123 protein-coding genes, 2 tRNA genes and 1 pseudogene (1 of these 126 cut by a window edge) are annotated in these 111,237 nt (G+C 55.8%); 86 read left to right on the top strand and 40 right to left on the bottom strand.

From position 1 onward, the window contains the following. Positions 1 to 910: the 3' portion of a DNA-3-methyladenine glycosylase 2 family protein gene (locus AUQ41_RS09930; RefSeq protein ID WP_063088300.1), read on the top strand. The gene continues 578 nt to the left of window position 1, outside the view; only the last 910 of its 1,488 coding nucleotides appear in the window; the start codon falls outside the window, past its left edge; it ends in the stop codon at positions 908 to 910. Between the two features lie 2 nt (positions 911 to 912). Continuing rightward, positions 913 to 1,434: a methylated-DNA--[protein]-cysteine S-methyltransferase gene (locus AUQ41_RS09925; RefSeq protein ID WP_281491870.1), complete on the top strand. Its 522-nt coding sequence runs from the start codon at positions 913 to 915 to the stop codon at positions 1,432 to 1,434. Positions 1,435 to 1,495: 61 nt separating this feature from the next. Here AUQ41_RS09925 and adhP read toward each other — a convergent pair whose 3' ends face one another. From adhP to AUQ41_RS09900, 5 genes are all read right to left on the bottom strand, one after another. After that, positions 1,496 to 2,518 carry an alcohol dehydrogenase AdhP gene (gene adhP, locus AUQ41_RS09920; RefSeq protein WP_063088298.1) on the bottom strand — a complete coding sequence of 341 codons (1,023 nt, stop codon included), beginning with the start codon at positions 2,516 to 2,518 and terminating at the stop codon, positions 1,496 to 1,498. Positions 2,519 to 2,656: 138 nt separating this feature from the next. Further along, positions 2,657 to 3,484: a ferritin-like domain-containing protein gene (locus AUQ41_RS09915; RefSeq protein WP_063088297.1), complete on the bottom strand. Its 828-nt coding sequence runs from the start codon at positions 3,482 to 3,484 to the stop codon at positions 2,657 to 2,659. A gap of 137 nt (positions 3,485 to 3,621) precedes the next feature. Then, on the bottom strand, positions 3,622 to 4,392 hold the full coding sequence (locus AUQ41_RS09910; protein WP_008890637.1) for a response regulator: 771 nt from the start codon (positions 4,390 to 4,392) through the stop codon (positions 3,622 to 3,624). Between the two features lie 226 nt (positions 4,393 to 4,618). Further along, positions 4,619 to 5,083 carry a thioredoxin-dependent thiol peroxidase gene (gene bcp, locus AUQ41_RS09905; RefSeq protein ID WP_063088296.1) on the bottom strand — a complete coding sequence of 155 codons (465 nt, stop codon included), beginning with the start codon at positions 5,081 to 5,083 and terminating at the stop codon, positions 4,619 to 4,621. Between the two features lie 89 nt (positions 5,084 to 5,172). Continuing rightward, on the bottom strand, positions 5,173 to 8,148 hold the full coding sequence (locus AUQ41_RS09900; protein WP_063088295.1) for a bifunctional [glutamine synthetase] adenylyltransferase/[glutamine synthetase]-adenylyl-L-tyrosine phosphorylase: 2,976 nt from the start codon (positions 8,146 to 8,148) through the stop codon (positions 5,173 to 5,175). Positions 8,149 to 8,412: 264 nt separating this feature from the next. Between AUQ41_RS09900 and AUQ41_RS09895 the strand changes: the two genes are divergently transcribed. Beyond that, positions 8,413 to 11,931, top strand: a complete 3,519-nt coding sequence (locus AUQ41_RS09895; RefSeq protein ID WP_063088294.1) for an AsmA-like C-terminal domain-containing protein — start codon at positions 8,413 to 8,415, stop codon at positions 11,929 to 11,931. Positions 11,932 to 12,005: 74 nt separating this feature from the next. On the opposite strand, the gene tyrS is transcribed toward AUQ41_RS09895, so the two are convergent. Then, entirely contained in the window at positions 12,006 to 13,259 is a 1,254-nt protein-coding gene (tyrS, locus tag AUQ41_RS09890) for a tyrosine--tRNA ligase (RefSeq protein WP_063088482.1), read from the bottom strand. Positions 13,260 to 13,446: 187 nt separating this feature from the next. Here tyrS and AUQ41_RS09885 point away from each other — a divergent pair, with 187 nt between their 5' ends. After that, entirely contained in the window at positions 13,447 to 14,562 is a 1,116-nt protein-coding gene (locus AUQ41_RS09885) for an anhydro-N-acetylmuramic acid kinase (protein WP_063088293.1), read from the top strand. A 40-nt stretch (positions 14,563 to 14,602) separates the two neighbouring features. On the opposite strand, the gene AUQ41_RS09880 is transcribed toward AUQ41_RS09885, so the two are convergent. After that, on the bottom strand, positions 14,603 to 15,241 hold the full coding sequence (locus AUQ41_RS09880; RefSeq protein WP_008890643.1) for an alpha/beta hydrolase: 639 nt from the start codon (positions 15,239 to 15,241) through the stop codon (positions 14,603 to 14,605). Between the two features lie 245 nt (positions 15,242 to 15,486). Between AUQ41_RS09880 and cysE the strand changes: the two genes are divergently transcribed. From cysE to AUQ41_RS21185, 14 genes are all read left to right on the top strand, one after another. After that, complete coding sequence (cysE, locus tag AUQ41_RS09875) at positions 15,487 to 16,206, top strand: serine O-acetyltransferase (protein WP_083952909.1); 720 nt, start codon at positions 15,487 to 15,489, stop codon at positions 16,204 to 16,206. Positions 16,207 to 16,281: 75 nt separating this feature from the next. After that, positions 16,282 to 16,764: an Rrf2 family transcriptional regulator gene (locus AUQ41_RS09870; protein WP_008890645.1), complete on the top strand. Its 483-nt coding sequence runs from the start codon at positions 16,282 to 16,284 to the stop codon at positions 16,762 to 16,764. 49 nt (positions 16,765 to 16,813) lie between these two features. Beyond that, positions 16,814 to 17,941: a cysteine desulfurase family protein gene (locus AUQ41_RS09865; protein ID WP_063088291.1), complete on the top strand. Its 1,128-nt coding sequence runs from the start codon at positions 16,814 to 16,816 to the stop codon at positions 17,939 to 17,941. A 23-nt stretch (positions 17,942 to 17,964) separates the two neighbouring features. Then, positions 17,965 to 19,188 carry an IscS subfamily cysteine desulfurase gene (locus AUQ41_RS09860; RefSeq protein ID WP_063088290.1) on the top strand — a complete coding sequence of 408 codons (1,224 nt, stop codon included), beginning with the start codon at positions 17,965 to 17,967 and terminating at the stop codon, positions 19,186 to 19,188. Positions 19,189 to 19,279: 91 nt separating this feature from the next. Continuing rightward, positions 19,280 to 19,684 carry a Fe-S cluster assembly scaffold IscU gene (iscU, locus tag AUQ41_RS09855; RefSeq protein WP_008890648.1) on the top strand — a complete coding sequence of 135 codons (405 nt, stop codon included), beginning with the start codon at positions 19,280 to 19,282 and terminating at the stop codon, positions 19,682 to 19,684. A 44-nt stretch (positions 19,685 to 19,728) separates the two neighbouring features. Then, positions 19,729 to 20,070, top strand: a complete 342-nt coding sequence (locus tag AUQ41_RS09850; RefSeq protein ID WP_008890649.1) for an iron-sulfur cluster assembly accessory protein — start codon at positions 19,729 to 19,731, stop codon at positions 20,068 to 20,070. A 152-nt stretch (positions 20,071 to 20,222) separates the two neighbouring features. Further along, positions 20,223 to 20,843 carry a Fe-S protein assembly co-chaperone HscB gene (hscB, locus tag AUQ41_RS09845; RefSeq protein ID WP_063088289.1) on the top strand — a complete coding sequence of 207 codons (621 nt, stop codon included), beginning with the start codon at positions 20,223 to 20,225 and terminating at the stop codon, positions 20,841 to 20,843. Positions 20,844 to 20,867: 24 nt separating this feature from the next. Beyond that, complete coding sequence (gene hscA, locus AUQ41_RS09840) at positions 20,868 to 22,766, top strand: Fe-S protein assembly chaperone HscA (RefSeq protein ID WP_063088288.1); 1,899 nt, start codon at positions 20,868 to 20,870, stop codon at positions 22,764 to 22,766. Positions 22,767 to 22,920: 154 nt separating this feature from the next. Then, complete coding sequence (locus AUQ41_RS09835; RefSeq protein ID WP_008890652.1) at positions 22,921 to 23,256, top strand: ferredoxin family 2Fe-2S iron-sulfur cluster binding protein; 336 nt, start codon at positions 22,921 to 22,923, stop codon at positions 23,254 to 23,256. Positions 23,257 to 23,310: 54 nt separating this feature from the next. Beyond that, entirely contained in the window at positions 23,311 to 23,508 is a 198-nt protein-coding gene (gene iscX, locus AUQ41_RS09830) for a Fe-S cluster assembly protein IscX (protein WP_008890653.1), read from the top strand. A 125-nt stretch (positions 23,509 to 23,633) separates the two neighbouring features. Then, on the top strand, positions 23,634 to 24,338 hold the full coding sequence (gene tenA / locus AUQ41_RS09825) for a thiaminase II (RefSeq protein ID WP_063088287.1): 705 nt from the start codon (positions 23,634 to 23,636) through the stop codon (positions 24,336 to 24,338). Positions 24,339 to 24,455: 117 nt separating this feature from the next. Continuing rightward, positions 24,456 to 25,601 carry a tRNA 2-thiouridine(34) synthase MnmA gene (gene mnmA / locus AUQ41_RS09820; protein ID WP_008890655.1) on the top strand — a complete coding sequence of 382 codons (1,146 nt, stop codon included), beginning with the start codon at positions 24,456 to 24,458 and terminating at the stop codon, positions 25,599 to 25,601. Between the two features lie 171 nt (positions 25,602 to 25,772). After that, a tRNA-Met gene (locus AUQ41_RS09815) sits at positions 25,773 to 25,849 on the top strand. A 124-nt stretch (positions 25,850 to 25,973) separates the two neighbouring features. Further along, positions 25,974 to 26,192: a hypothetical protein gene (locus AUQ41_RS21185; RefSeq protein WP_232308359.1), complete on the top strand. Its 219-nt coding sequence runs from the start codon at positions 25,974 to 25,976 to the stop codon at positions 26,190 to 26,192. 183 nt (positions 26,193 to 26,375) lie between these two features. Here AUQ41_RS21185 and AUQ41_RS21350 read toward each other — a convergent pair. From AUQ41_RS21350 to AUQ41_RS09755, 11 genes and pseudogenes are all read right to left on the bottom strand, one after another. Then, positions 26,376 to 27,440 (bottom strand): annotated as a pseudogene (locus AUQ41_RS21350) (recombinase family protein); the annotation flags it as partial. 10 nt (positions 27,441 to 27,450) lie between these two features. After that, positions 27,451 to 27,597 (bottom strand): hypothetical protein, encoded by a 147-nt coding sequence (locus tag AUQ41_RS20705; protein ID WP_157092645.1) that lies wholly within the window; start codon positions 27,595 to 27,597, stop codon positions 27,451 to 27,453. A gap of 1 nt (position 27,598) precedes the next feature. Beyond that, positions 27,599 to 27,862, bottom strand: a complete 264-nt coding sequence (locus tag AUQ41_RS09795; RefSeq protein WP_063088283.1) for a hypothetical protein — start codon at positions 27,860 to 27,862, stop codon at positions 27,599 to 27,601. Beyond that, on the bottom strand, positions 27,846 to 28,751 hold the full coding sequence (locus tag AUQ41_RS09790) for a KilA-N domain-containing protein (RefSeq protein ID WP_143588790.1): 906 nt from the start codon (positions 28,749 to 28,751) through the stop codon (positions 27,846 to 27,848). The genes AUQ41_RS09795 and AUQ41_RS09790 overlap by 17 nt, the downstream gene beginning before the upstream one ends. A gap of 254 nt (positions 28,752 to 29,005) precedes the next feature. After that, positions 29,006 to 29,308, bottom strand: coding sequence for a hypothetical protein (locus tag AUQ41_RS09785; RefSeq protein ID WP_063088281.1), 303 nt, complete (start codon positions 29,306 to 29,308; stop codon positions 29,006 to 29,008). Beyond that, positions 29,305 to 29,619 carry a hypothetical protein gene (locus AUQ41_RS09780; protein ID WP_063088279.1) on the bottom strand — a complete coding sequence of 105 codons (315 nt, stop codon included), beginning with the start codon at positions 29,617 to 29,619 and terminating at the stop codon, positions 29,305 to 29,307. The genes AUQ41_RS09785 and AUQ41_RS09780 overlap by 4 nt, the downstream gene beginning before the upstream one ends. After that, positions 29,616 to 31,478: a DNA cytosine methyltransferase gene (locus AUQ41_RS09775; protein ID WP_063088277.1), complete on the bottom strand. Its 1,863-nt coding sequence runs from the start codon at positions 31,476 to 31,478 to the stop codon at positions 29,616 to 29,618. The genes AUQ41_RS09780 and AUQ41_RS09775 overlap by 4 nt, the downstream gene beginning before the upstream one ends. Continuing rightward, complete coding sequence (locus tag AUQ41_RS09770; protein ID WP_063088275.1) at positions 31,478 to 31,894, bottom strand: hypothetical protein; 417 nt, start codon at positions 31,892 to 31,894, stop codon at positions 31,478 to 31,480. The genes AUQ41_RS09775 and AUQ41_RS09770 overlap by 1 nt, the downstream gene beginning before the upstream one ends. Positions 31,895 to 31,991: 97 nt before the next feature. Further along, positions 31,992 to 32,183, bottom strand: a complete 192-nt coding sequence (locus AUQ41_RS09765) for a hypothetical protein (RefSeq protein WP_063088273.1) — start codon at positions 32,181 to 32,183, stop codon at positions 31,992 to 31,994. Further along, positions 32,180 to 33,034: a Rha family transcriptional regulator gene (locus tag AUQ41_RS09760; protein ID WP_063088271.1), complete on the bottom strand. Its 855-nt coding sequence runs from the start codon at positions 33,032 to 33,034 to the stop codon at positions 32,180 to 32,182. Before AUQ41_RS09760 ends, AUQ41_RS09765 begins: the two co-directional genes overlap by 4 nt. 189 nt (positions 33,035 to 33,223) lie before the next feature. Further along, complete coding sequence (locus AUQ41_RS09755) at positions 33,224 to 33,931, bottom strand: hypothetical protein (protein ID WP_063088269.1); 708 nt, start codon at positions 33,929 to 33,931, stop codon at positions 33,224 to 33,226. 112 nt (positions 33,932 to 34,043) lie between these two features. Here AUQ41_RS09755 and AUQ41_RS09750 point away from each other — a divergent pair, with 112 nt between their 5' ends. The 31 genes from AUQ41_RS09750 to AUQ41_RS09590 all read left to right on the top strand — a co-directional run bounded on the left by AUQ41_RS09750 (position 34,044) and on the right by AUQ41_RS09590 (position 55,343). Beyond that, complete coding sequence (locus tag AUQ41_RS09750) at positions 34,044 to 34,316, top strand: helix-turn-helix transcriptional regulator (RefSeq protein ID WP_063088267.1); 273 nt, start codon at positions 34,044 to 34,046, stop codon at positions 34,314 to 34,316. A gap of 89 nt (positions 34,317 to 34,405) precedes the next feature. Then, entirely contained in the window at positions 34,406 to 34,924 is a 519-nt protein-coding gene (locus AUQ41_RS09745; RefSeq protein WP_063088265.1) for a hypothetical protein, read from the top strand. 32 nt (positions 34,925 to 34,956) lie between these two features. Beyond that, positions 34,957 to 35,265 carry a hypothetical protein gene (locus tag AUQ41_RS09740; protein ID WP_143588791.1) on the top strand — a complete coding sequence of 103 codons (309 nt, stop codon included), beginning with the start codon at positions 34,957 to 34,959 and terminating at the stop codon, positions 35,263 to 35,265. Then, positions 35,262 to 35,501: a hypothetical protein gene (locus tag AUQ41_RS09735; protein WP_063088261.1), complete on the top strand. Its 240-nt coding sequence runs from the start codon at positions 35,262 to 35,264 to the stop codon at positions 35,499 to 35,501. The genes AUQ41_RS09740 and AUQ41_RS09735 overlap by 4 nt, the downstream gene beginning before the upstream one ends. Then, positions 35,498 to 36,250: a hypothetical protein gene (locus tag AUQ41_RS09730; protein WP_063088259.1), complete on the top strand. Its 753-nt coding sequence runs from the start codon at positions 35,498 to 35,500 to the stop codon at positions 36,248 to 36,250. The genes AUQ41_RS09735 and AUQ41_RS09730 overlap by 4 nt, the downstream gene beginning before the upstream one ends. Next, positions 36,243 to 36,647 (top strand): hypothetical protein, encoded by a 405-nt coding sequence (locus AUQ41_RS09725; protein ID WP_063088258.1) that lies wholly within the window; start codon positions 36,243 to 36,245, stop codon positions 36,645 to 36,647. Before AUQ41_RS09730 ends, AUQ41_RS09725 begins: the two co-directional genes overlap by 8 nt. Then, positions 36,644 to 37,315 carry a hypothetical protein gene (locus AUQ41_RS09720; protein ID WP_063088255.1) on the top strand — a complete coding sequence of 224 codons (672 nt, stop codon included), beginning with the start codon at positions 36,644 to 36,646 and terminating at the stop codon, positions 37,313 to 37,315. The genes AUQ41_RS09725 and AUQ41_RS09720 overlap by 4 nt, the downstream gene beginning before the upstream one ends. Further along, positions 37,312 to 38,004 carry a hypothetical protein gene (locus AUQ41_RS09715; protein WP_083952936.1) on the top strand — a complete coding sequence of 231 codons (693 nt, stop codon included), beginning with the start codon at positions 37,312 to 37,314 and terminating at the stop codon, positions 38,002 to 38,004. The genes AUQ41_RS09720 and AUQ41_RS09715 overlap by 4 nt, the downstream gene beginning before the upstream one ends. A gap of 620 nt (positions 38,005 to 38,624) precedes the next feature. Continuing rightward, the gene (locus AUQ41_RS09700) at positions 38,625 to 38,972 is read left to right on the top strand and encodes a hypothetical protein (protein WP_063088247.1); all 348 of its coding nucleotides are present in this window, start codon (positions 38,625 to 38,627) and stop codon (positions 38,970 to 38,972) included. After that, entirely contained in the window at positions 38,969 to 39,403 is a 435-nt protein-coding gene (locus AUQ41_RS09695) for a hypothetical protein (RefSeq protein WP_063088245.1), read from the top strand. The genes AUQ41_RS09700 and AUQ41_RS09695 overlap by 4 nt, the downstream gene beginning before the upstream one ends. Before the next feature lie 179 nt (positions 39,404 to 39,582). Beyond that, a complete protein-coding gene (locus AUQ41_RS09690; protein ID WP_083952938.1) occupies positions 39,583 to 39,930 on the top strand; it encodes a DUF4406 domain-containing protein in 348 nt (115 codons plus the stop codon). Next, positions 39,927 to 40,307, top strand: a complete 381-nt coding sequence (locus AUQ41_RS09685; protein WP_063088243.1) for a hypothetical protein — start codon at positions 39,927 to 39,929, stop codon at positions 40,305 to 40,307. The genes AUQ41_RS09690 and AUQ41_RS09685 overlap by 4 nt, the downstream gene beginning before the upstream one ends. Further along, a complete protein-coding gene (locus AUQ41_RS09680; protein ID WP_063088241.1) occupies positions 40,273 to 41,124 on the top strand; it encodes a phosphoadenosine phosphosulfate reductase family protein in 852 nt (283 codons plus the stop codon). Before AUQ41_RS09685 ends, AUQ41_RS09680 begins: the two co-directional genes overlap by 35 nt. 212 nt (positions 41,125 to 41,336) lie before the next feature. Next, positions 41,337 to 42,239: a BRO family protein gene (locus tag AUQ41_RS09675; RefSeq protein WP_063088239.1), complete on the top strand. Its 903-nt coding sequence runs from the start codon at positions 41,337 to 41,339 to the stop codon at positions 42,237 to 42,239. Continuing rightward, entirely contained in the window at positions 42,232 to 42,516 is a 285-nt protein-coding gene (locus tag AUQ41_RS09670) for a hypothetical protein (RefSeq protein ID WP_063088237.1), read from the top strand. The genes AUQ41_RS09675 and AUQ41_RS09670 overlap by 8 nt, the downstream gene beginning before the upstream one ends. Positions 42,517 to 42,664: 148 nt before the next feature. After that, positions 42,665 to 42,922, top strand: coding sequence for a hypothetical protein (locus AUQ41_RS09665; RefSeq protein ID WP_063088235.1), 258 nt, complete (start codon positions 42,665 to 42,667; stop codon positions 42,920 to 42,922). Further along, entirely contained in the window at positions 42,922 to 43,173 is a 252-nt protein-coding gene (locus tag AUQ41_RS09660; protein ID WP_063088233.1) for a hypothetical protein, read from the top strand. The genes AUQ41_RS09665 and AUQ41_RS09660 overlap by 1 nt, the downstream gene beginning before the upstream one ends. Further along, positions 43,173 to 43,577 carry a hypothetical protein gene (locus tag AUQ41_RS09655; protein ID WP_063088231.1) on the top strand — a complete coding sequence of 135 codons (405 nt, stop codon included), beginning with the start codon at positions 43,173 to 43,175 and terminating at the stop codon, positions 43,575 to 43,577. The genes AUQ41_RS09660 and AUQ41_RS09655 overlap by 1 nt, the downstream gene beginning before the upstream one ends. Beyond that, positions 43,577 to 44,743 (top strand): CHC2 zinc finger domain-containing protein, encoded by a 1,167-nt coding sequence (locus AUQ41_RS09650; protein WP_063088229.1) that lies wholly within the window; start codon positions 43,577 to 43,579, stop codon positions 44,741 to 44,743. The genes AUQ41_RS09655 and AUQ41_RS09650 overlap by 1 nt, the downstream gene beginning before the upstream one ends. After that, the gene (locus AUQ41_RS09645; protein WP_063088227.1) at positions 44,727 to 46,511 is read left to right on the top strand and encodes a hypothetical protein; all 1,785 of its coding nucleotides are present in this window, start codon (positions 44,727 to 44,729) and stop codon (positions 46,509 to 46,511) included. Before AUQ41_RS09650 ends, AUQ41_RS09645 begins: the two co-directional genes overlap by 17 nt. A 340-nt stretch (positions 46,512 to 46,851) precedes the next feature. Next, on the top strand, positions 46,852 to 47,436 hold the full coding sequence (locus AUQ41_RS09640; RefSeq protein ID WP_063088225.1) for a hypothetical protein: 585 nt from the start codon (positions 46,852 to 46,854) through the stop codon (positions 47,434 to 47,436). A gap of 216 nt (positions 47,437 to 47,652) precedes the next feature. Next, positions 47,653 to 48,015, top strand: a complete 363-nt coding sequence (locus tag AUQ41_RS09635) for an HNH endonuclease (protein ID WP_063088481.1) — start codon at positions 47,653 to 47,655, stop codon at positions 48,013 to 48,015. A gap of 166 nt (positions 48,016 to 48,181) precedes the next feature. Then, positions 48,182 to 48,709, top strand: a complete 528-nt coding sequence (locus AUQ41_RS09630; protein WP_083952942.1) for a P27 family phage terminase small subunit — start codon at positions 48,182 to 48,184, stop codon at positions 48,707 to 48,709. Beyond that, on the top strand, positions 48,672 to 50,465 hold the full coding sequence (locus AUQ41_RS09625) for a terminase large subunit (RefSeq protein WP_083952943.1): 1,794 nt from the start codon (positions 48,672 to 48,674) through the stop codon (positions 50,463 to 50,465). Before AUQ41_RS09630 ends, AUQ41_RS09625 begins: the two co-directional genes overlap by 38 nt. Further along, positions 50,462 to 51,712: a phage portal protein gene (locus AUQ41_RS09620; RefSeq protein ID WP_063088219.1), complete on the top strand. Its 1,251-nt coding sequence runs from the start codon at positions 50,462 to 50,464 to the stop codon at positions 51,710 to 51,712. The genes AUQ41_RS09625 and AUQ41_RS09620 overlap by 4 nt, the downstream gene beginning before the upstream one ends. After that, entirely contained in the window at positions 51,696 to 52,304 is a 609-nt protein-coding gene (locus AUQ41_RS09615) for an HK97 family phage prohead protease (RefSeq protein ID WP_063088217.1), read from the top strand. The genes AUQ41_RS09620 and AUQ41_RS09615 overlap by 17 nt, the downstream gene beginning before the upstream one ends. Positions 52,305 to 52,309: 5 nt before the next feature. Next, complete coding sequence (locus AUQ41_RS09610) at positions 52,310 to 53,662, top strand: phage major capsid protein (protein ID WP_063088215.1); 1,353 nt, start codon at positions 52,310 to 52,312, stop codon at positions 53,660 to 53,662. A gap of 78 nt (positions 53,663 to 53,740) precedes the next feature. Further along, positions 53,741 to 54,202: a hypothetical protein gene (locus AUQ41_RS09605; RefSeq protein ID WP_063088213.1), complete on the top strand. Its 462-nt coding sequence runs from the start codon at positions 53,741 to 53,743 to the stop codon at positions 54,200 to 54,202. A gap of 64 nt (positions 54,203 to 54,266) precedes the next feature. Then, on the top strand, positions 54,267 to 54,854 hold the full coding sequence (locus tag AUQ41_RS09600; protein ID WP_063088211.1) for a hypothetical protein: 588 nt from the start codon (positions 54,267 to 54,269) through the stop codon (positions 54,852 to 54,854). Continuing rightward, entirely contained in the window at positions 54,854 to 55,033 is a 180-nt protein-coding gene (locus AUQ41_RS09595; RefSeq protein WP_083952945.1) for a hypothetical protein, read from the top strand. Before AUQ41_RS09600 ends, AUQ41_RS09595 begins: the two co-directional genes overlap by 1 nt. After that, positions 55,020 to 55,343, top strand: a complete 324-nt coding sequence (locus AUQ41_RS09590) for a phage head closure protein (protein ID WP_063088207.1) — start codon at positions 55,020 to 55,022, stop codon at positions 55,341 to 55,343. The genes AUQ41_RS09595 and AUQ41_RS09590 overlap by 14 nt, the downstream gene beginning before the upstream one ends. Positions 55,344 to 55,348: 5 nt before the next feature. Here the strand turns inward: AUQ41_RS09590 and AUQ41_RS09585 are convergent, their stop codons facing one another. Then, positions 55,349 to 56,002 (bottom strand): HIRAN domain-containing protein, encoded by a 654-nt coding sequence (locus AUQ41_RS09585; protein WP_063088205.1) that lies wholly within the window; start codon positions 56,000 to 56,002, stop codon positions 55,349 to 55,351. Positions 56,003 to 56,064: 62 nt separating this feature from the next. Next, positions 56,065 to 56,304 carry a hypothetical protein gene (locus tag AUQ41_RS09580; RefSeq protein WP_063088203.1) on the bottom strand — a complete coding sequence of 80 codons (240 nt, stop codon included), beginning with the start codon at positions 56,302 to 56,304 and terminating at the stop codon, positions 56,065 to 56,067. An 86-nt stretch (positions 56,305 to 56,390) separates the two neighbouring features. Between AUQ41_RS09580 and AUQ41_RS09575 the strand changes: the two genes are divergently transcribed. From AUQ41_RS09575 to AUQ41_RS09490, 19 genes are all read left to right on the top strand, one after another. Beyond that, entirely contained in the window at positions 56,391 to 56,687 is a 297-nt protein-coding gene (locus AUQ41_RS09575; protein WP_063088201.1) for a hypothetical protein, read from the top strand. Next, positions 56,684 to 57,568, top strand: coding sequence for a Bro-N domain-containing protein (locus AUQ41_RS20525; RefSeq protein ID WP_083952946.1), 885 nt, complete (start codon positions 56,684 to 56,686; stop codon positions 57,566 to 57,568). The genes AUQ41_RS09575 and AUQ41_RS20525 overlap by 4 nt, the downstream gene beginning before the upstream one ends. A 165-nt stretch (positions 57,569 to 57,733) precedes the next feature. Further along, complete coding sequence (locus tag AUQ41_RS09565) at positions 57,734 to 58,147, top strand: HK97-gp10 family putative phage morphogenesis protein (RefSeq protein WP_063088199.1); 414 nt, start codon at positions 57,734 to 57,736, stop codon at positions 58,145 to 58,147. 5 nt (positions 58,148 to 58,152) lie between these two features. After that, entirely contained in the window at positions 58,153 to 58,542 is a 390-nt protein-coding gene (locus AUQ41_RS09560) for a DUF3168 domain-containing protein (protein ID WP_063088197.1), read from the top strand. Positions 58,543 to 58,582: 40 nt separating this feature from the next. Further along, positions 58,583 to 59,278 carry a hypothetical protein gene (locus AUQ41_RS09555; protein WP_063088195.1) on the top strand — a complete coding sequence of 232 codons (696 nt, stop codon included), beginning with the start codon at positions 58,583 to 58,585 and terminating at the stop codon, positions 59,276 to 59,278. Further along, complete coding sequence (locus AUQ41_RS09550) at positions 59,278 to 59,742, top strand: gene transfer agent family protein (RefSeq protein WP_063088193.1); 465 nt, start codon at positions 59,278 to 59,280, stop codon at positions 59,740 to 59,742. The genes AUQ41_RS09555 and AUQ41_RS09550 overlap by 1 nt, the downstream gene beginning before the upstream one ends. A 155-nt stretch (positions 59,743 to 59,897) precedes the next feature. Then, positions 59,898 to 62,405 (top strand): tape measure protein, encoded by a 2,508-nt coding sequence (locus AUQ41_RS09545; protein ID WP_063088191.1) that lies wholly within the window; start codon positions 59,898 to 59,900, stop codon positions 62,403 to 62,405. After that, positions 62,402 to 63,028 (top strand): hypothetical protein, encoded by a 627-nt coding sequence (locus AUQ41_RS09540; RefSeq protein ID WP_063088189.1) that lies wholly within the window; start codon positions 62,402 to 62,404, stop codon positions 63,026 to 63,028. Before AUQ41_RS09545 ends, AUQ41_RS09540 begins: the two co-directional genes overlap by 4 nt. Further along, positions 63,025 to 63,585, top strand: coding sequence for a hypothetical protein (locus AUQ41_RS09535; protein WP_063088187.1), 561 nt, complete (start codon positions 63,025 to 63,027; stop codon positions 63,583 to 63,585). The genes AUQ41_RS09540 and AUQ41_RS09535 overlap by 4 nt, the downstream gene beginning before the upstream one ends. 14 nt (positions 63,586 to 63,599) lie before the next feature. Beyond that, on the top strand, positions 63,600 to 64,019 hold the full coding sequence (locus AUQ41_RS09530; protein ID WP_063088185.1) for a hypothetical protein: 420 nt from the start codon (positions 63,600 to 63,602) through the stop codon (positions 64,017 to 64,019). A gap of 3 nt (positions 64,020 to 64,022) precedes the next feature. Then, on the top strand, positions 64,023 to 66,641 hold the full coding sequence (locus tag AUQ41_RS09525; RefSeq protein WP_063088183.1) for a phage tail protein: 2,619 nt from the start codon (positions 64,023 to 64,025) through the stop codon (positions 66,639 to 66,641). 13 nt (positions 66,642 to 66,654) lie between these two features. Next, the gene (locus tag AUQ41_RS09520) at positions 66,655 to 67,011 is read left to right on the top strand and encodes a hypothetical protein (protein WP_063088181.1); all 357 of its coding nucleotides are present in this window, start codon (positions 66,655 to 66,657) and stop codon (positions 67,009 to 67,011) included. Then, positions 67,012 to 67,827: a phage tail protein gene (locus AUQ41_RS09515; RefSeq protein WP_063088179.1), complete on the top strand. Its 816-nt coding sequence runs from the start codon at positions 67,012 to 67,014 to the stop codon at positions 67,825 to 67,827. Positions 67,828 to 67,834: 7 nt separating this feature from the next. After that, positions 67,835 to 68,551 carry a hypothetical protein gene (locus tag AUQ41_RS09510; RefSeq protein ID WP_063088177.1) on the top strand — a complete coding sequence of 239 codons (717 nt, stop codon included), beginning with the start codon at positions 67,835 to 67,837 and terminating at the stop codon, positions 68,549 to 68,551. 4 nt (positions 68,552 to 68,555) lie between these two features. Beyond that, the gene (locus tag AUQ41_RS09505) at positions 68,556 to 68,876 is read left to right on the top strand and encodes a hypothetical protein (RefSeq protein ID WP_232308358.1); all 321 of its coding nucleotides are present in this window, start codon (positions 68,556 to 68,558) and stop codon (positions 68,874 to 68,876) included. A 42-nt stretch (positions 68,877 to 68,918) separates the two neighbouring features. Beyond that, on the top strand, positions 68,919 to 69,257 hold the full coding sequence (locus tag AUQ41_RS09500; RefSeq protein ID WP_063088175.1) for a phage holin family protein: 339 nt from the start codon (positions 68,919 to 68,921) through the stop codon (positions 69,255 to 69,257). Beyond that, complete coding sequence (locus tag AUQ41_RS20695) at positions 69,254 to 69,424, top strand: hypothetical protein (RefSeq protein WP_157092643.1); 171 nt, start codon at positions 69,254 to 69,256, stop codon at positions 69,422 to 69,424. The genes AUQ41_RS09500 and AUQ41_RS20695 overlap by 4 nt, the downstream gene beginning before the upstream one ends. Beyond that, positions 69,421 to 69,894, top strand: a complete 474-nt coding sequence (locus tag AUQ41_RS09495) for a hypothetical protein (protein ID WP_063088173.1) — start codon at positions 69,421 to 69,423, stop codon at positions 69,892 to 69,894. Before AUQ41_RS20695 ends, AUQ41_RS09495 begins: the two co-directional genes overlap by 4 nt. Further along, a complete protein-coding gene (locus tag AUQ41_RS09490) occupies positions 69,894 to 70,487 on the top strand; it encodes a 3TM-type holin (protein ID WP_063088171.1) in 594 nt (197 codons plus the stop codon). The genes AUQ41_RS09495 and AUQ41_RS09490 overlap by 1 nt, the downstream gene beginning before the upstream one ends. Positions 70,488 to 71,023: 536 nt before the next feature. On the opposite strand, the gene AUQ41_RS09485 is transcribed toward AUQ41_RS09490, so the two are convergent. Next, positions 71,024 to 72,133: a hypothetical protein gene (locus tag AUQ41_RS09485; protein ID WP_063088169.1), complete on the bottom strand. Its 1,110-nt coding sequence runs from the start codon at positions 72,131 to 72,133 to the stop codon at positions 71,024 to 71,026. A 204-nt stretch (positions 72,134 to 72,337) separates the two neighbouring features. On the opposite strand from AUQ41_RS09485, the gene AUQ41_RS09480 reads away from it, so the two are divergent. After that, the gene (locus AUQ41_RS09480) at positions 72,338 to 73,648 is read left to right on the top strand and encodes a diguanylate cyclase domain-containing protein (protein WP_143588784.1); all 1,311 of its coding nucleotides are present in this window, start codon (positions 72,338 to 72,340) and stop codon (positions 73,646 to 73,648) included. Continuing rightward, complete coding sequence (locus tag AUQ41_RS09475) at positions 73,645 to 74,103, top strand: GNAT family N-acetyltransferase (RefSeq protein ID WP_063088167.1); 459 nt, start codon at positions 73,645 to 73,647, stop codon at positions 74,101 to 74,103. Before AUQ41_RS09480 ends, AUQ41_RS09475 begins: the two co-directional genes overlap by 4 nt. Positions 74,104 to 74,117: 14 nt before the next feature. Here AUQ41_RS09475 and AUQ41_RS09470 read toward each other — a convergent pair whose 3' ends face one another. The 8 genes from AUQ41_RS09470 to AUQ41_RS09435 form a co-directional block, all read right to left on the bottom strand. Next, the gene (locus AUQ41_RS09470) at positions 74,118 to 75,143 is read right to left on the bottom strand and encodes a DMT family transporter (RefSeq protein ID WP_198155627.1); all 1,026 of its coding nucleotides are present in this window, start codon (positions 75,141 to 75,143) and stop codon (positions 74,118 to 74,120) included. 142 nt (positions 75,144 to 75,285) lie between these two features. After that, positions 75,286 to 76,197 (bottom strand): DMT family transporter, encoded by a 912-nt coding sequence (locus AUQ41_RS09465; protein ID WP_232308357.1) that lies wholly within the window; start codon positions 76,195 to 76,197, stop codon positions 75,286 to 75,288. Between the two features lie 257 nt (positions 76,198 to 76,454). Next, positions 76,455 to 77,786, bottom strand: coding sequence for a branched-chain amino acid ABC transporter permease (locus tag AUQ41_RS09460; RefSeq protein WP_063088163.1), 1,332 nt, complete (start codon positions 77,784 to 77,786; stop codon positions 76,455 to 76,457). Further along, complete coding sequence (locus AUQ41_RS09455; RefSeq protein ID WP_063088161.1) at positions 77,783 to 78,793, bottom strand: branched-chain amino acid ABC transporter permease; 1,011 nt, start codon at positions 78,791 to 78,793, stop codon at positions 77,783 to 77,785. Before AUQ41_RS09455 ends, AUQ41_RS09460 begins: the two co-directional genes overlap by 4 nt. 12 nt (positions 78,794 to 78,805) lie before the next feature. Further along, positions 78,806 to 79,513: an ABC transporter ATP-binding protein gene (locus AUQ41_RS09450; protein WP_008890664.1), complete on the bottom strand. Its 708-nt coding sequence runs from the start codon at positions 79,511 to 79,513 to the stop codon at positions 78,806 to 78,808. Then, on the bottom strand, positions 79,510 to 80,292 hold the full coding sequence (locus tag AUQ41_RS09445) for an ABC transporter ATP-binding protein (protein WP_063088159.1): 783 nt from the start codon (positions 80,290 to 80,292) through the stop codon (positions 79,510 to 79,512). The genes AUQ41_RS09450 and AUQ41_RS09445 overlap by 4 nt, the downstream gene beginning before the upstream one ends. Positions 80,293 to 80,433: 141 nt before the next feature. After that, positions 80,434 to 81,630 carry an ABC transporter substrate-binding protein gene (locus AUQ41_RS09440; RefSeq protein ID WP_063088157.1) on the bottom strand — a complete coding sequence of 399 codons (1,197 nt, stop codon included), beginning with the start codon at positions 81,628 to 81,630 and terminating at the stop codon, positions 80,434 to 80,436. Positions 81,631 to 81,888: 258 nt separating this feature from the next. Then, positions 81,889 to 82,788: a LysR substrate-binding domain-containing protein gene (locus AUQ41_RS09435; RefSeq protein WP_063088155.1), complete on the bottom strand. Its 900-nt coding sequence runs from the start codon at positions 82,786 to 82,788 to the stop codon at positions 81,889 to 81,891. A gap of 160 nt (positions 82,789 to 82,948) precedes the next feature. Here AUQ41_RS09435 and AUQ41_RS09430 point away from each other — a divergent pair, with 160 nt between their 5' ends. From AUQ41_RS09430 to AUQ41_RS09405, 6 genes are all read left to right on the top strand, one after another. After that, a complete protein-coding gene (locus AUQ41_RS09430; RefSeq protein ID WP_064782404.1) occupies positions 82,949 to 83,221 on the top strand; it encodes a hypothetical protein in 273 nt (90 codons plus the stop codon). A gap of 131 nt (positions 83,222 to 83,352) precedes the next feature. Next, complete coding sequence (locus AUQ41_RS09425; protein WP_063088151.1) at positions 83,353 to 84,264, top strand: AraC family transcriptional regulator; 912 nt, start codon at positions 83,353 to 83,355, stop codon at positions 84,262 to 84,264. 316 nt (positions 84,265 to 84,580) lie between these two features. Continuing rightward, a complete protein-coding gene (locus AUQ41_RS09420) occupies positions 84,581 to 85,561 on the top strand; it encodes a C4-dicarboxylate TRAP transporter substrate-binding protein (protein ID WP_063088149.1) in 981 nt (326 codons plus the stop codon). 87 nt (positions 85,562 to 85,648) lie between these two features. Further along, the gene (locus tag AUQ41_RS09415; protein ID WP_232308356.1) at positions 85,649 to 86,101 is read left to right on the top strand and encodes a TRAP transporter small permease; all 453 of its coding nucleotides are present in this window, start codon (positions 85,649 to 85,651) and stop codon (positions 86,099 to 86,101) included. Then, complete coding sequence (locus tag AUQ41_RS09410; protein WP_063088145.1) at positions 86,101 to 87,381, top strand: TRAP transporter large permease; 1,281 nt, start codon at positions 86,101 to 86,103, stop codon at positions 87,379 to 87,381. Before AUQ41_RS09415 ends, AUQ41_RS09410 begins: the two co-directional genes overlap by 1 nt. A 55-nt stretch (positions 87,382 to 87,436) precedes the next feature. After that, complete coding sequence (locus AUQ41_RS09405; RefSeq protein ID WP_008890675.1) at positions 87,437 to 88,153, top strand: GntR family transcriptional regulator; 717 nt, start codon at positions 87,437 to 87,439, stop codon at positions 88,151 to 88,153. A gap of 97 nt (positions 88,154 to 88,250) precedes the next feature. Here AUQ41_RS09405 and AUQ41_RS09400 read toward each other — a convergent pair whose 3' ends face one another. After that, complete coding sequence (locus tag AUQ41_RS09400) at positions 88,251 to 89,090, bottom strand: NAD(P)H-binding protein (protein WP_063088143.1); 840 nt, start codon at positions 89,088 to 89,090, stop codon at positions 88,251 to 88,253. Positions 89,091 to 89,252: 162 nt separating this feature from the next. Here AUQ41_RS09400 and AUQ41_RS09395 point away from each other — a divergent pair, with 162 nt between their 5' ends. Further along, a complete protein-coding gene (locus AUQ41_RS09395) occupies positions 89,253 to 89,879 on the top strand; it encodes a TetR/AcrR family transcriptional regulator (protein ID WP_143588785.1) in 627 nt (208 codons plus the stop codon). A gap of 15 nt (positions 89,880 to 89,894) precedes the next feature. Here the strand turns inward: AUQ41_RS09395 and AUQ41_RS09390 are convergent, their stop codons facing one another. Next, positions 89,895 to 90,965, bottom strand: a complete 1,071-nt coding sequence (locus AUQ41_RS09390) for an EAL domain-containing protein (RefSeq protein ID WP_063088141.1) — start codon at positions 90,963 to 90,965, stop codon at positions 89,895 to 89,897. Between the two features lie 250 nt (positions 90,966 to 91,215). Here AUQ41_RS09390 and AUQ41_RS09385 point away from each other — a divergent pair, with 250 nt between their 5' ends. The 4 genes from AUQ41_RS09385 to AUQ41_RS09370 all read left to right on the top strand — a co-directional run bounded on the left by AUQ41_RS09385 (position 91,216) and on the right by AUQ41_RS09370 (position 95,962). Then, complete coding sequence (locus AUQ41_RS09385) at positions 91,216 to 91,992, top strand: AraC family transcriptional regulator (protein ID WP_232308355.1); 777 nt, start codon at positions 91,216 to 91,218, stop codon at positions 91,990 to 91,992. A 114-nt stretch (positions 91,993 to 92,106) separates the two neighbouring features. After that, positions 92,107 to 93,000, top strand: coding sequence for a DMT family transporter (locus AUQ41_RS09380; RefSeq protein ID WP_063088137.1), 894 nt, complete (start codon positions 92,107 to 92,109; stop codon positions 92,998 to 93,000). Positions 93,001 to 93,158: 158 nt separating this feature from the next. Beyond that, positions 93,159 to 94,919 carry a tetratricopeptide repeat-containing sulfotransferase family protein gene (locus AUQ41_RS09375; protein ID WP_063088135.1) on the top strand — a complete coding sequence of 587 codons (1,761 nt, stop codon included), beginning with the start codon at positions 93,159 to 93,161 and terminating at the stop codon, positions 94,917 to 94,919. 68 nt (positions 94,920 to 94,987) lie between these two features. Then, complete coding sequence (locus AUQ41_RS09370) at positions 94,988 to 95,962, top strand: adenosine deaminase (RefSeq protein WP_063088133.1); 975 nt, start codon at positions 94,988 to 94,990, stop codon at positions 95,960 to 95,962. Between the two features lie 17 nt (positions 95,963 to 95,979). Here AUQ41_RS09370 and AUQ41_RS09365 read toward each other — a convergent pair whose 3' ends face one another. The 3 genes from AUQ41_RS09365 to AUQ41_RS09355 form a co-directional block, all read right to left on the bottom strand. Then, on the bottom strand, positions 95,980 to 96,921 hold the full coding sequence (locus tag AUQ41_RS09365) for an alpha/beta fold hydrolase (RefSeq protein ID WP_063088131.1): 942 nt from the start codon (positions 96,919 to 96,921) through the stop codon (positions 95,980 to 95,982). A gap of 16 nt (positions 96,922 to 96,937) precedes the next feature. Then, on the bottom strand, positions 96,938 to 98,233 hold the full coding sequence (locus AUQ41_RS09360) for a carboxylesterase (RefSeq protein WP_063088129.1): 1,296 nt from the start codon (positions 98,231 to 98,233) through the stop codon (positions 96,938 to 96,940). 152 nt (positions 98,234 to 98,385) lie between these two features. Then, a complete protein-coding gene (locus AUQ41_RS09355; RefSeq protein WP_063088127.1) occupies positions 98,386 to 98,790 on the bottom strand; it encodes an OsmC family protein in 405 nt (134 codons plus the stop codon). A gap of 199 nt (positions 98,791 to 98,989) precedes the next feature. On the opposite strand from AUQ41_RS09355, the gene AUQ41_RS09350 reads away from it, so the two are divergent. Continuing rightward, positions 98,990 to 99,322 (top strand): hypothetical protein, encoded by a 333-nt coding sequence (locus AUQ41_RS09350; protein ID WP_063088125.1) that lies wholly within the window; start codon positions 98,990 to 98,992, stop codon positions 99,320 to 99,322. Positions 99,323 to 99,503: 181 nt separating this feature from the next. Further along, positions 99,504 to 101,159: a sensor domain-containing diguanylate cyclase gene (locus AUQ41_RS09345; RefSeq protein ID WP_232308354.1), complete on the top strand. Its 1,656-nt coding sequence runs from the start codon at positions 99,504 to 99,506 to the stop codon at positions 101,157 to 101,159. A 27-nt stretch (positions 101,160 to 101,186) separates the two neighbouring features. Here the strand turns inward: AUQ41_RS09345 and AUQ41_RS09340 are convergent, their stop codons facing one another. From AUQ41_RS09340 to AUQ41_RS09325, 4 genes are all read right to left on the bottom strand, one after another. Then, complete coding sequence (locus AUQ41_RS09340) at positions 101,187 to 102,935, bottom strand: tetratricopeptide repeat-containing sulfotransferase family protein (protein ID WP_063088123.1); 1,749 nt, start codon at positions 102,933 to 102,935, stop codon at positions 101,187 to 101,189. Between the two features lie 35 nt (positions 102,936 to 102,970). Beyond that, positions 102,971 to 104,722 carry a sulfotransferase gene (locus tag AUQ41_RS09335; RefSeq protein WP_063088121.1) on the bottom strand — a complete coding sequence of 584 codons (1,752 nt, stop codon included), beginning with the start codon at positions 104,720 to 104,722 and terminating at the stop codon, positions 102,971 to 102,973. Between the two features lie 213 nt (positions 104,723 to 104,935). Next, entirely contained in the window at positions 104,936 to 106,345 is a 1,410-nt protein-coding gene (glnA, locus tag AUQ41_RS09330; RefSeq protein WP_008890688.1) for a type I glutamate--ammonia ligase, read from the bottom strand. A gap of 62 nt (positions 106,346 to 106,407) precedes the next feature. After that, a complete protein-coding gene (locus AUQ41_RS09325; RefSeq protein ID WP_007091888.1) occupies positions 106,408 to 106,746 on the bottom strand; it encodes a P-II family nitrogen regulator in 339 nt (112 codons plus the stop codon). Between the two features lie 404 nt (positions 106,747 to 107,150). On the opposite strand from AUQ41_RS09325, the gene AUQ41_RS09315 reads away from it, so the two are divergent. Beyond that, a complete protein-coding gene (locus AUQ41_RS09315; protein WP_063088117.1) occupies positions 107,151 to 108,323 on the top strand; it encodes an aminotransferase in 1,173 nt (390 codons plus the stop codon). A gap of 86 nt (positions 108,324 to 108,409) precedes the next feature. On the opposite strand, the gene AUQ41_RS09310 is transcribed toward AUQ41_RS09315, so the two are convergent. Next, positions 108,410 to 108,760: a rhodanese-like domain-containing protein gene (locus AUQ41_RS09310; protein WP_063088115.1), complete on the bottom strand. Its 351-nt coding sequence runs from the start codon at positions 108,758 to 108,760 to the stop codon at positions 108,410 to 108,412. A 136-nt stretch (positions 108,761 to 108,896) separates the two neighbouring features. Here AUQ41_RS09310 and AUQ41_RS09305 point away from each other — a divergent pair, with 136 nt between their 5' ends. Continuing rightward, positions 108,897 to 109,766 carry a LysR family transcriptional regulator gene (locus AUQ41_RS09305; protein WP_063088113.1) on the top strand — a complete coding sequence of 290 codons (870 nt, stop codon included), beginning with the start codon at positions 108,897 to 108,899 and terminating at the stop codon, positions 109,764 to 109,766. A 60-nt stretch (positions 109,767 to 109,826) separates the two neighbouring features. Here AUQ41_RS09305 and AUQ41_RS09300 read toward each other — a convergent pair whose 3' ends face one another. Continuing rightward, entirely contained in the window at positions 109,827 to 110,828 is a 1,002-nt protein-coding gene (locus tag AUQ41_RS09300; RefSeq protein ID WP_063088111.1) for a Gfo/Idh/MocA family protein, read from the bottom strand. A 330-nt stretch (positions 110,829 to 111,158) separates the two neighbouring features. Between AUQ41_RS09300 and AUQ41_RS09295 the strand changes: the two genes are divergently transcribed. Beyond that, positions 111,159 to 111,235 (top strand) — tRNA-His (locus AUQ41_RS09295). Positions 111,236 to 111,237: the final 2 nt, after the last annotated feature.

The raw sequence follows: 111,237 nt of genomic DNA, 5'->3' as shown, positions 1-111,237 counted from the left end.
AAAGCCGGGGTCGGATGATCCGTTTGCTGCGCGCAATGATGATTTGATTTTACGTCTGCGTGCCCGCCAGCCCTTTGATGCCGACTATCTTCTGAGCTTTTTCCGCGCACGTGCCATTCCGGGCTTGGAAACCGTCCGTGAACGCACCTATGCGCGCGGTTTCAAAATTGATGGCAAGCTCGGATTGATGATCTGTCATTTTTGCGCGGACCAAGCCGGCGTGGATGTCATCCTCCGCGGCCCGGCCCGCGAGGCAGTGCTTGAAATCGGTGCCAGGGTGCGCAGGCTTTTTGATCTTGATGCCGATGTACCGTCCATCACCGCACAGTTTTCCGACGATGCCTTGCTGGCACCGCTGGTACAAAAACGACCCGGTCTTCGTGTGCCCGGATGTTGGGACCGGTTTGAACTGGCCCTTCGGGCCGTTTTGGGCCAACAGGTTTCGGTGGCTGCGGCACGTACCTTGGCCGGGCGGCTTGTGGCCCGCTTTGGCGATGCCTTGCCCGATGATCTGATCAATGGGACGGGGATCACCCATGTCTTCCCGTCACCTCAAAGTCTGATCGGGCAGGAACTGATCCCGATTGGTTTGACCACGCGCCGGGCCCAAACCCTTGCCGATGTGATTGATCTGTTTGCCAGACCGGATTGTGACCAGCTGTCTGGGGATGAGCTGATTGCCGCCATGACCGCGATCAAGGGCATCGGCCCCTGGACATTGAACTATTTTGGCCTGCGCGGGCTTGGGGACCCGGATGCCTTTCCGGCGGCCGATCTTGGCATCCTTAAGGCATCTGGCATGGGCGGCGGGCCGGACAAGGCCAAGGCACTCGAAACCGTTTCGGAAAACTGGCGGCCATGGCGGGCATATGCCGCGCAATATCTTTGGTCCGCATTGGAAGGAGAATGACGATGTCCACCCAAATCAACGTCGTGCGTTATGCCAGCCCGATCGGGAAACTCTCGCTCGCCTCGATTGACGGCAAACTGGTGCATCTTGATTTCGAAGACAATGATGATCGCCTTAAAACCATTCAGACACGACGGTTCAAGAACCTTGAATGGAAAGTGGGCGGCGCGGCACCAGACCCGATCACTGACTGGCTGGATAGCTATTTCGCCGGATCCGTCGGCGTTCTGCCGATTGATGCGATCAACATGGTCGGGACGGCTTTTCAGAAATCGGTTTGGGATGCCCTGATCACGATACCGAGCGGCAAAAGCGTCTCTTATGCCGGGCTGGCCAATCAGTTGGGCAACCCCAAGGCGGTTCGGGCGGTAGCGCGGGCCAATGCGTTGAACCCGGTATCGATCATTGTTCCGTGTCATCGGGTGATCGGATCAAACGGCACATTGACCGGTTATGCCGGTGGGCTTGCGCGCAAGAAATGGTTGCTCGATCACGAAGCCGCCATGCTGGCCAAGGCGGCCTGAACCCAAAAGAAAAGGCTGCCGGATGGCAGCCTTTTTGCGGTCGGGATAGTATCGCAGTCGATCAGATCGACATGACAATACGGCCATCGATCTTGCCATCGCGCATGCGATCAAAGATCGAGTTGATGTTTTCCATCGGCTCGGTCGTGAAGTGGGAATGCACCTTGCCGTCACCGGCGAAATCAAGGGCTTCCTGAAGATCGGCACGGGTGCCGACAATCGATCCACGGATGGTCTTGCGTGACAGGACGGTATCGAAAATATCAAGTTCGAACGTTCCCGGGGGCAAGCCGCAAAGCGCCATGGTCCCGCCACGGCCCAGCATGCCTACACCCTGTTTGAACGCAGCGCGCGACACGGCGGTGACAAGCACGCCATTGGCACCGCCCATCTGTTTTTGAACTTCGGAAATAACGTCGGTTTCGGCCGCGTTCAGCGTCCAGTCCGCGCCAAGGTCTTTGGCGAGTTGAAGTTTCTCGTCGGCAATGTCAACAGCGATAACTTTCATGCCCATCGCCTTGGCGTATTGAACCGCCATATGACCCAGTCCACCGACACCGGAAATCACGACGGTTTCGCCCGGCTTGCATTCGGTTTCCTTAAGCCCCTTATAGACCGTGACACCGGCACAAAGCACCGGGGCTGCATTGCCAAATTCAAGCGGATCGGGCAGGTGGCCAACATAGTTCGGATCGGCCAGGACATATTCGGCAAAGCCGCCATTCACCGAATAGCCGGTATTGAGCTGTTCGCCGCAAAGCGTTTCCCAACCCGTAACGCAGTGATGGCAATGCCCGCAGGCTGAATGCAGCCACGGGACACCAACACGGTCGCCTTCCTTGACGGATGTCACGCCTTCGCCAACTTCGGCAACGATGCCGACACCCTCGTGGCCCGGAATAAAGGGCGGGTTCGGTTTGACCGGCCAGTCGCCTTCGGCCGCGTGAAGGTCGGTATGGCAGACACCGGACGCTTCGATCTTGACCAGGATTTTTCCCGGCGTGACCTTGGGTACGGTGACTTCTTCAATCGACAGCGGCTTGCCAAACGCCCGAACGACGGCGGCTTTCATGGTGGAGGGCATGGTGACATCTCCTTGCTGATGATACGGAAAAGAACGTCTTTTCTTCAAATATCGCGAAGGGGAGTGTCGTTGATTTCAGTTTGCACCACCATGAGGTGTATCAATTTTTGATGAATTCTTATCAGGCGCGCAAAAGCCTTATGCGCCATCACCGTCAATGTCAGGCAATTCAAGGACATAGTCCTGATAATAGTCCGGCGGCATGCCGGCTTCATAGCGCGCTTCGTCATTAAACGGCGGCTTAAGAGGCCCGCGGAAATGCTTGCGCAGCATATCATGCCATGTGGTGTAGTAGGGCAGGTCGCGCTGATCACAGACATATTCGTAATATTTCCGGCCCGCGGCGACATGTGCGATTTCATCATGGGCGATGATTTTAAGGATACGGGCACTTTCCGTATCCCCATGCGCCAGAAGCCGTTCAATGGTCGGTGGCGTGGCATCAAGGCCGCGCGCCTCAAACACCATCGGCACGACCGCCAGACGCGGCAAAATGTCATAGGCCGTATCCATTGATGTCTGCCAAAGCCCGTCATGGGCTGGAAGGTCACCATATGCCGCACCCAGTTCACCAAGGCGCTTGTTGATCATTTTGAAATGGCGCGCTTCGTCATCGGCGACCTGAACCCATGCATCGTGAAAATCGCGCGGCATGTCGGCCTCGGGAAAGCGCACACACAGATCCCATGCCAGGTCGATGGCGTTCAGTTCGATATGGGCCAGCGCATGCAAAAGCCCGATGCGGCCCTGAACGCTGCCTTTCTTGCGTTTGGGCATCTTGTTGGGCGGCAGCAATTCCGGCTTTGCCGGGCGACCGGGACGATCGGGCAGGTCGGTTGAACCCACTTCAGTGATCTCGCCATTGCGCCACATCGCTGCCATTTCGGCGGTGACATCGGCCTTTTCGGTGGCGTCTTCGGTCAGAAGGGCACGTTTGGCAGCATCAGCAAGGGTCAGTTTGGTCATGATCGTCCGGGTATGGGGTTTGGGTTCACGTGCGCTTTGTCTGCCACTTGGCGGCCATCGGGTCAATTGACAAACAAAAAGGGCGGCCCGCCATCAAGGTTCAGACCGCCCTTTGAAATCGTTTGGCGCTTGCGCAATCAGGTAATGTTGAAGCGCGCCAGTGCCTCTGCCAGATCCTCGCCAAAGGCATTGCCCTTGCGGATGATCGCGGTCCGGCACGGCAGATCCTGAAGCGACGGATGGTTCGGTGCATCCGAGGTCAAAACCGCGGTCGGAATGCCGCGTGTTTTCGGCATCGCCTGCAGGGCATTGGCCAGATCAACACCGGTCAGTTCATCAATGGTCTTGGCGACAATGATGAAATCCGGGCGGGTGCGCACGGCAAGTTCGATTGCCTCGAACGATGTCTGGGTGACGGAACTGCGATAACCACAAGCGGCCAGTTCGCGTTCCAGAATGGTTGCCAGGGAGCGCTGCGGAATGACCAGCAAGGCTTCGACATTGGCCTGTTTCAGCCATGCCGGGTCAATATCAGGGGTCCGTTTGGACGGCAGTTCGCGCACGAATTCGGCGGTGTCGGTCCCGCCAGCCGTCATGTCACCATCAAGCAGGGACTGAATTTTATCGACAAAGGCCTGGATGTCTTCAATCGCGCCTTCGTTCAGTTCCTTGCAGGTCGTGACGTAATCCGCAAGACGATGGCTGGTCAGGTTGATCAGCGGCGCTGATACTGACTTGCCCTTGTATCGCAGATTGAATATTTCGCGCTGGATGGCGGTCAGATGGGCGGGATCTTTTTTGCCGCGTGCGTTTTGCAGATGAACGTCAATCGAATTGATGATGTCATGTGCTTCGTCGCGAAAATCCGCCAGCATTTGATCGTCGAGATCAACAACATTGTTATTCATTTGATTACCCGCTTTGCCGGCATGCCGGTGAGTTTTCATCGAACAGGTGAGAATTAGACCTCACCCATCACTCCCATATCCGAATTGTTAGCCCGACAAACAAGGGATGGCAACAAAATCAGCAAAACGCAATACGGCCAGCCGTCTGAAAGAAAACGATTTTACCGCCAAAAAAACAAAGGCCCGGCAACTGATCGCCGGGCCTTGATACGGGAAAAATCTGAATTCAAAGGGCTTTGACGGCCTCAAGAACCTCGGCAACGTGGCCTTTGACCTTTACCTTGCGCCAGGCATTGCGAATGACACCGTTGCCATCAATGACAAAGGTCGACCGCTCGATGCCCATGAATTTTTTGCCATACATGCTTTTCTCTTTCCAGACACCGTAATCCTCGCACGTGGTGCCGTTCTCGTCGGAGGCGAGAATGAAGTTCAGGTCATGCTTGGCCTTGAATTTGTCGTGCCGGTCCGCACTGTCCTTGGAAATGCCGATGATCTGCGCATTCACAGCGCTGAAATCGGGTTCGGCATCGCGGAATTCGCAGGACTCGGTCGTGCAACCGGGCGTCATGTCCTTGGGATAGAAATAGATCACCACCGGTTTGCCTGCCAGATCCGACAGTTTCACGCTGCCATTGCCATCGGTTGGCAATTCGAAATCCGGGGCCTTATCACCAACATCAACTGTCATGGTCTATCCTTTAATCTTTTGGGACCGCATAGCGGCATGTTGCAACCGTGAAAATACAAAGCCTTATAAGGATGGCAAGGGGGCTTGGATCATTGCGGCGCATCTGTTGGCGCAATCTTTTCCGCGGGGGCTGCAACCACGCGATCATAGATCTCCTTGATGCGGGTTGCCGTCATTTCCATTTTGTCCTGAAGGCTTGCGAAATCATCACATTTTCCGGCATTTGCCAGCATTTTTTGCAAATCCTCGCTGGCTTTTTCCGGATCAAACGGGCCCTCGGTCGTCAGGCGCAGCATGGCCTGCAACGCCAGCCAGAACGATGCAGAATTGGCCAGAAACTCGGCTTCTTCGCCGTCAAGGATACCCACCGTCGCCAGATTTTTGAAAACCTCGCGGGTTGTCGGTGACAGGACCTCCGGGTGGTCATGGGCATGGCGCAGTTGCAGATATTGCGCAATGAATTCCAGATCGACCAAACCGCCACGGCGCATCTTGATCGCCCATGGGTGGTTGTCGCCTTTGCCGGCTTCCATGCGGTTGCGCATATCATAGACTTCGCGCACCAGTTTGTCCGGATCGCGTTGCTTGCACAGCACGTCATTGGTCGTGGCCAATACCTTGTCACACAGTGCTTTGGGGCCATAGACCGCACGCAATCGCGTCAGCGCCATGTGCTCCCATGTCCAGGCTTCGTTGTTCTGATAGGTCTCGAAACTTTTGAAATGCGTCGCAAGCGGGCCCTTGGATCCGCTGGGGCGAAGACGCAGGTCGGTTTCAAACAGAACCCCTTCGGCGGTCGGGGCCGACAGGGCATTGATATAACGTTGGCTTAGCCGGATGAAATAGTGGCCCGGAGACAATGGTTTTTCGCCATCGGACTCTTCGGCATCTTCGGGCACCTCATAGATGAACACCATATCAAGGTCAGACCCGGGTGAAAGTTCCTGCCCGCCATGCTTGCCAAGTGCAAACACCGCAAGCCCGCCATCGGCAAACGAACCATGTTTGGCGGCAAAATCGTCGGCGATCCGCGGGAATAGTGCGCGAATGGCAACATCGGCAACATCGGCCAATGCGCGACCTGCTTCGTGCGGGGTGTGACGGTTCTGGATGGTTTGCACATCAATCTGGAACTTCTGGTCATTGGCCCATCGCCGCGCGGCATCAAGCCAGTCTTCGACCATGTCTTCGCGCGACAAACGGGCATCAAGCTCCGCCAGCATCGCATCCGCATCGGGCAGTTCTTCGTGGAAGCCCGACATCAATACATAATCAAGCACCGCGGCATTACGCCCGATATATTTCGCCATGCGCGGGGCGGTCCCGGCAATCTGGGCCAGCAGTTCAAGCAATTGCGGATGGGCGGTGAACAGCGAAAATAACTGCACCCCGGCCGGCAGACCCTTGAGGAAGTCGTCAAAGGCACGAAATGCCATGTCCGGGTTGGTTGTTTTACCAAGTGCTGCCAAAAGGGTCGGCATCAGTTCGGTCAGGATTTCACGCGCCCGGCGTGATCGGGTTGCCCGGTAACGGCCATGATGCCAACCCCGCACCGTGACCGATACGTTCTCGGCATTCTCAAAGCCCATCTCGCGCAAATTGATCAGGGTTTCCGGATCGTCTTCGGTGCCCGTGAAGACAAGGTTGCCACTGGCACCGGCAAGGGTCGTGTCGTCTTCAAACAGTTCGGCATAATTGTTTTCGACATTGCGCAGATGAAGCAGCAAGTCCGCCTTGAAGGCATCAAGCGTTTCATAGCCAAGGAAGGTCGCCAGTGCCAATAATCCCTGATCGGTATCGGGCAGGGTTTGGGTTTGCTGATCATTGATCATTTGCAGGCGGTGTTCGACCGTGCGCAGGAAATCATAGGCGGCCAGCATTTCATCGCGGACTTGCTCAGATACCTGACCGAACTTGGTCAGGGTACGCAAGGTGTCGCAGGTCGCCTTGCCGCGCAGCGCAATCTCGCGCCCGCCCCAAATCAGTTGTTGGGTCTGGGCAAAAAATTCGATCTCGCGGATGCCGCCACGACCAAGCTTGATATTGTGACCGGGGATATTGATCTTGCTGCCGCCCTTGTGGGCATTGATCTGGCGCTTGATCGAATGAATGTCCTGAATGGCAATGAAATCAAGGTGCTTGCGCCAGACAAAGGGTCGCAGGATTTCAAGGAATTCATTGCCCGAAACGCGGTCGCCACCAACAATGCGGGCCTTGATCATGGCCGCACGTTCCCAGTTCTGACCGACGGTCTCATAGTATGTTTCAGCCGCAATCATCGAAAGGATTGGTGGCGTTGATGCAGGGTCCGGACGCAGGCGCAAATCAGTGCGGAAAACATACCCATCGCCGGTCCGTTCTTCCATGATCCGGGTGATGTCGCGCACCATCCGCACAAGATCCTGATGAATGCGATCGGGGTCGATATAGGTCACCACATCCTGATCATAGAGGAAGATCAGGTCGATATCGGATGAATAGTTCAGCTCCCCGGCACCGAGTTTCCCCATCCCAATCGCAAAGATCCCGGATCCCTCAAGCGGATTTTCCGGGTTGGGCAGGTCATATTTGCGCAGGCGCGCCATGGCGGACAGGCAATGCGCCATGGTGAAATCAAGGGTGTATTCGGCTGTCTTGCTGATCGCGGATGTGACCTGATCGAGTTTCCAGGCCTTGCAGATATCGGCAATCGCGATCACCAATGCCGCGCGGCGTTTGGCGTGGCGCACCGTCGCCATGGTGGTCGTCTGATCAAGGTCGCGTGCATTCGCACTGACTTTCACGGGCTCAAGCGCGTTGGCAAATGCCTGATCAAGGCCACTGTCAAACACGTCACAGACCGTATCGGGATCGCGCAGGCACAGATTGGTCAGATAGGGGCTGTTACCAAAAAGCGCTTCAAGAACCGCACGTTTTTGGGGATTGGACGCAATCTCGCCAATTTTGTCTGACAGGCTTTCAAACGCTGGTCGACCCGCCAATGTGTTCCAGCGTTCGAGCGCATTGGTGACACGGTCGGCGTCAAAGGCTTTGGGCAGGTCCTGTGAAATCCAGGAAAGAGACACTTTTTGCGTTCCTTGTATTGCGAAATGGTCACAAACCGCGCTATGCAAAGGATTGAGCCTGATTGCATAATCTCTGCAAGGAGTAGGACGTCCTGATCAACAGGATGACTTATATGTTTCTAGCTTTTCTGTGATCGGACAAAAAGGGGTATAGATCAATAACTGTCTGGTATTTTAGGATCCAATGATGCATCGACAACCATGCCAGACAAGAGAAGTTATTGATATCGCTGCATATGACATCGGGAACACAAGGTAAAATGAGTGCGCCACGTTAAGACCTTTGCCGGATGGCTGGCGCTGACTTTATCAGCCATCGTCCTGTTTGTCGGCGTATTTGCAGCAGTCACGATCTGGCGGCTGTCCCAGGAACCTGTGTCCCTGCATCGTCTGACCCCTTATCTGGTTGATCATCTCAACAAATCGATGGGCAATAACCGGCTGGCAATCGGCGACGTCGTTCTGCGCTGGCGCGGCTGGGACGAAAAGTTTGATGTCGGTTTGCGCAACGTCAGCATCTTTGGCCCCGATGATCAGGAAATGCTTCACGTCCCCGAAGCCGATGTCGTGTTTTCCAGCAAGGCGCTGTTTGAAGGCGTGCTTGCCCTGCGCGAGCTTAATCTGATCGGCCCGCGCATTCGCCTTGAACGGCGGGCCGATGGCACGATTGATGTCGGCTATGTCGCCGAAGAAACCGCCGCAGATGTCACAAACCAGTCGGAAAATACGCGCAGCGATGACGGTGCGGCAACCGGGCAAAGTTATGACAAGGGGCGCGGGGCCTCGGTTACGATTGAGCTCCCCGATGCACCGGGCGTGAATGCCGATCAACTTGCGCCAGAACCTGAAGACGCTGCGGGTGAAGGTGAAACTGTCGAACGTTCCGGCAATACGGTCCTGCAGGATGTGTTTGCCATTCTTTCGGGCGAACGCACAGATATCCCGGCGGCGGCCTATTTCGAAAGTTTCGGGGTGGTGAATGCCGATCTTGAAGTGCGCGATGACAAGATCGGCATTGTCTGGGCGGCACCGCAGGCCGATATTTTGCTGTCGCGCCGGGCATTCGGGATCGGTGCGGAAGCCTCGATGCAGGTCAGTGCCGGGGATATATCCACACAGGTGCGTGTCACCGGCGATTACAGCATCGAAACCGATCAGGTCGATCTTGAGGCCGAAATTGGCGAGGTGCAGCTTGCCGATCTTGTCAGCATCTCGGATCTGTTTGAACAACTGCGCGATGCCTATGTTCCGGTTTCCGGAAAGCTGCGCGCAAGCTTTGATGCGAAGGGCGAATTGCTTACGGCGGCCACTGACCTGTCAGTTGGCAGTGGCGTGATCACCTTCCCCGACGAAATACGGGCGACCTACCGGGTTTCGGACGGACAAATTGTCACAAGCTATGTGCCCGGTCGCTTCAGCATTGATGATGTCGTGCTGAATGTTGGCGATGCCTCCGCCAAACTTCAGGGGGTCGTGCTTGACCCGTTCGGGCAGTGGCAAGTCAATCTTGATGCGTCTGCCAAGAACGTCGCAACCAACGATCTGGACCGTCTCTGGCCCGAAGGGGTCGGTGTGGATGCGCGGACCTGGGTCGTCACCAACCTGTCCGAGGGGATTGTTCATCAGGCAACCTTGCACACCGAACTGCGCCAGGACGATGCGGGCGAGGTCATTGTTGATGATCTTGGTGGTCAGATGACGATGTCCGGTGTGACCGTGCATTATCTTGGTGAAATGCCGGAAGTGCATAATTCCGCCGGGCGTGCCGAATTTGATGAAACCAGTTTCAGCATCTTTGTGAATACCGGCGAGGCCGATGGCATTCAGGTAACCGATGCCAGCATCATTTTCACCAAACTTGATGAACCAACCCCCTATGCCGATATCGAAATCGTCGCACAGGGAAGCGCGCGCAAGGCACTTGAACTGATCGAGGCAAAACCGCTTGGCTTTGCCACCCGGCTTGGTATCGACCCGGCCCAGATCAGTGGTGAACAGGCAACCCGTGTGCGCCTGCATTTCCCGTTGCTTCGCGATGTGACGTTTGACGATGTTGATGTCGCAGCGGCTTCACGCATTGAAAAGGCCGGGATCGTTGGTGCCTTTCGTGGCATGGATGTCACCGCAGGCAGCTTTGAATTACAGGTCAACACCAAGGGGCTTGAACTTGGCGGCACGGCCACGATTGGCAACGGCAAGACCAATATCAACTGGGTCGAAACCTTTGCGCAAGAGGCTGAGGTCCGAAGCCGCTATAACCTGTCGGGCGATCTTGATCTTGCCGTTTTGCCCGATATCGAACTTGATCCCGGCCCCTACCTGAAAGGCATGGCGAAGGGGGAGCTTGATATCCGCGTCGGCTCGGATCAGGTTCGTTTGGTCGGTGACGTTGATTTGACCAGTTCGGCGATTTCGGTTCCGCTTGAAAAAGTGGGATATCGCAAGGAGCCCGGTGCAAATGCTGCGGCGAAGTTTGATGTTGCCGTAATGTTTGATGGCGGTGGAGTGCTTGACAGTTTCTCACTGATTGCACCCGCCCTTGAGGCAACGGGACGTGGCAACTGGCGCGGTGATAACGCCATGGCCGACAAATGGTTTGTCGAGCTGCAAGATACCCGTTTTCGCGAAAATATTGACCTTTCCGGCACCATCCGCATGGAAGAAGGCGACCGATTGCTGGTCGATCTGCAGGGTGCGCAATTCGATTTGCGTCCCTTCCTTGAAGATGACGCATCCGTTGAAGCGCCCGCGGACGGCGAACCGGATGAACAGAGCTATCTTGTGACGCTGGAAGCTGGCGGTTTCTTGCTTAAGGGGGCTGAGCCATTGCTAAATGATGGCAAGATCACCTTGCGTCAGGAAACCGACAAGCGCGAACTGGAAATCTCGGCGCGCCAGTTGATCGCGACCCCATGGATCGTCGGTGACGAACAAAGCAATGACGACGCAGGCAAAGCCGCGTCGGAAACGAATACCGGTGGCATTGGCGAGCGTGCCGAGCGAACCGGCGGCACAACCGAAGTGTTCCTGAATATCGAACAGATGGTAATGGCCAACGGTGAACTTCTGGCCGATCTGCGCGGATCGATCCATACGGTTGGGCAGGAATGGGACCGTCTTGTTTTGAACGGTGCATTTGGTGACCGGGCCAATGTGTTTGTGCAAGTCGCCCGCGAAGACTTCCAGACCCGCAAGGTCACAATGACCAGCGAGGATGCCGGGCGTTTCCTGCGTGCGGTTGATATGTATGAAAATCTTCTGGGCGGACGCCTGACCATTGAAGGCACGGTCGATGAACGCGATATCGCCCAACCCTTCACCGGTCAGGTCACGGTCAATGAATTCCGTGTGGTCAATGCGCCGATTGCGGCCCGCGTGCTCAGTGCCGCGTCGCTGACCGGGCTTGGCGATGTGTTGCAAGGCAATGGCATCGCCTTTACCGAAATGAACGGCGACTTCACCTATGTCAATGATGTGCTGTCGCTGTCAAAGGTGGCGGCAAACGGCGCAGCTGTCGGGGTCACCGCCAATGGATCGATTGATTTGGCCAAATCGGAAATCCGACTGGCCGGGTCGATCGTGCCGATTTACGCGCTGAATTCCGCGCTGGGTGCCATTCCGATCCTTGGCGACATTCTGGTCGGCGAAGAGGGCGGTGGCATATTTGCCCCGACCTACACAGTGGAAGGCGATCTGAACGACCCCAGCATTACGGTCAATCCGCTATCGACCTTTGTGCCTGGCGTGTTCCGCAACCTGATCACCGGTGCCGAGCCGGGCTAAGTCGGCAACCAGTTACGAAAAAAGCCCCGCACGATGATCGGCGGGGCTTTTGTTTTTCTGCGGGTCTTCTTTGATCAGACCGGCTTGATCAGGACGTGGCGTTTCTTGCCGGCAGATACCTTGATCACACCATCTGCATTAACCGCATCGGCGGTGATATTGGCGTTCTCGTCGCTGACTTTTTCGTCATTGATCTTGGCACCGCCACCCTTGATCAGACGACGTGCATCACCGCCCGATTTGGCAAGGTCGGCACGACGGAAAAGATCAAAGGCCGGAATACCGGCATCAAGATCGGCCTTGGCGACTTCCACGGTCGGAAGATCGTCGGCCAGAACACCCTCTTCAAAGGTCTTGCGCGCCGTTTCAGCCGCCGCAAGGGCTGCTTCTTCACCGCGGCAAAGTTTGACCGCCTCGAATGCCAGAACTTTCTTGGCTTCGTTAATCTGCGATCCTTCAAGCTTGGCGTATTCTTCGATCTGATCGAGCGACATCTCGGTGAACAGACGCATGAACTTGATCACGTCGGCATCTTCGGTGTTCCGCCAGAACTGGTAGTAGTCATAAGACGACAGGCGTTCTTCGTTCAGCCAGACAGCGCCAGCCGCGGTCTTGCCCATCTTGGCACCCGATGCGGTGGTCATTAGCGGGGTCGTCAGGCCAAACAGCGATTTCTCATCAACGCGGCGACCAAGCTCAACACCATTGACGATGTTGCCCCACTGATCCGATCCGCCCATCTGAAGCGTGCAGCCATAGTTGCGGTTCAGTTCGACAAAGTCGTAGGCTTGCAGGATCATGTAGTTGAATTCAAGGAAGCTCAGCGACTGTTCACGTTCCAGACGCAGCTTGACCGAGTCAAAGGCCAGCATGCGATTGACCGAGAAATGGCGACCGAAATCACGCAGGAATTCGATGTAGTTCAGCTTGTCCAGCCAGTCGGCATTGTTGACCATGACCGCATCGGTCGGGCCATCGCCAAACGTCAGGAACTGCTGGAATACCTTTTTGATGCCAGCCATGTTGGCTTCGATGATTTCATCGGTCAGAACCGGACGTGCATCATCGCGGCCGGTCGGGTCCCCAACGCGGGTGGTGCCGCCGCCCATCAGGACAATCGGTTTGTGGCCGGTTTTCTGCAGCCAGCGCAACATCATGATCGACACAAGCGATCCGACATGCAGGCTGTCTGCAGTGCAGTCATAACCCACATAGCACACCACCGTATTTTCCGATGCATAGGCATCAAGGCCTTCAAGATCAGTACATTGGTGGATGTAACCGCGGTCATTCATGACGCGGAGAAAATCAGACTTCAGTTCAGTCATGGTTTTTGCGCTATGTTGGTTGTGATAGAAAATTTGATCCGCCATTTTGTGCGGAGGCGATGATCTAGCACAGAAAACATCCGCTCGGCAACGCATCGGCGAACAGATCTGCCATACGGGTAACGAATTCGCGATAATTTCCTTTTAGGCTGCTCAAAACCAACAGCGATCGCGCACGGAGCACGACATGAGACACGGCTGGATAACAGCAATCGGCATGATGAGTGGCACCTCTCTTGACGGGGTGGACGCAGCCCTCATTGAAACCGATGGCATCGAAGTGCGCCGCACCGGGCAATCTGTTTTTGTGCCTTATGCGCCGGAATTGCGCGAACGCATGCGGGCCTGTTTTGGCAATCGCAGTGCGACCAACACCGAACATGTCGTTGCCGATGATCTGACACAGGTACATGTTGACGCTGTTAACATGCTGATGGATAAATCCGGTATGTCGGCCGCCGACATTGGCGTGATCGGCTTTCATGGGCAGACCGTGTTTCATGAACCGGCATCGGGGCTGACGCGCCAGATCGGAACGCCGCATATGCTTGCGGAAAAAACCGGTATCCCGGTGGTGGCCGATTTCAGATTGGCCGATGTCGCCGCCGGTGGGGAGGGTGCGCCACTGGCGCCTGTTTATCACGCCGCCCTGATCAAAAGTGCCGGTGTGGAGTTGCCCGTGGCAGTTCTGAATATCGGCGGGGTTTCCAACGTTACCTATATCGACGGGGATGACGCATTGCTGGCCTTTGACTGTGGGCCGGGCAATGCGCGGATTGATGACTGGATATTGCGCCATACCGGCAATCCGGTTGATCTGAACGGCGCAACGGCGGCCTCGGGCACCGGTGACCCGATGGTCGAGGTCAAATTCATTGAAGACCCGTATTTTGACCGCAACCCGCCGAAATCACTGGACCGCGAAGATATGGCGGCACGGATCGACGGGCTGGTGGTTGAGGCCAAGCTTAATGTATCCGACGGGGCGGCAACGCTTGCCAATTGCACGGTGGCGGCCATCGTTGCCGGGGTAAACCATCTGCCAGCCGCGCCCAAAGGCTGGTTTGTCTGCGGTGGCGGGCGGCACAACAATTATATCATGGAAACACTCGCAACCCGCCTTGGGGTGCCGGTGCAATCTGTTGACGTGCTTGATTGGGATGGTGATGCGGTCGAGGCCGAATGTTTTGGCTTCCTGGCCGTGCGCCATTTGCGTGACTTGCCGCTCAGCTTCCCGGGAACCACGGGCGTGCCCGAACCCTGTTGTGGCGGCAAGCTGTATCCAACAAAAAAGGCCGCCTGATCAGGCGGCCTTTTATTTGTGTGGTCAGGCTGCGGGCGGTTTAAGCGCCGCGCTTGTCCAGATAAGCAATTGAATGCTTGATCACTTCGTCTTGCTGTTTGGCAAAATAGTGATCGGCACCGTCAATCGCGCACATGTCAACTTCAATGCCTTTCTGGGCATTCAGCTTGTCGGCAAGCTTGTTGACCGAGGCGACCGGAATGTTGGTGTCCTGGGTGCCGTGGATCAGAATGCCGGATGACGGGCAGGGGGCAAGGAAGGTGAAGTCATGTTCACTTGCCGGGGCTGCGACCGAAATAAATCCGTCAATTTCCGGGCGGCGCATCAAAAGCTGCATGCCGATCCAGGAACCGAATGAATAACCGGCAACCCAGGTTGCACGTGCATTGGCGTTATAGGTCTGCATCCAGTCAAGCGCGGATGCCGCATCAGACAGTTCGCCGATCCCCTGATCGAATACGCCCTGCGAGCGGCCGACGCCACGGAAGTTGAACCGCATGACGGAATAGCCGCGATCCTTGAACATGTTGAACATGTTGAAGCACAACTTGTTGTTCATTGTGCCACCCTGTTGCGGGTTCGGATGGAGGATAAGTGCGATGGGCGAATCGTCAGCGCCGTTATGGTGGTAGCGACCTTCAAGGCGACCTTCGGGGCCGTTAAAAATGACCTCAGGCATGGATCAGACTGCTCCTGTCCACGAATGGAAAGATGTGTGTAACAAAAATATCCGAGTGTTTTTGTAAGTTTTTTCGTGTTTGCGCATAAATTGCTTTGGGCAAATACTTGACCAAGTTACTCGGTTATCCTATATTCCGGCTAACCCGATGGTGCCTGTCGAACCCGACAATTGCTTATGTGCAAGGACGGGGCTGGGCGTGGCTGCCGGGAATCGAAGGTACTAATTACACAGTGGACCGCCCCATGTTCAAGCTAATTCGTCAGGAAATTGACGCGATGATCGCCCGTGACCCTGCGGCGCGATCCCGTTGGGAAGTCGTGATCAGCTATCCGGCGTTTCATGCGATCATGGGCTATCGCGGGACACATTGGCTGTGGCAGCGCGGTTTTCGCCTGACGGCACGCTTCCTGTCGCAGATATTGCGCTGGTTGACCGGGATCGAAATTCACCCGGGTGCGACGATTGGCAAGCGCTTCTTTATTGACCATGGCATGGGTGTCGTGATCGGCGAAACCGCCGAGATCGGCGATGATGTCACACTTTATCAAGGCGTTACCCTTGGCGGGACTTCGCCAAGTGTCAACAGCGACGGCCAGCGCGGCCTGAAACGTCACCCGACCCTTGAGGATGGCGTGATCGTCGGGTCCGGCGCGCAAATCCTTGGGCCATTTACCGTGCGCAAGAATGCACGTGTTGGCGGCAACGCCGTGGTTCTGGGTGAAGTGCCCGAAGGTGCGACCGTTGTTGGCATTCCGGCCAAGATCGTCCGCCGTGAACAGGATGACCGGTTCTGTGCCTATGGGACGCCGCTTGGCGATCTGCCTGATCCGGTTGCCCGTGCGCTTGAAGAACTTGGCCGTGAGGTCGAAACGCTGCGCAACAAGGTGGTCGCCCTTGAGGGTGAAAAGGCCTCATCTGACGCCGCTCCGGAAAAGCCGCGTATCGTCGCATCATCGGAATAGAATTACGCGCCACCGCGCAACATGAATGAAAAGCCCGCTCGGGGTTAACCCCAAAGCAAGGCAGGAGGACGCACCGTGAAGCTGAGTACCAAAGGCCGCTATGCCGTTATGGCGATGGTCGATCTCGCTGAAAGCAGCAAGGACCGACCGGTCGCGCTTGCAGATATTGCGGACCGCCAGGAAATTTCGCTTTCTTATCTTGAACAGCTGTTTGGCAAATTGCGCAAGGGCGGTCTGGTCCGTTCGGTGCGCGGCCCGGGTGGCGGATATTTGCTTGCACGCAATGCCACTGAAACCCGTGTTGCCGATGTCATTCTGGCGGTTGATGAACCAATCCGTGCAACCCGTTGCAAGTCCGGTTCGCCCAAGGGCTGCAAGACCAACAAGGGCCGTTGTCTGACCCACGAACTGTGGGAAGAACTCGGCAACCAGATTTATCTTTATCTGGCCTCTGTCAGTCTTGCCGATGTGGTGGATCGCAACGTGGCCGGGACGCTTCGGACTTTCCCGGGTAAAACGACCCAGATCGAAGAGCCGTCACAGGTTGCGGCACAGTAGTTGGTCCTCTATATCGAGGGCAGATGCGAATAAGGATGATTTTAAACTGATGACCGACCAGGTTTATCTCGACTACAACGCCAGCGCGCCGCTTTGCGAAGATGCAAAGCAGGCCATGATCGCTGCGATGGATGTTGCAGGTAATCCGTCTTCGGTTCATGCCAGTGGCCGTGCGGCCCGCAAGGTCGTTGATCATGCAAGACGCACCATTGCCGATTTGCTGGGCGGTGATTCAGAACGGATCATCTTCACCAGCGGCGGCACCGAGGCCAACAATCTGGCGCTGAACGGGTTGGAAGATGTCACCGTATTTACCAGTGCGGTCGAACATCCTTCGGTCATCGAAGCAAGACCGGACGCCAAACGCATCCCCGTGGATCAAAATGGCGTGATTGACCTGAATGCCCTTGAAATGATGCTGAAAAACGCATCTGACGCCGGGCAGAAGGTTCTGGTTTCGGTCATGCTGGCCAATAACGAAACCGGCGTTATTCAGCCGGTTGCCAAGGTTGGTCTGTTGGCGCGCGAATATGGTGCCAAGGTCCATTGCGACGCTGTTCAGGCGCTGGGCCGGTTGCCGGTTGATATGGGGCGCTTGCTGGTCGATATGGTGTCGATCTCGGCCCACAAGATCGGCGGTCCAAAAGGAATTGGCGCGCTGGCGATTGCGCCGGGCGTGATGCTGGTCCCCCAGATCCGGGGCGGCGGGCAGGAAAAATACCGCCGTGGTGGCACGGAAAACGTTGTCGGGATTGCAGGCTTTGATGCCGCAGCCAAACGTGCCGAGGCCAACATGGCAAGGATGGCGGATATCGCGCAGATGCGTGATCGCCTCGAAACGGAATTGGCATCAGAGGCGCCTGAGCTTCTGATCGCCGGCAAGGGAACGGAGCGACTGGTGAATACGAGTTGCCTGATCCTGCCAGGAATACCCGGGGAAACCCAGGTCATGGCAATGGATCTGGCAGGTGTTGCCATCAGTTCGGGATCAGCCTGTTCATCAGGCAAGGTACGTGAAAGCCACGTGCTCAGGGAAATGGGTGTTACCGAGCCCGGATCGGCCATTCGGGTCAGTCTGGGACTGGATAGCACCGACGAAGACATTGATACATTTATCCGCGTTTGGAGCCGGATGAGGGGTAATGCAGCGCGCAAGAAAGCGCGTCACGCTGCCTGAGAAAGAGTGAGGAAGCCTTTAAAATGAACGAGCTTAAAGCAAAGCCGATCTATCTGGACTATCAGGCGACGACGCCGACCGACCCGCGGGTTGTCGAGGCAATGCTGCCGTACTTCACCGAGAAATTCGGTAACCCGCATTCGCGCAACCACAGCTTTGGCTGGGAAGCCGAGGACGCGGTTGAAGTTGCACGCGGTCAGGTTGCCAAGATCATTGGTGCGTCGGCCAAGGAAATCATCTTTACCTCGGGTGCGACGGAGTCAAACAACCTCGCCCTCAAAGGGGTGATGAAGTTCTATGGCAAGAAAAAGCCGCACCTGATCACGGTTGTCACCGAGCATAAATGCGTGCTCGACAGTGCCCGCCACCTTGAGCAGGAAGGTTACAAAGTGACCTATCTTGGCGTTAAGGAAAACGGCCTGATCGACCTTGAAGAACTCAAGGCTGCCATCACCGATGAAACCGCACTCGTGTCCGTCATGGGTGTGAACAATGAAATCGGTGTCATTCAGCCGCTCAAGGAAATCGGTGAAATCTGCCGCGAACGCAAAGTCTTCTTCCATACCGACTGTGCGCAGGCGGTTGGCAAGATCGACCTTGATGTTGATGACATGAAGATCGACCTGATGTCGATTTCCGGTCACAAGATCTATGGCCCGAAAGGCATCGGTGCGCTGTATGTTCGCCGTCGTCCGCGTGTTCGTGTGATCGCACAGATCACCGGTGGTGGTCAGGAACGCGGCATGCGTTCCGGTACGCTTCCGACCCCGCTGATCGTTGGTCTTGGCAAGGCGTGCGACATTCTTAGCAACGAAATGGCCGAAGAAAACGCACGTATCGAGAAGCTGCGTGACTACACGCTTCAGCGTTTCCGTGACCGTCTCGAAGACATCTATGTCAATGGTGACGAACACGTCCGTGTCAGCGGCAACCTGAACATTTCGTTTGCCTATGTCGAAGGTGAAAGCCTTCTGATGGACATCAAGAACATTGCCGTGTCGTCGGGCTCTGCCTGCACCTCGGCGTCGCTGGAACCGTCGTACGTTCTGCGTGCTCTTGGTGTTGACGAAGAATTGGCCCATACATCCCTTCGTATTGGCATTGGTCGCTACACCACCAAGGAAGAGCTTGATGAAGCCGTTGATGCCATCTGCACCGCAGTTGAGCGTCTGCGCGAAATGAGCCCGCTTTGGGAAATGGCGCAGGAAGGCATCGACATCAAGTCGATCGAATGGGCTGAACACTAAGAACGACAACGACCGAAAACGTACTATCGACACATTCGATATGTATTCTGTCTCGTGAGAGAGACTCAGGATTTTTAGGAGGATTCCTATCATGGCTTATAGTGAAAAGCTGATCGACCATTACGAAAACCCGCGCAATGTCGGCTCCATGGACAAAAACGAAACCTCTGTCGGGACCGGCCTTGTCGGCGCACCGGCATGTGGTGACGTCATGAAGCTGCAGATCAAAGTGACCCCGGAAGGGATCATTGAAGACGCGAAGTTCAAGACCTTTGGCTGTGGTTCGGCGATTGCATCAAGCTCGCTGATCACCGAATGGGTCAAGGGCAAGTCGCTTGACGAAGCGGGTTCGATCAAAAACTCGCAGATTGCCGAGGAACTTGCACTTCCGCCGGTCAAGATCCACTGCTCGATCCTGGCTGAAGACGCGATCAAAGCCGCAATCAGCGACTACAAAACCAAAAACGGCGCAGCGGAAGTGGACGCTGCTGAATAAGCAGCGCCCACTCCCCATCGTTTTCGGAATCTTGGGAGAATAAAATGGCTCTACCGTCACCAATTTCTGTCACACCGGTCGCTCTTGATCACATCAAGGCGCTGCTTGATAGCCGCGGGAAACCTTCGCACGGCATTCGGCTTGGTGTGCGCAGCAAAGGGTGCTCGGGCCTGTCCTACACGCTGGAATATGCCGATGGTGCCGATGGCTTCGAAGAAGTCGTCGAACTTGACGACGGCGTGAGAATCCTGATCGACCCCAAAGCCATCATGTTCGTGCTTGGCACAGAGATGGATTACGAGGTCAACACGATGGAGGAAGGCTTTGTTTTCCGGAACCCCAACGAAAAAGGTCGTTGTGGTTGCGGGGAATCCTTCCACGTTTGATCAGGCCGGGCTTTCCCTGCTTTCTGAATGGTTATGGCCCTGGCGAGATCGCCGGGGCCATCGCCTGAAAAGGGTGATGTGACCAGGTGATGGTCATGTATCGCCTTTTGAACTGATTTGTTTTTGTCTTTTAATCCTCGGAAGTGCATCGCGTGAGCAACACCGAACAATCTGCGCACAAGGTTTGCTGGTCCTGTAAGGGGCCGGTCGCCGCAAGCGCACTGTTTTGCGAAACCTGCAACGCCATTCAGGCCCCCGGCCAGCTGGATCATTTTACCCGCTTTGGTCTGGAGCGTTCCTTTGACGTTGATGTCGATGCGATGGAAGCGACTTACCTTAAGCAGCAACAAAAGCTCCATCCTGACCGGTTCGCGTCCAAATCCGGCCGTGAACAGGCCCTGTCATCGCAACAGGCCGCCAGCCTGAATGAAGCTTTCGAGACGCTGAAAAATCCGGTCGCGCGCGCACATTATATGCTGCGTCAGGCCGGGCACGAGCCAGAAGGCGGCGAAGGCCATACCGTCAATGATCCGGAACTTCTGACGGAAGCGATGGAAATGCGTGAAGCCCTTGACGATGCCAAGGATAAAATCACCATCGATGCCATCATCAAGGACACCCGCAAACAGGCGCGTGCCTGTGAAAATGATCTGGGTGCTGCCTTTGACAGCCAATCCTTTGACGCGGCCAAGAAACTGGCCACCCGTTTAAGATATCTGATGAAAATGACCGAGGAAGCGCGCGCGAAGAAATCGCGCCTTGCCGCTGCCTGATCATAGAAAAAACTGGACGAAAGAATGGCTCTGCTAAAAATCCACGAACCGGGCGAAACACCCCTCCCGCATGAGGACGAACGCCAGATCGCTGTCGGGATCGATCTTGGAACCACCAACTCGGTGGTTGCAATCTCGAACTCGGAAAAGCCTGAAGTTCTGCGCGATAAATCCGGTGGCAATGCGATTGTGCCCTCTGTCGTCTATTACGGCGATGACACGCCGGTTGTCGGCGAAGCCGCCCGTGATCAGATCAACTCAGACGCCAGCCGTGTTGTTTCATCGGTCAAACGTTTGATGGGCCGTGGTCTTGAAGACGTCAAATCGGTTGCCGGCACGCTACCGTATCACGTCGAAATCCCGGAAAAATCCGAAACCGAAAACGGCGAACCGATGATGGTGCGCCTCAATGTCGGTAATCGGGTTTTAACCCCGGTCGAGGTTTCGGCAGATATCCTGCGCGCACTGCGTGCCCGTGCGGAAGAAAGCCTTGATAAGCCGGTTGAAAAGGCCGTGATCACGGTCCCGGCCTATTTCGATGATGGGGCGCGTACCGCGACCAAGGATGCGGCCAAACTGGCCGGTCTGGAAGTCCTGCGTCTGGTCAATGAACCGACTGCTGCCGCCTTGGCCTATGGCCTCGATAATGGGGCAGAGGGGCTTTATGCCGTCTATGACCTTGGCGGCGGGACCTTTGATATCTCGCTTCTGAAAATGCAAAAGGGCGTCTTCCAGGTGAAGGCGACCGGTGGTGATGCTGCCCTTGGTGGAGATGATTTCGATCATGCCATTGCAGAACACCTTCTGGCGGAACGCAAGGATGGTGGTGCGACCGATGATCTTGACGCATCGGACGCCAAACGCCTGCTAAAGGCCGCCCGCACGGTCAAGGAAAGCCTGACCGATCAGGACAGTGTCGAAGTCACAGTGGCCCTCAATGGCACGGACACCAAACACACCGTAACGCGTGATCAGTTTGATGCGATGATCGCCAAGCTGGTTGCCCGCACGGCCGCCATCACCGAACAGGTGCTTGATGACGCCGACGTCCTGCCCGAAGACGTCAAGGGTGTCGTGCTGGTCGGTGGCTCTACCCGGGTGCCAGCCGTGCGCAAGGCGGTGGCCGATCTGTTTGAACAGGAACCGCTGTCAGATATCGACCCGGACGAGGTCGTCGCGCTTGGTGCGGCGCTTCAGGCAGAGGCTTTGACGGGCGGCTCGGACAACCTTCTTCTGGATGTCACGCCGCTGTCGCTTGGTCTCGAGACCATGGGCGGGATTGTTGAAAAGGTCATTGACCGCAACACCCCGATCCCGGTCACCAAGGCACAGGAATTCACCACCTATCAGGATGGTCAGTCGGCCATGATGATCCATGTGGTTCAGGGCGAACGCGAAATGGTTGATCAGTGCCGCTCGCTTGCGCGCTTTGCCCTGACCGGTATTCCGTCGATGGCAGCTGGCGCTGCACGTATCCGCGTGCAGTTCAATGTCGATGCCGACGGCCTTCTGACCGTCTCGGCCCGCGAAGAAACCACCGGGACTGAACAGGAAGTCGCGGTTAAGCCGACCTATGGCATCAATGAGTCTGATATGGCGACCATGCTGCGCGATAGCATGGTGCATGCCCGCGAAGACATGGAAATGCGTGTCCTGACCGAGGCCCGCGTCGAAGCACGTCGCAATATCCTGGCGGTCAATGCCGCGATGGATGCCGACCGTGCGCTTCTGACCAACGAAGACGAGGCCAACATCAAACAGGCCATTGCCAATCTTGAAACGGCCGCCGCAGGCGATAACCGCGATGCGATCAATGACGCCGCCGAGGCGCTTGAAAATGCATCCCGCCCGTTTGCCGAGGCCCGTATGGATAGCCGGATCCGCCAGGCACTTGCCGGGCAAAATGTCGATGAAGTTCACTAGGAAGTGAATTAATCGACACCGGTGGAATTGACAAACCGGCGAACTGCGGCGATTGTCCCCGACAACCGCCAAGGTCAGGCCGGATAAGCGACCCGTATCGCGGGGCGCATAAACAGAGATCGAACGAAAAGTATTACCGAGGAGAAAGGCACAAATGCCTAAGATCGTTTTTGTCGAGCCGGATGGCACCGAAAAGGAATTCGAAGTCGCCGACGGCCTGTCTGTTCTGGAAGCTGCCCACAAGAACGGCATTGACCTTGAAGGTGCTTGCGAAGGTTCGCTGGCATGTTCGACCTGCCACGTCATCCTTGAAGATGACTGGTTTGACAAGCTTGATGAACCGTCCGAAGACGAAGAAGACATGCTTGACCTTGCCTTTGGTCTGACCGAGACCTCGCGTCTTGGCTGCCAGATCATCATGAGCGACGAGCTCGACGGTCTGCGTGTCAAACTTCCGTCCGCGACCCGCAACATGATGGTCGACAAGTAAGTTTCACCTTCTGCTGACCGGGCGCATTGCCGCCCGGTGTCAAAGGAGACGGATATGCGTTGGACAGACATTCAGGACATCGCGATCGAGCTTGAGGAAGCCCATCCGGACAAGGATAACCTCAACCTTCGCTTTACCGACCTGCACAAATGGGTCACCGAGCTTGAAGGTTTTGAAGACGATCCTTCGAAGTCGAACGAGAAGATTCTCGAAGCCATCCAGATGGCCTGGATCGACGAGCGCGACGACTGATTTCGATGAGTGTGATGTGCGCCAAACGGCCTGCACCCTGATCACGAAAATGCGGACCAGCCTGCAACACGCGGGCTGGTCCGTTTTTGTTTGAGCCACCATGAGTAAACAGGGAAGGGACCAGCATGAGCAAACCCGCCACCTTCACCGACATCATCCCCGTCGACAGTCTGTTTGGCAAATTGCGCACCTGCGCGCCCGAAGCCTGGCAAAGCTATGTCTGCCATGACTTCGTCAAGCAGCTTGGCAACGGCACATTGCCCGAGGCCGCGTTCAAGCATTACCTCATTCAGGATTACCTGTTCCTGATCCAGTTTGCGCGCGCCTATGCGCTGGCGGCCTATAAGGCCGAAGACCTGCATGCCATGCGCCAGTTTTCCGGCACCGTGCATGCCATCCTTGATATGGAAATGAGCCTGCATCTCGACTTCTGCAAAGGCTGGGGGCTGTCGGAGGCCGATATCGTCGCAGAGGCCGAGGCACGGGCGTGCATCACCTATACCCGCTATGTGCTTGATCGTGGTCATCAGGGGGACGTGGTGGACCTGCAGGTGGCCCTGATGCCCTGTATGGTGGGCTATGCTGAAATCGCAAACCGCCTGATGGCAAGTTCTGATACTGTGCTTGACGGCAATCCGTACCGGGCATGGATTGAAATGTATGCGTCCGACGAATTCCAGGACGTGGCAAAGGCCGAGATCGAGTTGCTTGAACACACAGTTGCCACGCGCGGCGGGCATCGCCGCCTCGAAGGACTGGTGGAGACCTTTACCATGGCAAGCCGCCTTGAAGCTGATTTTTGGCAGATGGGACTTGATCTGGCAAAATAGGCCAAGATCGCCTATATAAGCCCGAACGATATTTTGCGGGTGGCGGGTGCGCCGCCCGTTGCCTTTTTGGATTAACCTCTTGTCGCCGTGGCCTTGACCCACGGATGGGTGAGAAACATGAACTCTCTTGGCTTTGATAAAGCCCCGGAAGATACCCGCGTGGTTGTTGCCATGTCGGGCGGGGTTGATAGCTCTGCCGTTGCAGCCCTTCTGAAATCAGAAGGCTATGACGTGGTGGGCATCACGCTTCAGCTTTATGATATGGGGGCGAATGCGCCCACCCGTGCGAAATCCTGCTGTGCCGGGCGCGATATTTACGATGCGCGCAAAGTGGCCGAGGATATCGACATTCCCTATTACGTGCTCGATTACGAATCACGCTTCCGCGAAGAAGTGATCGATGATTTTGCCGACAGCTACATGCGCGGCGAAACCCCGATCCCGTGCGTGAAATGCAATCAGACCGTCAAGTTCCGCGATCTGCTTGAAACGTCCTATGACTTGGGCGCCGATTGCATGGCGACCGGCCATTATGTGCAGCGTAAACTGGGTGCTAATGGCCGGGCCGAACTGCACCGTGCCGCCGATCCCAACCGCGATCAAAGCTACTTCCTGTTCACAACGACCCAGGAACAGCTTGATTTCCTGCGCTTCCCGTTGGGTCATTTGATGAGCAAGGCCGAAACCCGTGCGCTTGCCGCCAAGTTCGGCCTTGAAGTCGCTGACAAGCCCGACAGTCAGGACATCTGCTTTGTCCCGGATGGCAAATATGCCCGTCTGGTCGAAAAACTGCGTCCCGAGGCCGGCGAGCCGGGCGAGATCGTTGATCTTGATGGCAATGTGCTGGGCGATCATCGCGGCCTGATCCACTACACGGTCGGGCAGCGGCGTGGCCTTAATATCGGCGGCACGGCAGAGCCGCTTTATGTCGTCAAACTCTCGCCCGAAAAGCGTCAGGTCATTGTCGGGCCGAAGGCGGCTTTGGCGAAGAAACTGGTCTATGTCCGCGAGCTGAACTGGCTTGATGGCGATCAGATCGATGAAAACGGCGTTGAGGTCGAAGTCAAACTGCGCTCGGCCATGCAGCCGACCACGGCAACCGTCTACCCCGAGGCATCTGGCGAGGCCCGCATTGAACTGCACGATGCCCAGTTCGGTATTGCACCGGGGCAGGCCGGTGTCTTCTATCAGGGCGAACGCGTGCTTGGCGGTGGCTGGATCACCCGCGAAGAGCTGATCGGCAACACGGCAAGTGCTGCCTGATCGGGATTGCCCGATTAACGAATAGGACGGGCGAGGGCGCATGTTCCTCGCCCGTTGGTTTTACTAAGATGTTTTTTGACAAAATCGTCAAAAAGGCGCTTGACGGGGACGGCTCCCTGACTTAAAAACCGCCTCGTTCCAAGCGCACCGGAACACCACAAAATTCCTTGTGGCCGAGTAGCTCAGCTGGTTAGAGCAGCGGAATCATAATCCGCGTGTCGGGGGTTCAAGTCCCTCCTCGGCTACCACCTTTACAGTGCATTGCGCTGAAACCTCGCCCGATGGAAGTCCGGCGAGGTTTTTTAATGCTTCGAGGATGCCAAAGACTTCGACGCGGGTTTCGCGTTTCTGGTCGGTCGGGTGGACTTCGATGTGATCGATCAGGGACCGGATCAGGTTGGTGGCTTCGGCCCGGTTGGGGGCGTCTGTGGTGCGGATGGTTTCGGCCAGTTCGGTCACCGCGCGCTTGTAATCGTCAAGGGCATTGGGGTGGATTTCGATCACCGGGCCGTCATCGGCATCGCGCAGTTTGCGTTCAACCTCCGCCAGATCATCTTCCAGTTCGGCAAGCTTGTTCACAAGTGCTGTTGAATCGGGCCGGTTGGCGATGGCGTTGACCATGTTTTCGATCTGGCCGCGAAGTGTCGTGCGTTTCTTGGTATAGGTTTGCAGGTTGGCGCGGGCCAGTTTGCGCAGCCTGGCGCGTTCCTTGTGGTATTCTTCAATCGCCGCCTCGATCGCGGCGGGGGTCAGAAGCTTTTCTCGCAGGCCATCAAACACCCGCTTTTCCAAATCTTCCATCTTGATGCGGTGTGCATTGTCACAGGTGCCGCGTTCGCGCCTGGCGCTGCAACCCAGGGCCGTGCGGTTGATGATGGTGAAGGATCCGCCGCATGATCCGCAGCGCACCAGCCCGGAAAGCGGGTGTTTGGGGCGGCGTTTCTTGGAGACGGTGTACAGTTCGCTGATCGCGGCTTTGCGCGCCTGCGCCTTGTCCCATACATCCCGATCGACAATCGCCAGTTCGGGGATCTCGGTCACCACCCAGTCGGTCGGCAGGTTGGGGCGACTGATGCGTTTGCCGGTGTCAGGATGCTTGATCATCTGCACCCGGTTATAAATCTGAAACCCGATATAGAGTTCATTGAACAGCATGCCGTGATGGCGGGCCTTGTTGCCATTGATCGTGCTGGCCGTCCATTGTCCGCCGGTCGGGCCGGGAATGCCGTCATCGTTCAAGCCCTGGGCGATCGCGCGCGGGCTGACATTGTTGGCATATTGGCGAAATATCCGGCGGATGACCTTTGCCTGGTCTTCGTTAATCCGGCGTTTGCCCCGGATCGCCTTGCCATCCGCGCCGATTTCATGAAACGTGTCATAGCCATAACAGCGCCCGCCGGGGTTGCTTCCGGCCTTGGCGCGTGCCGTGGTGCCGCGCCGGATCTTAAGCGCCAAATTCTTAAGGAACATGGCCGACATCGTGCCCTTAAGGCCGATATGCATTTCATTGATTTCACCATCGGCCACGGTCAATATCTTGACCTGGTGATAGGTCAGTTGTTTGTAGATCGCGGCAATGTGTTCCTGATCGCGCGAAAGCCGGTCAAGGTCTTCGGCGAAGACCGCGTCAAACTTCCCGCCCTTGGCATCAGAGACAAGCTGGTTGATCTGGGGCCGGTTTGCCATATGCGCGCCCGAGATGGCGTAATCGGCATAAACGCCGGCGTCAGTGCCGCCAAACCGTTTTGCCATCACGTCACGACATAGCGCGACCTGATCATCGATCGAGCGTTCATCCTGCAAATCCGATGAATAGCGGGCATAGATGGCAATACGCATGGCGATGGCCCTAGTTCTCGTTGGCCGGTTTCGGCAGGGATTCGGCGTTATGATGCGCCAAGGCCATCGCGCGCGCAATGGCCCGCGCCAGATCAAGGACGGCTTGTTCGTCCTGATCTGGCTTTACAGCTTCGGTTGGCTGGCGGGCTGTCTTCATCCTATCCCTCCGTTAAACATCGGCCTCGGGTGACCTCGCGTTTGCTGGCGTCCAGAAATCCGGATACCTTCACATCGCGTTTGTCGATCACTTCAAAGCCGTTCGGGCACATCCCGTATTTTGCGACTTCTTCATTCAGCCACCGTTCCCGGTCGGCATCGGAATACCCCGCGATCACGAGTGCGTCATAGACAAACTCTGTGTCGCTGATCGGGGTAAAGCGCGTGTGCGCATAGCGGTCCTGGCTTTCACACCCCGTCATCATCACGCCCCCGGCGATCACCGCTATTGCTGTCATCCAAGCTTGATTTCGCATTGCAACCTTCCTTGATAATTGTGCCGATCACCACAACGACTGGTCGAACAAGGTTGCGCGGTTTTGACGGTTTTGCAAGATAGCAACGATCAAACCAGTTTGGTGCGGGCGGGGTGTCTTCGATGGTAAATCGGGCCGGGCCGTTGCCATCTGCGACCGGAATGGCAATGACATCGCGGTGCTGGGCCGGTTGCGCATCGGTAAAATCAATCAGCACCGGCACACCGCGTATCATGAAAAGCGCCTGGCCATCGGCAAGTTTTGGCAGGCCGGGATCATTGGCCGGCAGCAACGTGGTCGGTTCAATCGCATAGTCGGACAACGGGCGATCATGGCCCGCCAGCCGATCTGCCCGGATCTGGGCGACCAGCGCATCACGCACCGCGCCAAAGCGGGTCTGCAATATCTGGCTGGCGCGCGAATTGATGTCGCGCATTTCGCCCCGCGTCGGCGTCCAGCGTGGCAGGCGGATTGGCCGGTGTGCGAGCGGGTTGCGGCCCGTCCGGTCATTCATCCAGTCATAGACCCAGTTCACCACTTGCACGGCAAATTTCGGTGATATCCATTGCGCCAGGTGCAAGGCGACCTTTGGGTGTACCCATGTGCCTTGTTTAAAGCTGGCGGAATTTCCCTTTTTCGAGATCACAAGTTGTGATGCCGGAATTCCGGTATCACTCGCAAGCGCCTGCAGAAAGTCTTCTGTTGTCGCGTTTGCGCGGTAGTGGTCCCATCGCTTGCCGCCTGCTTGGCACATCGCGGTCGCGTGGATGTATCCATCTTCCTTGCGCTGGCAGATGGTTTTGTTGTCGATGGTGTGCGGGATCAGTTGGGTGTTCATGGTTTTGGTCCTTTGTATAGATGGACCCGAACACCCCTCGCCAAAAGGGTGGCCGGGCAACAACAGGTTGGCGAACCGGTACAAAGGGACCGGCAGACCCGAAGGTCTCCCATTGCGCCCGACCATAAGAAAAACCGCACTGCAAGATGCAAGGCGCGGTTCGAGCGCCTTTGTTTCCGGGTCGCCAAACCCGGTCATGGATGCGTCCATGACAACCGGGATGCTACGCCGATCTTTTGGTGCGGTCAAGAATGTCATGCCTCAACCTCAAACCCCGCCGCTTCGACAGCGGCGATCATGTCGCGCTTTTCAAGCTCCATCGTGTCCGGATCGATGTCCGCCCATGTCGGCCCCTCAAACCCGGAAAATTCCTTGATGTGCCGTTGCTTGCTGTTAAATCGGGCCTCGGCCATCGTTGCGATCTTTTCCTTGGTGAGCTTGCCGGAATGCCCAAGTAATTGACGCCACAGGCACCGCCCGATTCCTATCTTAACCTCTGGTCGGTTTCCGTACTTTGGAACCTCACGATACGGCACCGCTGCCATGCGCTGTGTCATGCTGCGTCCCCTTTGTCTGAAAGGTATTTGAGGTAGCTGTGGAAATCATCGAAACACTCGCCGCAATCGAGGTAATCCAAATAGCGCCGCTGTGATCTGGTGAGTTTGCGCGGGTTTCCGATGTCGTGGTACTCGACTTCGCTGGTCGGGTGGCATGGCTTCACGACGCCCGGCTTATCGGCATCGAAGTTGACGCCGATATAGTGGCCTTTGTCTTGAATGATGGTTCCCGGTTTGCCTGAGACGGTAACGCGGCGGCCATAGCAGGCCGGGACATCGTAATGTTCGCGCACATACGAAAAGTCGGTCATGCTGCTGTTTCCTTTTTCTCGGTGTCATTGGCCGGGGCAAAGAGGGAGGTTGGCTTGACGTTTGCGCGGACGATGGCGGCGGCCAAGGGTGGGCAGACAGAGTTGCCGCATTTGGCGACCTGCTGGCTTTTGCTGAATTTGAAGCCGTCGGCCTCCGGGTTATCGCCAATCTTGTAATCGGCGGGGAAGCCTTGGGCGGCATACAGTTCGCGCGGCGTCAACATCCGCATGCCGATATCAACAATCTGATATTCTTCGCCTTTGATGGTGACCAGTCCGAACCGTTCCTTTGATGTGACGGTGCCAAGAGGGTCGTCGCAAACCTGACCCTCGCCAGTGCCATAGTATTTCATCAGGAAGGCGCGCACTTCGCCAAGGTGGAAGCCGCCGGCAGTGACGGTTGGAACCGGTTCTGTTACGGGCTGCCCGTGCTGGCAGGTGCCGCGCAGTTTGATCAGGTTGGATGACACAACACCAAGCGGGTTTGCGCCGCCTGGTCGGGTCATCTTGCCGCCGCTGGTGACGGTGGCTAGGGGGTCGGTTGCAGCGTGACCGGTCGCGCCGTTGCGAAACTTTGTGACGTGGGCTGCGATAAGGCCCTGCTGTGACCCGGTGTTGGTGACGGTCGAAAGTGGTGCGTCTGCCGATCGGCTGTCGGCTGATGTGTTGTTGTGCTGTGACAGGTAGGCGCATGACAGCGCCATGCCGCCACCCTTTGGTGTAGCAGTGACGGTGCGCAGCGGTTCATCGACCGGCATGGTGCCGGTTGGGCTGCTGCTGTGTTGAACGTGTTGCACGAAGGGTTGCACAAGTCCTTTTGTGCTGCTGCTGGCGGTCACGGTTCCCAGTGGCTTGTCGAGCGCATGAATGCCTTTGCCCCATCGTTTGACCTTGCCATCCGGGGATGCTTCGCCGTGCGCCAGTTCGGCAAGATATGGTTGCACCACGCCATGCCCATCGCGCGCCGCCGTGACGGTGTTGAACGGTTGATCAATGCCTTGGCCCCGGAAGGTATCGCCGCCATGATTGACGGTTACAACGAACGGATCGGCAGCGTCAAAGACGAACTTCTGCAGGCCGCGCGCGATACGCTTCATGGTGTTTTCCGCCAATGGCCGTTTCAGGCGGCGTTTTTTGGCTTCGTCTGGTGCCATGAAGATAGACGGGCAGGGCAGCGACCAGTCGATGATATCGGCTGCGACCGGCCAAGGTTTCAGTTTGCGTTTTTTTACAGCATCCGATTTCGGGTCACCATGGGTTGGTGTTGGCTTGACGATCGGCAGACCGTCGCACCGTGCGACAAGGAATAGGCGCTTTCTGATCGTGGGCACGCCATAGTCGCATCCGCGCAAAACCCAGTATTCGACCTTATAGCCAAGGCGTTCCATCTGGCTGATCCAGTGGTCGAAAATCTTGCCTTTGCGGGCCTTGCAGGGCTGCCCATCTTTGGTCAGCGGCCCCCAGTCGCGGAACTCCTCGACATTCTCAAGGCAGACGACGCGCGGACGCACGCGCGCCATCCATTTGATCACGACCCATGCAAGGCCCCGGATCTTCTTTGACCGGGGTTTGCCGCCCTTTGCCTTTGAATGGTGGGTGCAATCGGGCGAGAACCAAGCAAGGGCCACGCGCCGCCCTTTGCAAACCGATTCCGGATCGACGGCAAAGACATCCTCGCACAGATGGCGGGTGTGCGGGTGGTTGGCGGTGTGCATCTTGATGGCGTTATCGTCATGGTTCACCGCGATATTCACCGGGCGGCCCAGCGCCATTTCAATGCCGGTGGAAGCGCCGCCGCCGCCCGCAAAGAAATCCAGCACAAGTTCATCGTCAAGGTGCCATTGGGTTATTTTGTTCATCACACCACCTCACAATCTGCATTGCGGTTGGGGAAGGTGAGTTGGGAGAGGGTGACCCATGCGGCACTGGTGCCGGGATCGCCCTCGCCATAGGCGAACTTGACCAGGATGCGCTTGGCATCAAGGGCCACGGTGCAGCGTGCCGGTTTGATGGTGCCGAGAAGGTCGGCGCGCTGCCCGCAATTGGGGCCGATCACGACATAGATGGCCTCATTGGCGGCGGGCAGGGCAATACATTCTGTGGCTAGTCCTGCGGCGTGGCGCTTGGCGCGATCATCCAGGACATCCTTGGGGGTGTGGAGGTTGATCGGGCCGCCGTGGATATCGTTGGCGGGGCGGGTTGCCTTGACGCCGGGGACAGGTGCGATGACAGGACGACTGCCGATCGGGATATGCTTGAAGTTGGTCGGTTCCATGGGTCTTTTCCTTGCAGGCTGATGGCGGCCTGCTGCCCGAGCACAAGGGCCATCAGGGCAGCGCAGCCAAACAGCAGAATTACGGAAGGGCGCGGCATCAGGCGGCGTCCGTTGGTTTGAGTGATTCACGCGCGGCAACGATGTTCATCCAGATGCGCTCTGCCAGTGCTTGGTAGGCTTCGTTCTCGACGCCCGTCAAAACAGATGTCAGGAACGCAGCGTCATCCTCGGCGAGGGACAAGAGTTCGTCCGTTGTTGGCTTCGGATGCAGATCAACAACGTTGCTCATTGGTCTTTGTCCGGCGTGATGGAAACAACCTTCTGGCCCTTGCTTTTGCGCACGAGGTCAAGACGGCCTTGGCCGTTCTGGCGGTCGTTATGTTCGGCAACCAGTTCGCTGCCGGTTTCGCGCATGAAGCGGTCAGCGAAGTCGCGCGGGAACAGCCAGACGTTGGAATGCGGGCACCGCCGGACCTGAGCCGGTGGGTTTCCTTGCAGGGCCATGGCGCGGAGCCGCGACCCGATCTTGCGGTTAAGCCCGCCCCGGCCTTTCTGAACGGCCTTGTGTTCGATCAGAAGTTCGCGCACCGAGACATATTCAAGCGCCGCCACGCGGGCCGATGTGCCCAGCATCATGTCGCGGACCTGCTGGGCCAAGGTCAGTATCGCTGTGTCCTGTGCTTCGATGCGGGGCGTTACCAGAGTGTTGATTTGGTGCATCACGACGTTCTTGACGATGCCGCCAATCTCTTTCTTGACCTCGTTGGTGATGCAGTGGATGACGCCGGAAAGATGCCCCTGTAGCGCTGCTTCCATCGCATTGAACTGTTGAATGTAGGCTTCGCGCAGTACGGCGGCCTGTTTGCCGGTGAAGCCCATCACCAGAAGCCAAAAGCCATCCTTGGCAAGATCATAAGACTTGCGGGTTTTGCCTTGCCCGTCCTGATATTCAGCCAACGCAAAATTGCGTTGGCGGAGTTCCGCGCTGCATTCGAGGTTGTCAATCGAGCGAAGAACATCAGCGTGGCGTTTGCCAAAGAAGGCCGCAATGTCGCGGCTGTTCGTCATCACCTGACCGTTCTTGTTGAAAACGGATGGCTGAGACGGATTGTCATTGAAAGCCTTTGGTAGTGCATTCATCGCAAAAACACCCTTTGATGGTTGATGATGCCAGCAGGGTGTCGTTAATATTCGTAATTGTCAACGACTAATTCGGATCAAATGCCGAACAAGTGGTGTTGCAATCGTAGTTTATTGCGTCTTCCTATTCTTCCGTGGGGGAATATCCTTTGAGACTCGGTGTCGCAAAAGGTCAGGTAATCCGACTTTTTACGCCGGATAGATCGCGACGATGCGGGCGACATTAACGATCCGGTCGGGCTGGATGGTGATTTTTTTGGACTCGTCCCCATACATCGTGCCGGTGAACCCGTGGTTCTGATCGTTCTCAAGGCATCGCATGAGATGGATCTCGCCTTCTATGTCGTGAATGGCGGCGTCTTCGCCCGGTGCCACGGGGTCATCAGGCGAACAGATCACAGTTTCGCGCATCCGAAGCCGGGGCATGTTCAGGGTGTTGGCGACCCGGACGGCATAAACGTTCCCTGAAAGCGTAAGGTTCTGCGGGGCTTCGACATAGGCGATTGGGTACATCGTGGCGATGATGCGCCCACCTTGTGCGCGTCCGACTACGGGCACTGTGTCACGAAACAGGGGTTGCTCCGCTGGGGGAACGCCAGACGATGCCGAAAGGCTCGCCGCGGGTGGGGCTGTAAATATTCTCGCTGTCTCTCCAAAGATTTCTGTCAAGCGAGCGTGCTGCGATTCAGATATTTTTAGTTTGTTCTCCATCCGCAGATCACGGGTCTTGCCGTTTTTGTAATGTCGCAGGGCAGATTCATTGATCCCTGCCTTTTTGGCAACGGCAAGAACGCTTTGCCCTGTCTGATCAAGCCACTGGTTAAAGCTCTGGCGTTGGTCCTCTATCGGGTCTGTCATTTCATCCTGCTCCAATGTCCTGTTGTTGTTTTTCGGCATTGTGCTCCCTGGTTGTTCAGAAGTTTATCGGCAAATAGTACGAATTATCGTTGACAGTAGTAATAAATGCCGAATATGCTTCGGGCATCATCAGAGAAAAAGGCACTTACAAATGTCCATTGATGCAAATCTGAACCGCATTCGGGCTTATCGCCGCCAGTACAATCTGGCGCGTTACCGGTTCGCCTGTCTGGCCGGGGTCAATGAAGCGGCAATCCGCAATATTGACACGACCGACTGGAACCCGACCGCGAATACCATCCGCAAGTTCGAGCAGGTCATCCCCCCGGAATTCATGGCCAACGCCAATGATGACAATGATCCGTCATCGGAACCGCAGGCCGCCCCGGATGATCGGGGTGAAGACCACACAGAGGCGGCCTGACAGGTTCGGGCTTTGACCAAATGCCGGGTGCGGCGGGTGTTTCCGCATCCCTGACTTTCCAACCATCGCATGGATTGAGGAATAGTTTTATGCCGAATGTACCAGTAATTGCCCATCTTTGCAGTGATCGCTTCCAAGTTGCATTTTCGGCAGCGTTTGGCGATTGCGTTGGCACCTATGGCGGCGATGACAAAATCACCATCAATGATCTTTCGGCAGCTACAGGCATTAAAAAGGGCACGCTCGAAGCATACCGGGACGGGCAGTTTGTCCCGCGCGGATTTGTGCTTTTCCAGTTGATGGAAGTCCTTCCGGCCCGGTTTACCAACCGGTTGCTGGCGCTGATCGGCATGGGCGGGGCGCGCAAAATGAGCCCCGAGGAAATCGATTTCCATCAGGTCGCCCAGGGGGCTGCGGAATATACCAATGCCTTTGTCGCCCATATGGCGGATGGCCGGATCGATCATGTTGAACAGATCGAGGAAATCGAACTGGCGCGCAAGCTGCGCGATAACCTTGAACATTTCCTGCTGGCCCATGACGGACCGAAAACCGGCAAGGGCGATGGCGGCAAGGTCACCAATCTTCCGAAGCGGGCAGGTGCGTGATGGTGGATGTTTTGAGAAATGACGGCGGGTCCGTGGATAATCTTGTCGAAGACGTTGCCCGTGTGATCTGGCAGAACGACCTTGGTGATATTCCGTTTGAGGATATGAAGAAATTCAGTGAGCTTGTCTACGCTTCGACCCTGAAACAAGCCCATGCGGCCATCGAGGTGATCAAGCAGAACCAATCCGCAGAGGTTGAGAAGTTGCGTGAGGCTCTCAGCTACACTGAGTCTATGATTTCGAAATGGGTTGGTGATGGTTCTTTTGAAGGCGCAGAGGCGGACCGGGCTGTTCACGCTCGAGACGTTGCCCGCAAAGCCCTGAATGGCGGTGCATCATGACCAGCCCCGCCAAACCGGACCTTCTCGTCAATCTGATCGGTGCCAACCGGGCATTCTTGCAGGCGTCGATCGCCGAAAGCAAGGATGCGCATTTGCCGTCCGATACCGATGTTGATGAATATATCAACATGCTGGCCAGCTATCCACGGTCGGTGCGGCGCACCATGACCGGGGCCAATGCGGCACTTGTCAATGTCTGCCGTGCGCTTAAGGCCGCACAGGATGGTGGATCATGACCGCAACCAAACCCATCCTGCCGCTGGCGCAAGTTGCCGCCGATCCCGTGATGCCGACCCCGGCCAATGATCTGTTGCCGACCGGCACCCTGACCATGGGCATGATCCGCCAGCGCGTGACATCGCGCCGCACCCAGATGGTCGCGGTAGAGGTCAAGCGCCCCCGCCGTGTCCATGAAATCGACGCGGCAGAGGCGGCGTTTTTCCCCCGGCTGTTCTGGGGCATCTATCTGGCGTTTGACCAGGATGACCCGGAAAACGCCCGGATCGCATCGGCCCTGCGCGAAGACATGCAGACCTATGGCGATCTGATGAACCCGTCACAATGGCCGGACTTCAAGCGCGAAATGGATAGTGCCGCGATGTCCGCCATGGAAATCAGGCAGCACCGGCAAGGACAATGTTGCCGAGCTTCCCAAACGGGCAGGTGTGTGATGCGCCAACCAAAACCATTCTGGGAATGCGAGTACCGCAATGATCGCCGCAAGCATCGGCACCGGTGCTTTGTCTGCCGCCGCATCATCAATGTAGGTCAGCCGGTCGTGATGCATCTTCGCATTGGTGGTGGACCGCGCGCTGCGCACACAGAATGTGCAGACCAAAATACGGGTATTGGCAAGCGCCTGGTTTGGCGCGACTTGATGTTGGTTTGGGGGCTGTCTGCTCTTTTACGCCAAGGTTGGCCGGTGGGCGATCAGTTGCACGAGGCAAAGCAAAAGGTTGGCGTTTGTGGGGGTGATCATGAGTAAAGCACAATCGGAACTGGCAGAACTGATCAGCGCGGCGCGGGATTTCATGATCCATGTCTATGCGCAGGCCCCGAAAACGGCTTTGCAGGGCCGCACAGCCGAAAGTCTGTTTATGGAACTGCATGACCTAAGCCCCGAACAGGCGATCCTGCAGGTCAAGGCCGTGCCTGAAGGTGCGCCAAGTGTGCGATTGGCGCAGGCGATCAAGGCGGCCTCTGTTGCCGATGATGGCAGTCAGGCAGAGATTGACCGGCTTCGGTCTGCGCTGGAAGTTTCACACAGGGCGCTTTGCAATGCGGATCGGTATATCAAGCGGACGCAGGCCGGTTTGTATAACCCGATGCGCGATGCCGCGATAAAGGCTGCTGATGAAGCCCTGAAAGGCGGCAAATCATGACCGCAGCCAAGCACTTCATCCCCCTTGCCGAACCGGCCCCTCGCGAGGTTCCGGCCCCGGCGAATGATTTCCTGCCGCGTGGCACGCTGACCATGGCCGATGTGCGCCAGCGTTTGTCGCATGGTCGTTCGCGGCCTGTCGCGGTCGAGGTCATTCGCCCCCGCAAAGTCAATGAGTTTGACGTGGCAGAGGCCGCCCTTTTCCCGCGCCTGTTCTGGGCGATTTACGTTTCGCCGGACTTTGCGGGTGAGGCCGACAATGACCGGCTGGCGCGTGCCTTTCAGGCCGATATGCAAACCTATGCCGATATCATGGCCCCGTCACAATGGGCTGATTTCCGCCGCGAAATGGACCGTGGGGCCGATAGCGTCCTTGGTATTCTGGTCAATTGGCAGATCGGCGAGGATGGCGGCTGGCACAGCCTCAAGGTGTTTGCCGTGGTGTTCCTGCTGATGCTTTGGGTGGATCGCCATGCCGGGCAGGGCATGTTTACCACCGATTTCAAAGCCTCGGCTGCCGAAGTGTTCGGCCATATCCAGTTGATGCACCGGGCCGAGTTTCAGGCCATCGAGCCCTCCGCGCACAAGATGCTGCCCAAGGTGATTGCCAAGCTCAAGGCCTGCGGCCTGTTCCTGTGGCTGCCGGATTATCAGGGGGACGGGGAATGACAGCTATCACGCCGGGCGCATATTCCAAGGTCGCAGCTAAAAAGACCGAAGCCCGTAAGCGTCAAAAAGACGATTACTACCGAACTTGGGAGCCGGAGCCAACTGTCGCTCTGTTGCGTGCCGAGCCGCACCTGATCGGGCGAAAGGTTTGGGAATGCGCGTGTGGAGGGGGTGATATGGCCCGTGTACTCGAAGCAGAAGGATGCAACGTGGTTGGCACGGATCTTGTGGACCGTGGCTATGGTCGGGGAGGGGTAAATTTTGTGGCGCAACGGCTCCCTCTTGCTCCGATCATCATCACCAACCCACCCTATGAAAAGCGGTTGCCGAGCCTGTTTGCGGAAGTTGCAAGTCGCATGCATATCGAAGAAATGTGGATGCTGCTCAAGATCGACTATTTCAGCGCGGCGGGTGATTTCGCCCTGTACCAGCGCCTGCGTCCACACCGGATTTGGCAACTGACCTGGCGGCTTGATTTTCTCAATCTTGGTAGCCCGATGATGAATTGCATGTGGGTCGGATGGAAGCGCGATTTCAAGGGTGAAACGAAACACGGCCTGTTGGCAAAACCAAAGATCGAAAACCGCGATCTTTTCGGCAACCCGGACCCGGCGGGCCGAGATATCAACTGGGCTGTCAATGACGACCACGATCTGTTCGATGCCCCAGCGGCAAGCGCATCCGGGTGATGTGCTTGGCAGTGTGGCGGCGTTTAAGGCGGGCAGTAACCTAGCCCTCTGCAAACACCGAGCAAGGTTTAAGGACTCAGGGTGCGGCGAGAGCCAATTGGCACCAGCCTGGCGGTTAAAGAACCGGTCCTTGAACGTCGCCACACTAACCCCGTTACCCCGCTTGAAGGCAGGGTCGGGGTTTCCGGGTGCAACAGCCGCACTGGGCGGCAACGGCTGAGTTTGGCCGATACGAGCAAAATGAAGGGGCGGAACGATGTGATTGTAATTGCCCTGATTTTGATGGTGATCACCCGCCTGATGCAACGGTCGGTGACCGCCTTCGCCCCGGACGGTGAACGAGCCGCCGGATCTGACCCGCCAGCGGGTTACTCAAGCCTTCACCGCAGACCTAAGGGGCCTGTCCGGTGGCACGGCAAAACGCCTTAATATGCCAGAGAAGCCCGACCCCGGTTTGAAGACCGGGGCGGGCTTAAGGCAACAGGAAGGCCGGGTGGCACAGGTCTGCTTCATATACCTTTCGGGTTGGTTGCTAAGACTCCTTTTGATCGTGTTGTCCGCACAATCGCTGCCCGGTCTTCCGCCTTTTACGTTCCATCATGCCATGAAGGGTGAGTGACATGACCAAGCCTGAAATCTCAGCAGAACTGCGTGATGCGCTGATTGCGGCAGCCAATACCAACACCATCGATGGTCCGCGCGGGCGGGCGATTGCGGTGATCCGGGTGGCGATCGACCGGCGTGTCAAATATGTCGGCGGTGCCCGCCACGTCATCGTGATCAATGACCGCCCGGTGATGGTCTGTCAGGCCGTTGATATCGCCAATGCGGTGCTTGAACGCGCCGGGCTGCTGGATCAGCGCATCGATTATCCCGGTGCCAAGTTCCAGTCGTCCTATATCACCGGTGCCAATGACAACACCGCCCGTCACATCACACGCGCCGACATGGGCGGAGGTGTGGCATGACCGAACAACGTTACCCAAAAGGCAGCTTTGCCGAAGTCATCGCCCTATGCCAGCGCGAGGCGGCGAACGAAAACTGGTCGATCGAGGAAACGGTGGACAGTGTGATTAGTGATCTGGCGCTTGCCGGATGGGCGATCAGACGCAGCTACGAACTGGTGGATTACAACCTGCCGCTCAAGGTGCTTCTGGATCCGCCAAAGGGCAGTGCGGCAAGCTTTGATGCCCGCCCGCACACCATGTCGGCCAGTGTCGATGACCTGCAGGGAAACAAGGGCTGGCTGGTGACCTGGTTCGAGAATGGCCGGGCCAAGTCCGGCTGGTTCGATGATGAAGGCCGGTCACTCAAACAGCCACACTACCGCGTGGTCAACCCCAAAACCCCTTGCGCTGGTGCCGTTGCCGCCAGTGCGTCAATCGGAAAGGTGGCGTGATGGATATCTACAAAGAAGATATCCACTCGACCGAGTACCTCGAACGTCTGGCGAACAACTTGGAGAAGTTGAGCCGCGAGACAGACGAATTGAACGTCGCGCTCCGAGGTGAATGTCTTCGCGCCAAGAACCCCCGCGTTGTGGCCTGCCACTGCACGACCTGTGGAGGGAAATGACCCATGACCATCATCTATATCGCCGGGCCGATTACCGGCATTGCTGACGGCAACAAACCGGCCTTTGACGCCATGGCGAAATACATGACCGCCAAGGGCTATATCGTGCTGAACCCGCATGCCATGCCGGCGGGCATGAACGAGGAAGCCTATATGGATATCTGCCTTGCCATGGTGCGCCACGCCAATGCGCTGTGCCTGCTCAAGGGCTGGCAGGCATCCGACGGGGCGCAGGCCGAACTGGCCTATGCCCGCAAGCGCGGGATCAAGGTCATGGATATGTCAGACGATACCGACCACGTCACCCGCCTGGCCGCCAACGATACCGAACCACAGCGGGGTGCGGCATGAGCGGGGATATCTTCGAACATTTGCCGTTTCGCACCTATAAATGGACGCGCCCTTGGTCAGTCTGTGGCCGCAATGTCTTTCAAGTGCCTTTGGGCAAGTTGACAGATGTGCGGGTTGATAATGTTGAAATCCGCCACGCCGCAACCATCCGCAGCAAGATCGATGGGCACCAGTTCGTGGTGCTGGAGCCTGTCATTCCGTCGGATTGGCCGCAGATCAAAATCACGGGGCTGACGGTGACCGTGGAGCCCGAGGCCGACGACGAAAACATCATCGACCCCCTTGGCTCCGGCCCGGTGCCGATCGAGCCGATCCGCATCAAAACCCCGTCATACACCCTTGATGGTGTCAAAACCGGTCTTGTGGTGGGGCGGTGATGCCCGTTCCGTTCGCAATTCTGATGTTCTGGGCGATGCTCTGGAGGGTGCGGTGATGGATCACGTTATCTTTGCTTCATATGGCAATGACAGCGTTGCCTTGATCCAGTGGGCCTATGAGCAAGGCTTGAAAGATGTTCATGTTGCCTATTCCGACACGGGGTGGGCGGCTTGTTATTGGGCATCGCGGGTCGACATTGCCGAGCATTGGGTGCGCGACCTTGGGTTTACGCCGCATCGTATCAAAAGCGAAGGCATGGAGGCGCTGGTTAAGCGCAAGAAAGCTTGGCCGCGTGGGGGTGGTCATCGGTTCCAGTGGTGCACGGCGGCCCTAAAGATTGAGCCTGCGTCAAAGTGGCTTGATGCACATGACCCGGACGGGGAGGCGATCTGCATGGTTGGCATTCGCCGCGAAGAAGGGGCCGCGCGCAGTGACGCGCCGGAATGGGTCGAGGAAAGCGATAATCATGGCGGTCGCAATTTGTGGTCGCCTTTGGTTCGGCATACCGAACAGATGCGCGATGATCTTATCAGAAAAACGCCTTTGCCAGTTTTGCCGCACCGGTCCAAGGAATGCTGGCCGTGCGTGAATGCAAGGCACGAGGAATTGAAGCACCTTGATCCGGAGCGGATTGATTATATCGAGGCGCTAGAACAGGATGCTGGCACGAACAGCAAGGGAAATCCGCGCGTCATGTATCGGCCATCCCGGCATGGCGGCGCTGTTGGCATCCGGGCTGTTGTTGAACATGCCAAAGGGTCGCACGACGATCTTTTCCCTGTGTCGGTCTGTGATTCAGGGTGGTGCGGGCGATGATCATGACCCATCCAACTTCATTGACTGTTGCGGGCAGGGGGCGTATGGTGATGCCCATCGGCGGGAAAAATCCGCCGTGGGGGCTTCGAAACCCTCTGCCAAGACGGTCAGCCGTCACGAAAGTCACGGCTATTTTTGTGCCCGGATTCCGGGTGCATACCTCCGCTTATGGCGGGTGGACCCTTGCTATACAAGACCCTTCGGGGGAAGGCTTGGGTGCCAGCTCTTGGTCTGGTTTCGAACCTCCCGCCACCAGTGCGGTCGTCGAAAGCCTCTCTGGTGGTGCTGTTGAAAGCAACCAAGAGGGCTTCGATATGACCAAGCATGACACTGCGGGCAATCTGCCTGCGACACTGACTTTCCAAGATACCGAACTATCGATCATCGATCGTGACGGGGTGCCGTGGCTTATTGGTGCCGAGGTCGCACGGGCATTGGGCTATGCCTCTGCCGAGGAAATCGGCAAGCTTTATCGCCGTCACAAAGATGAATTTACCGAAGCGATGTCCCTCACGGTCAAATTGACCGGGAGGGGGCATATCGCTCCGACCAATCACCGGATTTATAGCCCGCGCGGGGCGCAATTGATTGCGATGCTGGCCAAGACAGACCGGGCCAAGGATTTCCGCCGCTGGGTGCTGGATGTTCTGGAAAAGCAGTCGGCCGTACCTCCGGCCGGGCCGTCGGCCGACGCTGAAACCCGCGCGGCCGTGCGGGTTTCAGAGGATTTCCGCCGAAACGTGGTGAGCGATGTGGTGACGCTGATCATGAACAAGATCGGCCCGCAGATTGCGGCCAGCCAGCCGCGCACCATGCCGCCCCTGACCAAGCCTGATGACCCAATGCCGCGCCTTATCGACGGGCACGCGGTGTTTCGCATGGGCGATCGCATGGTGATTGTCGATACAAACGACTATGCGCTTAAACGCGGCGAACGGGCCGTTGTGCTGCGCATGGAAGACGGCGAATTCCCGCAAGTGGTCACCATTCTGGGCGCGCCCTATACCAGCCGCGAGATGGACCGCTGCATGATTTTTGATTCCGGGGTGCAAGGATACATCCCCGTCGGGGCCGTTCTTGGCCGTGTTGTTTGGGAGGGTGCTTGTTATGAGTGAAGTCATCATAGCGCGTAATTTTGATCAGGCTAATCTCACAGCGCAGATCGATTGGGGGTGGATGCGTTACCGCCATGGTGCCCGATCTGGGTGGATAAACCCTGAAACGGGTGGCTTTGTGTTCTTCGTCGGGACTGCTGATCGACTCAGGGGGCTCCCGAGCGACACTGTTATTCATTGCGCTTTCGGATATTTCGATAGCCCGGCTTACCGTGCGGCGATTGGCTTGGTCGAATGCAAGCGGGCGAGCCTTGGGAGGGATGTCGAAAATGTGTGATGTAACAGCCAAAACAGAATGCTTCGTTTGCGATGGGACAGAGCCGAATTACAGGGCGCAGCGGTGTGAAAAGCATGATGTCTGTGTTCACTGTGGCACGCATCGCTCAAAGATCACTGAGATTCCATGGGGGCATCACGAAGGGTTCTTGTGCCAACCTTGCGATCGCGCCAACAAGGCGGCTGCAAGGGCTGGCTACGACAGCAGCGAACACGACGATACCGAGGAACGGGACAGCATCAAATGCCCGACCTGCGGCGATGAATATCACCCGGAAATGGAAGACTATCGCGGCGATGGCGAGACGTATGAAACCGACTGCCCGAACTGCGACAGCCCGATGATGGTGACGACGCACTACACCGTCGAATGGTCAACGGCGTTGGTGTCGAAAGGGGGTGCGTGATGTCAAGGAAACCCGTTGACCGTGGCACGCCAAGAGCCACCCAAGAAGCCCCGCCGCCCATGCATCGGCAGCTTGCCGATCTGATGGTTGATGCCTGCGACCCGGATGTCAGCGATGCGTGTTGCGTGATCCTTAAGCATTTGGCGCACCGCCATATGATCTGCAACACCGCCGATATCAGCGGATGGGACCCATCGTTAATTGTTGTGACGAATGATGGGTCGGAAACCGATAGCGGAGGGTCCAAGTGATGCAAACCAACGACGCGCTGTCGGCCTACATCGCCGATGCGACCAAGTACCTCAAAGGGTCTTTGCGCTACACCAAGGTCTTTTTGCGGGCGTCTGGCGTTCTTGATGGTCTTACCCATGGGCGGTCGATGATGGATGCGCCGCGTGATGGTAGCCATATCCTGATCGAAACATCCGATTTCGGATGGATCGAGGGATACTGGAATGCAGATGTCACCAATTTCTACAAGTCGCAGGAAGGCTGGTCGAGTTATGACCCGGAAAACGCGCAAGGTGACTGGTGTTCTGTCGTGCCGTTTGCGGGGCAGAACCCGGATGACCGGCGGCTTTATTGCGGGTGCACACCGCAACGCTGGCTGCCGCTGCCGCCCAAGCGGATCGATCGTGTCTGGCGGGGTGATTGATGGCGGCGGATATCAAACGCACGCTTTCGGAACTGGCTGATGCCGTCAAGGCGCGGTATCAGCCGTCCGAGGTGGTCGGATCGTTCGTCAAGCTGCGGCGATCCGGGGCAGAGCAGGCGGGCTTGTGCCCGTTTCACATGGAAAAAAGCCCGTCCTTTACGGTCAATGACCGCAAGGGGATCATTCATTGTTTTGGCTGTGGCTGGCACGGCGATCTGATCCAGTTTTACGCCGAGGTGCGCGGTATCCGCATGGTGGAGGCCATTCGGGCCCTGGCATCGGATGCGGGGATTGATGACCCGATCGCGCGTGAACGGCTGGCGCAACAATCGCGTGCCCGGCGCGAACAGCTTGATGCGGAACGCACGGTTGCCAAACAGTCCGAGGCGCAAAAGCTGCGCACTATCTTTGCCCAGCGGATCGGCATAACCGGCACCCCGGTTGAGGAATATTTGCGGGTACGGCGATGCTGGCCGGGGGGTGAAGTTCCGACCATCGGGTGCCTGATGGATTATCCATACTGGCATGAAGGCCGGAAAATCGGGCAATTCCCGGTGATGGTGGCGGTGATGTTGATGCCGGACAGAAGCTTTGCCGGGCTGCATATGACCTATTTGCGGGCCGATGGCAAAGGCAAGGCCGAGGTGATTGATTCGGAAAGTGGGGAGGTTTTACCGGCGAAAAAGGTACGCACGGCCCTGCCGTATATCAGCGGATGCGGCATTTATCTGACGCCGATCCGGGCGCATATGGGGGTTGCCGAGGGGATCGAAAATGCCCTGACATGGATGATCCGGCGGCCCGAATGGGGCTTTGTTGCGGCCTACAGCCTTGACAACCTTGCGGGGGCCGGATTGGGCGAGGGCAGACGCCGGCGCGATGTGCCCAAGCGGCGCTATCCATCGAAAGAGCCGATGATGTCGCAACCCGGTTATCGCCCGCCATGGGGCGATGAAATGCTTGCCTGGCGCGATGCGGAGGCGGTGCGTGACATATCGGTGCTTGCCGATAATGACAGCAAGGACCCGATCGCAGCACGGTGCCTGTTTGAGCGGGCACGGCGGAAATTTTCGAATATCGGTTACCGGTCGCGGGTGATTTATCCGCCGGTCGGTCAGGACTGGAATGACGTTGTCAGGGGTGAGACGGATGAACAAAAAACTTAATGCGGCCAATGAGAACGGGCACAACAACCCCATTGATGACGCCGATGGTGATACCCCGTTTGTTGACCCGGATACCGACAATGCGGCGATGATTGCCGATGCCGGGCCGTGCCCGGTGCAGTCGTTGGGCCATAATGACGGGCGGTATTATTTCGTGACACCTTCGGGGCAGTTGCGCGATATGGCGGCAAAGTCGCTTGGCAACCGGCAGGAAGTCACGTCCTTGATGGAAAAGCAGGCGCGTTGGTGCGTTCGGGCGTTTCCCAAGCTTAACAAGGAACTTGAGGTCGTCGGGCCGGACATTGCGCGCATTGGCGAATGGCTGATGATGCAATGTGCCGACAAGGGCATTTTCAGCCCGGATAAGGTGCGCGGGCTTGGCGTTTGGAAGGATGTGCGCGGCGGGTTGATCGTGCATTCGGGTGACAAGCTGATGCTGTCAAGCGGGTCCAAATCAGTTGATGCGGGTCAGAAGCTTGATGACGGGTGGGTTTATCCGGCCCAGCCGCCTTTGCCTGCTGCGTTGCGCCCGGCGCTTGATACCCCGGCCAAGGCCGAGGAAATGCGGGTTGTGCATGATCATCTGCAAAGCTGGAATTTCCTGTCTGCCAGTGGGCCTGCGATCTGCCTTGGTGTGATGGGTTTGATCTGCATTTGCGGGGCGCTGGACCGGCGGCCCACGCTTTGGCTGATTGGTGATGCCGGGGTTGGCAAGACAGAGCTTTTGACACTTCTGACCCAGCCTGTCGGCGGGCTTGAGCACACATTGCGGTCATCTGATGCGTCGGCGGCGTTTGTGCGTGCGGCCCTTAAGGGGGCGGCAAGGCCGGTGTTTCTTGATGAAATGGAGCCGGGTCCGCGTGCATCGGCGGCGATGGAGCTTGCCCGGCTTGGCTTTTCATCTGATCAGGCCGGTGTTGGCCGTGCCAGCGCCGATCAAAAGGCGATCCTGCAGCGGATTGTCGCACAGTTCATTTTCGGATCGATCCTTCATCCCGAACCCAAACCGCAGGATCAATCGCGCATTCACTTTGTCGAGCTGGCCCCGCTTTCGGCTGATGCCGCTGCGGTCGAGGCTTTCACGGCCCGATCACGGCTTATTCGCGATATCGGGCCCCGGATCTGGGCAAGGATGATTCTTGGCTATGGCCGGTTTCTTGAGAACATGCTGGTTTATCAGGGCGTGCTGGCGCAATCGAACTATTCGCGGCGTCTGACAGACAAGTTTGCACCGGTGTTGGCCGCGCGCGAAACGTTGCTGCATGACACGGTGATCGATGCCAATACCGCGGCTGATCAGATATCGGGCTGGGGTCTTGAGACGCCGGAAAGCAACGATACAGAGGCCGATGAATGCTTGAACCATCTGTTGTCGTGTCAGGTCGATACCTGGCGCGGCGGGGATCGTCCGACGATCGGGCAGCTTGTTGCCGATGTGATCCGGGATATGGGGGCGAATGCCGATCTTTATGACGAAGCCAAGCGCAAGGCAGAACAGATATTGCCTGCCTATGGCTTGCGGCTTTCGCGGGCCGATGGTCGCCCCGGTGGGCCGTTTGATGTGCTCCAGGTGGCGAATAAACACACGACGCTGGTCAAGCTTTTCCGTGACACACGCTGGCAATCAGGGGTGCATCGGCAGGCATTGGCGCGGCTTGAGGGCGCAATTGTTGGCGGTCCACGGCGGTTTGCCGGGTCGAACACACGCTATGTGCAATTGCCGCTTGACCTGATGCTTGATCCGGAACAAAGTGAGGGTTCCGCGTGACGCCAAATCACATCCCCGCACCCCGATTGCAAAGCGGTGCTTCGCAAATTTTCATGCGAAATGGTGGGTCCAGATACCGGGTGTTACAGACTGTAACACCAAGTGTAACGGGTAGCGTGGCGGATAACTCCTTGAAATATAAGCAATGTTACGGTGTTACGCTTGTTACACCTATATAAGCCTCCATGTGTGTGCGCGTGCGCATACGTATATAAAACACTGTAACATCCGTAACATTGTAACAAATGAATTAAATCATATAGTTAGACGTTACAGAGGCGTTACAACTATCAAAAGTGCTGTAACAATAGATTTTATCTATCAGTGGAAGGGTGAAGCGATGGTTAAACAGGATGTGATGGATATCTGGTCAGCGTTGCAATGGGCGGTGCGGGACCAGAAGGCGGATATTGCAAACAATTGGGATGCGTACAACCGGTCCGCTCACGGTGCGGGCAGTATGACGGGCAAGGGCATCGAGATGGCTCAGCTTGGTGCGTCGGTCGATACATCGCGATCATCTGCCCCGGACCTTGACCCGGATGCAGAACTGATCTGGCAAGGGGTCGAGTTGTTGTTTGCCCAGTGGCGCAAAGGTGAGTTGGCGGCAGAGGTCGGCGCCAATGTGCCGGTGCAAATGCAGCGCTGCCTTGCCCGGTTGCCTGGTCATCCAGTTGTCGAGATGGTTGTGGCGGCGCGGTCCGGTGATATGCCAGACTGGATGCCCGGTGGCTGGACCAATGATGCATCGCTTACCCGTCGGCAGGTGGAAGAGTCGAGGCTGGTTTATCTGCTGGTCTGGGATCTTCTGGCTGCTTTGTGCACGAGGTTGCAGGCGTCTGACAGCATGGGCATTACCATCGAAATGCCCAGAATTCCGCGCTCTCCATGGAATGCGCGCAAAAAAGTTCAAAAAGCTTGTTGACTTGTTTTGCGGTTTCTGGATACCTAAACAGGCTCATCAAGAGAACTGCGCCTGCCGCTCACCAGCGGCGGGCGTTTTTCGTTTGTGGGCTGTTCTTGTCTCCCAGCGGTTGATGATGCTTGCTGAGTTTCTTGGACGTTTCCTCCCACAGCTTTCGAGCTGTACTCGCGGCGGTTACCCTCACGGGTGCCGCCGCAGTCTTTTGGTGGTGATGTGATGCCGAACCTGCCGACAAAGCCTTGCGCTGTCGCCCGGTGCGGCACGCTGACCAGGGAGCGATACTGCGAGAAGCATCAGGCCGAACATCGCAAGCGACAAGACGAACGGCGCGGAACCGCAGCCAAGCGTGGCTATGGTTCCAAGTGGCAGAAGGCACGCGCTGCGTTCCTTCGGGAACATCCGCTATGTTGCCAATGCCAGAACGAGGGCTATGTCGTGGCAGCCACCGAGGTTGACCACATCATCCCGCACAAGGGCGACCAGAAGCTATTCTGGTCCCGCTCGAACTGGCAATCGCTTTGTAAAACGCACCACTCGATCAAAACTGCCAAAGAAGACGGCGGCTTTGGTCATCGCTGATGCATGGGTGGGGGAGGGTCAAATCTCTACACCCCAACCGCCCAAGACCGCTTGGGTGGTCACGTTTTTACGCACGGGAAATTGAAAAGGAAAAACCCATCAGGGTAAACCCTTGGTCCAGAAGGACAAGGACAGAAGGCGTTTCCCGAATTGATGGAGTGAAGCCATGTCACGGGGACGTAAACCTGATCTGCCAAGCAATGTCGTTCGGCTGACACAGGACGGGAAGCAACCCGGAACGCAGACGCAGGACGCAAAGGAAATGGCGCGCGATCTTAAGCCGCGCGGCCTGCCAAAAGATGTCGCAGCGGTGTGGGACGCGGTCGCGCCGGTACTGGCGGAAAAGCATCGGCTTGATCCGTTGTTTGTCCTGCCGGTGGTGGAGCTTTGCCACTGTGTCGCGAAGATGAATGAATACCGTGCGCTGTTTCGCAGCAAGGTGAAAATCACCGATGCCAATGGCAAGCAGCGTACCGAGATTTACGGCGAAACCTATGAGGTTGAAGGCCGTAACGGTAACCAGATGAAGACCCGCCCGGAGGTTGCACAGTTCAATGAAACCCGCCGGACCTTTCTGCGCCTGACTGCTGAATTTGGCATGACGCCATCTGCTTCGCGGTCCCTGGCGTCGGCGGCAGGTCAGGGTGATTTGTTCGATGACTTCGACGACTTCGCACAAGGCAGGGGTACCTAAGAAGCATCGCCCGGTCACCAGAAAGGATCTGGCAAAGAAAGTGCCCGAGGCGATCCTTGGGCATATCAGCACGATCTATGCGCTGGACATTGTCGAAGGCAAAAAGCCAGCCTGCAAGAAACGCATCGCCGCTTGCCAACGCCAGCTTGATGATCTGGTGCATGGCGCGGAACGCGGCTTGGTGTTTTCGATCCCGCGCGCGGATCACGCGATGCAGTTCTTTGGCTACCTGCGCCATTCAAAGGGGCAGTGGGGCGGCCAACCATTTGTGCTTGCCGATTGGCAGGCGTTTTGCACATCGGTCATCTTTGGCTGGCTGACATCAGAAACGCTGACCCGCCGGTTTACCTACGTCTATGTCGAGGTGCCGCGCAAGAACGGCAAGTCAACATGGCTGGCCCCGATCGGGCTTTACATGCTGATGGCCGATGATGAACCGGGGGCGGAGGTTTACACCGCTGCGACCAAGGCCGATCAGGCCAAGATCATCTTTCAGGAAGCTGATCGCATGGTTGCGACCAGCCCGGCACTGCGCCGCCGCGTCAAACGGATGGCGCGGCACATGGAACATCCGAAAAGCTTTTCGGAACTGAAATACATTTCGGCGGATGCCAAGAAACTTGATGGCCTAAACAGCCATTGCAATCTGGTAGATGAAGTTCACGCCCACCCGGACGGGCAGTTGATCGAGGTGCTTAAAACCGGCATGGGCGCACGTCGCCAGCCGTTGCATGTGGAAATCACGACGGCAGGGACCAACCCTTATTCGATCTGCCGGCAGCATCATGATTACACGGTCAACGTTCTTAATGGCGTGTTCGAGGATGATACCTGGTTCGGGTTCATCTGTTCGATCGATGATGGCGATGATCCGTTTTCCGAGGTGTCCTGGGAAAAGGCCAACCCGAACTATGGGGTTTCGGTCCTGCCCGAGGCGATGCGCAAGGTATCGATCGAGGCCAAGAACAACCCGTCATCGCTTTCGGGGTTCAAGCGCCTTCGCCTGAATGTCTGGAGCCAGACGGCGGAAATCTGGCTTGATATCGAGAAATGGCGCGGCTGCGAGGTTGTGATTGATCGCGAAAGCATGCGCGGTCGCAAGTGCTATGTCGGGCTCGACCTTTCATCGGTTAGCGACATCACCGCCGCCGTGCTGGTCTTCCCGCCGGTTGAGGTCGGGGAGCCGGTCAAGATTTTGCCGTTCTTCTGGGTGCCAAAAGGCACGATTGAAAAGCGGGCCGCTGACAAGGCGGTGCCATACGATGTGTGGCTTGCCCAAGGGCTTATTCGTGAAACGGATGGTTCCGCAACGGACTATGACGCGATCGAGGCTTTTCTGATCGGCAAAGAGGAGCTTGGTCTTTCGGGGCTCAGTGACGAATTCGAGATTGCCGAGGTCTGCTATGACCGCATGTTCGCGGGCCAGATCATCCAGCATCTTGAGGATGCCGGGTTGACCTGCGTTTCCTGCGGCCAGGGGTTCTATGGCATGGCGGCCCCGTGCCGCGAGCTTGAACGCCTGGTGCTTGATCAGGGCATCGCCCATGACGGCAATTCAGTCATGGACTGGATGATCAGCAACACGTCGGTCAAACAGGATGACGCCGAAAACAAAAAGCCGGTCAAACCCGACACGCGCAAGGATATGCGCAAGATCGATGGTGTGGTGGCGATGTTGATGGCGATTGGCCGGATGATTTCGGCTGAGGAAGAGCAGATCGTAACAGTCGATTCAATATTCGGTGGTGTGGCATGAAGCTGCGAGAAAGATTGTTCGGCTGGGCGACACGCGCGCAGACCAGCGAACAGGAAATCAATACGCGGCTGTGGCGCAATGAGCCGTTCCTTAATCTGGGCACGTCGCAACCCATCAGCCATCACACGGTGTATTCCTGCATCAATGTGATTGCCGAGGGGTGCGCCATGCTGCCTTTCATTCTGTATCGCAAGCAGGATGGATCGCGGGTCGAGGCGGTTGACCACCCGTTGTATGACCTTCTGCAATTCAGTCCGAACCCGCATATGACGGCGTTCCAGTATTTGCAGATGTTGTTCTTTGACAAGCTCAACTATGGCGATCACTTCGCGCTCAAGGTGTTCGATGAACGCGGGCGGATTGCCGAGATTTACCCGATCGAATACAGCCGGGTGATGCCGTTCTGGTATCTGGAAGCCGAAACCGGATTGCGCCGCCGCGCCTATCGCGTGACCGGGTATAGCGGCCTGCAGGCGGTGTTTCTGGAAGATGAAATCTTTCATATCCAGTTCAAGCCGATCACGGCGGGCGATAATTACGGCCTGCGTGGTGCGTCGGTCTGGGAGGCCTATCAGGACAAGACGATTGAGGTGGCCCAAAAGGCTGAGGATTTCGTTTACAGCAACTTCGAGAACGGTGTGAACCTGTCGGGTCACATGGCGATCGAGGCCCCGCTGGATAAAGAGAAATCGGAAGTCCTGCGAGAACAAATCCAGTCGGCTTACGGCGGTTCGTCCAAGACGGGGCGTATCGGTGTGTTCGGGCACGGGGCGACCTATCACCCGCACAGCCAGACCAACAAGGACGGGCAGATCCTTGAAACCCGCAAATATGACCGGTCGATCATTGCCGGGATCCTGCGGGTGTCGGCCCATCTGATCAATGATCTGGAAAAGGCGACGTTTTCGAACGTCGAGCACCTTGACCTTGCGCATTACAAGCACTGCCTGTTGCCGCATCTGATCGATCTTGAACAGACGGCGCGCAAGGATCTGCTGACCGATGATGAACGCCGCCAGTTCGAACTTGGTCATGATGACTCGTTGCTGCTGCGTGGGGATCAGAAATCGTTTGCGGAGGTCTTGGAAAAGGCCGTTCAGAACGGGCAGATGACGCCAAACGAAGCACGCGCCAAACGCGGCCTTCCGCCGATGGATGGCGGTGATGAACTGTTCATCAACAGCGCCAGCATCCCGATTGCGATGGCCGGGCAAAACAAGGGGCAGTCGAATGACGCACAAGACTGATCTGGAAGACGGGCAATCGCCATCCGAGCTTGAACTGCGGTTCAATCTTGATGTCGAGCTGCGGGCCGAGGATGACAGCGCGCGCATGGTCAAGGGCTATGCCGCGATGTTCAACAGCAAAACCAAGATCCGTATGTATGGCGGCCATACCTTCGAGGAATGGCTGAACCCCGGCTGCTTTGCCAAGTCGATCGGCGATGGCAAGGATGTCCGGTTCCTGGTTGAGCATATGCCGTTCATGCTTCTGGCCCGTTCCGGTGCCGGCACGCTGACCCTGACAGAGGACAAGCGCGGCCTGGCGTTCGAGGCAATCCTGCCGGACACAACCCTTGGTCGCGATACCTATGAGAATATCCGGAACAAGAATTACCCGGGTATGAGCTTCGGTTTCCTGCCGGTCAAGAACCAGACCGAATATGACGATCGCGGGCGTCTGATCCGCGTTCAGCATGATGAAGTTGACGTGCGCGAAATCACGGTCACTTCGATGCCTGCCTATCCGAAAACCAGCGTGGCCGTCCGGTCGCTGGCAACCCGGCCTGCGCCGGACAACCTTGCGCTGCGTGCGCGTCTTGCCCAACTGAAAGGTTAACGACAATGAAGACCCTTAAGGAATTGCTGGAACAGCGCGCCAAGCTGGTCGCTGATCTGGATAAGATCGCCAAGGCCGATGAAATCACCGACGAACAGCGTGCCGAGTTCGACAAGATCGAGGCACAGATCGAGGCGCTTGATGGTGATATCACCCGCGCGAAAAAGCTGGAACAGCGCCGTTCCGAAGCGGCTGCACAGGTTCCGGATGACGATGCAGGTCAGGATGACGCGGCAGCGGGCCAGACCCGTTCGCAGAACCCGTTCGGCGATCGCCCGACCATCGCAGCAGCACCGGCAGAGCAGCGCAACCTTTCCGATGAATTCGGTATGTTTGTGCGCAGTTACGCGCTGGCGCAGGTGGAGTTGCGTGAAGGTCGCTCGACCAATCCGTCTGTTGTGGCTCAGAAGCTTTATGGTGAACGCCACGTTGTGGTGAAGAACCTTGAGCGCGCCCAGACCATGTCTGAGAACGCCGGCGGCGGTTTCATGGTGACCCCGACCTACATGCCGGAAATCATCAAGCTGTTCGGCCCGAATACGATCGTGCGTCAGAATGCGACGGTCGTTCCGGGTAACGGCACCTACTTCAAGGGCAAAACCGGTGCGTCTGTCAGCTATGTCGGTGAGAACGAGCAGGGCGAGGAAACCGGCGTCACGTTCGGCACGATGACGATGGCGGAAAAGGATATTGCCGCCATCCTGCCGATCTCCAAAAAGCTGCTGCGCAATGCGTCTGTCGGCATCGAAGCTTATTGCCGTGATGAACTTGTCCGCGCAGCCGCCGAGTTCGAAGACCTGAAATTCCTTTACGGCAAAGGTGTTGGTAAGGAAGTCAAGGGCTATGCCAACGGCATCCTTGCTGACAACAAATTCAATGTTGCCAGCCAGACCGCACCGACCAACGCTCAGGTCCGCACCGAGCTTCGCAAGGCGCTCAAGGCGATGGCAACTGCCAATGTCCCGATGAACGGGACCAACCCGGCTTGGTTCATGTCGCCGCTGATCAAGATGTATCTTGAGGATGTCTATCAGGGTGATGTGAAGGCGTTCCCGACTCTGGAAGGGCCAAACCCGACCCTGATGGGGTATCCGGTTTACACCAGCACCCAGATCACCGGCCCTGCTGGTGGTGGTGGTCAAATCTTCTTTGGTTGCCATTCCTACGCAATGGTGGCTGACAGCGTTGCCATGTCGCTTTCGACCAGCGATCAGGCGTCCTACAAAGACGCTGGTGGCAATCAGGTCAACCTCTGGGCGCAGGGCATGCTGGGCATCAAACTCGATATGTCGCATGACTTCGGGTTCAAGTATGACCAGGCGTTCGCGATGCTCAACAACGTCAAGTGGGGTCAGTAAGCCGGTTTCCGGTTTGACCGCAATCTGATCGGGTCGCCTTCGGGCGGCCCGTTGTCATTTGCAATGGAGTGAAAAACAATGGATACCGCACTTGGCCGCGACAATGCAGCCTATCTGACCCCGGTGTTCGCGGCGGCTGAATATGATCTGACCGCTGGCGCTGGCACTGACAATACCGAACAGACCTGGGCGACGATTGATCGCCTGACCGCCTTTGACAATGTCCGCCATGCAAGTGCGGTTGCCACCGTCGCGGTGACCGCCACCCTGGCAGAAGGTGAAACGTCGATCACCACGGGCATCTGGGAACATTCCGTTGATGGTTCGACCTGGGTGGAAATCGGCACCGATACCACCATGCTGACCCTGACCGGTGGTTCGGGTGGTTCGACCGAAACTGGTGCTGCTGATTTGAATATCAATCTGGCCGAGGCCAATCAGTACGTCCGTTTCAAGCAGACCACTGACCTTTCGGCATCTGGCACCGATACCGCCAAGGTGTCGGGCGTTTATATCTTCTCTGCGCCCAGCGAAATCTGATCGCGGAACCGACTGTTGAACAAAGGGGGCGGGTGACCGCCCCTTTTTGCGTAAGAGGCGCGGCATGGATGTATCGCTTAAAACGGCACCGGGTGAACGGATTGTCACGCTTGATCAGGCCAAGGCGCAATTGCGCGTGCCGGCGGCCTTCGCCGATGAAGACGATTATATTGAATCTTTGGTGCTCGGGGCTGAAAGCTATATCGATGGCCGTGACGGTATCCTTGGCCGTGCCCTTGTCAGTCAGACATGGGTTGGCACGCTTGATGGTGCGTTCCCGTCTGAAATCACCTTGCCATTACCGCCGCTTCAAACGGTGTCATCCATCAAATACATTGATGCCGATGGTGTCGAACAAACGCTTGATAGTGCCGAATATCAGGTCATCAACAATGTTGAGCCCGGCCTGATCGTTCCGGCCTTTGGCAAAACATGGCCGACAGTCCGCGTCCAGCGCCAGGCGATCACGGTTGAATTCGTTGCCGGGTATGGCACGGCGGCGGAGCTGCCGGAAAAGGTGCGCCAAATGGTGCTGTTTCTGGTGGGGCACTGGTACATCAACCGGGTGCCGATCAATGTTGGCAACATCGTCAACGACATACCGGAAACATTCATGTCGCTGTTTAATGCGACCCGCAAGTGGGGGTTTTGATGGCGAAGGTTTTGCTAAAGGTTGTTGACGGCACCGGGCATCAACATGCCGCCGAAATCGCGTTACGGGACGTGAAAATGATCAAGGCGCGGGTCTTGGTCGGGCTTTGGCTGATCAAGCTGGGCTGTGCCGTGATGTCTGTCCGCAGTGAAAGCGAAGGTTCTGATGCAGCCCGGTGAAATGAATGAGCTGATCACGTTTGAGCAGGTCGGTCATACCAAGAATGCCGGGGGCGGGTCGGTGGAGGCTTGGGCGCAGCTTGGTGCGAAAAGCTGGGCCAAGGTCAAGCCGATGTCGGGCAGTGAACAGGTGCGCGCCGCACAGGTGGGCAGCAGCACCATGTTTGAAGTCGGGCTGTATCGCCGCACCGATGTCAACGAAGCCGATCGGATCGTGCGGAGCAACGGCGATGTGTTGCGGATCCGATCCGTGCTGCGTGAAACCAATGAAGGCTTCATGACCGTCATGGCCGAGAAGGTAACGCCGTAGGCTGTCTACTTGTATTTGTCCCAGAGGTCGCGGCGTGGTAACCATATTTCAATTCTGGCGCCACCGTGCATGCCGTTGTTTGGCGGGATGATCGTGGTCAGGCGGGCGAATGTCGGAACGTGAGAGGGAACCTGTTGACTGAAACGGTTTGCCAGCTTGCGCGAAAGATAGCCGAGGTGGAGTTCTTCTGATCCGATGTCGGCTTTGACCGCGATGGCGTTTGGGTCGAACTTGTTGTCTGGTTCGGCCAAAAGGGTGATCTGGGCGTTCTTGGCGGCATAGAGCTTTTCGTATGCCGGTTGGTAATGGCTTGCGCCAGCAACCGGTTCGTGTTCGACAAACTTTCTGTGGAAGCCATCAGGGCGTTCGCGTTTATCGAAAAAGATGTTCTGTCGTCCGGGCCGCGACGATTTTTGTTCATACCCTAGTCCGATGTTTTGGAGGCGTTCGATTTTCGCCTCGAATGCTTTGTTCTCGGCATAGGCTTGGCCGCTTTCGGCCCAATGGCGGGCTTCACGAAACGCGGCGTTGGGATCGATCGTGGTGTTGTTGTTTCTGTCGTAGTGCGGGTTTTCTTTTGGGTGGGGCAAAAGCTTTGAAATACACCAAAGGACAACGATGGCGCAGCCGCCGAGAGTGAGCCACATCAGTACTTCCATAATACCCCCTTTGCAATCAGGGGTGGAATGCTACGACCGTCATATGATGGGAGTCAAATATTTCAGGACTTGCGCAGTCGAACGCCGGGGCCTTCGCCGTTCTCGGCAATGAAGATTATGCCTGCGTTTTCAAGTGCGGTCTGAATGGCAGAAAGATTCGGTTTGTTGATATTTGGCACAGTGTCGTCGAATGACTCCGCCCTGCGCACAGTCATCAATCCAACCTGTGCCTTTTCGGCCAGTTCTTGGGCTGTAATTTTTATTATGGCGCGTGCTGCTCGTATCTGCGAACCAGTGATCATTTTTGTACCATGTGGTTTTTAATTGACCATATCAACATCAGGTGATACTTAAAGTACCACCTGATATCTGAAAGGGCAATTAAATCATGGCGGACATAAAGTTTTCAGTCGCCTCGACCGTCACCGATCTGCGGTTTGCCTATGAGGCGCTGCGCTTGATCGGGGATGGAGATGGCGACGGCAATCTAGCCGACTGGTACGAGGATCAGCTTGTCGCTGTTCGGGCACGGGACATGAATGAGTTGTGCATCAAGTTTGATGCCCTGATGTCACTGGCCGAGCCTAACAGCGGTGCGTTGTCAGAGCGCGGTCATGCAATGCTTATTGCGCGGGTCGCCAGCCTGCGGGTTGATATTCATGCGCTGAAAGGTGGTGTGCAATGACGATGCCAATGGTTTTTGACTTCGAGGGCCGCGAGGTTCGCACCATCGATCGTGAAGGCGTGATCTGGTTCGTGTTGGCAGATATCTGCCGAGTGTTGGCGATCACAAACAATCGGAATGTTACCGCGCGTTTGGATGACGATGAAAAGGGTGTCCATACTGTGGACACCCCCGGTGGCACTCAGGACGTGACCATCATCAATGAAAGCGGGCTTTATTCGCTGATCCTGACCAGTCGCAAGGAAAGTGCCAAACGGTTCAAGAAATGGATCACGGCAGAAGTTCTGCCGACACTGCGCCGGACTGGTCGTTATGAAATCCCGCCTGTGGCCCCGACCGGGGATATGGATACGGGGGATGATTCAGAATACGGCACGGCAGAGGTCAATTCCGCCTTGGCGGTTGTACGCGAAGTCCGAAAGATTTTCGGGCGGGCGGCGGCGCGGCGTATCTGGAACCAGTGTGGTGCGTTGCCGATGGTCGAGCCTGAGACGGATTACACCGGCCTTGACAGTTCCAAGGGTGTTGCCTGCCTTGCCTGGTTGATGGGTGCGTCGGCCGATGGTGGTGGGCTGATCGGTGATTTGATCACCGAGGCGCGGCATTCTGCTGCGGCGGTCGAACAATTGCGGGCAATGGGTATCCGGGTTTGCGATGCGACCTGTCCCGGCGGTGTTCTGGTGGCGAATTCCCATCCGGCCTTGCGCCGGGTGTTTGCCAATACCAAATGGGCGGCGGGCTGGCGCATGGCGCTAATGTCGCTTCCGGGTGCGTTGCCATCGGCTGGACCAACGCGGTTCGGACCTGTCAATTCGCGCGGCGTGGTGGTGCCTGTGTCGGTGGCGATGCCATCGTCATCGCGGGAAGTCGTCGCGGCTTAGTCGGGCCGAAGTTCAGATATTCAGGCCTTAGGTTTATGTTCAAAGTGGGAGATTCCCACGATGGCAGATGATCTTAAACCTGAGTAGTGCACAGGTTTTAATGCAATAGAAACTTAGCAGGCGGCATCGGTGCAAACCGGGCCGCCTTTCGTTTTGGGGTTGGGTATGAGCCGTCGAGGATCTGGGCTGCGCGGGGTGAACAATTTCCGCCGGCTGTTGCGGCGGTTGCCCGATGAAGTATCGCAAGAGGTCCGTGACGAAGTCCGCGAAGCTGCCGAGTTGATCGAATATGACGCCAAGCGGTTGGTGCATAAGGACAGTGGCGATTTGGCGGCATCGATCAGTCACAAGTTGGGACGTGACAAGATGTCAGCCCAGATCGGTTTCAGTTCGAAGTGGAAGCGGCTTTGGCGGCAGGCGGGTTGGCGTGCGGCGTTCGAGGAACTTGGCACGTCGCGGCAACGCGCGCATCCGTTCCTGTTCCCGGCATGGGAAATGAACCGGGCGGATATCACCAAGCGGATCGCCAGGGCGATCAACAACACGCTGGATCGGTTGGCATTTTATAAAAGCAGGTAGGCGTTATGGATGCTTCGTGGCCGGTGCAAAAGGCGCTGTTTTCGGTGCTGGATGCGGCATTGGAATGCGATGTGCATGACAATGTGCCCAGCAACGCACAGATGCCCTATGTGGTGATCGGTGATGATACGCAGGTGCCAGAAGATACCAAGACCAGTCTTGGCTTTGGCGTGACGGTTACCTTGCATGTCTGGTCGGATGCATCGGACGGGCGGCGCGAGGCCAAGCAACTGCTTGGCGAGATTTATGGCGTTTTGCATGACGCCGATCTGACCATTGATGGCATGGATGCGATTTCATGCCGGTTTGAATTTTCGGAAACCATACCTGATGTCGATGACCGCCTGACCCATGGGGTTGCGCGGTATCGGATAGGCGCAGACAAGGTCGCATAAGCGGCCTTTTTTGGTGGCGGCATTAACAAGGAACCAAGTGATGACGAAAGAAACAGCAAAGCATTGTCTGCTTTATGTTGGTGACGGCGGTGCGGCCCTGTCGGCGGCGATCACCTATGGCCTGTCGGTTTCCGGCAGCACGATTACCATGTCGGATTCCGGTGACGGTTTCATTGATGGCGGCATCAAGCAGGGGTCGCAGATCACCGTGACCGGCTTTGCCGATAATCCGGATTTCACCGCAATCGTCACCACGGCGGCGGCGGGTTCGCTTACACTCAAGGCCCCGGTGGATCCCGATACCCGCCAGGATGTGACCCTTGTCACCGAGGCGGCGGGCGAAAGTGTCACCATCACGGTCGAGAATTACTCCCTGCTGCTTGGGCAGGACAACACGACCTATGAGAAGTCCGCCAGTCAGATTGACTTTGGCGACAAGAACAGTGGCAACTGGTCGCCGCAGGGTGCCGGCACGGTCACCATGTCGGTCACGGCAGGTGGCAAGATTGAATTCACCACCGATGGTGAGCATGGCAACTGGAAAAAGCTTTCGGATGCCATCGACAATGGCACGGATGTCAATTGCCGCCTGGTGATCAACTCGTACCTTGACAGCTACTATGCGCCGTTCTCGATTTCCGGTCAGTCCGGTGGCGGCGGCAAGGACGATCCGAACCCGTATGACTTCACCCTGTCGCCGTCTGCCCGCCCGGTATATGTCACCGGGTATGCATGATGACGGCCAACGAATATCGCGGCGAGATCGCGATTGATATTGGTGGGGCGCAGCGTGTGTTGCGCCCCAGTTTTACCGCGCTTTCGGAAATCGAAACCGAAACCGGCAAGGCGTTGCAGCAGCTTACGGCCAATGCGGTGTCGCTGACGGTCAGCCTGACCGATATGGCGATCATTCTGACTTGCGGTCTTCGGGCGGCGGGTGAGGATGTTGACCGTGATCAGGTCGGGCAGTGGATCCTCGATGCTGGCGGGGCGGTTGAATATTATCAGCCGGTTGGCAAGTTCGTTGTCTTTGGTCTTACCGGGGGGCGGGATTCCGACGAGGAAGACCGGGCCAAGGATGATGACGCGGGGGAGCCGATGCCGGAACGGGCTACCCGTTCCGGCGGATGGCGGCGTTGGCTTGCGGACGCATGGGGTGGTCAGAAGACCGGTTCTGGCGATCAACCCCGCATGAAATGATGATTGCCTTTGATGGCTGGTTTGAAACCGCCCATCCAGAGGCCGCGGCAGCCAAACGCCAGCGCAACGGGTTCAAGGCGTTTCAGGATGCCGTGATCAGGAAAATGGGTAAATAGGGTGTCGGTTCGGGCACCCTTTTTTGTTGGGGTGCTTCGATGGCGACTGTTGCTGATCTTCTGGTGCGGATCGAAGCCAACACCCAGCAAATGCGCAATGAACTGCGCAAGGGCGAAGGGATCGTTAACAACTTTGACAAACGGGTAAACCGTGCGGCGCTTTCGTCATCCAGTGCGCTTTCGCGCATCGGGCGCAGTGCGCAGGCGACGATCGGCATTCTTGCTGGTCTTGGTGTCAGCCTTGGCGTTGCGGAAATCGCCACCGGTATTGCCCAGGTCAATGCGCAGTTTCAGGATTTGCAGACATCGCTCAAGGTGGCGACGGGATCAGCCGAGGCCGCAGACCAGGCATTTGCCGGGTTGCGTGTGTTTGCCAAGGAAACGCCGTTTCAGCTTTCCGAGGTTACGCAGGCGTTTATCAGCCTTAAAAACCTTGGTCTTGATCCGTCGATGGAGGCGCTTCGGGCCTATGGCGATATCGCCAGTTCGTTCAATGGCAAGTCGCTTGATGACTTTATCCAGGCGGTAGCCGATGCGACCACGGGCGAGTTTGAACGCCTTAAGGAATTTGGCATCAAGGCCAGATCCGAAGGTGAAAACGTTGCGTTCACGTTCCGTGGCCTGACCACGACGATCGGCAAGAATGCCGCCGAGATCGAGCGATACCTGCAGGATCTTGCCCGCAATAACTTTGGCGGGGCAATGTCCGAAAAGATGGATAACCTGTCTGGCCGGTTCTCGAACCTCAAGGATGCGGTTGATGATCTGTATGTGACCATCGGCGAAAGCGGCGGCATTGATGTGATGGCTGCGGCCATTGATCTTGCCAGCGATGCTGTGATCGGGTTGACAAGCAACCTTGATGAAGTTGCAGCCGTAATTGCACTGGTTGGTGCGGCTGCGGCTGGCAAGTTCCTTGGTCCTGTTATTACGCAGATGGGTCTGGCGGCTGCTGCGGCACGCGCATCTGCGGCGGAGAACATCCGCTATCAGGCAACGCTTGCCAGCATGGCCGGTGTTTCCCGTGGTGCTGCGGTCGGTTTAACAGCGGTTGGTGTTGCTGCGCGCGGTGCCGGTGCCGCTCTGGCCTTCCTTGGCGGCCCTGTTGGGGCTGCGATCACGGTTCTGGCCGGTGGTGTGTACCTGTTGTCTCAGGCGCAAGGGGATGCCGAAACCGCGACAGACCTTCACCGCGAGGCGATGGAGCAACTTAATTCGGTTACCGGCAAAGGCAATGAACTTGCCAAGACGGCTGCCGAGCAGGCGCGCGATGCGGCCAAGGCACGTATCGAGGAAGCGCGCGCTGTTAACGAGCAGGTTCTTGCATCGACCCGTTTGCAGATGGCGCGGCTTAAAGAGCAGAAATCGCTTCTTGAGCGGTCTTCGCCTGGTTCGCCGATCATCGGCGGCATCGAAAAGGAAATGACAAGCCTGTCGTTTGAGCTTGTCGCAGCCAAGGAACGTGTTGACGAACTTGACGCCGCCTTGGCGCGTCTTGGTGACTCAAGTGGTTCTGGTGGTTCTGGGTCGGGCGGCACCGTCGGTGGTGGTAGCGGATCTGACAAGGCTGCCGAGAAGATCAAGCGAGTTGTCGAAAACTTGAATTTTCAGCGAGAGCAGCTTGGTCGCACATCGCGCGAACAGGCGATTTATAATGCCATGATGCAGGCTGGCGTGGACATCAACAGCAGCAACGCTGCTGTGATCCGCGAGGCTGCGGGGGCCTACTACGACGCCAAAGAGGCGATCGAGGACGTCGTCAAGGCATCGGAGGCCGAGGAAACCGCCCGCCGCGATATCGCTGAAAGCATCGAAGGGCTCAAGCTTGAAAACCGGTTGCTGCAGGTCCAGGGATCGGAGCGTGAAAAGCTTCGCGCGATCCTTGAGGCAGAGGCAACCGCGCGCGAAGGTGGTATCGCGCTGTCCGATGAACAGCGGCGACAGATTGAAAACCTGATCGATGCCAACGAACGTCTGAAACAATCCGAAGATGCAGCAGCCGAGGCTGCCCGAGATGCCCGCCAGTTTGCGCGGGACTTCGGCAATGTTATCGGGTCTTCGTTTGAGGATGCGGTGCTGTCTGGTGAAAAGCTGGGCGATGTACTGAAATCACTCGAAAAGGATATCGCCCGCGTCATTCTGCGGACAGCGATTACCAAGCCGCTTGAAAATGCTGTTGGTGGTTTTGTCAGCAGCATTGATTACGGCTCGCTGTTCGGGTTCGCCAATGGCGGCATCATGACGGGCAGTGGCCCGGTGCCGCTGCGGGCGTACTCAAACGGGGGTGTCGCGTCTTCGCCACAGCTTGCGTTGTTTGGTGAGGGGCGCACGCCAGAGGCCTATGTGCCGTTGCCGGATGGCCGGAATATTCCGGTCAAGATGGAGGGCGGCGGAGAGGCCTTTACCTATTCACCGATGATCACTATCGATGCGCGCAATTCGACTTTGTCGGCATCCGAAATCAGATCAATTGTCAAGACGGCGGTTGATGGTTCGGTTGCCGAGGTGCGCAGCCTGCAACGTCGCAAGGGGAATGCACGGATATGACGATTACTTATCCGCTGACATTGCCTGCCAAGCCGGGTGTGCAGTCCATCCGGTGGCGTCCGATGTCGGTTGTTGCGGTTGCAGTGTCACCTTTCACCAAGCAACGGCAAACGCAGCGCAACCAGGGTCAGGTATGGCAGGCTGATATCACCCTGCCGCCGATCCGGTCGCGTGAAGTGGTCGGGCAGTGGATTGCCTTCCTTCTGTCGCTTAACGGCGCAGAGGGTTTTTTCAAGATGGGCGATCCGGACAATTTCGGGCCGCAGGGCGTGGCAACCGGGTCGCCGGTTGTTTCCGGTGCCAATCAGATCGGCGGGTCGCTTGTGACAAGTGGCTGGACGGCATCAACAACCGGCATCCTCAAGGCGGGGGATCGCATCGGTCTGACCAGCGGGTCGGTAATGCGGTTGCATAAGGTTCTGAAAGATGTCGATAGCGACGGTTCGGGAAATGCCACGCTAGATATCTGGCCGCGTGTGATCAGTTCGCCATCGAGCGGATCGGCGATCGAGCTTACCAACCCGACATCGCTTTTCTGGCTGCCTGACGGCATTCCGCAACATGACATTGATCGTCTTGGTCATATGACTGTCACGCTTAATTGCATGGAACATCTGACATGAGCCGCGATGTTGATCCGGATCTGCTTAATCATCTGATGGGGGATCAGATCAGCCCGATCTTGTTCGGGCGGATCGGGACCGATGCGGGTGATGTGCGGATGTGGACGGGCTATGGCCCGCTTACCTGGGGCGGGTATGAATGGCTTGGTGGCGGAGAATTTGTCGGCATTTCCGAGATCGAGGAAACCGAGGATGTGCAGGCCAACGGCCTTGTTTTCAGTTTGTCGGGCATTCCGACGGACCTTCTGCTGACAACGATTGTTGATATGCGCCAAGGGCTTCCGGGTGAGTTGTTTGTTGGCGCGCTTGCCGATAACGGCGCGCTGATCGGGCAGCCCTATTCGGTTTTCACCGGCGGGACGGATGTGCCGATTGTCGATGATACCGGCGATACGGTCACGATATCGGTGACGGTCGAAAGTGACCTGATCGCGATCGAGCGGGCCAAGGTCCGCCGGATGACTGATGAAGACCAGAAATCCGATTACCCGGATGATCGCGGGTTCGAGTTCGTCAACAGCCTGCAGGAAGCCGAGATTACCTGGGGTCAGCTTTAGTTGATGGTGATGTGATGACGCGATTGCCGCACTGGGAAAGCAAACTTGCAGATTGGCAACAGGCCGCCTTCGGGCGGCCTTTTTCGTGGGGTGATGCGGATTGTTGCCTGACCGTCTGTGACGGTCTGTTGGCAATTACCGGCATCGATCCGGCGGCATCGTTTCGCGGCAACTACAAAACCAAACGCGGGGCTTACGCGGCGCTCAAGCGGTTTGCCGGTGGTGGCCTTGCCGAAACGGTCGAGAAAATCACCGGCGATCTGGGTTGGCCCGAAGTGCCGCGCCTGACCGCGCGCCGTGGTGATGTTGGCCTGGTTGATTCCGATCTTGGCGAGGCACTTGCCATCTGCGTCGGCCCGAAATGGGCGGTGCAGGGCGAAAAGGGCCTTGTGTTCCTGTCGATAAAAGCGGGCCTGCGTGCCTGGAGGGTCTAGCCTATGCCACAAGTAGCGGTCGCTGTCGTTGCTGCTGCTGCGGCCAAGGCCGCCGGGGCAATTATCACCAACGTCATTTTGTCGGCTGTCGTTAGCGCGGTTGTTGGTGCGGCCATCAGTTATGCCGGTGCGTCTCTTTTTGCAACCAAACCGGAAGCTTCTGCTGCGGCTCTTGGTGTTGGTGCGGCTTTGTCCAGTCGCACACAGATGGTGCGCCAGTCTGTTGCCACCCGCCCGATTGTTTACGGGGAAACGGCGGTTTCCGGGCCGATTACCTTTCTGAATGTGACCGATGGCAAGCGCAAGCTGCAATTGTTGATCACGCTGACCGGGCACCCGGTCGAGGAAATTGGCGATATCTGGTTTGGCGATACCAAGGTGTTCGAGGGATCGGGCACCGGTGGCGCGACGGGCAAGTTTGCCGGGTATGCGACCTTCTGGAAGGGTGATGGCACCGAGGCCGGTGACGCCGATCTTTTGGCCGCGATGCGGGCGCGCAACAGCGAATGGACGGTTGATCACAAGCAGGAAGGCTGTGCGAAGCTTTATTGCGAACTGACCTGGGATCAGGATGTTTATGCATCCGGCATCCCGCAGATCAAGGCGCTGGTCAAAGGCAAGAACGATATCTATGACCCGCGCACAGAGACAACCGGTTACACCAACAACTGGGCACTGGTGACGGCGGATTATGTCGCGTCAAGTGCCGGTGTCGGTGCCGGGTATGCGTCGATCAATGAGGATGACCTGATTGCGTCGGCCAATGTCAGTGATGAAGTTGTTGACCTTGCCGCCGGCGGAACAGAAAAGCGGTATGTGGTTTCCGGTGTTGTCGATACCGGCAAGCCGGTTGGTGATAACCTGCGTGAGCTGCTTAATCCCGGTGCCGGCATTGCATGCCGTGCGGGCGGGGAATGGGCGATCCATGCCGGGTATTACCGTACGCCGGAATATACGGTTGATGAAAGCTGGCTTGATGGCCCGATCCGTCTGCGCACGCGCCAGTCAAAGCGCGAGCTGTTCAACACAGTTCGGGCAGTCTATGCATCCGAAGACAGTCTTTGGCAGCCGACTGATTTGCCGGTCCTGAAATCCGAGGTGTTTATTGCCGAGGATCAGGGCGAAACCATCGCCACAGATTATCAATTCCTGTACACCACGTCGCCATCCTGCGGGCAGCGTTTGCAAAAGCAGGCACTGTTTCGCAATCGCCAGCAGATCGAGGTTGAATTGCAATGCAACCTCAAGGCCATGGCGGTTCGGGTTGGCGATGTCGTCGGGTTTACCCGGTCGGCCTATGGCTGGGATGACAAGCCGTTTGAAATTGTCGCCTGGCGGTTTGCGCCGCGTGATGATGGCGATGTGATCCGGCTTGGCATCGACATGACCCTGCGCGAAACCAGCGCAGAGGGTTATGACTGGACCACAGCGGATGAAAAGATCGTGGCGGTATCGGCGGCAAGCACGCTGCCATCGCCAAGCGATGTCGAACCGCCAGACGGCCTTGATGTCACCGAGGTCAAATATTCGACCCGTGATGGTGGCGGCATCAAGGTCAAGGTGGTTCTGCAATCGGGCGAGGCCGATGACGGCTTTGTGACCGATTACCAGTTCGAAAGTCGTTTGCTTGGTGAACTGGAATGGACGGTCTACCCGCGTGTGAAGGGCCGCCCGTTCCTTGAACTGTTTGACGTTGCCACCGGCATTTATGACTGGCGCGTCAAGGCGGTCAGTGTCGTCGGGCCCGGGTCCGATTACGTCACCGTGCGTAAGGAAATTCAGGGCCTTGGCGATACGCCTGCCACACCAACCGGTGTGACGATTTCGGTGTCGGGTGGCTTTGTGTTCCTGCGCTGGAACCGGTCGCCGGATCTTGACGTGACGCAGGGTGGTGTTGTCCGGTTCCGCCATTGTCAGGCGCTTTCGGGTGCGACTTTGGCAACGTCTACCTCGATCGGGGATGACGTGCCGGGCGGCGATACCATGGCGGTGTTGCCGCTTAAGCCGGGTTCGTACCTTGTGCAGTTCGTGGATGCGGTCGGCACGGTGTCGGATCCGGCGGTTGTCACAACCGACGGTGCGACGGTTCTTGAATATTCGACCTATGACACGGTGGTTGAAAGTGCGGCCTATGACGGCACGCATGATGGCACAATTGTCAATGACGACGGTGACCTGACCCTGCAGGGGGCCGGGCTTGTTGATGACATCATTGATTTTGATGCGGTGTCATCAATCGATGCCTATGGCGGCATTCGCACCAGCGGCGAATATGACTGGGGATCGGGCCTTGATTTCGGCACCAAGCGCCGGATGCGTCTGACGGCGTCTGTGACGGTAGAGGTCGTCAATGTGGTCGATCTGATCGATGACCGTCCGGGCCTGGTCGATGACTGGCCCGACTGGGACGGTGAAGCATCGGGCGAAGGCGATTGCACCATCTGGGTGCGCACCACCGATGATGACCCGAATGTATCACCGACCTGGTCGGAGTGGCAGCGTCTTGACAGTGCCGAGGTCTATTGTCGCGGCACTGATTTCAAGGCGGTTCTGACAGTGTCAGACCAATCCTACAACATCCGGGTCAGTGACATGCGGGTGACCGCAGAACAACTGGTTTAACAGGATTTCCAACATGGCAAAGAAAACCAAAGGTGCGGCTACGCCCGCGCCAACCATCCGTGTTGCGCGGTTGGATCGATCCGGTCTGCTGACGGGCTACGAAGATATGACCGAGGGCAGCAAAGCCACCGTCACCGATGGCATGCCGGAATGGGTAGATGGTGGCGATTGTGACCTTAAACCGGGTCGGTACCGCTGGAACCCGCAGGCAGGCCGGTTTGATCTGATCAAGTCCGAAAAGGTGGAAGCCGAAACGGCAATCATCGAAGGGTTCCGCCATCTGCGTGATGTTGAGAGCATCACGTTGCCAGCAGCGACGGAAAGCTGGATCGCGGAATATGACAAACGCAAAGCACGGGCGGGGCGGTAAATGGCACAGCATGATTACGTCGCTGCAAATGGATCAGGTGCGGTTGTCCGGGGTGATTTCAATGATGCGTTTCTTGCCGTCGCAACGATGAATTCTGGCGCAAGCGCCCCATCAACCACCTATGCGTATATGGCCTATGTCAATACCAGTGACGGCCACCTTTATCAGCGCAATGCGGCGAATACCGGGTGGATCGATCACGGCACCGTTGCCAGCCGGTTTTTGCGGCTTGAGGATGTGGCGGCGGGTGGTTCTGCTGGATTGTTGCGGGCCGATGGTGATGGTTCTGGGCTAAGTGGTCTGGCGGCGCTTCCGGTAGGGTCAGTTTTTTGGTTTGGGGCAGAAGACCCGCCGTCTGGGGCTCTTGCATGCGATGGTGCGGCGATTTCGCGCGTAACATATTCAAGTCTTTTTGCTGTTTTGGGTACTGCATTCGGTGCGGGGGACGGTTCGACAACGTTCAATCTTCCAGACCTTCGTGGCGAATTTGTTCGCGGGTGGGATGACGGGCGCGGTGTTGATGCGGCGCGCGTGTTTGGTTCGTCCCAAGCAGACAGTTTGTCAGACCACAAGCATCAGTCAGGTGTTCAATGGTCAAGCTCTAATCCGGATATTCTTTACTATGATGATCCGGACACTGGCTTTGGTCTTGGAGACGCCACGGATACGACCCTTGACCGTTATGCATCAGGGGGATCAGGCGGTGCGCCATCTTCTGCGGCAAGTTACCTCCTAACTGATGTGCCTTATTCTGCATCCGTTTCCGGCGAGACGCGCGGTCGAAACGTCGCATTGTTGGCGTGCGTAAAATACTGAGGCGAACATGGAAATTTATCACTATCACCCGGTTACAAAAGAGCATATCCGAACGTCTCCCGCCCGCGAAAACCCCAAGGAACCCGGGAAGTATCTTTTGCCAGCGAACGCGACGACTGTTGCAGTCGGTTCGGTGCCTGATGGCGGTGTCCGGGTCTTTGATCCGTCATCCGGTTCATGGTCTTCGGTCGAAGATAATCGCGGACAAACCGTTTATCGAAAGTCGGATGCGTCCAAGGTCATTGTGGATTGGCTGGGCGCTATCGGTTCCGATTATACCGAACTGGTTCCATCTTCATCTGGCGAGGCATGGGATGGGTCGCAATGGGTTTCCCCATCGCCGACACAGGCGATCGTCGAAACCGAACGAAACCGCCGTCTTGCCGCCGCATCATTCGATTATGATTTCGGCGATGGGCGCGGTGTTCACACCATCGGCACCGATGAAAAGGACATGGCGGCCTGGATGATGGAAGTCATGCCGCTGGCTGTCGCACAGCTCCAGCTTTCCGACACAACGCCAATCAAGATCGTTACCAACACCGGCCCGGTTGAGGTAACGCCCTTGGAATGGATGGATATCGTTCGAACCGGCGTGCGTGTCTCGCAGGGGCGGCAGGCGATCTGGCAAAGTTACTTTGCCCTGATCGCGATGGACCCGATTCCGGCGGATTATCAGGATGATCAATACTGGTCACCGCCACCGGAACCGGAGGGGGAATAGGGCCATGAACAAGGTCAAGCTTTGTTACGGGATCGCACGGGCTGCGATCCTTTTTTTGTTGCTGTTGCCCCTCATGCCCGGGGCAGGCGCGGCACCCGTGTGCGGCGATCGGCAAAAGGTGATCGATGGTCTTTCGGCCAAATATTCCGAGGAACCGGTTGCGGTCGGGGTGACGTCCAATGGTGGCGTGATCGAGGTGCTTAAAGCCCCCGATGGCCAAACCTGGACCATCCTGTTTACCTATCCGTCCGGCCCAAGTTGCCTCGTGGCAAGCGGGGAGGCGTGGCAGGAACTTGAAGAAAAGCTAAAGGGGCCGGGGGCCTGATGTCCCGCTGGTGAACTGCCAATTCCTGCATCAGGGGGTGAGATGCAAGAGAACCTGCCGCCGTCATTTTCGATTGAATCGCTTGTGGACCTGATCAAGACCAACGGTCTGCTGTTTTCCTTTGCGGTGCTGGTGCGGATGCTTTGGCATCAGCGCCTTGTGCGGCTGGGTCAGCGCCGGTTTTGGTCGTGGGATCTTCTGTGGGAAGTCCCGATGGCCGTTATGTGCGCAGCGGTTGGTTCTGGCGTTGCCAGTTATTTCGCGCTTGAGGGCAGCCAAACGGTTGCCTGCATCGGCATTTGTTCGTGGCTGGGACCAAGTGGCAGCCAAGCGATACTTGACCGGCTGCTGGCGCACTACGCGAAGGGAACACCGAAATGATGATTATCCTTCACATCATCGCCATGGTGATCGGCGGTACTTTGTTTGGCGGCATCGCCATGCTGGCCGGTCCGGCCATGTGGCTTGTCATCGCGCTGACTATCATCGGGGCCATCGTTGGCTATGTCGTGGTTTGGGCGGCGCTTTCCATGGGGTGGATACGATGATTGACGCATCACAATTGCGCCTTGCTGTCATCCGCCCTGTGCTTAAGGAAGCAGGGGTGTGGTCGCAGGCGGCGGAAAACCTCGTGCTTGGCACGGCTGCACAGGAAAGCTGCTGTGGCAAATATCTGGTCCAGCTTAAAGGCGGCCCGGCACGCGGCATCTTTCAGATGGAGCCACGCACCCTTGACGATATCTATGACAACTATCTGTCATATCGCGATGACCTGCGCGGGACTGTGGATGCTTGGCTGATCGGTGCGATCGACAAGGCCGAAAACCTGACCGTCAATCTGGCCTATGCGGCGCTGATGTGCCGGGTGCATTACCTGCGCCGGGCCGAACCGCTGCCCAAGGCCGATGACGTGCGCGGCATGGCGGTCTATTGGAAGCGGTACTACAACACGGTTCACGGCAAAGGCACCGAACAGGAATTTGTCGAGAACTATGAACGCTATATCGGGGGTGCGTGATGCCAGGTTTTCTTCCTGCCCTGATCGGTCTTGCACCAGCCTTGATTGATCTGTTCACATCCGATGACAGCACGTCCAGCAAGGTCATGAACGCAGCCCTTGAAGTTGGCCGTCAGGTCACAGGGCTTGATGCCGAGGATGATATCGTTGCGGCGCTTGAGGCGGACCCGGCGAAGTTGCTTGAGTTTCAGGCAAGGGCCGGTGATCGCGCGATCGAGATGTACCGAGCCGAGAATGAACGGCTGGCGACCATAAACCAGACAATCCAGACAGAGGTAAAATCCGAAGACTGGTATGTCCGACGCATGCGCCCGACCTTTGGATATATCATGGCGATCACATGGGGGTTGCAGATGGGGGCTGTTGCCTGGACCATCATCAACACCCCGGAATTTGCCGCAGAAGTGATCACGGCCATGGTCAGCCTTTCGACCATCTGGTCAGTCGGGCTTGCGGTTCTTGGTGTTTATGTCTATCGCCGTTCCGGTGAAAAGCAGGCGGGGGTAGAACCAAGCCCGGCTGGCATGTCGGCGTTGTCGAAGATGGCACAGGGCATCGGCGGCATGTTCCGCAAGCCAAAGCCAGCCACCTAACCCACCAACCGGCACCCATCCTTGCAGGCCCCTGTCGGGTCGCAAGGGTGGGGATGGTCGCAACGATAGTTCGCGCAATAGATACGGCAATGATCATTCATCCGTGCGGCCTCAAGGATGCTGATATAGCCATCCCAATCATGACCCATATATTTTTTGCCTGAATTGTTCCTGTTATGTTCTTTTAGTTATCCAAGAACGGCAGAAAGTCAAGGGTTAGCATCCGATTTTCACAGTGGTATTTTCTGCACTGTATTGGTGGTTTCGCTCCTCGGCTACCAATTAAATAAGCCCTGCATCCCTGATGCAGGGCTTATTTCATTTGTATCCTTGGATCGGGCTTGCCCCCGTGGGTTCGCGAGAAAGCGAGGCACTCAGCTTTCGAGAGACGTTGCGCGAAACGCTTAACGGTCCGCCGGGCGCTGCCCAAGGATAAAAAACAGCCCAAAGGCTGGTTTTTACAATTCCCTCCTTCGCTACCAATTAAAGGAGCGGGAGAGAGCTAGGGTATGATAAAGCGTCGGGTTTAATTAGAATCAGTCCGTTCCGAGCCTTGAAATCTCAATAAATTCATCCAAACCTGCCAAGTCCAAAGGCTCAATAGTTTGGCTCGAAAAAGCAATAACGTATTTTTGTCCACCGTATCGGTTGTCTTCGCAAACGAGACTTTTTCCAGATGCTGAATAGCTCTCTTTGAACTCAGGATACTGGTTTGCCCAGTTCGCAATAGCTTTTAGGTTGGCAGGCTGAAAGAATGCGTTCATCGCATTTGTTTTGTTGATCAAGCCCCGGATATTGTTAGTTAAGGCTTCTATCCCGTTTAGTTTGCTACGTAATTGCTGAGTTGTGAGGCTGTGTGTTTGAACTTCATCAAGTTCAACGTATGCACTCTTGAGGTGATCTGAGATTAGAGCAAGTTCATCCTTGATTGGTTGCTGCCGTACAACAAACTCTTGACCGCTGAACCGACCAACAACCAGATTTTGAGTGACATAATATTTTTTAGGTTTAGGAGGTCGAATGCCTTCTCGCCGCCTTCTTTTCTGTTCTGTCGTCGTAAGATTATCCCATTCTTCCTTTTCGTCTTCATAGTTTGAAGCTTCTCGTTCTTCTCGAGCTATATCCCGGATCTGTTTGGGAATGGTTAGTTCTCCTGAGGACTGTGCCAAATAGCGCTGCAAATCGGGAAACTTGTCTATCAGTCCTATGTGTAGATCGTCATAGATAGTGAACAATTCACTTTCAACTAAGGTATCAAGATACTCGAGAAACTCTGCAAACCCTGCTTGGACTCTCTTTAACCGACCTAGTTGGAGACTTCGTTTCATTTGTTCAGTAAAATCTCGGCTAACCTGTTCAAAATTCGCCGAATAGTGTTTTTTACCGCAGTGATGGCCGATTAGAAAACGCTCACCTGTACTTGGCAATTTAAGTACAAACCCTTTGGAGTGGTTGGGCTGGCTAACTTTGCAATGCACACATTTGACGAATGTACTTTTCTCAGGGTCTGACTGCCGCAGATCATACTGGTATTCAATAATTGGAATTTCGCTGCTAGTTGGCAGATGGTCGATTAAGCCATCCAATTTGAGGGGGTCTTTTGTCCAAAATTGACGATTAAGAAGGTCATCATCGTTCACTTCCAAGAAGAACTCCGTAAGTTACGTCGTCAGATGTTTCATCTATAGGTTATTAAACATCAGATAATGAAAAACTTAAAGTTCTAGTCTGTGCCAACCAGCCGCAAATTGGCGAGAAACAATAGTCTCATCGTTCTGCTAGCTTTTCATTCTACCGACGTATAGCTATATTCTGAGAAACCCCTCTGTTTGGGAAGCCCACGCCCACCGATGCCTGACGCCGTTTATTTGTTTATTTCCCTATCTCTCGCCGTCATTACCGTTGTTGCGGGGGGCTATGCTGCCCGTCTGCACAGGCGGGAAACTGCGCGCCAGGACCTGTCTGATGCCGTGATGGCGATGATTTCCGACGGTGTCGTGACGCTTGGTGCGGATGGTTCTGTTAAGTGTCTCAACGCAGCCGCCAAAGCGACGTTTGGCCGCGAGGTTTCGGGTCGGAAACTCGCCGACCTGCTAAGGGGCTTTCCCGGCGCTGGCGACGCATTGCCGCAAATCGAATACCGGGCCGACGCCGTGCGCGCGGACGGTTCGATTTTTCCGGTTACGGTGACGCTTTTGGCGCTGAGTGACCGGAGTGAAACCGTGCTGATCGTGCGCGATCTCTCGCGTATCCGGCCGGGTGCCACCGAGGAAGAGCAACGCTTCAAGCAAAGCCAGTATTTCGCGCGTATCGGGACCTGGGACTGGCGCATTGATACCGACGAGCTTTACTGGTCTGACGCGATTTATGGCATGTTTGGCTATAAGCCGGGCGAGGTGACGCCGACCTATTCCCTGTTTTGTGACGCCGTGCATCCCGATGACAAGGAACGCGTGCGCGCAGGTGAAATCCGTTGCATTGAAACCGGCGAAAACCATGACGAAGAATACAGGGTGGTTTGGCCGGATGGCACCATCCGCTGGCTGCGTGAAACCGGCAATGTCACCAAGAACGAGGCCGGTGCAACCGTCAAAATGATGGGGGTTGTGCGCGACATTACCGAGGAACGCGCCGAAACCGATCAAATCCGTGACCTTGCCTTCCATGACCCGCTGACCCGCTTGCCCAACCGGATCATCTTCGAGGACCGGCTGCGCAAGGCAATGGACCGCGCCAAGCGCTACAAAAAGCTGGTTGCGGTGGTGTTTATTGATCTGGATGGCTTCAAGCAGATCAATGATGGGCTTGGTCATGTTGCGGGTGACCGCATTCTGATCAATACTGGTCAGCGTTTAATCAACTCCGTTCGGGCGTCCGATACCGTCGCCCGTATCGGTGGGGATGAATTTACCGTCATTCTCGAGGACCTTGAAGCCGATGCCGAGGTCCATGGTATTGCCGACAAAATTCTTGGTGCAATCGCCGAGCCTATGGAATTGGGCGAGGGCAGCTATCGCGTCGGCGCCAGCCTCGGTATCGCGATTTATCCCGAACATGCCAGAACACTTGATACCCTGATCCATATCGCCGATCAGGCGATGTATGGCGCCAAGGCAGAGGGCACGAACCTTTATCACATCGGTTGGGAGATGGCAGATTGAGGAAAGGTAACATCGAAATACGCCCCGCCACCCGCGATGACCGCGATGCCTGGGAAGGTCTCTTTCGCGACTATATGGTGTTTTATGGCTGTGGGGTTTCTGAAACAGCACTCGATACCACCTGGGGCTGGATCATTGATCCTAACGGCCCCATGGAATGCTTGTTGGCCGTCAAGGAAGGGCAGGTTGTCGGCCTTGCCCAATATCGTGCAGTGCCGGAAACCCTGACCGGTAGCTGGTTCGGCCATCTCGACGACCTTTTTGTCACCCCCACGGCCCGCGGCGCTGGGGTTGCTCAGGCCCTGATGACAAAGCTTTGCGATATCGCCCGTGATCGCGGCTGGTTCAAACTGACATGGATCACCGCAGACGACAACGCGACCGCCCGCAGGCTTTATGACCAGATCGCTAACGCCTCAGACTGGGTGGTTTATGAGCAGATGCTCGCGGATTGAGGACTGAGTGGCTGCTATCCGCTCTTCCTTCGCACCAGTCGCCCATCAATCACCACCAGTCCAGCACCAATCACGACCATCCCTATCATGTGTTGCGCCAAAAGCACTTCGCCCAGAAAGCCGACCCCTAGCAAAATCGCACTGACCGGGATCAGGAAGGTGACAAGCAGCAGGTTGCTTGCCCCGGCGCGTTTGAGGATGGCGAAGTAAAGGATATAGGCCAGCGCCGTGCTCAGCGTTGCAAAACCCAGCACGGCAAGGATGGTGCTGGTGGTAGGAACCGGCAGGTGCCAGGGCTGATCAATCAGGATCGAAAGCGGCAGGAGCATCAGGCTTGATGCACTTGTCATGCCGGCCGCCGTCAGGATCGGCGGGGTGGTGGCAAAACGTCTGCCAAACACTCCGGCACAGCCATAACTGAACGCGGCAAGCAGAACGGCACCCGGCGCAAGCAGGCCCATCGTGTTGGTAGATGTTGGTAGGCCGAAAATCACAATCACGCCGCCAAACCCGATCAGAACACCGATGGCTTTACGCAAGGTGAGCTTTTCGCTGTCTGTTGCGATATGGGCAATCAGCAGGGTGAAAAGTGGTGTGGTGGCATTCAGGATCGCGGCAAGGCTGCTGGTGATTTGAGTCTGGCTCCAGACAATCAGGCAAAACGGTATCAGGTTGTTAAGCCCGCCCATCACGGCAACGCCCGCCCAGAATTTCGGATCACGCGGGATCGCGATATCGCGCAGCAACACTACCCACCACAGAACCATGGTCGCAATCGACACCCGGCACAGCACAAGCGTCAGGGGCGGCAGATCGACAAGCGCGATCTCGGTAAAGAAAAACGATCCGCCCCACAGGACCGACAGTGAGATCAGCATCAACCAGCTGACGCGGTCCATTGGTTGGGTGGGCGGTTGTTTGGGCTGTAAGCCACCTGCGGTAGAGAGGTTTCTTGGGCCATCAATACCGCGATGTTTCGGGCGGGAAGACAGTTCCATATCAAGCGATATCAAACGTGTGGTGTTTTCATGGGGCAGCATCGCGGGCTCCGTCGATCTGTTGGTGACCAACGAAGATTAGGCGGATCAAAATGTTGTTGCTCGCCAGTTTCGGACCTGAAGGTGGGATCAAGAAAAACGGGGGCCAAGCGGCCCCGTTTTAATCATCAGACAATCAGGTGTCCTATTCCGCCGCGAGGGTTTTATTCCTCATACCAATGAATTTCGGAAGCCGCGCAAAGATGGTGATGTTGCCAAGCAACACCATCGCAAGCCCGGTTGCGCCAATCGGGGTCCAGACATAGCCTTCAAGGAAGGTCGAGACGGTAAGGGCGACCACCGGGAACAGCACGGTGACATAGGCCGCACGCCCGGCACCGACCCGGTTGACCAGTGCGAGATAGGCGATAAACGCCACGACTGAGCCCGGAATGGCGAGATACAGCAAGCCACCGATATAGATCGGGTCGGTCGGCATGACCGGGGTCTGGCCGCGGAACATGGCAAAGATAAATAGCAACACCGTGCCATAGATCATGCCACGCGCCACCGCATCACGGTTGGGAATGCCCATGCGGTTGAGTTTGACCGATACCATGTTGCCGCAGCTAAACACCGCCGTACCGCCAAGCGCAAGCAGCATGCCGGTGATCGCATTGGCGTTGTGCGACAGGGCATAGATCTGATTGGCAAACAGACAGGCGATACCAGCAAGCCCGAATGCGGCACCAAAGACAAAACGTAAGCCCGGCCGGTTGCCATAAAAGGCCCAGTTGCCCAGTGCATTGAAAATGGTCGAGGTGGTGAAAATCACCGCGACAATGCCGCTGGCAATATAGCCGGTCGCCGAATACATCAGGATAAAGTTGATACCAAACAGCCCGCAGCCCAAAAGCACGATCCACGGATGTGCGTGCCATGGTACAGGACGCCATTTGCGCGATAGGAACAGGAAGCCGCACAAAACGACCGCCGCCAGTGCAAAGCGATAGAAGATCGAGATTTCGACCGGGATTGGTCCGATCTGAAGTTTGATCGCATACCAGGTAAATCCCCAGCAGGCTGTGACAATCACGAATAAAAGGGCTGTCATCATCGGGGCTTTCAAAACAGCACGTGCAAAGGCAGTGGTGGCACGAGGGGTGACGCATATCTGGTCACGCGGGTTGGTGGCGCGCGGGGACCAATCAGGGAACGAATACTCAGGGGCATATCCGCAAACCAATAATAGGCCACAGTCAGCCTCGCGTGGCTTTCACGTTCTTGCGGTATTTTCGGATTTTGCGGAGGGTTCGACGCATAAAAAAACGGGGCGGATACTGCATTGTATCCGCCCCGCTTTTGAATATTAGGTCAGGAAGACCGCGTCATTGCTGTTGATCGGTTGGTGGCCTCGGGGATCAGCCCCTTTGGCGCAAACCGCATGACGATCAAAAGGATCGCTCCCATCATCAGGTAACGCATATAGGCCGCACCGGCGACGAGGTGCTGGGCAAGCTCCGATCCTTCGCCAAGCGGGGCGGTGATCGTTGACATGAACCAGTTGCCAAACGGCTCTGCCTCAACCCAGAGGAACCAGATGATAAAGCCACCGAGGATAGAGCCCCAGTTGTTGCCGGAACCACCGAGGATCACCATCACCCAGATCAGGAAGGTGTAGCGCAGCGGGATGTAGCTGGTTGGTGTTAACTGACCATCAAGGGTGGTCAGCATCGCACCGGCAATCCCGCACACCGCACAGCCCAGAACAAAGGTCTGAAGGTGGCGGCGTTTGACGTCCTTGCCCATCGCGGCCGCCGCATCGCGGTTGTCACGAATGGCGCGCATCATCCGGCCCCACGGCGACTTCAAGGCGCGTTCGGCAAACCACATGATGATTGCCAGCACGATGACAAACAGCACCGCATAGCACAGTTTGACAAACAGGCTGGCGGCATCGGAAATCTCGGCTGCGCCAAAGAAGTTGGCCAGGCTGATGAACCATTCGCTTTCGATCAGGTCGACTTCATAGGGCACCGGGCGTGGTATGCCGGTGACGTTTTTAACCCCGCGCGACAGCCATTCTTCGTACTTGATGATCGCAATGATGATCTCGGAAATGCCAAGGGTGGCAATCGCCAGATAATCCGCCCGCAGGCCAAGCGCGATCCGCCCGATCAGCCAACCGCCACCAGCGGCCACCAAACCGGCCAGCGGCCACGCAACAAGCACGGGCAAGCCCGCACCGCCAAGATAACCGCTCAGTGCCGGGTCGATGCTTTCAATCGCATCGGTCGCCGGACCAAAGAACACACCAATCAGGAAATAACCCGCCAGCAAAAGAACAAGCGTGACCGGAAGCTTCAATGCCGGGTGAACAAAGCGGCGGGCGTAAATGACTGCAACAATGGTCGCAGCAAGGCTCAGCAAGGACAGGGCAATATCCCCACCGGCAACGGCCCAAGCTTCGCCCACAGGCGGCATCGAGACCAGAACGGCGGTCAGGCCACCAAGTGCTGTAAAGCCCATCACACCGACATTAAACAGGCCGGCATAGCCCCACTGCATATTGACGCCGAGCGCCATCACCGCAGAAATCACACAAAGATTGAAGATGCCAAAGGCGACGTTCCAGCTTTGAAGAAAGCCGATCGCGATCAACACCAGGCACATCAGGCCATATAGGAGCGCAACTCTCTTCGTCATATCACTTTCCCACGAATAATACCGGTTGGCCGGATCAGAAGAACCGCGACCAGAATGATGAAGGAGACTGCAAACTTGTAGTCCGTCGACAGAAGTTGCACGAGCCCGTCTGGCGCCCAATCCGTCGGGCCGAGATAGGTCAGGAACTTCTTGAAGGCATAGGTCACGGTCACTTCGGAGAAGGCCACAATGAACGCGCCCAAAATCGCGCCGACCGGTTGCCCGATACCGCCCAGAATGGTGGCGGCAAAGATCGGAAGCAGGATCTGCAAGAAGATGAATGGCTTGTAGGTCTTATCAAGGCCATACAGCGTGCCGGCGATGGCCGCCAGTGCCGCGGCGATAACCCAGCAGATCATCACCACACGTTCCGGGTTGATCCCCGACAGCAGTGCCAAATCCTCGTCATCGGAATAGGCACGCATGGCCTTGCCCGATCGGGTTTTCTGCAAGAACCAGAACAGCCAGGCAACGACAATGGCGGTGACAACAACCGTGATCAACTGGCTTTGCTTTATCGCAATACCTTCATCAAGGCCCAAGGCGCGGCGTGAATCAATCGCGCCAATGATAAAACGTTCGCCATCGGCAAAGCTTTGATCGGCCGGGCCGATGACGATACGGATAATACCCGCGATCAGGAACATCACGCCGACCGATACAATGGCAAAGACAATCGGGTTTGAGCGCTGCTTGCGATAAAACCGGAACACCATCCGATCCATGACAAGCGCCATGCTGATGGCGGCCAATACCCCAATCGGCAACGCCAGAAGGGCGGTCGGGAAGGGGTCGATAGAAACGCCCATATTTTGCAGGAACCAGGTGACCAAAATCGTGATCATGGTGCCAAATGACATCAACTCGCCATGCGCAAAGTTCGCAAAGCGCAGGATGCCGAAAATAAGTGTGACGCCAAGCGCCCCAAGGGCGAGCTGTGCACCATAGGCAGTCGCCGGAACGACCACAAAATTGGTAAACAGCGCGAGTGCGTTAAGAATTTCCATTCAAGTCCCCACTTAGCCGCCCAGGAAGGAGCGGCGAACTTCTTCGTTGGCGAGAAGGGCTTCGCCCGTATCGGTGAACCGGTTGCGTCCCTGCACCAGGACAAAACCATGATCGGCGATCTCAAGCGCCTGACGGGCATTTTGTTCAACCATCAGAATGGCGACGCCGGTTCTGGCGACTTCGACGATCTTGTCGAACAATTCATCCATCACGATGGGCGAAACCCCCGCGGTCGGCTCATCAAGCATAAGCAGCTTTGGCTGGGTCATAAGTGCCCTGCCAACTGCCACTTGCTGGCGTTGACCGCCGGAAAGCTCGCCTGCGGGCTGATTGCGTTTTTCGCCAAGGATCGGGAACAGATCGAAAATCTGTTGCTTGGTTTCCTCGATCTTGTCGTCCTTGCGGATGAAGGCCCCCATATCGAGGTTTTCCTCGACCGTCATCGAAACGAAGACGTTGCGGTTCTGGGGCACAAAGCCCATGCCCTCTGGCACGCGTTCTTGCGGGGCAAGGTTGGTAATATCCTTGCCATCCAGAACCACCGATCCTTCACGCAGGTTCAGCATGCCGAACACTGCCTTCATCGCGGTTGATTTACCGGCACCGTTGGGGCCGACGACAACGGCGATCTCGCCCTTTTCAACGGTAATCGTGCAGTCATGAAGGATATCACTGCCGCCATAGCCGCCGGTCATCCCGGTTGCGCTTAAGAAACTCATGACGGCACCTTCCGTTCATGCTTGCGACCTGTGCCGAGATAGGCCTCGATGACCTCCTCGTTATTCTTGACCTCTTCGATCGTACCCTGGGTCAGGACCTTGCCCTCGGCCATGACGATCACGGGATCACACAGGCTGGCAATGAAATCCATGTCATGTTCGATCAGACAGAAGGTATAGCCGCGCTCTTCATTGAGGCGCTTGATCGAGGTCGCAATGGTATTGAGCAGCGTACGGTTCACACCGGCACCCACTTCATCAAGAAAGACGATCTTGGGTTCGACCATCATGGTGCGGCCCAGTTCGAGCAGTTTTTTCTGCCCGCCGGAAAGATTGCCCGCCAGCTCATGCTTGATATGGTCAATCTCAAGGAAATCGATCACCTCAAGCGCGCGCTCGTAATTTTGGGCTTCGATTTCTTTGACGCGGGAATAGTTAAACCAGCTATGGCGCAATTGTTCGCCCGGCTGGTTGCCCGGAACCACCATCAGATTGTCCAGCACACTCAATGTCGAGAATTCGTGCGCAATCTGGAAGGTTCGCAAAAGGCCCTTGTGGAAAAGTTCGTGCGGTTCAAGGTGGGTTACGTCTTCGTCATCCAGGAAGATTTTCCCCGAAGACGGCGGAAAGACGCCCGCAATAATATTGAACAATGTTGTTTTACCGGCACCATTCGGCCCGATCAGGCCGGTGATGGAACCTTTTTCAATGGATAGCGATACGCCATCGACTGCCTGAATGCCGCCGAAATTCTTGGCGATGTTTTCGACCCGTATCATTGGGAGTTTTTGACCCTTGTCATGCGTTCTGTACCGGGGAGATCAACCAAATATTGCGGTGACGGCCCGGTAATAGAGGAACTGCCAGAAACCGAAGTCTCTGACAGTTCCAGCGTCCTTAGCGATCAAAGGATGATCGGCTTAGTGGTACATCTCCGTTTCCCACTTGCCGCCCTTGATTTCCGTTTCACGGAAGCTACCAGCGGACTCGCCCGGCTCGATCAGTTCGAGCGCGGTACCACCGACATAGTCGATGTCACCACCATCAGCGAGGATCTGAAGCGCCTTGGCCAGTTCACCCGGATAGATTTTCTCACCCGGTGCATTGGCGACTTTCAGGATGTGGTCTTTGTAGACAGCACTGTCCGTCGAACCAGCCGACTGCATGGCCAGCAGAAGCAGGGCAGATGCGTCATATGCTTCCGGGACATACGGGTCATCACCCTTGAAGCCCTTGCCTGATGCCAGTTCGGCCAGCATGGACGCACCCGGGCTGTCAGTACCCGGGTTGGTGCCGATCGAGCCATCAAGCATATCACCGAAGTTATCGGTCAGCGCTTCACCAACCATGCCGTCCGGCAGGACGAACTTGTCGAACGCACCGGTATCAAGCGATGCCTGGATGATGCCTTTGCCGCCTTGGTCAAGGTAACCGGCAACAATCAGAACTTCACCACCGGCAGATGCCAGGGTGCCGATTTCAGCAGAATAGTCGGCTTTGCCGTCTTCATGGGCTGCAACGGCGGTGATTTTGCCGCCTTTTGCTTCGTATGCCGCCTGAATGGCGTCAGCAAGACCCTTGCCATAGTCGTTGTTGGTGTAGGTCAGCGCAGCCGATTTGATGCCGCGACGATCAAGGATTTCAGCGATGATCTGGCCCTGACGTGCGTCCGACGGTGCGGTACGGAAGAAGTAACCGTCATCTTCGATTTCGGTCAGCGCCGGCGAGGTTGCCGACGGCGAAATCATAACGATGCCGTTTGCGCGGACAACGTTGTTCAGGATGGCCGTGGTCGCGCCAGAGCAGGTCGCACCGTTAATGCCGTGAACGCCATCAGACGTCACAAGACGATCAGCCGCCGCGGTGGCTGCTGCTGCGTCGATACAGGTACTGTCACCGCGTACCGAAACAACTTCACGCCCGCCAAGCAGCAGGCCGCTGTCGGAAACTTCCTTAATGGCCAATTCGCCGCCAAGTGCCATCGGCTTGACGAGTGATTCCGTCGGGCCGGTGAAGCCTTGCAGCATGCCGATCTTTACCTGTTCCTGTGCAGATGCGCCTGCGACGACAGCCGTCGAAAGGGCTGCCGAGAAGAGGAGGGTAGAGAGTTTTCCCATAGTGTAGCCTTCCCTGTTTTATTGGGCCTTTATATTCGTGGGGCAGTATACAGAAAACACAACGCGTTTCCAGTTTCTTAACTTTAAGTTACAAAATCGCTCTTGCATATGGGGCGGGTGGCGGCAGGTTTCGCGACCAAACGGACGGACGCAGATGTGGCTGAGTTCACACCTGTGATTGCGTGAGTTTCGTGATGTCACGGCGGGCAATGAGCGCCGTATATGGGGCACAACAGGGGGGCTTTGATGGCCGGGTGATTAGGCAAACACCCGCATGCCGCGTTCGGAAATCTTGCGGAACCCGGCGATGACATGTTCGGCCAATGCCTCCTCGACCGCGCCATGACCATCACGCTTGGCAAGGGTCATGCGATATTCACCGATTTCCGGCAGGCCGTGCGACGGGCCAAGATGCACAAGATCATCTGAAATGACACTGATCGGAAGTGGCGCAATCGCCAGATCGGCGCGCACGGCGGCAATCTGTGCCTGGCAAAACTCGCTGGTATAGGCGATGCGGTAATTTACCCCCGCATCATCAAGCGCCTTAAGCGCCATGGTTCGCCAGTAACAACCTGGTTCGGCCATCGATACCGGCAGGGGGCGTTTGTCAATCGCACTGCCATGACGCGCGCCCAGCCAGACCAGCGGTTCGGCGTGGATCGGCGGTTGGCGATCAAGCTCCGCATCAAAACTGAAGACTGCGATATCAAGATCGCCTTTATGGATGGCCTGACGCAGGGTGCGGGTCGGACCCAGATTGACGTCGATATCAACATGCGGGTGGGTTTGCGCAAACCGTTTGAGGATTTCGGGAATGGCGACAATGCCGGTGTCATTGGGCACACCAAGCCGCACGGTGCCGGCAAATTCCGGGGCATGGAAATGCGACATTGCCTCGTCATTGAGTTTAAGCAAACGCCGTGCATAACCCAGCAAAACCTCGCCATCCTCGGTCATGGTGACCTTGCGGGTTTCTCGTTTGAACAATTCCCGCCCGACCATGGTTTCAAGCTTTTTGACCTGAAGGCTGATCGCCGACGCACTGCGATGAACCTTTTCGGCTGCGCGTGAAAAATTGCCGGTCTCGCAGATTGCGACAAACGTTCTGGCAAGATCGAGATCAAGGTTATGAACAACGCTTGTCGGGGAATTCATGATCGGCCTCTTGGCAAAAGGAACGCGATTGGTGCGTTTCGCAACAATAGCGCGAAACTTATGCTGTGAGTTTTTCTAATAGATAAGATTAGATCTTCTCGTTTGATTAATCAATGAGGAATCCTCAAGCTTGAATAAACACAGATTGGAGATTCTCATCATGAAAGCGATCACATCTTTCGAACATGCCCCGCTGGGCCTTGTCGGTCACCTGCGTGCCGCCATCGAAGCCTGGCAAAATGAACGCGCGATCCAGAAGGCCATCGTCGCCAAATCTTCGCGTGCTGTCCCCACCGCACCCAACAAATCTCATTTAAGTGCGGCGGAACTGCATGAAAGCCGACGCAATCATGGCACCTACATCACCGAACCGGGGGATGTTCTGTCGGGACTGGTTCTGAATTGGCCATCCCCGTCGCGCAAGGATCATTGACATTAGAAGACCCGTGCGCGGACAGGCGGCGTTTTCACATTCTTGCGCAAAACAGGTCAGGGTTGCATGCGCGTTGCTTTGCAAATCCTAAACACAATGCGATGATGTGGTCTTAATGTCAGGAACAGAAAATGGCAGAGACCGCATCAGCCTTTCAGCCCAACGGGCGCTATCAGAAGTTTGAAGTCTTCAATCAATTGATTGGGGATGCAAACCTTTTGCGCGCGGGCGACTTCGGCGAAAGCATCTCGGCGGCCCACTGGCAGCGCAAGGCAGACGTCCTGACCCGCTATACCGATCCCGATCACCACACCATCAGCCTCTATGTCAATGGCGGTACTGGCATTCAGCGCAAGATCGGCGCAGACCCGATGAGTGGCGGTGGTCCCGGTCGGTGTTGTTTGATGCCGGCCTATCTGACATCGGACTGGCTGGTGCATGGCGAGGTGGAGCTGTTTCACGTTTATATTCCGCATGCCGCCTGGGAACGTGCTGTGGTCGAGGCCTTTGACATTGAACCTAATGCGGTTGAAGTTCCGGAAAAGACGTTTTTCCTTGATCCGCTGATCGAACAGACTGTGCGGCAGGCGATGCTGCCGCTTGATTGGGATGTGCCCGCCGATCGGATGGCAATGTCGAATGCCGGGCAGCTTTTGATGGGCCATATGCTGCGCAGTTATTCGACGCGCCGTGATCTTGGTTTCAAGGTCCGCGGTGGGTTGTCACCTATGATCAAACGCCGGGTATTTGATTTTGTCGATGCCAACCTTGATCAGCCGCTAACGATTGAAGAGCTGGCAGAGGTTGCTGATTTGTCGGCCTATCACTTTGCCCGCATGTTCCGCAAAACCGTGGGCGAGGCACCGCACCAATTCGTTCTGCGCCGCCGGATCGAACGCGCAATGCATTTGCTGCGTGATGGCAATGCCCCGGTTGCCGAAATCGCACTTGAAACCGGATTTTCCAGTCAGGCCCATCTGACCACGCGGTTTAGCCGCTTTACCGGGCTGACACCTGCGAAATATCGCAGCATTTCCCAATAACATCCCCCGTCTTTCTGTTGGCCGCCGGATCAAACCATCTGATCAGGCGGCTTTTTGCTGTCTCTGGCTCTGAACGCGCCCGCTGAGCACGGTGTCTGATTGGTGTGTTTTCAGGCGCGTTTGTCTGCGGCGATCATTGCCCGGTCACTGACAAGTTGCCCGGTGGCGAGGGGCGATGTTTATTCAAGTTATTGAAAATAAACAAATTTACAGGCTTGAGAAATTCGTTGACAAGATAGAGGCGAGATACCTAGAATTTCAAAGCAACTAAAATATCAATTTTGGTAAAAGCCAATCCATCGGGAGGATGTCTCTAATGAAACTCACTATGAAATCACTCGGACTGTGTGCAGTCGTCGCGGGCGCACTGGCCGCAGTAATGCCGGCAAACGCGGCAACAACCCTTCGGATCGGGACCGTTCTGGCCCCGAATGATCCGATGGGACAGGGACTTGAAAAGTTCAAAACGGACGTGGAAAAGGCAACCAACGGCGATGTGGAGATCGAGATTTTCCACAACTCGCAGCTTGGTGACACCACTGAAATGATCGATCAGGCCCGTGCGGGTGCCGCTGTCGGCACCGTGACCGATGTCGCCCGTTTGTCGAGCTTTGTGCCGTCGCTTGCGATCATGTCGGCACCGTTCCTGTTTGATACCTATGAGCAGGCTGACAAATTTGCCCTTTCGGATGAATACATTTCCTGGGGTGAAGAACTGCGCGAAAAATCCGGTCTCGTGATGATTGCCTCGAACTGGTATCAGGGCGCGCGCCATGCCCTGACGCAGAAGCCGATCTCAAGCCCGGCCGACCTTTCGGGTGTTCGTATGCGCACCATCGGTGCACCGGTCTGGATTGAAACCATCCGTGCGATGGGTGCAGAACCGACCCCGATTGCCTGGGGCGAAGTCTACAGTGCCCTTCAGCTTGGCACCATTGACGCCGCCGAAGCACAGCCGACCGCGATCTGGAACGCCAAGCTTTATGAAGTGATCAAGAACGTCACCAAAACCGGCCATATCCAGCTTGTGACCGCCCTGGTTGTCGGTGCCGAAGCCTGGGACGAAATTTCGCCAGAAAACCAGAAAATCGTTCGTGATCTGGCGGTGGAAAATGGTCGCTATGCCTCGGCCCTGACCATCGAGCTCGGTGAAAAGGCGCTTGAAGACGTTGCTGCAAGTGGCGTTGAGGTCAGCGAAGTTGATCTGGCTCCGTTCAAGGAAGCCGTCAAACCGGTTTACCAGATGCTCGAACTCGAAGCAGAAGCCGCTGTTGTTAACAAGGTTCTTGGTCGCTAAGACCACAAGCCTTCTGGTAGCCTAGCGAAAGTGCGTTGCTTTTACACCGGGCAACGCACTTCAAACTTCACAATGGAAATTGAATTGATGCTCAAGCGGATTGAGTTTGCCTGTGGCGGCATATTGCTTGTCGCTGTGGTCATTCTTGTGGCGGTGGCCTCTGTGGCGCGCGCCATGGGATCGCCGATCATCTGGTCAGTCGAGATGGCGCAACTGATCTTTGCCTGGCTTTGCATGTTGGCTGCCGACATTGCCATGCAGGAAGACCGGCATTTCGGTCTTCAGATATTGCGTGAAATCCTGTCCAAACGGGCAAGCGCATGGGTGGAAATCATCAATATTCTGGTGATTATCGGATTTCTTGCGTTCCTTCTGAACTATGCGTGGACAAACATGATTTTGATGCATCCGCGCCTGGTCGGGGCCGCACAAATTAATGCTTCTTATATCCATGCTTCGATGGTTATCGGCATTCTGTTGATGATCCGAACCATGGTTGCCCAACTTATTCGACGCATTCGCAACAGGGAGATCAACTGATGCTGTTGTTGATTGCAGGTTTATTCACAGTCTTCCTCGTCTGCGGGATGCCGGTTGCCTTTGCGCTTGGCCTTGCGTCCATTCCGGTCTTTGTCATGACGGGGGCTATGCCACCCACGGTCGTGATCCAGAAAATGGTCACCGCGACACAAAGCTTCCCGCTTCTGGCCGTGCCGTTCTTTATTCTGGCAGGCAATTTGATGAACGTGACGGGGATCACCCATCGCCTTGTTAAGTTTGCAAGTCTTCTGACCGGCTGGATGGCAGGCGGTCTGGCACAGGTTTCAATTGTGCTGAGTTTCATGATGGGGGGTATTTCGGGATCAGCCGTGGCCGATGCCTCGATGGAGGCCCGCCTGCTGGGCCCCAGCATGATCAAGAAAGGCTATTCCAAGGCGAATACGGCGGCGGTTCTGGCCTTTGGGTCGATCATTACTGCAACCATCCCGCCCAGCATCGGCTTGATCCTGTTTGGCTTTGTCAACGAAGTTTCCATCGGGCGGTTGTTCCTGGCCGGTGTGTTGCCGGGCATTTTTCTGACCATCGTTTTGATGATCACATCCTGGCTGGTTGCGCGCAAAAACGGCTATACGCCGGATCTGCCGGAACTTCCCAAGGCCAAGGAACTGACAGCCAGCTTCTTTGAAAGCATCTGGGCTTTGGCCTTTCCGGTTATCCTGATTGTCGGGTTCCGCTTTGGTATCTTTACCGCGACAGAGGCCGGGGCGTTTCTGGTGTTCTATTCGCTCGCCGTCGGGTTGTTCGTCTATCGCGAGCTGAACTTTGCCCGGCTGAAGGAAGCCATCTTTGGGTCGATCTCTGATCTTGGCATGGTGATGTTGCTGATCATCATGGCAGCAGTGCTTGGCTATGCCATGACGATTGAACGCGCGCCGCAACAGATTACTGAATTTGTCACCACGCTGACCGAAAACAGGACCGCGATCCTGATCTTGGTTGTCGGGGTGCTGGTGGTTAGTGGCATGTTCCTTGAAGGTGCGGCCAATATCCTTCTGGTCACCCCGATCGTCATGCCGGTTCTGGTCAGTGCCGGTTATGATCCGGTCCATATGGGCATTCTGATTGTCACCCTGATCAATTTTGGCGGTTTGACGCCGCCAGTCGGCGTGATCATGTTTACGGTCTGCGGCATTTTGGGTGTTAAGACCGGGGAATACACACGTGCGTCCATTCCGTTCTTTGTTGCCATGGCGCTGTTCTTCGTTCTGCTGGCAGCAATACCCGCTTTGACATTGCTGTTGCCCAATACATTGATGTAATGACAATTTCAGTCCAACAGGGGCATGTAGGCAAATGCCAGGGAGACACAAAAACATGAACACATCAACGGGCGGACTGATTTCGATGCATGACGGATCGGTGAAAACCAGCATGCATGTTCCGGCATCTGCGCTGGTCTATGAAGAAGTCCGTAACCAGATTGTTTCTCTGTCCCTGCTTCCGGAAACCACGCTTGTCCGGGCGGAATTGGCTGAAAGCTTCAATGTCAGCCAATCCCCCGTACGAGAAGCCATTTTGCGCCTGGAGCAAGATGGTCTGGTGGTGTCCTATCCGCAATCGCGTACCGTTGTGACCAAGATCGACGTCGCCCGCATCCGCGAGGAACACTTTCTAAGGGTCGCTGCGGAGTGCGAGGTCGTCCGCCAATTGGCCGAGGCCAAGGACTCCCCAGCCGTCGTCAAGGCCAAGGGCATTGTCAAAATGCAGGAAGCACTGGTTGGCGATATCGAACAGATCGACTTGTTCAAGCAACTTGATGAAACCTTCCACGCCGCTTTGTTTAACGGGGTCAATCAGTCAAACCTGCATTTGCAGATCACCGCACGCAGTGGTCATCTGGCGCGGGTGCGAACCCTTGATCTGCCACGTGCGGGCAAAATGGTCTCGGTGCTTGAAGGTCACAAGGCGATCATTGATGCCGTCCAGTCCGGTGATGGTGCATTGGCAAGCTTGGAAATGCGCAAACATCTTTCAGGCACCATGGAACGTCTTCCTCAGATCATCGAAGAAAACAAAACACTGTTTTCCTGATCTTTGCTTGGCGATGGCGAATAGGGCCTTCCGGCAAACAGGCATTAAATAAATCAAACGGCGCGCTGCATGATTGCTGCGCGCCGTTTGTATTGTATCAGGCGCGTTTGGTTACATCCCAGATACCGGTTTTCGCGGCTTCTTCGACGAAGTTGCGCAGGCTGTTGGGCTGACGGCCGAGAATTTCATATACATCGCTGGTCGGTTGGCTGTTGCGGCCATCAAGGACTTCGGAAAACAGATAGCGGATCAGGTCACGGACTTCGTCGGGCATGCCGTCTGCTTCAAGTCCTGCATCCAAGTCATCAACGGTGATGGCAACGAAATTGACCGGGTGGTTGGCAACACTGGAAATCATCTCAGTCACATCGGCAAACGTGACAGCACTCGGCCCGGAAAGCTCATAGGTCTTGCCGATATGGCTGTTATCGAGCAGGCAGGCAACCGCGCATTCGGCAATGTCATTGGCATCAACAAACGGTTCGGGCGTGTCACCCGCAGGCAGGGCGAGGGTGCCTTGCTGGATATAGGGCAGGAACAGGTCTTCGTTGAAATTCTGGAAAAACCAGTTGGCACGCAGCACCGTGGCATCCGCCCCGGAATGGCGCAGGGCGTCTTCAGCGCGATGGGCGGCTTCTTCACCGCGGCCAGATAGCATCACAATGCGTTTTGCACCATGCATCAGCGCGCGTTTGGCAAAGCTTGCGATAATGTCATCTGATCCCGGAACGGCAAGATCGGGCTGGAACGTGACATAGACCGCATCGCGATCACGCAGGGCATCATCCCAGGTTGTCGGATCGGTCCAGTCAAAGGCGGGTGTCGTGCTGCGTGAAACAGCGCGCACATCATGACCAAGGGCAATGAGTTTTTCGGCAACGCGGCGGCCGGTTTTCGCCGTCGCACCAAGAACAAGAAAGCGGGGATTGGTTGGCATCAAATTGGCTCCTGAATGGGTTTTTCAAAATGTGAGGAATCCTCACATTTGCCAAATGTGATAAATCCTCATATTTTGATCGTCAAGAGCTTTGACCCATCACAAGCCTGTGAAACCCGGGCCACGATGCCAGGATATTTCGAGGATAAAGGATCTAACGCGTTGTCTGATAACGTGAAAAAAATGCGCCGTGCGCCGACCCAAAAAAGAAGCCGCGAACGGGTCGACACCATCCTGAAAGTCGCTTGTGAGCTGATTTCAGCCAAAGGCAGTGATGCCGTCAAGATGGGGGAAGTCGCGGAAAAGGCGGGGATTTCTATCGGATCGCTCTATCAGTATTTCCCTGATAAGGCGTCGATCATTCATGCGCTTGCCGATCGCTATAATGCCGAATCCCTGCATTGCATCGAAGAGGCACTTGCAGAGGTAAACTCGCCTGATGCCTTGCTTCAAGCCTTTGACCGGTTGATTGACACCTATTACGAGCTGTTCTTGGCCGAACCGGTGATTTGCGATATCTGGACCGGAACGCAAGCCGACAAGACGCTGCGCGACATGGAAATGGAAGTGAGCCGGACAAATGCGGAGCAATTGGCCAAGGCGATCTTGCGGGTGCGCGACAATGATGGTGATTTCAAAACAATCGCCGCACGGTGTTTGCTGATCATGTATTCCGGCGAAGCCACCATGCGCCTTGCCATCGCTGTCCCGCGCAGTGAGGGCCGCGAGATCGTGGCAAGTTACAAGCGGATGGTCGGTCGCGAACTGGCTGATATGGCCCGGGTTTAGGCCATTTGGGCGTGGTTAGCCTGCCTTGGCGGTAAAGGGTGCTGGGGCAGGGCGGCCAAGAAGGAAGCCCTGCACATAGTCGACATCGTGATCACGCAGGAAATCGAGTTCTTCCTGGCGCTCGATGCCTTCGGCGATGACTTCGATATCAAGCTGCTTGGCCAGCGCGATCAGCTTGCTGACAATTGCCTGTTTGAATTTGTCATGATCGACGTGATCGACCAGTTCACGGTCGATCTTGATGATATCGGGACGCAGTTCCGGCAACATGTTCAGCGTCGAATAGCCGGATCCGACATCATCGAGTGCAACCCGGAAACCCGAATCACGATAAGACTGAAGAATGGCGCTCAGATGTGCCGTGCTACGGACCTTTTCGGTTTCAATAACCTCGAACACAACATTGCTGCGATCAAGATTGCACTCCTCGACGACCTCGATGGTCGAACGCAGGCAAGAATCCGGATCATAGATCGAGCTGGGAGTGAAGTTGATAAACAGATTGCCTTTCACACCTGCCTTGTGCGCATTGCGGACATTGGCCGCACGTGCTGCGCGATCAAGCTGAAACAGCAAGGTCGCGGACTGGGCCGCATCAAAAAGCTGGCCCGGATTGATCACATCGCCGGTCGCGCTTTCACCGCGGACAAGGCATTCATGGGCATAGGGTTTGCCAAGGTCATTGATATCAAAAATCGGCTGGAATACCGAATTCAACCGGTTGTCGCGCAACAGATCGCCCAGCCATTCTGCTCCGATTGCCGCCCGGATCGCGCCAAGGCTTGTAATCTGGGCGATGTCGTCGATTTCGGGGCGCTGAGCGCCTGGCATGATCAATGCCTTGGTGTCCGACAGTTCTTCGGGAAGGAGATTGCCTGATATGGCATCAATCAGCGCCCGCAGACCCGGACGGGTGTAATGGATGGATAGTGTTGCGACAGACGGTGTTTTTTCGACCTCTATGCCGATTGATTTCGCACCGGCCAGGATTTTGCCGGTGGTATGGGCAACTGGCGGCCAGAGAAAGAGTGTCCCGTTTGCAGGTGCGATTTCAGGAACCGCATCACATTTTTCACAATAGGTCACCTCAATCTCCCCGTCTGGTCCTTATTCGTGCCGGTGGCTTTTCCTGATCGGCAATTCTTCTGATTAACATACTGTAACATATGGTGCGCAGTGACAATAAATCCTGCGTCAATCAATACATTTGTACGGCACTTTATCCTGTACGGCGATGTTTACGGCAGGCGATCAATCAAGACGCTGCGCGAAAGGATTTATCATTGCGAAAAGCACTGATAAACTTTGCCCGTCAATCTGTGAGACCGAGGATCCGATGCAGTACAGCATGCGGCAATACCGCCCCGAAGCACAAAGCCACAGCCACGTCGATTTCCATCAGATCATAATCTCCGAGCTGGGCAAGCTTGAGATGGAGGTCGAAGGGCGCGGGGGTGAGGTTTGCGGTCGCCAACTGGCCTTTGTCGAGGCGGGTAAAACCCATGCCTATCGTGCGGAGGGACTTAACCGGTTCCTTGTCCTTGATGTCGATGCAGATCTGGCCCATCGCACCGGTCTTGAAGCACTTTGGCATCGCCATGGCAGTGCAGCGACGTATCTTGAAGTGGGACTGGGGCATCAGAGGGGGCTGATCGCGCTGTTGCAGGCTATTGCACCGCTGCGCGATCACGAATCCCAAACAGATATGCTCGATTGTCTGAAGACGCTTTTATTGCGCAGCCGTCAGAGCCTTGGCGGGAATGCCTTTGGCATGGCGGCACTGCCATCGCGGCTCCTCCGTACCATGGCATGGGCGGAGGCCCGGTTGGGCGAAGACATCACGATTATTGACATGGCGACCATCGCCGCCCAATCGGAAAGCAGCCTGTTTAGTGCCTTCCAAAAACATGTCGGGACAAGTCCGATGCGCTGGTTGACCGAGCAACGCCTGCAAATGGCCATGGCGCTTTTGCGTGATCCCGAAATTCGCCTTTCGATGTCTGATCTGGCGAATGCGGTCGGGTTTGCCGATCAAAGCGCCTTTTCGCGTGCTTTTTCGCGCCGGTTTGGCTGCGCGCCCAGATCTATCCGCCGCGATCCGGCGGCCTTTTAGACCTCATACTTCCCACCAAGTACTTGTCGCGAACTTCCGGAGTTTGGGCAAAGACCGGATCGTCAAACAGGTGCATCTTCCGGTTTGCAAAATCAGCAAACTCGGGTGGGTGCGATGGATGAAAAACGTAAGGCAACCTTGATCGGTTCGGTTGCCGTAATTCTTTGGGCTCTGCTTGCCCTGTTCACGACCGAAGTGGCCGACATCCCGCCGTTCCAACTGGTCAGTTTGTGCTTTGGTATTGCCAGCATTTTCAGTGCGCTCTGGATCGCGCTTCGCGGTGGTGATGTGGTTCGGGCCTTGCGTCAGCCACTTGGTGCCTGGGCGCTTGGTGTGGCGGGGCTGTTTGGCTATCACTTTTTCTATTTTGTCGCGCTGGCAAACGCGCCCGCGATTGAGGCCAGTCTGATTGCCTATCTCTGGCCGTTGCTGATTGTTTTGTTTTCCGCACTTTTGCCAGGTGAACGCCTGAAATGGCAGCATATCGGGGGTGCCGTTCTGGGGTTGTCCGGCGCTGTTCTTCTGGTGGGCAAGGGGCAAGCCCTGACCTTTGATCCGGGATTTGCGCTGGGATATGGCGCGGCAATTATCTGTTCATTGCTGTGGTCAGGCTATTCGGTCGTGAACCGGCGCTATCGAAATGTTCCGGTTGGGGCAGTCTGCGGGTTTTGCGCAGGTGCCGCCATTCTCGGTCTTGTTACGCATGGTATGATCGAAGACTGGGTAACGCCGAACGCCAGACAATGGCTTGCTATTCTCGGGCTCGGACTGGGCCCGGTCGGGGCCGCATTTTTCGTCTGGGACCATGGCACCAAACACGGTGATATTCAGATCCTCGGTGTTCTGGCCTATGGCGCGCCGCTGCTCAGCACCTGCTTGTTGATTGCGTTCGACAAGGCGATTGCAACGCCAGCCATTATCGCTGGATGCATCTTGATCGTTGGCGGCGCTGCTCTGGCGTCAGCGAATTTCAATTCACGAAAACGTCGACAACGAAGTTCTGTTTAATAATGCCAATCGTTGTGTGTGGCAGTTCAGTCACAATTACGTGAACATCGGTCAGAAGATCCCGAATTGTGCTGTGCAACAGTATTTAACTGACCTATAGTCGTTATGTGCTTGGGGAGGGGGCGTAGAACAACAATTACGCATCCAGGGACAGACGAATGACGCAGTCACAAAAAGACATTGCGCTTGAAATGAAGCGGGCAATGTCGGCCGGGCAGTTTGATCGCGCAGCCATGATTGGCGCGCAACTGTTGCGTTTGCATTCCAATAGAACAGATATCCAGATCATGACTGCGGTGAGCGAGCTGCAGGCAGGTTCTGTTGCAAATGCAGGTAGAAGGCTGAAAAAGCTGTTTAATTCGCTTCCCTTGACTGACCGCTTTTTTGGGGTGGTTGCTCAGAACTTCCTGCAATACGCATACCAGTCAAATGACTATTCTTCATTTGAATCTTCGATCAAAAAGCGTTTGCGTGCTGCGACGCAAAAGGATTGGCTCAGCTATATGCTTGCTGACGTCATCTTCCAAAGAGAACTCAGCAAAAGTCCCGGACTGTGTTTTGCACCCGGACTGAGCGAAGCAATCGACGTTCTCAATTCGATTCCCGGCAAAAGCCAGACATTCGACGAAGCCCAGATGCTGCTTGGGCGCGTCTATCTGTATCAAGAAAAGTACACAAAGGCATTTGGCATTCTGGAAGGCGTTGTCGAGCGCAACCCGGATGGTCATGCAACACGAATGTTGCTGGCGTCATCATATGCAATAGCTGGCGAAGTGGAAAACGCAGTTGCTGCGAGCCTGGAAATGCTGCGTCGGAATCCGTCTTTTGGTGCCCAGCCATACCTGATCATCTCCTTTATGCGCCCGCAATCCATGCCCGAAGGTGCGAGTGGTGTTCTTGATGCAATGCTTGATAAGGCGGATATCGCAAAAGGAGAGCGTTACAAGGCGGCCTTTGCGCGGGCAAAAATCGAGGAAATGAAAGGCAACATGAAAAAGGCCTTTGATTTCTATCGGTTGGGGCATAGTGCAAACCGGGCGGAGCGGCCGTTTGATATGCCGCGCGAGCTCAGGGAACTTGCGCGTTTGCGTGATATGGCGGGATCGGTCCCGGTTTTGGAAGATGTCAGCTCAGAAAACGAAGATGGCCCGCGCCCGATCTTCATTGTCGGGATGCCGCGATCCGGAACAACCCTGACCGAGCGTATTCTTGGTGCCCATCCCGATGTGCATGCCGCCGGCGAAATCGGCGACTTTGCCAAGGCAGTAATTGATGTCGTCGGACGTGGTCAGGTTTCTGATCAATTGGCGCGCATCGATGCCAAGGCAGCGAAGAAAATTCGCCAACAGTATCTTGCGGCACTTAAGGCCTATGCGCCCGAAAAGCGGTTTGTCACCAACAAGACACCAGCCAATTTCCTGCGTGTTGAGATGATCCGGCGCGTTTTTCCCGATGCACCGATCATTCACACCCATCGCCATCCGCTTGCGACTTGTCTTTCGATCTACACAACACCATTCTCGATACCGATGCGGTATTCCGATGATCTCGGCGAATTGGCCGATTACTACCGCGGTTATGTCGGTCTGATGAATGCCAGTTTTGAAGCGGATCAAAATGGCCAATTGTACGATCTTTCGTACGAAGACCTGGTGTCTGATCCGGAAGCTGTTGCACAGGATTATCTGGCCCATTGCGGACTGGATTGGCATCCGGGATGTCTTGAATTTTATCGTGCCGGCAAAGTTGCCGCGACGGCCAGCATGATCCAGGTTCGTCGCCCGATCAATCAGGACTCCGTTGAAAAATGGCAACGGTTTGAGCCGTTTATCGGGCCGTTGGCATCCTTGGCCGATGATCCGTATGTTCAGCAATGGAGTGCTGCGCGCAAATCATCGCGCCGTGCGGTTGCTGCGTGACCAAGCGGGTTGGTTTGGGTTAGAAGGTATCGGTTATAAGATGATGCCGACAAACCCGGAGCACCGCGATGAACACGACCATTCCAAAGGCAGAACTGCACCTGCATCTTGAAGGGGCGATGACACCATCGCTTGTCCGCAGCTTTGCCAAGCGCAATGGTCTGACCTTGCCGGATGATATCTATGATGCGCAGGATCGTTACATCTGGCGTGATTTTCCCGAGTTCCTCAACAGTTTTGACAAGGCGAGTGCCGCTATCCGCACCAAGCAGGATTATTCCGATCTGACCTGTTCCTATCTGGTCGAGCAGGCAAAGGTTGGCACGCTTTATGTCGAGATTTTCTGTTCGCCGACCCATGCCGCCAGCTGCGGATTGTCGTTTGACGCTCATCTTGAGGCAGTGGTTGATGGTATTGACCGTGCTGAAAAGGAAACCGGGATTATCGGGCGGATTATTATGACCTGTGTGCGCCACGTTGGTCCGGATGTGGCGGTCAAGGTCGCGCGTGAAACGGTTGATTGTCGTCACCCGTACATTGTCGGTTTTGGCATGGGCGGCAACGAAAGCCTGTTCACACAGGAAGATTTTTATCCGGCGTTCAAGATCGCCCGCGATGCCGGTCTTGGCTGCACCACCCATGCAGGCGAGGTCGAAGGGCCGCAAAGTGTCTGGGATGCGATTGAAAAACTTCCTGTGACACGGATCGGCCACGGGGTGCGTTCAATCGAAGACCCCAAACTGGTCGAAACACTGGTCAAACGCGATATCGTTCTGGAAGTTTGTCCGGGGTCGAATATCGCGCTTTCGGTGTTCCCGGATTACACATCCCACCCCTTGCGCAAATTCTACGATGCGGGGGTCAAGGTGACCCTTGGCTCGGACGATCCACCGTTCTTCTTTACCTCGCTTGCAGCCGAATATCAGCGTGCCGAGGAGGTGTTTGGTTTTACCCCCGAAGAGCTGAGTGGTCTGACCCGCACCGCGATTGAAGCAGCCTTTGTTGATGAGGCGACCAAGGCGAAACTTCTGGCAAAGCTCTAGGGTAAAAACCATTCAAATCATCGCCGAGGTCTCCCGGATTTACTTTTTTGCGTGCGCGCGATGTGCGCATCAAAAATTTGCCAGAACCTGTTTCGATAAATGTCACGTTCCTGAAGAATTTCGTGGCGGGCTTCGGGGATCTCCGCGATGGTGATCGACGGTATTTTGCCAAACAGATCTTCCGTCGTCTGGTTTGAAACAACCTGATCGTTCCCGGCCAGAACAATGGTGATCGGGGGCAGGGGCCATGTGCCTGCCTTCATCTGTTCGATCCGGGTGGTCAGCGATGCTTGCGCCTTGAAGCAGGCATCAAGCCAGCCGGCAGAAACGCCACCAACCACAAGGTTCGGACTGTTTTGCAAGATGGCAACATTTCGCGCATAGCGGACCGGATCGGAAGTCAGAATGTTTTCGGCCTCAAACCCGGCAAGCGGGCTTAGTTTGCGTTGGCCGGGCAGGTACTGTTTGTCAAATCCATACCGACACATGCTGTCGGAGACAAATTGCGCCGCCAATGACAACCAGTCAGGACCGCCCAGTCCAAAAAATGGCGCGACCATTACCACGCTTTCCCACAGATCCGGTTGATCGAGCATCATCGCCATTGCAACCAACCCGCCGGTCGAATGCGTTATCAGCAACGGGCAGGAAATGCCGTGGACTTTTGTGACATGGTCAACAACATGGCGTGTATCGGCGATATATTGCGCAACATCATGAACGTATCCCATGACCGGATCATTCGTTTCGCGCGACGACCCACCGTGGCCGCGAAAATCAAAGGTCACACAGCCCAAACCACGTTCGGCAAGCTCGTCCGCCGTTTCCTGATAGCGTTCAATATATTCCCCGCGCCCCTGCAGGATCAGGACGTGCTGGCGCGCGTTTTCGGGCGTCTGAACACCAAAGCGCAGATTTATCCCATCCGGTGTTTGGAAAATGTCGATCGAAAAAGTCATCGGGCAGCTTCAGTTCCTAATCCTGCGTGGTGATTACCTTTGCGATGAAGGCAGCCATTTTATTCATCATACCGGGGAAATCGGGATTGAATGTGCCACGACGCATTGTGCCGGGGGGCGCGTCGTCAAAAAGATTGCGTTCGCCATACAGGACATCCGTGCCGGACTGGCAGTTTGAGCGGGCAGCCTCGTCATCATAATGCCCGCAATCGGGGACCGCGCCATCAAGGCCATAAATGGGGTCCTTGGGGCTCATTGTAATTGCGGTGTGGGCATGGTTGAGTGTGCGCATATCGTCGTTTTCCGAGCGGACAATTTCAATGTCGTCACAGGTTGCGCTCCCGTTCGGCGGGTCGATTTTGCCCTGATACCAGATCAGGTGTTTTTGCGGGCTTGTGACCTTGTTGCAGAAGAAGTCACGCATCAGGTCGGGATTGATGGTCTGATCGTCCGAACTGACAACGCCGAAGACCGGAACATCGAAATCGGCCAGCTTTCCTTGGCCGAAGGGCTTGGTCAGCAAATAAAACTCCGCTGCGGCGTTCATGGCCATCGAACCATATTTGCCGGGATCATTATTCTCACCCTCACCGACCCAGTCTTTGACATATTGGACATAGGGGGTAAGCCAGGCCTGTTCGCTTTTGGCTGCAAGACCGGGCGACAGCATAACCAGTGCTTTGATCAGATCGCTCTTGGCCTGTTGTTCGCTATAGACCCGCCCAATCAGGGCGGCCCCGGTCGAAAAGCCCATGGGTATAATGTGATCAATCTCGTCCCCAAAGCTGTTCATGCCGAAACGAACGGTTTCAAGCCAGTCTTCATATTCGACATCAAGCAAGTCCCCCGGCACCGTGCCATGCCCCGGAAGAAGAACACCGTGAAACGTCGCACAGGGAAACCGTTGGCGGAGATTATCACGGATGTCACTTAACCAATAAGGGCTGTCGGTCAGGCCATGTACCATCAGGAAGCCAACACCATTTCCCTGCGCAGGGTCGGCTTCGTCGGTGGTGCAGGTGTTGCTCACCGGTCCAAGCGCATAAGGCGCGCGCATATCGACAACCTGATCAATGGTATGGATGCCAAACGGTTTTTCTTCATGCGCAAATCGTGTCGCGGTAAGGACGTCGCGGAGTTGCTGGCGTGTGGAGCGGACATAATCTTCAAACGGCAATCCTTCGGCGGGCGGAGCAATCGCGGCACCGGATGGCGAAAGCGGGTCGGTTGACTTTGCGCAGGCACCTGTCGTCAAAAGTCCCAGCAGGGCAAGGGATGCCAAACCAGTCTGAATTATGCGGGACGTACCCATGATGATTGCTCCGTTCGGTTCCCGGGATTGGACGTGGTTTTTCTATTGTTGTCAGAAGATGTTAACGCGGGAAGTCACATGGTGCGAGAAACAAAAAAGCGATCTGTGAACAGATCGCTTTTTCATCAATATCGCCGCTATGAGTAACCGGATTATTCCACCAGTTCCCAGCTGTGGGTGACCTCTGCGGCCTTTGACAGCATGATCGATGCCGAGCAGTATTTTTCTGCCGAAAGTTCGACAGCGCGGCCGACCTTGGTTTCATTAAGGTTTTCACCCTTTACCTTGAAGTGCAGGTGGATTTTGGTGAAGACCTTCGGGTCGGTTTCTGCGCGTTCGGCCTTAACGTCGGTTTCAACATCAAGGACGTTTTCACGACCCTTCTTGAGGATATGAACAACGTCAATCGACGAACAGCCACCGATACCAAGCAGAAGCATTTCCATCGGGCTCGGGCCAAATCCGTTATCCCTGTCGCCATCCATGACGACACCATGTCCGGTACCACTCATTCCGGTGAAGGTCAGGTTTTCAAGCCACTTTACACGCGCTTCCATCTTCGCATTCCCATATGTGAACAATTGTTGTCTTAACCTCTAGCCCGCCTTGCGCTTACCTGCAAGGTGAGATCATGGAAAGTCGGCCGGGCTGTGGCTACAAATGCGACCATGAGTGGTAAGTTGTTATAGGAGTTTTTACTTTCCGGATGGATACTGGGGTAATTATTCAGATCCCTATGGTGCAGGAGTATCAGTCATGACAGAGGATCCGACGCGCAGCAAAAGCCGTTTCATGATGGGCATGGAGCATGTCCTGCGTGAGATCAATCACGAAATCATCAGCCCGGCCATTCCGGATATGTCGGTTGAAAATGCTGTGCCGCTGATGATCACCGTTGCACGGCTTCGGGCGGATTATCTGAAATTTGCCTTTCATCTTTGCGATGATCGCGCAGAGGAACACCCGACGGTGGACGAGTTGGCAAAGCTCAAGCATCTGAGAGAAAGCTTTCAGGAAATGCTGGCCGTGGCCAAGGAACTCGAACACTGCATTGATCGCGGTTACATCGATCTTCCGACGAAAAAATAACGATATTCTGATCTGCACCCGTGTTTGATGTCCTGCTATTCAAAAAAATAATGACTTATTCTCCAGTATATGCAATGGGTTGCGCATATAAATACACAAGGCCGTCTTAAAAGGTCTGATCTGGGACATCACATAAAACACGAATAAAGGGAGAGCGCTGTTTTGCAGCGCGCCGGGTGTCTTGTCAGTCAGTGCGGATGTTGTGGCAACTGCGGCGTTGTCACGCGACAGTCTTATTTTTCTTGATCCGGACGGCCTTACCGTCGTCTATGTCAACGCGGCTGCAGAAAAGCAGCTTGGCGATGCAAAATCTGTTTTGCGTAAGGGTACAGAGGTCAAACAGCTTCTGGCCTATCTTGCCAAAAATGGTGAATTTATCGATGGCGACGCAGTAGCAGCAGTTCGTAACGCCCTTGCATCCATTTCGTCGGGCAAACATGCCGAACTCCCGGCTTTCCGTCTGGGGAAAACGCCGTTTAACTGGCATTGCGATGTAGGACCATCCGGGACATTTGCGCTGGTGTTACGTGACGCCGGGCGCGCCCAGGAACTTGCCAAGGCACTGGCCGAGCACAAGACGTTCATTCAGCACCTCATCGATGTTTTGCCAACTCCGGTTTACCTCAAAAACCGCGAAGGGGTTCTGACCCGTTGTAACGGCGCCTTTGCCGAGCTGTTTGGTACGGATGTCGAAACGGCAATTGGCAAGAGAATGGTGGATTTCGCGCCCAAATCACTTGCCAAAACCGTTGGTGAGCTCGAAGCGCCGTTACGTGATGCCGAGGGACAGGTGCGTGACGAGATTACCTTTGCGATTGATGACAAGGAATGCACGGCCCTGTTTGCCGCCTCGACCCTCAGGGGGCCAAGTGGTGCCATCGCGGGCACCATCGGGTCATTGATTGACGTGACCAGCCTCAAGAAGGCGCAGGCCGAGGTCGCCGAGGCATCCCAGCGTCTGACTGGGCTGCTTGAAAGCGCACCGATCGGGGTCGGGATTTCCAACCGGGAAAGCGGCGTTTTCAAATTCTTCAACAGCACATTTTCTAAAATGCTCGGAATTGAAGACGAGAGCAAAGCAACGGATTCCATACTTCTTTCCGAACGTTATCGCGAGAAATCGCTCGAGGATATGGATGCGCTGGGCGAACTTCAGGATGTCGAGATCCGGTTGCGCCGATCTGATATGCCCGAGGCACGCTGGCTTAAGACATCAATCGAGCCGCTTTCGTTCCAGGGGGAGGAAAGCGTGCTTTGGTGGACCAGCGACATCACCAAGCAAAAGCATGCCGCGCGCGAATTGCAGAACAAGGCCAACAATGATGAACTGACCGGGTTGGCCAACCGTGCGCGCTTTATGCAGAAACTTGATCAGTGCGAAACCGTATTGCGCGGAACCGATACGCCCGCCGCGATCTTTATCCTTGATCTTGATGGTTTCAAGCAACTGAACGACACACAAGGTCACGCTGCGGGGGACTGGGTACTTGTTGAAACCGGCAAGCGCCTTAAACGTGCCGCCCGCCGTGCAGAAGAGGTGGCACGCCTTGGCGGGGACGAGTTTACCTTGCTGTTCTTAAACAAGGGCGCTGAAAAGGAAATGGCGGAGGCCGCCGAAGCCATTCTTGCCGAAATGAGCCGTCCATTTGTCTGGGAAGGACTTGATTGCGATATTTCCGCCTCGATCGGGCTTGCAGTGTTTGATGGCGGCAATTGCGATATGAGCGAGCAACTCCGCCGTGCTGACAAGGCAATGTATGAAGCCAAGGCAGCAGGCAAGGCACAATATCGCCTTTATGCCCCGGATATGGAACCCGATCTGCATACTGACGACTGAGCCGATGGGCAAACACCTAAGCCCGCATCAATCAGGCTTGATACTCAAGGCGTCAAATAGAGGTTTGAGCTCGTTCTTGTAAGGTCGCCAGCGTTCAAGACTGGTGTTATAGATCGGTTGGCGGACTTGATTGGAACTTGCAGTCCTTACGGCGCGTTTCGTATTGTGAAACGCAAGAAGATCCTCTGACCAGTCGAGTCCAAGAAACTCTACTAGTCTCTTGGACTCCCGTTCTATATCCGCCACCAGATCCTCATAGTCGATTTCAAAAAACTTTTCTTTGGGAAGCTTTTGACGCCAGTGAGACATTAGTTTTTCATAACTGCGGTAGTACCGGCCGAGTTCAGCAAGATCGTAGGTGAAACTCTGTCCTGACACAAAGTATTTGCTATAGCAGGATAAGCAGGTGTCTATCGGGTTTCTGCGGCAATGAACAATCTTAGCATGCGGTAAAGCAGCCAAAATAAGACCACAAAACATAAAGTTCCCTGGCATCTTGTCGATCAAATAGTGATTATCTTCAAAGCCTTCTGGTAAGTGTTGGCGACTTTCCTGGAGGTACAATTTCGCAAGGGTGGAAAGAACCTCTTTTGAAGCGGCGCGCTCTTTGCTGTCCGGTGCATCGGGGAAATCTAAACCTAGTACTGTATTTTTCAAGCGAGGTAGGGTCGTGAGCTCACCCGCTCCAAAGACCTTTGGGTGTGTCGCAAGTATCTGTTCAACCAAGGTGGTTCCAGATCGTGGCATACCTACTATGAAAATTGGTAACGGGAGATCCGGCGTGTCGGGTGTTTGTGCTTGTGTGTCGTTTGATTGAGCTACAGGTAAGCAAGTTCTTCCATAATTTTTCAAACGACGACACACGGCTTCTATATCGTAAGAATACTGGCTTCTATGTAGCTGATTGGCCTTGTTAAGGTGGCTCATTGCCTGCTTTGCATCGCCAATATCCATCCACGCTTTGCCCAGAGCAAAATTCAAGTCTATACGGTCTGAAAGCGAAAGCTGTCCACTGTGATTTACAAGAAGTTGTTGCATGCGCTTTATCTCAGGAGAACCCTTCTTGAAGCGCATCACATCACTAAGTATCAACCAAGCTCTGGTGCTTTCTGGCATTTTCTTGAGAATGAGACGAAGCGTGCTTTCAGCGGATTTCACTTCGCCATATTCTTTGTGCGCCTCAGCAAGCTGCAGGGACAGTCTCACATATAACGTTCGTCGCTTTGTGCTAGAAGCTAGTGTTAGTTTTTGAAGTGCCTGCCCGAAGTGCTCGATAGCAAGTTCCAGGCTTCCCGTTGCGCGACAATAGATCCCAGCGGTTTCCAGTACTTCAAGGTCATCAGGCCCAATTTTTAGGGAATAATCTATCAGCTTACGAGCTTGCTCAATGTGACCTTCGTCAAGAAGGGCCAGTGCTAACTTTGCTGCCACCTGTGGGGTTTGAGGGAACTTACGGAATGCGATACGTAAGACTTCTCGGGCTTGAGCGTTGTTACCTGTGCTCTTGAGTAGTTTTGCTAGGTCAGTGAAAGCATCAGCAGACGCATCTTGCATGTTGCAGGCATTTTCGTAGGCTTTGGCTGCTTCTGCCAACTTTCCATCCGCGACCAAGATGCGGGCCTCAAGCAGCTTCAATCTGGAGGTGTGTGGCACTTTTGCGGAAATTTCCTCAAAGGCTTCTTTTGCTGCGGCAATGTTGCCCGACTGAAGTTGCTGATCAGCACCTTCAAATACGTTCCTGCTGGATTCTGGTATTTCAGAGCTATTATCTGTCACGGTGCTTTCAAACGGACTTAGGGATTTGAATTAGCTCAATCTTGCCCAAGTATGCTTAACATTGGTTGAATGTAGGGTGCATATCGGCGCCAACGTTCGACACTACTATTGTAAATAGGTTTTCGCACTTGAGCCATGCTAGCGGTGCTCACTGTACGCTTCTTATTGTGGAAATCGAGAACCTCCGGGTTCCATGGAAGACCCAAGAACTCCAGTAGTTTCCGCGACTGCTTCTCTGTTTGTGCAACCATATCCTCATAGTGGCTCTCCATCAGCGAAGATGCCGGGATATGTTGATGCCAATAGGTCATTTGTTCCTCATATGCCATGTAGAACTCTGCGAGCTCTTTTTGGTCATAAGAGTAGCTTACCGGTGATCTGAATAGCTTTGAGTAGCAAGACAGACAGGTATCAATCGGGCTGCGTCGACAATGAATTATCCGCGCCTCAGGAATTGCTTGCATGATCATGCCAATCATGTCGAAGTTTCCCAGCATCTTATCCACGATAAGAATTTCACCGTCTGCAGGGTCTAGGTCTGGTTGTAAGTCTTTTCCGATACGTTCGATTTCTGCCAGATAAGCCTTCCTGAGTTCGCTTGCTATATTCGGAGCTCTGGCAAGATCGCGATCTCCTTCGCGGAGGCCAAAGTTCGGACCCAACAACTTGTTTTTTATGGTCGGCAACGTTGTCAATTCACCGGCACCGATTACCTGTGGGTGGGATGCAAGGATTTGTTCTGTCAGGGTTGAGCCACAACGGGGCATGCCGACGATAAAAACAGGTCTGTATCGAAGCTCGCTATGCTGTGAGCGGAGCTCCAGATCCGAAAAGACTTCTGGTGGGAAGAAGTCCGGTGTCCGCCGAAGGCGCTCACACACTTCCGTCGAACTATAATTCAGTTGAGCGCGCACAATTTTGTTTCCGGCATGGAGGTGTTCCATTGCCTTGCTAGGATTGTTCAAATTGTCCCATGAACGTCCCAGGGCGAAGTGATAGTCTCTAGCTGCTGTCTGATCACCTTGGGCGATAGAAGAGTTCAAATGTCTCTCCATCTCCTCGACTTGTCTTTCATCGCACTTGATAAGGTTTGCCAGGTCAAACCAAGCCCTGTGATTTCCAGGGTTACTCTTCAAAATAGACTCAAAAGTCCGGCGTGCTTCGTCAGTTTTGCCAATATGTATGAGAGCCCCAGCCTGATTGAGCCGAATACTCTCTATGTCTTGTGGGCTTGCAGGAGAAAGCGTACTCTTGGTACCCAAAGCCAAACTCTTTTCAAAGCATGCAATAGCGTCTTCGGCATGATTGTTCAGAGCGCGTGAGCAGCCAAGATGGTTCCAGCAGATCCAGTCGTTGGGTTGCAATTCAAGGCAATGCTCGAAAACAACTGTTGCTTCACTATGATGATCATTCTCTGCAAGAATAACGCCGAACTCACGTGCCATAAGCGCATTTTCAGGCCATTTTTTGTGGCCAACAGAAAGCACTTCCTGTGCATTAGTTGATTGACCATGTTTCTTCAGAAAACCTGCGAAGCCGAGGAAGCACTCAGCGGTGGTGTCTGGCAGGCTGCATGCTGCCTGGAAATGGTTAGATGCTTCTTGTGCATTTCCTGACTGATCTAAAAATTCAGCATAAACCAGATGAGCTGGGGCATATTGCGGACTTTGACGAAGAAAATTCTGGCAATCGTTTACGGCGATCTGTTTATTCCCGATAAGCCACTGGCTTTTGATGCTGTCCAATTGCGCTTTACGAAGCGCATCTGGGGTACTGTTTATTGGCATCCAAGCCTCTTTTCTTTTGTTGTTCGTTTTCGCCCGGATCAACGGGCATTAGCATCTGAATGCGCTTTCTTTCTACGTATCATTTTCACATATCATTACGGCTAAGTATACCTACTAAAGATGGGGTCTATCTGAGTCTTTTGTAGGTGAAAAGAAAAACGCCCGGCCGATTGGCCGGGCGTTTCGCGTAAGCATTGTCTTCCGAATGGAAGATTAGCCGCTGTAGTACATGTCGAATTCGACCGGGTGCGGAGCCTGTTCGAAACGAACGACTTCTTCCATCTTCAGTGCGATGTATGCGTCGATCAGGTCGTCGGTCATCACATCGCCTTTTTTCAGGAATTCGCGGTCTGCATCGAGGCTGTCGAGAGCTTCGTGTAGCGAACGGCAAACGGTCGGAACTTCTTTGAGCTCTTCCGGCGGAAGGTCATAGAGGTTTTTGTCCATTGCTTCGCCCGGGTGGATCTTGTTCTCGATGCCGTCAAGGCCAGCCATCAGCATTGCAGAGAATGCGAGATACGGGTTGGCAAGGGCATCCGGGAAGCGGATCTCAACGCGTTTACCTTTCGGAGACGCGGTGTACGGGATACGGCAAGAAGCAGAACGGTTACGTGCAGAATATGCCAGCAGAACCGGTGCTTCGAAGCCCGGGACCAGACGCTTGTAGGAGTTGGTCGTCGGGTTGGTGAAGGCGTTCAGAGCTTTGGCGTGCTTGATGATACCGCCGATGTAGTACAGAGCGGTTTCAGAAAGGTCAGCATAGCCATTGCCAGCAAACAGCGGCTTGCCTTCGTGCCAGATCGACTGGTGGGTGTGCATGCCCGAGCCGTTGTCACCGAAGATCGGTTTCGGCATGAAGGTTGCGGTTTTGCCATACTGGTGTGCAACCATGTGGATGCAGTATTTGTAAACCTGAACCGCGTCAGCATGTTCGATCAGGGTGCCGAATGCGATACCCAGTTCGTGCTGCGACGGAGCAACTTCGTGGTGGTGCTTTTCGCAACGCACGCCCATTTCGTTGATGTAGTTGACCATTTCGGCACGGATGTCGTTTGCCGAGTCAACCGGCGGTACCGGGAAGTAACCACCCTTCGGACCCGGACGGTGGCCGCGGTTGCCGCCTTCGAATTCGGTGCCGGTGTTGTACGGACCTTCTTCGGAGTCAAGCGCGTAAGCCATGCTCTCCTGCGAGGTGCTCCAACGAACGTCGTCGAACATGAAGAATTCCGGCTCTGCGCCGAAATATGCGGTGTCGCCGATACCAGCGGACTTCATGTATGCCAGTGCGCGTTTCGCGGTCGAACGCGGGCAACGCTCGTAACCCTGGCCGGTGGCCGGTTCGATAACGTCACAAACAAGGATCAGGGTCGGCTGCGCGGTGAACGGATCAACAACGGCGGTCGACGGATCCGGCATCAGGATCATGTCGGATTCGTTGATTTCTTTCCAACCGGAGATCGACGAACCGTCGAACATGATGCCGTCAACAAAGACGTCTTCGTCGATGGTGCAGATATCCTGTGCGGTGTGCTGCCATTTACCTTTGGTATCGGTAAAGCGCAGATCGACAAACTGGATGCCTTTTTCTTTGATCAGATTAAGTACAGAAGCAGCGTCAGACATGATGCAACCCTTTAAAACTCATAAACAGTTACCGTATGGTGTTCAACGAAAGGCGTGACCGATCAGATCGCGTCGTTACCCCGTTCACCAGTACGAATACGGATCGCGTCCTCAAGTGAGGAAACGAAAATTTTACCGTCGCCGATACGCCCGGTATGAGCGGCTTGCTGGATTGCCTCAATCGCACGCTCTACCAGCGTGTCCTCGACGACGATTTCCAGCTTTACCTTCGGCAGAAAGTCCACAACGTACTCGGCGCCGCGATACAGCTCCGTATGACCTTTCTGACGTCCGAAACCTTTGGCTTCGGTGACGGTAATCCCTTTGAGACCAATCTCTTGAAGGGCCTCTTTTACCTCGTCAAGCTTGAACGGCTTGATGATGGCTTCAATTTTTTTCATTAGCGCCCTCTGCTTTTTGGCGAGAGTTGCGTTGAACTCTGTAAAGCGTAATGCTTCGCCCGCTGACTATTGCACGGACCATGCCAGTTTTCACCGGCAACGGCATTCTAAGGATTCTCTGTGCGAAAACCCAGCAAAACCCATGAAATTTTTAAGATTTTCTGGTTTGCTGGTGACTGTGTTTTAGGCAAGATGTTCAAAAAATATGCAAACGCCCTGTTTGGAAGGCAGGCAGGCCCGTTCAAACCTCTCCGGGCTTGCCATTCCGGGGCCATCATGCGACAGGATTTGCTATGCATGGGTGTTGTCGGGCACAAAATTTATACCCGATGACCGGGACTCGACTGACCATGATACGACCGGGGCCACCATCCGGTGAACGACCATAATATAAAGGACGCCTCATGACCGAATTCGTCGGCAATCCGCTTTTCGCTTCGGGCGGGATCACGATCTTCGAAGTGATGAACGAACTGGCCCAGAAACATAAGGCCATCAATCTGGGGCAGGGTGCGCCGGATGAAGATGGCCCGGCCGATATTCGCGAAGCTGCCGCCAAGGCAACGATGGAGCTGTCCAACCAGTACCCGCCGCTGGCTGGTGTGCCCGAGCTGCTTCAGGCCGTTGCCGATCACAATAAACGGTTTTATGGCATCGAGGTTGATCCGAAAAAAGAAGTGCTGGTCTCTGTCGGTGCGACCGAAGGATTGGCCGATGTGATCCTTGGTCTGGTCGCGCCCGGCGATGAAGTCATCCTGATCGAACCGCTTTATGACAGCTACCTTCCAATGGTGAAGCTGGCGGGCGGCATTCCCAAGCTGGTGCGCGTTACCCCGCCGCATTGGGAATTGCCACGCGAAGAACTGGCGGCGGCCTTTTCGGAAAAAACCAAGCTGATCCTGCTGAACTCACCGCAGAACCCGTGCTCGAAGGTTTACGGCGATGACGAGCTGCAATTCATTGCCGATCTATGCATCAAGCATGATGTGATTGCACTTTGTGACGAGGTTTATGAGCATCTGGTCTTTGACGGGCGCAAGCACAAACCATTGATGACGTTCCCGGGCATGCATGAGCGCACCGTGCGCATAGGATCGGCGGGCAAGACCTTCTCGCTGACCGGCTGGAAGATTGGCTATATCACGGCCTGCGCCAAACTGATGGAACCGATCAAGAAGGCGCATCAGTTCCTTGTCTTTACCGTCGCACCGGATCTGCAACATGGTGTCGCCTATGGCCTTAACAAGGATGATGCCTATTTCGAAAACTTCACCGCCGAAATGCAGGCCAAGCGTGATTACCTGATGAAGGGGCTCAAGGAAGTCGGATTTGACGTCCTTGATTCGCAGGGCACCTATTTCATCACCTGCGATTTCCGACCGCTTGGCTATGATTGTGATGATGTCGAGTTCTGCCAGATCATGATCAAGGAAGCCGGCGTGGTCGCCATTCCGGTATCGGCCTTCTATCAGGGTGAAGATGGCGGTGTGCGCAACTTTGTGCGGTTCTGCTTCTGCAAGGACGAAGCCAAAATGGCCGAGGCGATTGCGCGCATGAAAAAGGCGTTTGCCAAGTAAGCCGTGGGCGCAAAACAAGGCATTTGAAAGAACATCGGGCCGACATGGAAATGTCGGCCCGTTTTGGTTGCGCGAGGGCGATAGTGTCAGGCTGTTTGTTCAAGTGTGCCCTGTCCCTGAAGCGGCAGGCCCGCTTCGCGCCAGCCATTCTTGCCTTCGTGATAATCGCGCACATTGCTGTAGCCAAGCTTGGTCAGCGCCATCTGGGCAATGCCGGAATTCTTGCACGGGCCGCTGGCGCAATAGACAACAATCGGTGCATCCAGATCGGGCAGGATCTGTTTGATGCCCTCATCAATCGCATCATGTGGTATGTTGATCGCACCGGGCAGGTGGGCATCAACATAATACCGCGCCGGAAGTGCTTCGATCAGGGTCGGGGCATTGGCGGTGCCAAGGGCGGCCTTAAGCTCGTCACGGGTAATGGTTCTGGTCATTTTCCAATCTCCATCTGGAATATCGTTGGTTGATGGGATCAGTATCGATGTGCATCAGTGCGAAGTAAATTTGCGATAAATCGAATAGTATGTGCAATAATGCGAATGATGAGATGGCGCGTTCGGAGGATTGCACATGCTGGAATGGGATGATTTGAAACTGGTACTTGCGGTTGGGCGGGCGCGCAGTATCACGCAGGCGGCCAGACAAACCGGCATTCACCATTCCACGCTGTTTCGCCGCATGGCGGATATTGAAAGCCGCATCGGTGCCAAGCTGTTTGAGCGACAGCAGGGTGATTATCAACCAACGCCAGCGGGATTGTCGGCCATCGAAACCGCCGAAAAACTTGAAGCCGAAATGGCCGTACTTGCCCGAACCCTGGCTGGACAGGATATCCGCCCGTCAGGCACGCTACGCCTGACCACAACCGATACGTTGCTTCATGCCGTGCTGGCAGATGATCTTGCGGCGTTTGCGCAGGCCTATCCGGAAATCACCGTACAGGTCGTGACCGATAACCGGTTTTATGATCTCAACCGCCATGATGCAGATATCGCCATCCGGCCCAGCAATGCGCCCAATGAAAATCTGGTCGGGCGGCAAATTGCCCCGATCCGGTCGGTAGTTTGTGCGGCAAAGGGCATGGGTGATCCCAAGAATGCCGATGGACCATGGATCACCTGTGATGAAAGCCTTGCCCATATCAAGGCCGCCCAGTGGCGCGACAAACATTTTCACGATCAGCATGTCGCGATGCGCAGCAATTCACTTTTGAATGTGGCGCGGCTGGTGAATGCCGGGGCAGGTTATGCGGTGCTGCCGATGTTTCTTGCCGGGGCATTTGACAATATCGCGGTCCTTGGTGATGCGATTGACGGGCTTGATAATGATCTTTGGATGTTGATGCACCGCGATCTCAAGGCTGTTCCGCGCGTTCGGGCCTTCAATGACTTTATGTTCCCGCGGCTCAAGGCCAAATCCGCCCTGTTTTCCGGCGCTTGAGTACGAAAAAAAAAAGCCGGGTTCCCCCGGCTTTTCATTTGAGCATCGGCAATATGTTGATCAGGATTTGACCATTTCCCAGCTGCCGGTTTTGGCAGAGCGGGCAAACGCATCCAGAATCTGCATATTGGCAATTGCATCTTCAATCGGATAATCGACCGGGCTTTCACCGGCAAATATCGCGGTCGCGGCTTCACCCTGCAGGGTGTACTGGTTGCAGACCGGGAATTTGATTTCACGCGCGTCGTCAAAGCCTGGTTGTTTTTGACCGGCAACGCGAATGACCGCTTCGTTTTCCGGGACGGCATTGAACGGCATCAGGATTTCAATCCGGCCCTCGGTACCCAGAATATGCACACGCTGTACGGCGGCCGACTGGGTGCCGCACACAAAGCTTGCCTGCAGGCCGGATCCGAAATCAAGCATGCCAGATACCAAACGGTCTGTTCCGAATTTCGGGTCCTTGTCCATCAGCGACACGACGCGGACGGGTTCCTTGCCGGTGATAAAGCGCGGGCCGACAATGCAATAGCACCCGATATCAAGCAATCCGCCGCCGCCAATGTCCTTTTTATTGCGGACATTATTGGGATCGGCATTGAAATAGGTAAAGATGCTTTGCACGGTGGTAAGTGTGCCGATCTGACCGCTTTCGACGATCTTGCGGGCTTCAAGCCATTGCGGATGATGGCGGACCATAAAGGCCTCAAGTACTTGCTTGCCGCTTTTGTCACGGGCTGCGATCAGTCGTTTGGCATCTTCGGTATCAAGGCCGATCGGCTTTTCACACAGCACATGCTTTCCGGCCTCAAGCGCCTTGATCGTCCATTCGACATGCAAATGGTTGGGCAGGGGATTGTAGATCGCCTCGATTGACGGATCAGCCAGCAGTTCCTCGTAGGAGCCATAGGCGCGCGGAATGCGCATGTTTTCAGCGACCTCACGGGTCTTTTCAAGATCACGACCGGCAATCGCCAGGATTTCAAGCTTATCGCTTTCCTGCATGGCCGGGATGACCTTTTCCGTGCCGATCTTGGCGGTGCTAAGGATGCCCCACTTCATTCCGATACTCCGTCTGTTTTTCTATTATTTGGCCGTTTCCATGCCAAGACAGGCAAGCAACCCTTTATATATGGTGTCTTGGTAACCTGCATTTGTGGCAATAGCCTGTTATTGAACTGAACTAATTAAGTCATTTGTCTTCACATGCAAGTTGCTCTGACGGGTAGGAGGCGGGATTTGTGTTATCAATGCTGCGTGTTCGATCGTCACAGAATGCTCAAGCCCGCAAAAATCGGTGCTTTGAACAACTTGGCGGAAATCGGGCTAAAAAATTGAAAATATGCGCTTGACGTTGGGGGCCTCGGGCCATATAAACCGCGCCACACGATGGCGGGTGTAGCTCAGGTGGTTAGAGCACCAGTTTGTGGCACTGGGGGCCGTGGGTTCAAGTCCCATCACTCGCCCCAAA

This window comes from Thalassospira sp. MCCC 1A02898 (genome assembly GCF_001618185.1).
GTDB classification, from domain to species: Bacteria; Pseudomonadota; Alphaproteobacteria; order Rhodospirillales; family Thalassospiraceae; genus Thalassospira; species Thalassospira tepidiphila.
This window is presented reverse-complemented; position numbering and strand designations above follow the sequence as displayed.

Excerpts from the sequence above, each read along its gene's own strand:
- AUQ41_RS09925 (WP_281491870.1), top strand. The coding sequence starts at position 913 with ATGTCCACCCAAATCAACGTCGTGCGTTATGCCAGCCCGATCGGGAAA.
- adhP (WP_063088298.1), bottom strand. The coding sequence starts at position 2,518 with ATGCCCTCCACCATGAAAGCCGCCGTCGTTCGGGCGTTTGGCAAGCCG.
- AUQ41_RS09915 (WP_063088297.1), bottom strand. The coding sequence starts at position 3,484 with ATGACCAAACTGACCCTTGCTGATGCTGCCAAACGTGCCCTTCTGACC.
- AUQ41_RS09910 (WP_008890637.1), bottom strand. The coding sequence starts at position 4,392 with ATGAATAACAATGTTGTTGATCTCGACGATCAAATGCTGGCGGATTTT.
- bcp (WP_063088296.1), bottom strand. The coding sequence starts at position 5,083 with ATGACAGTTGATGTTGGTGATAAGGCCCCGGATTTCGAATTGCCAACC.
- tyrS (WP_063088482.1), bottom strand. The coding sequence starts at position 13,259 with ATGACTGAACTGAAGTCTGATTTTCTCCGCGTCATGAATGACCGCGGT.
- AUQ41_RS09885 (WP_063088293.1), top strand. The coding sequence starts at position 13,447 with ATGAGACACGGCTGGATAACAGCAATCGGCATGATGAGTGGCACCTCT.
- AUQ41_RS09880 (WP_008890643.1), bottom strand. The coding sequence starts at position 15,241 with ATGCCTGAGGTCATTTTTAACGGCCCCGAAGGTCGCCTTGAAGGTCGC.
- cysE (WP_083952909.1), top strand. The coding sequence starts at position 15,487 with ATGTTCAAGCTAATTCGTCAGGAAATTGACGCGATGATCGCCCGTGAC.
- AUQ41_RS09865 (WP_063088291.1), top strand. The coding sequence starts at position 16,814 with ATGACCGACCAGGTTTATCTCGACTACAACGCCAGCGCGCCGCTTTGC.
- AUQ41_RS09860 (WP_063088290.1), top strand. The coding sequence starts at position 17,965 with ATGAACGAGCTTAAAGCAAAGCCGATCTATCTGGACTATCAGGCGACG.
- iscU (WP_008890648.1), top strand. The coding sequence starts at position 19,280 with ATGGCTTATAGTGAAAAGCTGATCGACCATTACGAAAACCCGCGCAAT.
- AUQ41_RS09850 (WP_008890649.1), top strand. The coding sequence starts at position 19,729 with ATGGCTCTACCGTCACCAATTTCTGTCACACCGGTCGCTCTTGATCAC.
- hscA (WP_063088288.1), top strand. The coding sequence starts at position 20,868 with ATGGCTCTGCTAAAAATCCACGAACCGGGCGAAACACCCCTCCCGCAT.
- AUQ41_RS09835 (WP_008890652.1), top strand. The coding sequence starts at position 22,921 with ATGCCTAAGATCGTTTTTGTCGAGCCGGATGGCACCGAAAAGGAATTC.
- iscX (WP_008890653.1), top strand. The coding sequence starts at position 23,311 with ATGCGTTGGACAGACATTCAGGACATCGCGATCGAGCTTGAGGAAGCC.
- tenA (WP_063088287.1), top strand. The coding sequence starts at position 23,634 with ATGAGCAAACCCGCCACCTTCACCGACATCATCCCCGTCGACAGTCTG.
- mnmA (WP_008890655.1), top strand. The coding sequence starts at position 24,456 with ATGAACTCTCTTGGCTTTGATAAAGCCCCGGAAGATACCCGCGTGGTT.
- AUQ41_RS20705 (WP_157092645.1), bottom strand. The coding sequence starts at position 27,597 with ATGAAGACAGCCCGCCAGCCAACCGAAGCTGTAAAGCCAGATCAGGAC.
- AUQ41_RS09795 (WP_063088283.1), bottom strand. The coding sequence starts at position 27,862 with ATGATGACGGGGTGTGAAAGCCAGGACCGCTATGCGCACACGCGCTTT.
- AUQ41_RS09790 (WP_143588790.1), bottom strand. The coding sequence starts at position 28,751 with ATGAACACCCAACTGATCCCGCACACCATCGACAACAAAACCATCTGC.
- AUQ41_RS09785 (WP_063088281.1), bottom strand. The coding sequence starts at position 29,308 with ATGACACAGCGCATGGCAGCGGTGCCGTATCGTGAGGTTCCAAAGTAC.
- AUQ41_RS09780 (WP_063088279.1), bottom strand. The coding sequence starts at position 29,619 with ATGACCGACTTTTCGTATGTGCGCGAACATTACGATGTCCCGGCCTGC.
- AUQ41_RS09775 (WP_063088277.1), bottom strand. The coding sequence starts at position 31,478 with ATGAACAAAATAACCCAATGGCACCTTGACGATGAACTTGTGCTGGAT.
- AUQ41_RS09770 (WP_063088275.1), bottom strand. The coding sequence starts at position 31,894 with ATGGAACCGACCAACTTCAAGCATATCCCGATCGGCAGTCGTCCTGTC.
- AUQ41_RS09765 (WP_063088273.1), bottom strand. The coding sequence starts at position 32,183 with ATGAGCAACGTTGTTGATCTGCATCCGAAGCCAACAACGGACGAACTC.
- AUQ41_RS09760 (WP_063088271.1), bottom strand. The coding sequence starts at position 33,034 with ATGAATGCACTACCAAAGGCTTTCAATGACAATCCGTCTCAGCCATCC.
- AUQ41_RS09755 (WP_063088269.1), bottom strand. The coding sequence starts at position 33,931 with ATGCCGAAAAACAACAACAGGACATTGGAGCAGGATGAAATGACAGAC.
- AUQ41_RS09750 (WP_063088267.1), top strand. The coding sequence starts at position 34,044 with ATGTCCATTGATGCAAATCTGAACCGCATTCGGGCTTATCGCCGCCAG.
- AUQ41_RS09745 (WP_063088265.1), top strand. The coding sequence starts at position 34,406 with ATGCCGAATGTACCAGTAATTGCCCATCTTTGCAGTGATCGCTTCCAA.
- AUQ41_RS09735 (WP_063088261.1), top strand. The coding sequence starts at position 35,262 with ATGACCAGCCCCGCCAAACCGGACCTTCTCGTCAATCTGATCGGTGCC.
- AUQ41_RS09730 (WP_063088259.1), top strand. The coding sequence starts at position 35,498 with ATGACCGCAACCAAACCCATCCTGCCGCTGGCGCAAGTTGCCGCCGAT.
- AUQ41_RS09725 (WP_063088258.1), top strand. The coding sequence starts at position 36,243 with ATGAGTAAAGCACAATCGGAACTGGCAGAACTGATCAGCGCGGCGCGG.
- AUQ41_RS09720 (WP_063088255.1), top strand. The coding sequence starts at position 36,644 with ATGACCGCAGCCAAGCACTTCATCCCCCTTGCCGAACCGGCCCCTCGC.
- AUQ41_RS09715 (WP_083952936.1), top strand. The coding sequence starts at position 37,312 with ATGACAGCTATCACGCCGGGCGCATATTCCAAGGTCGCAGCTAAAAAG.
- AUQ41_RS09700 (WP_063088247.1), top strand. The coding sequence starts at position 38,625 with ATGACCAAGCCTGAAATCTCAGCAGAACTGCGTGATGCGCTGATTGCG.
- AUQ41_RS09695 (WP_063088245.1), top strand. The coding sequence starts at position 38,969 with ATGACCGAACAACGTTACCCAAAAGGCAGCTTTGCCGAAGTCATCGCC.
- AUQ41_RS09690 (WP_083952938.1), top strand. The coding sequence starts at position 39,583 with ATGACCATCATCTATATCGCCGGGCCGATTACCGGCATTGCTGACGGC.
- AUQ41_RS09685 (WP_063088243.1), top strand. The coding sequence starts at position 39,927 with ATGAGCGGGGATATCTTCGAACATTTGCCGTTTCGCACCTATAAATGG.
- AUQ41_RS09680 (WP_063088241.1), top strand. The coding sequence starts at position 40,273 with ATGGTGTCAAAACCGGTCTTGTGGTGGGGCGGTGATGCCCGTTCCGTT.
- AUQ41_RS09670 (WP_063088237.1), top strand. The coding sequence starts at position 42,232 with ATGAGTGAAGTCATCATAGCGCGTAATTTTGATCAGGCTAATCTCACA.
- AUQ41_RS09660 (WP_063088233.1), top strand. The coding sequence starts at position 42,922 with ATGTCAAGGAAACCCGTTGACCGTGGCACGCCAAGAGCCACCCAAGAA.
- AUQ41_RS09655 (WP_063088231.1), top strand. The coding sequence starts at position 43,173 with ATGCAAACCAACGACGCGCTGTCGGCCTACATCGCCGATGCGACCAAG.
- AUQ41_RS09650 (WP_063088229.1), top strand. The coding sequence starts at position 43,577 with ATGGCGGCGGATATCAAACGCACGCTTTCGGAACTGGCTGATGCCGTC.
- AUQ41_RS09645 (WP_063088227.1), top strand. The coding sequence starts at position 44,727 with ATGAACAAAAAACTTAATGCGGCCAATGAGAACGGGCACAACAACCCC.
- AUQ41_RS09640 (WP_063088225.1), top strand. The coding sequence starts at position 46,852 with ATGGTTAAACAGGATGTGATGGATATCTGGTCAGCGTTGCAATGGGCG.
- AUQ41_RS09635 (WP_063088481.1), top strand. The coding sequence starts at position 47,653 with ATGCCGAACCTGCCGACAAAGCCTTGCGCTGTCGCCCGGTGCGGCACG.
- AUQ41_RS09630 (WP_083952942.1), top strand. The coding sequence starts at position 48,182 with ATGTCACGGGGACGTAAACCTGATCTGCCAAGCAATGTCGTTCGGCTG.
- AUQ41_RS09625 (WP_083952943.1), top strand. The coding sequence starts at position 48,672 with ATGACTTCGACGACTTCGCACAAGGCAGGGGTACCTAAGAAGCATCGC.
- AUQ41_RS09620 (WP_063088219.1), top strand. The coding sequence starts at position 50,462 with ATGAAGCTGCGAGAAAGATTGTTCGGCTGGGCGACACGCGCGCAGACC.
- AUQ41_RS09615 (WP_063088217.1), top strand. The coding sequence starts at position 51,696 with ATGACGCACAAGACTGATCTGGAAGACGGGCAATCGCCATCCGAGCTT.
- AUQ41_RS09610 (WP_063088215.1), top strand. The coding sequence starts at position 52,310 with ATGAAGACCCTTAAGGAATTGCTGGAACAGCGCGCCAAGCTGGTCGCT.
- AUQ41_RS09605 (WP_063088213.1), top strand. The coding sequence starts at position 53,741 with ATGGATACCGCACTTGGCCGCGACAATGCAGCCTATCTGACCCCGGTG.
- AUQ41_RS09600 (WP_063088211.1), top strand. The coding sequence starts at position 54,267 with ATGGATGTATCGCTTAAAACGGCACCGGGTGAACGGATTGTCACGCTT.
- AUQ41_RS09595 (WP_083952945.1), top strand. The coding sequence starts at position 54,854 with ATGGCGAAGGTTTTGCTAAAGGTTGTTGACGGCACCGGGCATCAACAT.
- AUQ41_RS09590 (WP_063088207.1), top strand. The coding sequence starts at position 55,020 with ATGCAGCCCGGTGAAATGAATGAGCTGATCACGTTTGAGCAGGTCGGT.
- AUQ41_RS09585 (WP_063088205.1), bottom strand. The coding sequence starts at position 56,002 with ATGGAAGTACTGATGTGGCTCACTCTCGGCGGCTGCGCCATCGTTGTC.
- AUQ41_RS09580 (WP_063088203.1), bottom strand. The coding sequence starts at position 56,304 with ATGATCACTGGTTCGCAGATACGAGCAGCACGCGCCATAATAAAAATT.
- AUQ41_RS09575 (WP_063088201.1), top strand. The coding sequence starts at position 56,391 with ATGGCGGACATAAAGTTTTCAGTCGCCTCGACCGTCACCGATCTGCGG.
- AUQ41_RS20525 (WP_083952946.1), top strand. The coding sequence starts at position 56,684 with ATGACGATGCCAATGGTTTTTGACTTCGAGGGCCGCGAGGTTCGCACC.
- AUQ41_RS09565 (WP_063088199.1), top strand. The coding sequence starts at position 57,734 with ATGAGCCGTCGAGGATCTGGGCTGCGCGGGGTGAACAATTTCCGCCGG.
- AUQ41_RS09560 (WP_063088197.1), top strand. The coding sequence starts at position 58,153 with ATGGATGCTTCGTGGCCGGTGCAAAAGGCGCTGTTTTCGGTGCTGGAT.
- AUQ41_RS09555 (WP_063088195.1), top strand. The coding sequence starts at position 58,583 with ATGACGAAAGAAACAGCAAAGCATTGTCTGCTTTATGTTGGTGACGGC.
- AUQ41_RS09550 (WP_063088193.1), top strand. The coding sequence starts at position 59,278 with ATGACGGCCAACGAATATCGCGGCGAGATCGCGATTGATATTGGTGGG.
- AUQ41_RS09545 (WP_063088191.1), top strand. The coding sequence starts at position 59,898 with ATGGCGACTGTTGCTGATCTTCTGGTGCGGATCGAAGCCAACACCCAG.
- AUQ41_RS09540 (WP_063088189.1), top strand. The coding sequence starts at position 62,402 with ATGACGATTACTTATCCGCTGACATTGCCTGCCAAGCCGGGTGTGCAG.
- AUQ41_RS09535 (WP_063088187.1), top strand. The coding sequence starts at position 63,025 with ATGAGCCGCGATGTTGATCCGGATCTGCTTAATCATCTGATGGGGGAT.
- AUQ41_RS09530 (WP_063088185.1), top strand. The coding sequence starts at position 63,600 with ATGACGCGATTGCCGCACTGGGAAAGCAAACTTGCAGATTGGCAACAG.
- AUQ41_RS09525 (WP_063088183.1), top strand. The coding sequence starts at position 64,023 with ATGCCACAAGTAGCGGTCGCTGTCGTTGCTGCTGCTGCGGCCAAGGCC.
- AUQ41_RS09520 (WP_063088181.1), top strand. The coding sequence starts at position 66,655 with ATGGCAAAGAAAACCAAAGGTGCGGCTACGCCCGCGCCAACCATCCGT.
- AUQ41_RS09515 (WP_063088179.1), top strand. The coding sequence starts at position 67,012 with ATGGCACAGCATGATTACGTCGCTGCAAATGGATCAGGTGCGGTTGTC.
- AUQ41_RS09510 (WP_063088177.1), top strand. The coding sequence starts at position 67,835 with ATGGAAATTTATCACTATCACCCGGTTACAAAAGAGCATATCCGAACG.
- AUQ41_RS09505 (WP_232308358.1), top strand. The coding sequence starts at position 68,556 with ATGAACAAGGTCAAGCTTTGTTACGGGATCGCACGGGCTGCGATCCTT.
- AUQ41_RS09500 (WP_063088175.1), top strand. The coding sequence starts at position 68,919 with ATGCAAGAGAACCTGCCGCCGTCATTTTCGATTGAATCGCTTGTGGAC.
- AUQ41_RS20695 (WP_157092643.1), top strand. The coding sequence starts at position 69,254 with ATGATGATTATCCTTCACATCATCGCCATGGTGATCGGCGGTACTTTG.
- AUQ41_RS09495 (WP_063088173.1), top strand. The coding sequence starts at position 69,421 with ATGATTGACGCATCACAATTGCGCCTTGCTGTCATCCGCCCTGTGCTT.
- AUQ41_RS09490 (WP_063088171.1), top strand. The coding sequence starts at position 69,894 with ATGCCAGGTTTTCTTCCTGCCCTGATCGGTCTTGCACCAGCCTTGATT.
- AUQ41_RS09480 (WP_143588784.1), top strand. The coding sequence starts at position 72,338 with ATGCCTGACGCCGTTTATTTGTTTATTTCCCTATCTCTCGCCGTCATT.
- AUQ41_RS09470 (WP_198155627.1), bottom strand. The coding sequence starts at position 75,143 with ATGCTGCCCCATGAAAACACCACACGTTTGATATCGCTTGATATGGAA.
- AUQ41_RS09465 (WP_232308357.1), bottom strand. The coding sequence starts at position 76,197 with ATGATGACAGCCCTTTTATTCGTGATTGTCACAGCCTGCTGGGGATTT.
- AUQ41_RS09460 (WP_063088163.1), bottom strand. The coding sequence starts at position 77,786 with ATGACGAAGAGAGTTGCGCTCCTATATGGCCTGATGTGCCTGGTGTTG.
- AUQ41_RS09455 (WP_063088161.1), bottom strand. The coding sequence starts at position 78,793 with ATGGAAATTCTTAACGCACTCGCGCTGTTTACCAATTTTGTGGTCGTT.
- AUQ41_RS09450 (WP_008890664.1), bottom strand. The coding sequence starts at position 79,513 with ATGAGTTTCTTAAGCGCAACCGGGATGACCGGCGGCTATGGCGGCAGT.
- AUQ41_RS09445 (WP_063088159.1), bottom strand. The coding sequence starts at position 80,292 with ATGATACGGGTCGAAAACATCGCCAAGAATTTCGGCGGCATTCAGGCA.
- AUQ41_RS09440 (WP_063088157.1), bottom strand. The coding sequence starts at position 81,630 with ATGGGAAAACTCTCTACCCTCCTCTTCTCGGCAGCCCTTTCGACGGCT.
- AUQ41_RS09435 (WP_063088155.1), bottom strand. The coding sequence starts at position 82,788 with ATGAATTCCCCGACAAGCGTTGTTCATAACCTTGATCTCGATCTTGCC.
- AUQ41_RS09430 (WP_064782404.1), top strand. The coding sequence starts at position 82,949 with ATGAAAGCGATCACATCTTTCGAACATGCCCCGCTGGGCCTTGTCGGT.
- AUQ41_RS09425 (WP_063088151.1), top strand. The coding sequence starts at position 83,353 with ATGGCAGAGACCGCATCAGCCTTTCAGCCCAACGGGCGCTATCAGAAG.
- AUQ41_RS09420 (WP_063088149.1), top strand. The coding sequence starts at position 84,581 with ATGAAACTCACTATGAAATCACTCGGACTGTGTGCAGTCGTCGCGGGC.
- AUQ41_RS09415 (WP_232308356.1), top strand. The coding sequence starts at position 85,649 with ATGCTCAAGCGGATTGAGTTTGCCTGTGGCGGCATATTGCTTGTCGCT.
- AUQ41_RS09410 (WP_063088145.1), top strand. The coding sequence starts at position 86,101 with ATGCTGTTGTTGATTGCAGGTTTATTCACAGTCTTCCTCGTCTGCGGG.
- AUQ41_RS09405 (WP_008890675.1), top strand. The coding sequence starts at position 87,437 with ATGAACACATCAACGGGCGGACTGATTTCGATGCATGACGGATCGGTG.
- AUQ41_RS09400 (WP_063088143.1), bottom strand. The coding sequence starts at position 89,090 with ATGCCAACCAATCCCCGCTTTCTTGTTCTTGGTGCGACGGCGAAAACC.
- AUQ41_RS09385 (WP_232308355.1), top strand. The coding sequence starts at position 91,216 with ATGCAGTACAGCATGCGGCAATACCGCCCCGAAGCACAAAGCCACAGC.
- AUQ41_RS09380 (WP_063088137.1), top strand. The coding sequence starts at position 92,107 with ATGGATGAAAAACGTAAGGCAACCTTGATCGGTTCGGTTGCCGTAATT.
- AUQ41_RS09375 (WP_063088135.1), top strand. The coding sequence starts at position 93,159 with ATGACGCAGTCACAAAAAGACATTGCGCTTGAAATGAAGCGGGCAATG.
- AUQ41_RS09370 (WP_063088133.1), top strand. The coding sequence starts at position 94,988 with ATGAACACGACCATTCCAAAGGCAGAACTGCACCTGCATCTTGAAGGG.
- AUQ41_RS09365 (WP_063088131.1), bottom strand. The coding sequence starts at position 96,921 with ATGACTTTTTCGATCGACATTTTCCAAACACCGGATGGGATAAATCTG.
- AUQ41_RS09360 (WP_063088129.1), bottom strand. The coding sequence starts at position 98,233 with ATGGGTACGTCCCGCATAATTCAGACTGGTTTGGCATCCCTTGCCCTG.
- AUQ41_RS09355 (WP_063088127.1), bottom strand. The coding sequence starts at position 98,790 with ATGGAAGCGCGTGTAAAGTGGCTTGAAAACCTGACCTTCACCGGAATG.
- AUQ41_RS09350 (WP_063088125.1), top strand. The coding sequence starts at position 98,990 with ATGACAGAGGATCCGACGCGCAGCAAAAGCCGTTTCATGATGGGCATG.
- AUQ41_RS09335 (WP_063088121.1), bottom strand. The coding sequence starts at position 104,722 with ATGCCAATAAACAGTACCCCAGATGCGCTTCGTAAAGCGCAATTGGAC.
- glnA (WP_008890688.1), bottom strand. The coding sequence starts at position 106,345 with ATGTCTGACGCTGCTTCTGTACTTAATCTGATCAAAGAAAAAGGCATC.
- AUQ41_RS09325 (WP_007091888.1), bottom strand. The coding sequence starts at position 106,746 with ATGAAAAAAATTGAAGCCATCATCAAGCCGTTCAAGCTTGACGAGGTA.
- AUQ41_RS09315 (WP_063088117.1), top strand. The coding sequence starts at position 107,151 with ATGACCGAATTCGTCGGCAATCCGCTTTTCGCTTCGGGCGGGATCACG.
- AUQ41_RS09310 (WP_063088115.1), bottom strand. The coding sequence starts at position 108,760 with ATGACCAGAACCATTACCCGTGACGAGCTTAAGGCCGCCCTTGGCACC.
- AUQ41_RS09305 (WP_063088113.1), top strand. The coding sequence starts at position 108,897 with ATGCTGGAATGGGATGATTTGAAACTGGTACTTGCGGTTGGGCGGGCG.
- AUQ41_RS09300 (WP_063088111.1), bottom strand. The coding sequence starts at position 110,828 with ATGAAGTGGGGCATCCTTAGCACCGCCAAGATCGGCACGGAAAAGGTC.